The sequence below is a fragment of the Enterococcus saccharolyticus subsp. saccharolyticus genome (assembly GCF_029023825.1).
Classification (GTDB): domain Bacteria; phylum Bacillota; class Bacilli; order Lactobacillales; family Enterococcaceae; genus Enterococcus_F; species Enterococcus_F saccharolyticus.
Genome location: NZ_CP118957.1, coordinates 1,793,586 through 1,908,928 on the forward strand (window position 1 = coordinate 1,793,586; position 115,343 = coordinate 1,908,928).

Below are 115,343 nucleotides of genomic sequence, written 5' to 3' on the forward strand. Positions count from 1 at the left end.
CCGCATCTTGATTTTTACGCTCTTTTAATACAGGAAATTTAGCAAAAACTTGTTCATAATCTGCTTTTACATTGCTGTCTTTACGTAAAAATGCACCCATTTCTAAATTTTCTTGAACAGTTAATCCAGGAAAAACATGACGTCCTTCTGGCACTTGTGATAGACCAGAAGCAACGATTTTTTGTGGTGCTGCTTTTTCAATCGCTTGTCCTTCAAATACAATCGAACCTTCAGAAGGACGAATCAATCCAGAAATCGTACGCAAAATGGTGGTTTTACCGGCTCCATTTGCACCAATTAATGAAACAATTTCACCTTGATTTACTTGGAAGGAAACATTATGAACCGCTTGGATCATACCATAACGGACAGATAAATTATCAACCTTTAACATTATATTTCCCCTCCTAAATACGCCTCAATTACCCGAGGGTTATTCTTAATTTCATCTGGATTTCCTTCAGCGATGATTTGACCATATTCTAACACATAAATGCGTTCGCAAACATCCATAACTAAATTCATATCGTGCTCAATTAAGACAATTGTTAAACCGAAGTCTTTTTGAATTTGACGAATCAACGCGGTTAATTCTGCTGTTTCTTGTGGATTCATCCCTGCTGCAGGCTCATCTAAAAACAAAATTTTTGGTTCGGTTGCCAAAGCACGGACAATCTCTAAGCGACGTTGTTGACCATAAGGCAAGTTTCTAGCTAACGTATTTTCTTTCTCTTCTAAATCAAAAATACTTAACAGTTCACGGACTTTGTTACGCATCATTTCTTCGGTTTGATAGAATTTTGGCAAACGCAAAATTGTGCTAAAAAAGCCCTCTTTATTTTTGGAATTCATTGCAATCAATACATTATCCATAACTGTCAAATCTTTAAATAAACGGATGTTTTGGAACGTACGAGAAAGGCCTAAATCTGCAATTTTATATGGTTTAACACCATTCAAACGCTCTTCTTTTCCACCAATATTGAATAATACGTCCCCACTGCTTGGTTCATAAACACCTGTTAATAGGTTGAATAATGTCGTTTTTCCAGCACCATTTGGTCCAATCAAACCGACTAGTTCATTGTCTTCCAACGTGATGTTGACATGCGATACTGCAGCCAGACCACCAAAATTTTTAGTTAATTGATTAACGGTTAATAGAGGCATTTGAATCATCCTCCTTTTTAGAAAATTTGTTAAAGATACGTTTCACTGAAAATTCCCAAGTACCTAATAGACCACTTGGTTTGAAAATCATAATCGCAATAATAGCTAGTGCGTAAATAATCATACGTAGATTTCCGAAATCTTGAAGATACATATTCAAGAAACCTAAAACAACCGCCGCAACTACAGCTCCTGTTGTACTACCAATACCACCAAATACCACGATAATTAATACATCAATTGATTTCATAAATCCATAATCTTGTGGGAAAACAGATTGTTGGTAACTTGCAAATAATGAACCCGCTACACTTGCTAAGACAGCTCCCATTACAAAGGCGATTACTTTATATTTCGTAGTATTTACGCCCATTGATTCTGCAGCAATTTCATCTTCACGAACAGATAAAGTTGCACGACCAGGGCCACTGTGAATAAAGTTTGAAACGATTAAAATAGACAATACCATCATCACAAAAATAACTTGCCAATTACTAAACTGAGGTAAGCCAAAAATCCCTGCTGGACCATTAGTAATATCACTCAGATTAATTATTAAAATACGAATAATCTCAGAAATCCCTAAGGTCGCAATTGCTAAATAGTCACCTTTTAAACGTAACGTTGGCATCCCTACTGCTAAAGCGATAATACCAGCTAAAAACATTCCTAAAATGATCCCTGTCGCAAAGCCACCAAATGTCGGGTTATCACGTGTCATAATTGCCGTTGCATAGGCACCAATTGCCATAAAACCGGCATGTCCTAGTGAAAACTGACCAGAAAAACCAATAATTAAGTTCAAACTTACTGCTAAGATAATATTAATACCAATATTGGCAATAATCGCATCGGTAAATAGATTGATTACACCACCATTATATAAAGCAAATAAACCAAAATAGATGACAGCAGCAATCGCTAACCATGTCAGATTATATTTTAAATTCTTTTTCATTGCTGACACCTACACTTTCTCTTTAATATTTTTGCCAAGAATTCCAGCAGGACGAATCAATAGGATAATAATCAACACTGCATACACTAAGGCATCTTTGTAGTCAGAAAAACCAAGTGCTGTTGACATTGTTTCGATTAAACCAATCGCAAAACCACCAAGTGCTGCGCCAGGAATAATACCAATACCGCCCAATACTGCCGCAACGAAAGATTTCAAGCCGGGAGCGACACCCATCATCGGATCAATTGAATTGTAATACAAACCAATTAACATCCCACCAGCCGCTGCTAATGCAGAACCTAAAGCAAAAGTAAATGAAATCGTACGGTTCACGTTAATTCCCATTAATTGTGCTGCATCTGTATCAACACTTACTGCACGCATCGCTTTTCCCATCCGTGTTTTTTGAACAATTAATTGTAAAATAATCATTAATGAGACAGAAATGCCTAAAATCAATAATTGAATATTACTTACTGACACGAAGCCAATTGAAAACGTTTGGCGAGCAATTGCTTGTGGGAATGGGCGTGTATCTGGTGAAAAGAAATAGATCATTACGTTTTGTAACAAATAAGATACCCCAATCGCCGTAATTAATGCTGCGATACGTGTCGATTTTCTTAAAGGTCGATACGCTAAAAATTCTACAGCAACGCCTAATAATGCGCTAGCTGCCATTGAAATAAGCATAGCAACGAAAAAGCCCCAAGCATTTGGTAAAATTCCCCAAGTATTAAATGAATTAATCAAAAAATAACCGATGAAACTCCCAATCATATAAATTTCGCCGTGAGCAAAGTTAATAAGTTTAATAATACCATATACCATTGTGTAACCTAGTGCCATCAAGGCATAGATGCTACCTAGGAATAGGCCGTTGATTAATTGCTGGATCATTACTTCCATCTTTATCACATCCAAATAGTTTTTAATACATTTATTTTTTGTTCGCTGTAGCAAAAAATAAAAGCTGTGACAAAACCGATTGTTTGATTTTGTCCCAGCTCTTATTTGTTCAATTCATCCAATTATGGATTTACTGTGTCAGCTGAACTTTCTTTACCATCTGTAAAACCGATAACAACAGCTGATTTTTCTGGGTTATGGTTTGCATCCATTGTAATATTACCTGTTACACCAACAAAGTCTTTCAATTCAGCAAGACCTTTTGTGATTGCTGCTGAATCAGCCGCATCTTGTGATTCAATCGCTGCTTTCACCATGAACATTGCATCGTAAGCTAATGCATTGAAAGTAGATGGCTCTTTACCATATTTTTCTTTGAACGCATCGATAAATGGTTGTACAGAATCATTGGCTGGAGCTAATGCAGAGAAGTGACCTGTATAGAAGACATTCGATACATTTTCAGCACCGGCAAGTTGAATCATTTTTTCATCACCGAAACCATCTGCACCTAAAATCGGTTGTTCAATACCCATTTCACGAGCTTGTTTAATGATTAAACCAGCTTCTTCATAGTAACCTGGTAAGTATAATACATCAAAGTCAGCATTTTTAATTTTTGTTAACTGAGCTTGGAAATCTTTGTCATTTTTTGTAAAGTTTTCTCTTAAAACGATTTCGCCATCATAAGCACTTTCAAAGGCTTTTGTTAAACCAATCGCATAATCACTTGAATTATCGCCAAAAATAACGGCTTTTTTCGCAGATAATGTTTCATCCGCATAGTTTGCTAAGATAACTCCTTGGAAACTATCTTGGAAACAAGAACGGAAAACATATTCTTGAACTTTATCTCCACTAACAGTAATTGCATCATCTGTACCAGAAGGTGTAATCATTGGTACTTGTGCTTTTGTTACGTTAGGAATCGCTGCTTTACTTGCTCCAGTTGTTGCTGGGCCAATAATTGCAACCACACCATCATTTGTTGCTAAGTTTGCTGCAGCTGTAGCCGCTTCATTACTATCAGATTTATTATCTTTTACTACTAATTCTACATCTTTACCTAAGATACCACCTTCAGCGTTGATTTTTTCAACAGCTAATTCGACACCTTCTTTTTCTTGTGTACCATATCCGGCAACTGGTCCTGACAATTCAAGGTTTAAACCAATCTTAATTGTGTCACCCTCTTGTGTGTTTCCGCCAGAAGCCCCGCCATTTGAACTACCGCCACCACTTGGGCCAGCGCTACAAGCACCTAGTAGAAACAAACTAGCAAATAAAAATGCAAATTTCTTTTTCATACTGAATTCCTCCCTCTTTTACTCCCCTGAGTATGAAATTAATATACAGAATTTTTCAGTAATTGTCAATGAATTTTCAGAATATTTTATACATTTTGACAAAGTACCAATAAAACGATAATATCGCGCTTCAATAATCTTTTCCCACACGCTTTTATTTAAGAAAAACACCAAATTTTCATAAAAAAAATGAAAAAGATCCCCGAGATTGTGAATCTTTTTCATTTCTTATTTTCTTTTTTGTACGTATAATTCGGACGAATCTCATCCACTGTATTTCTCTTTAAAGTAAATTTTCTTGGAACATAATCAATACCACCTTTGACAAAAGGATGGCAACGCAAAATACGTGAGATTCCCATTAATGTCCCCTTCATTGCACCATGTACTTGAATAGCATCAATCGTATAACTCGAACAAGTTGGATAGTACCGACAACTTGGTGGAAATAACGGTGAGATAAATCGTTGGTACCCTCGCACAAAATAAATTAAAATCTTTTGCATAACTTTCCCTCTTTCATTCAAAGTATAGCTTCTTTTAACTAAAATAAAAAGAGAAAAACAGCTGTTGACCTGCTTTTCTCTTCATACTTTAAATATTGAAAAAATCTAGAATATGTTGCCACAGTTCACGATTGAAAACAAGGAAAGGAGAACCGTCTCCAATGCCACCATAACCAATCATTAAACCAATGAAAAACAACAAAATTGCGCCAAACACAATCGATAGAATTTTAATTAGGGTTTTTAGAATGTCTTCACTTATTTCCATTCTGCCATCCTCCTTATGGTTGTGTAACAACCGCTTCTTCTACAGTTTCTTCAGAACTTACTCGTTCTACATTTGCGCCTAATTTTTGTAATTTTTCGTGGAATTTATAGTAGCCACGATCTAAGTATTTTAAATTACGGACACGTGTACGTCCAGTTGCTTTCAATCCAGCTAAAATCAACGCTGCTGCTGCACGTAAATCTGTGGCATAGACAAGTGCACCTTGTAATTGATGGCCACCTTCGATAATAGCAACATTTCCATCAATTTTAACATGAGCATTCATACGAATCATTTCATCTAAATGTTGGAAGCGATTCTCAAAAACTGTTTCCGTTACAACGCTTGTTCCATTAGCAACTACTTGAATTGCTGTCATTTGTGCTTGCATATCTGTTGGGAAACCAGGGTGAGGCATTGTTTTAACGTCAGTCGCTTTTAAGTCTTTTGGACCAATAATACGTACACCGTTTTCTTCCTCAATCACTTTAGCACCCATTTCCACTAATTTAGATAATAATGGACGATTATGTTCAGAAATAGCATCTTGAATTAACACATTTCCTTCTGTCATTGCAGCTGCAACCATAAAGGTACCTGCTTCAATACGGTCTTGAACAATAGCGTGTTCCACTGCATGAAGATGATCCACACCTTCAATACGCATTGTTTCAGTACCTGCACCATGAATCTTCGCACCCATTTTATTTAAAATGTTTGCAAGATCCACGATTTCAGGTTCTCTCGCTACGTTATCGATGGTTGTTGTTCCTTTTGCTTTAACAGCTGCCATCATGATGTTTTGTGTTGCACCCACACTTGGGAAATCTAAATAAATATTATTTCCAATTAATTCATCAGCGATTGCTTCAATATAGCCATCTCTTTGAATAATTTTAGCCCCTAATGCTTGGAAACCTTTTAGATGTAAATCAATTGGACGTTTGCCAATCGCACATCCACCAGGCATGGCAACTTTCGCGTGACCGTTACGTGCCAATAAAGGCCCCATCACAACGATTGATGCACGCATTTTGCTAACATATTCATACGGTGCTTCAATTTCTAATTGACGTGATGCATCAATTGTTACTTCATTTTTATCTGTGTCAAAATCAATATCTACATTTAAGTGGTGAATCACTTTGTTCATCGTAAATACATCAGAAAGAATTGGGACATTACTTAATGTTGTTGTACCCTCTTCCGCTAATAAACTGGCAGCTAAAATTGGTAAAACCGCATTTTTAGCTCCTTCAATTTTTACAGTTCCTTTTAACTGATTACCACCTTGAACGATAATCTCTTCCATCTTGTTCCCTCCAAATAGAACGCTATGTGACATTTCAATCAAAATCTTTTTTATTATAGCATATTCATCTTATTTTAAATAGCACGCAGTCTTGTTAAAAACCTACTAAAAATAAATTCTTGCATAAAATGATAATTTCGAGAAAAAAATTACTGGCAGTAAAACCTATAGCCACTGAAATTAATACAAGAATTAAGCGAATTTGCGTTGTATGAAGGGCTTTGAAAAACGTTTCGATTCTAAGAGAACCTAACGCCCAAAAAGTTAAATAGATAAATGCTAAATGGCTAACAATTCGAATCATTGCATCAATACCATATACTTGCATATGACAACTCCTTCTTTACGAAAATTCAACATCTAGATAATACCACAAATCAAGAAAATAAAAAAATATTGTCCCCGTAAAAAAGATTTTAAAACGTTTTTTCAAAAACTTTTTAATGTTTTTTTCATAATGTTTTTTCTCTCTAAAGCCTATTCCAACAACAATATATCCTGTCTAGTGGACATGCCTTTCACACTTGTTATATAAAAAGAAGAACCTTCTCATAAAGAGAAAGTTCTTACGTTTTATAGATGATTTGATACATTAATCCGATTCAATGCACGATGTAACGCAACCGTCGCACGACTCAATTCATCAACATTATCGTGTGCTTTTGCTTCTGCAATCATGCGTTCCGCACGTTCTTTTGCTCGTTGGGCACGAGCAATATCAATTTCACGTTCACGTTCGGCACTATCCGCAATGATGGTTACAACATTATCACGGACTTCCATAATTCCACCATTTACGGCAATCCAATCGACATGTGTCTCTGAATCAATTCGATTCACACGTACCTCATCAATAATCAAGGGCGCAATAATCGGCGCATGATGAGGTAAAATCCCCATTTCACCATCTACTGTCTTTACTACAACGATTTTCGCATGATGATCATACACCACGCCACTAGGTGTCACAATATTGACCGTTAAATGTTGATCCATAAGGCACCTCTTTCTAGTATCCTAAGTTTTGCGCTTTTTCAATTACTTCTTCGATACGTCCGACACTACGGAAAGCTTCTTCCGGAAGTTCATCGTATTTCCCATCAAGAATCTCTCTAAATCCTTTGATAGTTTCTTTTACAGGTACATATGATCCTGGTTGACCAGTGAATTGTTCCGCTACGTGGAAGTTTTGTGATAAGAAGAATTGGATACGACGAGCGCGTGATACCAATACTTTCTCTTCATCCGATAGTTCATCCATCCCTAAGATAGCGATAATATCTTGTAACTCACGGTAACGTTGTAAAGTACGTTGAACTTCACTAGCAATTTGATAATGTTCTTCGCCAACAATTTCTGGTGCCAAAGCACTAGAAGAAGAAGCTAATGGATCAACCGCAGGATAAATCCCTTGTTCTGTTAATTTACGCTCCAAGTTCGTTGTTGCATCTAAATGGGCAAAGGCTGTTGCTGGTGCCGGATCCGTATAGTCATCGGCTGGTACATAAATTGCTTGAATTGATGTAATTGAGCCTTTTTTCGTTGACGTAATACGTTCTTGTAATTGTCCCATTTCTGTTGCTAATGTCGGTTGATACCCTACCGCTGAAGGCATACGTCCTAATAAAGCTGAAACTTCTGAACCAGCTTGAGTAAAACGGAAAATGTTATCAATAAATAGTAATACATCTTGTCCTTCAACATCACGGAAGTATTCTGCAATGGTTAAACCAGTTAAAGCAACTCGCATACGTGCACCTGGTGGTTCGTTCATTTGTCCAAAAACCATCGCTGTTTTCTCAATAACGCCCGACTCTTTCATTTCATAATAAAGGTCATTTCCTTCACGAGTACGCTCACCAACACCCGCAAATACTGAAATACCACCATGTTCTTGCGCAATATTGTTAATCAATTCTTGAATTAATACCGTTTTACCTACACCGGCACCACCGAATAAACCAACTTTCCCACCTTTTAAGTAAGGCGCTAATAAATCGATTACTTTAATCCCTGTTTCAAGAATCTCCGTACTTGTACTTAATTCATCAAAATCAGGTGCCTTTTTATGAATACCATCTCGTGCTACTTCTTCTGGGAATGGACCATCTAAGTCGATAGTCTCCCCTAAAACGTTAAATACACGTCCTAATGTCTCTTTCCCAACAGGAACAGAAATTGATGCTCCTGTATCGATGACTTCCATCCCACGTTGCAAACCGTCTGTTGACGACATAGCAATCGTACGTACGACACCATCACCAAGTTCTAAAGCTGTTTCAAGTACCACTTTTGTTTTTTCATCATTCTTTTTATAGACCACCAACGCATTGTTGATGTCTGGTAAGGATTGGTCCAAAGAAAATTCCACGTCAACTACGGGACCGATGACTTGAACAATCTTGCCTGAACTCATTTGTTTTCCTCCATTCATTCACGAAATTATTCGAGAGCAGCTGCTCCACCCACAATTTCAGTAATCTCTTGGGTAATTGCCCCTTGACGTGCACGATTATAAGAAATCGTTAAATCATCAATAATATTTCCTGCATTGTCTGTTGCTGTTTTCATTGCTGTCATACCAGCCGCATGTTCAGCAGTTTTTGCATCAACAATGGCACCATAAATCAAACTTTCTGCGTATTGTGGAAGTAATTGATTTAAAATTGCTTCTTTAGAAGGCTCAAAAATGTACTCTTGTTCATACGTAATCGCTTCGTCGGGATCAATTGTTGTAATAGGCAACATTTTTTCCATACGAAATTGACTAGTTAATGAATTGACATGATGGTTATAACAAACATATAGTTCATCAAACACTTCATTTTGGTACATTGAAACCGTCATATTTACAATTTTTCTTACTTCTTCAAAACTTGGTTGATCTGATAAATTACGTAATTCATAAGCAAGAGGAATATCGCGTGCTTTAAAAAACGCTGCACCTGTCGCTCCAATTGAAATCATTACGTATTCATCAGAAGATTTATGGTCTTTTTTTAACATTGTCATCATTTGTTTCAAAATAGAACTATTATATCCACCCACTAATCCACCATCTGAAGTAATAACAATGTAGCCTGTTTTTTTAACTGGTCGACTCACTAACATACTATTAAAGTCTAGTTCTTGTTTCTTTTCTGATTTTTCCATCTCAATTAACTGACTTTTCGTAATATGCGTTACTAATTCACGCACTTTTTTGGCATAAATTTGAAACTGATTGGAGTGCGCTTCTGATTTGGTCAGTTTCGAAGCTGATACCATTTGCATCGCTCTGGTGATTTGACTGGTCTTCTTTGTGGAAGTAATCCGTTGTTTTATTTCATTTAGAGAAGCACCCATTATTCTTCACCTCTTTTACGCTTGCTCCATCGTCGCTAAATGTTCTTTAATAAACTCTTTGTTTTGACTGCTTTTGCCTGCCATAAATAACTCTTGGAATTCTTTAATTGCTTGATTTAAATCAGCTTCTGCTGGTAAATCATGTGTTGTACGAATTGTTTCAAATAAATTTGCATGGTTGGCTTCTAAGTAATCAAACAATTCTGCTTCAAAGTCCAAAATGCTATTTACAGGAACACTATCAATGAATCCACGTGTTAATGCATACAAAATAACTACTTGTTTCTCCACAGGAAGTGGTGAATGAGATTTTTGTTTTAAGATTTCAACTGTACGGCGACCACGATTTAATTTGGCTTGTGTCGCTGCATCTAAGTCTGAACCAAATTGGGTGAAGGCTTCTAATTCACGATAACTCGCTAAGTCTAAGCGCAATGTACCAGCAACTTTTTTCATTGCTTTAATTTGCGCTGAACCACCTACACGTGATACAGATAATCCGGCTGCGACAGCTGGACGAACACCTGAATAGAACAAATCACTTTCTAAGAAAATTTGTCCATCCGTAATAGAAATTACGTTTGTTGGAATATAGGCAGAAATATCTCCTGCTTGTGTTTCAACAAATGGTAACGCAGTCATTGAACCGCCACCTAATTCGTCACTTAATTTTGCTGCACGTTCTAATAAACGAGAATGCAAGTAGAAGACATCCCCTGGATATGCTTCACGACCTGGAGGACGACGTAATAGTAAGGAAAGTTCACGGTAAGCAACGGCTTGTTTTGATAAATCATCAAAAACGATTAGCACGTGTTTCCCGTTGTACATAAATTCTTCTCCAATCGCTGTTCCAGCATAAGGAGCAATATATAACAATGGTGCAGGTTGAGAAGCACCTGCAGAGACAACGATGGTATAATCCATCGCACCGTATCTACGCAGTGTTTCTACTTGCGTACGAACGGTAGAATCTTTTTGTCCAATTGCGACATAAATACAAATCATATCTTGACCTTTTTGGTTGATAATTGTATCAATCGCAATAGATGTTTTCCCAGTTTTTCTATCACCAATAACTAACTCACGTTGTCCACGACCGATTGGAACTAATGCATCAATCGCTTTTAAACCTGTTTGCATTGGTTCAGAAACGGATTTACGATCCATAACACCTGGTGCTTCAGCTTCTACAGGGCGGAATGTATCTGTTTTAATTGGACCATAGCCATCGATTGGTTGTCCCAATGGATTCACTACGCGACCGATTAAAGAATCTCCTACAGGAACTTCCATAATACGTCCTGTTCGTTTTACTGTATCTCCTTCGCGAATGGTTTCAAAATCTCCTAAAATAATGATCCCTACATCATTAGACTCTAAATTTTGTGCCATACCGAAAGCACCATTTGAAAATTCAAGCAACTCGCCGCTCATCGCATTTTCTAGTCCATGCGCACGGGCGATACCATCACCAATGTAAGTAACCGTTCCTACTTCTTCGACGGAAATCTTACTTTGATAATTTTTTATCTGATCTTTAATCAAAGCACTGATTTCTTCTGCTTTAATGGCCATTCGATTCACCTCTTACTGTTTGTATTATTTGCGCAATTCTTTTCGCAAATATTCTAAACGGCTTCTAATACTCCCATCAATGACATGGTGATTCGCTTCAACGATTACACCGCCAAGTATATTGGGGTCAACTTTTTCCGTTAACTCTGCTTTTTGGTAACCTAATTGGTTTGCTACTTTTTGAGTTAGTTTCGCTTTTTGTTCTTTGGTCAGTGGAACCGCAGTCGTCACACTTCCTAAAACAAGGTTGTTCCGATCATTGAATCGTCTCTCGTATTCATCGATAATTAATAGTATGTCGTACATACGATTATATTGATAGATAACTTCTAAAGCATTGCGAACGATTCCATCGAACCCTTTCACAAGATTGTCCATTACGTTACGTTTCTCGTTTAGATCCAATCGAACATCACTTAATAAGTCTCCCAATTGTGGGATGTCTTCAAATATTTGTCGTACTTTCAATAACTCATTGTATACGTCTTCGGCTTGTTGAGATTCGACCGCCAATTCAAATAACGCTTTGCCGTAACGTTTAGCAACGGTGATTTTATCTAGCTTCATCGGTTGTTCCTAATCCATCAATACATTGATCAATCAATGCTTTATGAGATTCAAGAGATAGTTCTTGATTTAAGATTTTCTCGGCAATTTGAAGAGAAATACCGGCAATTTCATCTTTTACAGATGATAACGCAGCTTGACGTTCGTTTGCGATGTCATTATGCGCTTTGTCTCTCATTTGAGTGACTTCTACTTCGGCATCTTTCAAAATTGTTTGGCGGCTTGATTCCCCACTATCTCGTGCATTTTTAATAATCTCGGCAGCTTCTGTTTGCGAATTCGCCAACTGCATTTGGCGTTCTTTTTCCAATTTTGCTGCTTCAATGCGAGATTTTTCTGCTGAATCTAAATCATTCGCAATCTTATCTTCCCGTTTTTTCATGATTGCTGCGATGGAGTCCCATGCAAAAATCTTCAAAAGCACAAGCAAGAGAACAAATGAGCCTGTAACAACAACAAAATTACTGATCATTGTATTATGCACTTCTGCCGATGACAGAACCAAGTGATTTAGCATATACTGTAACTCCTTTACTTGAAATTTTGTTTCTTGTAAATACACTTCATGTGTCACAAAAAAAGCAGAAGATTTATAACTTCTGCTTTAATTGGTGTCTTATAAAACAAGAAGTAAAGCAATAACAATACCCAAGATTGGCACAGCTTCGATAAACGCCATACCTAAAATCATTGTTGAACGTAATTCTTTTGCCATTTCTGGTTGACGAGCCATTGATTCCAATGCTTGTTTAACAACTTGTGAGTTACCATAAGCTGCTCCTAGAGCTGATCCGATAATTGCCATTCCTGCTGCGATAAATTCCATAATATTTCTTCCTCCTAAAATATAAACAATCTATTAGTGTTCCATTTCTATTTTGTGACTTAAAAATACCATTGTTAATGTAACAAAAACATATGCTTGAATCCCTCCAATGAATAAGGAGAATCCAATCCAAGTCATTTCTAATGGGATAGCTAGTGGTAACGCGATCCAACCCAGATTATTTACCATAGAAACAATCAAACTTAAAAGAACTTCACCTGCAAAAATATTTCCGTACAAACGTAATCCTAAACTAATTACATTAGTGAATTCTTCTAACAATTTAATTGGCAAAATGATACTCACGGGCGTTAAAAAGGAATTTTTAATATACCCTTTTAATCCTAGCTTTTTGACTCCTAAGAAGTTAGTTAATACGATAACCATAAAAGCCAAACTTAACGTCACGATTGGATCAGCTGTGGGGCTTTTCCATAAGCTGACTTCATGGTTGGTCACAATTTTAGTAACTAGACCAATTTCATTAGCAATCAAAATAAAGAAAAACAAGGTAAAGGCCAAAAAATGATAGTTGTTAACTTCGTTTTTAGATAATTGATCAGAAGCAATTCCTCTCACAAAGTCAATGACGTATTCAATAAAATTTTGTTTTCCTTTTGGCTTCATCTGTAAATTGCGAGTACAAACAAAGACAATCGAAAATACGATGATGCACGTAAGTAGTGTCATCAAAATAACTGTCCCATCAAACCATACCGGCCCTATCTGAAACAGTAGTGAACGTTCTTCCAATATTCTCACCTCTCTTCCTATAGTCTTCTACGCTATGACATAAACGCTTGTGCATTTTTGTTCATAGTTTACTTAACAATCGGTATCATACCACCGTAGAAGAAAAATTTCAAAGCATTTTCAGCAAAAACTAGACAAAATGCCTTATTTGAAAAACGAATAGAAAATCCACGTTGTTATAAATTTAGTAATGATATACCAACTCATGTTCAAAACCCTTTAACGCTTTCACTTTCGTTTGAGTAAATAGTATCATATTTCTTGTTCAATAGAAATCAAATTTCTAATAAAATGACAAGAAATGTTAGAAGTTTTTAATTACACGTTGCAATTGTCGTTCTTGATCTTTTCGTTTTAAAGTTTCACGTTTATCATAATCTTTTTTCCCTTTAGCTAAGCCAATTAAAACCTTTGCATAACCATCTTTAATGTACACTTTCAAAGGTACGATGGTCATGCCTGTGTTTTTTGTTTCGCCCATTAATTTTGCGATTTGCTTTTTATGCAATAACAATTTGCGTGTACGCAACGGATCATGGTTGAAAATATTTCCTTGCTCATAAGGGCTAATATGCACGTTATAAAGAAAGGCTTCTCCATTGCGAATTCGCACAAATCCATCCTTTAGATTGATACGACTATTACGAATAGATTTGATTTCTGTTCCTTGTAAGACAAGACCCGCTTCAATCGTATCGACAATGGTATAATCATGTCTGGCTTTTTTATTTTGTGCAATCAGTTTTCCTTCACCTTTTGGCATCGTTTTCCCTCCATTTACCTACTTTTGAGTAATTTATTTGCCTTTCTTTTTAGTCACACCTTTATAAAAAGGCGCTTTTTTCCCCTTTTTAGGCTTTCCTTTTGGTCCTTTCCCTTGCTTTTGCTTGGGTTTACGTTCTTTTGGCTTATTTACAGTTTCTTCTTTTGGTTTACGGCGACGTTGGTGACGATTTTGCTCTCGTTGCAAGCTTTCCGTTTCTTCGGCTGCTACTAATTCAAAATCGATTTCTCTGGTTTCAGGATCAGCCTTCACAACCCGAATGCGGACTTTTTGACCAATCTTAAATGTCATACCTGTACGTTCACCTACTAAAGCTAAGTGTGATTCTAAATAATGGAAATAGTCTTGTTTCAACTCATTAATGTGAATGAGCCCTTCAATTGTATTGGGCAACTCAACAAAAATGCCAAATTTCACAACAGAACTAATAATTCCTTCAAATTCTTCATCAATGTGATCTGCCATAAATTCAGCTTTCTTCAACGCATCGACTTCACGTTCGGCATCGACTGCACGACGTTCCATTTGTGAACTATGAACAGCAATATCTGGCAGTTTCTCAGCCCAAATTGCTTGAGTTTCTTCTGAAATATCTTGGGCATAGGAACGAATTAAACGATGCACAATCAAGTCAGGATAACGACGAATAGGCGACGTAAAATGTGTGTAATCTTCAGCTGCTAATCCGTAATGTCCATAGTTATTTTCAGAGTATTTGGCTTGTTGCATACTTCTTAGCAACATCGTATTGATGACCATTGCTTCTGGACGTTCTGCCGTATCCTCAACGATTTGTTGTAAATCTTTTGGTGTAATCGATCCTTTGGTTTGTTTCACGATAATTCCTAATGCAGAAGCAAAATCAAAAAATCGACGAAGCTTCTCTTCTTTCGGATCTTCATGAATACGATAAATAAATGGTAATTTGCGGTCATTGAAATGTCGGGCAATCGTTTCGTTCGCTGCTAACATGAAGGATTCAATCAAACGCTCCCCAATGCCTCGGCTCCGTAAAATAATATCTAATGGATGACCTTCGCCATCAACTAACACTTTTGCTTCATTGTCTTCAAACGATACTGCACCACGACGCGTACGCATTGCTTCTAAAATATGGTGTAAGTCGCCCATCTCTTGAAACATCGGTACTAGTTCTTGATAACGTGCCATTACTTGCGCATCTTGTTCTTCTAAAATTTGATTTACCGCAGTATATGTCATGCGTTCCGTTGTTTGGATGATACTTTGGAAAATTTCGTGTGAGACCACCTGTCCTTGTTGGTCAATTTCCATTTCACAACTCATTGCTAAGCGAGGAACTTTTGGATTTAATGAGCAAATACCATTAGATAAACGTTGTGGTAACATTGGAATCACGCGGTCCGTTAAATACACACTCGTCCCACGTTCAAAGGCTTCTTTATCTAATTGACTATCTTCTGTCACATAATACGAAACATCTGCAATATGCACGCCTAAAAAATAATTGCCATTAGCTAATTTACGCACAGTTACGGCATCATCTAAGTCTTTGGCATCTTCACCATCAATCGTGACAATCATTTGGTCACGTAAATCACGGCGTTCTGGAAAGGCAGTCGGATCAATAGTATCTGGCACAGCATCGGCTTCTGCCAATACTTCATCTGGAAATTTTGTCGGAATGCCATTTGCAATCACGATAGATAAAATATCCATTCCTGGATCATTTTTATGACCGACCACTTGTTTCACCATGCCTTCTAAACTTGTGGCATAGCCTTTTTCAGGATAATGGGTAATTTCAACCACCACAATACTGCCATCAACCGGACGTACTCCTTCTGCTGCGACATAAACTTTTAATTCTTCTAATTTTTTATCTTTGGGTTTTACCACACCGTATAAATCCGTTTCAGCAACTTCTTCATCTGGAAAAGCTGTAAACTCTCCTACGATTTGATGGGCTTGACGTTGGCGAACTTCGACAACTTTACCTTCTGCACCACGTTCACTAAACGGATCTGCTGGTTTAACAATATCAATCGCGACCACATCGCCATCCATCGCATAACCAGTTGCTTCTTTCGGGATAAAAATATCATCTTCTTCTGGGTCAATCGTCACAAAGCCAAACCCTCGGCTATTTGCACGAAAAGTTCCTTCTATCACGATTTGTTGTTGGGGAAGCTTAATCTTCCCTTTTTTATTGAAAACAATTCGTTTTTCTCTCTCCATCATCGCAATCGTTTGTACTAATGCTTTAAAATCTTCACTTTTTTGTAATCCAAGATTTTCAGCAAGTTCTTCCATTGAAAAACTCTGTTTACGACTTTGTTCCATAAAGAGCAAAACTTTTGTTTTTATGGTTTCTTTCATCTATTTATTCCTCATTCCAAGACAAGCTTTCAATAAAAGCTAATACGTCTTTTTCAAATTCTTTTCTTTCTTTATCAACAGTGACGACATGTCCACTTTCAGGGTACCATTGCAATGTCACTTTCGTATGGGGTAATCCTTTTGCTGTTTCAAACACAGTCAACGGATCAATCATTCTGTCTTTTCCTGCCTGCGCCAAAAAGACTGGTTTTTGAATCTTCGTTAGCTGTTGGCTGACAGTTTGTGCAAATGCTTCAATCGCTGTTAACTGTTTCTGTGCATCACGAGCAATTTCAGATAACATCGCTTGTTGTTCTGCTTTGGTGAAGTCAGAATAACTCAAGACTTTTTCTGCATAAAGAACAAAATTCTCTGGCACATGATTTTCTGCTTTAAAAATAGGCGAACAAAAAACACCGCCACCTACAATCGCTTCATCAGCCAAAGTCAACGACCCCATCGCCATAATCCCACCCATTGACAAACCTAATACAGCAATTTCTTGATAGCCTTTCTCTTTTAAAAACTGAATGGCCGCTTGGGTATTTTCAAACCATGTGGTAACTTCCTCTGCTAAAATATCTTTGGGATTCAATGTACCGTGACCAGCAAACATAGGTGAGTACACAGTATAATTCGCATTTTCTAAATATCTACAAAGCATGCGTACATCATTTGGACTGCCTGAATAGGCATGTAGTAACAACACCGCTCTTTTTCCATGCTCTGCAAATAGTTCTTTTGGTAAACTCATTTTCACTTCACAACACCTCTCTGACTCTCATTTTACCATATTAAAAGTAAAAAAAAGAGTTTGAGAAATTATCCGTCCCAAACTCTTTTTTGCTTATCTTGTCGAAGATAGTAAAACTAATACAAATAATAGTATCATCCAAACAGCACCTAAAATTGCTGTTGCTCGTTGCATCACGGCTTCAAAACCGCGTGCTTTTTGTTTACCAAAAAGTTGATCCGCGCCACCAGTAAATGCACTTGCCGCACTATTTTGTTTGCTCGGCTGCATCATGATTGCAATAATTAAAATGAATGAAAGTACAATGACTACTCCTAAAATAAAATTATACACTCTAGGAACCTCCTACCCTGTTTATCGTCTCATATACTGTATCACAAATTTTGTCAATTGACTAGTGGAAGTGGCTTTTACCCCCTTGCTTCTTTCAATGCTCGCATGAGAAACATGGTTGCTGGTTGATTCATAAACAAATGATCGCCTTCGTAAAAAGTATAGCTTTGCTGTATTGTTAAATTTTTTGCAAGAATTTGTTTTAGCTGTTCTTGTTCAAATCCATTATGCACTCGTTCGTGATACACCAACGGATTTTTATCAAAGTCCACAATAATTAATTGCCCATATTCAGCTAACATATCTGCTAAACAGGCTAAAATTTCTTCTGTTTGTGGGACATGCAAGAGTACCAACGAAACTAAGATAGTATCAACTTTAAAGCTTGGTCGTTGTTGTAAGAAATCAGCATTCCACACTGTGGCGTTGGGCAACTGTTGTTGGGTTACTTTTTATTGTGTCACTTTTACCATTTCAGTCGATACATCCACCAACAGCAGTTCCTTGACTTGATGAGCTAACGGCAAACTGATTAACCCTGTCCCACAACCAAAATCAAGCACTCGTTTATCTGATTGGTCGCCCCACTCTTTCTCAATTGCTTGGCGAATCACGTTTGCTAAGGCTTGCTGTTTGGGTGAATCGTATTTGTTTGCTATTTGATCAAAAACATTTTGTGTCATCTTTTTCATCCTTTTTATGATTTACTTGTTTATCAGGTGTATAATACACTCTAAAACGAGGTATCCTTATGTTAACATTGACAGCAATGACAACGGAAGTATTTCAGCATTATTTAAAAAATGCCATCACAGATTATGCATCTGACAAAGTTAAAAATGGGACATGGTCTAAAAACAACGCTCATGAACTAGCCGTTCAATCGTACAATCACTTCTTACCTAACGGAATCGATACACCTAATCATTACTTGTATTCCATTTATTTAAAAGAAACGTTGATTGGCCATACCTGGATTTTCTTTGATTCAACAGAAAAAATGATTTTTATCTATGATATTCATATTTTTGAAAAGTATCAAAATCAAGGATATGGTACATTAGTGATGACCATGCTTGAAGAACAGGCACAACAATTAGGGGCCAAAAAACTTTCTTTACATGTCTTTGGCTATAATCAACGTGCGCTACATGTGTATCAAAAAGTTGGTTATCATAGTACTGATTACAACTTATCAAAAGAACTCTAGACCAACAAAACAGTGAGACTATTGGCAGCCTCACCGTTTCTTTCTTGGTTACAATGCAACTATAATTGAGTAACTGTAAAAGATTTATTTATCTCAAATATTTTTGGTTTTTCTAAATTTGTTAAAACATCTTTTAATTTTATGGAGAAAATTTCTTGTGTTTCATACGGACTAAAAAAATATTCTAAATCAGTTAAACTAAAAGCAACTCGATATTGTGTATATTCTGGCTCATGCGTTTCTTCCAACATGACACCTTTCGGAATAGTAAAATTGTTTAAAAGATGAAAAATAGCATTTAAAGTTTCCTTTCTCGTTGCACCTTTTTCTATAAATTCTTTGAGATAGACCGCTCGAACAAACCGTTCAGGTGATGATAGCCCTCCTGGTAGAGCTGCTGTACCTGAACCGAGTCCATTAAGTTTTACTTGATAACCTAGAAAATTCCTTGACGGATAGTTCGTAGGTGTTAACGACAAATAATTGCTCAAATTTTTTAAATGCCATTCGAGTTCGGGACTGTTTGTCATGACACCTAAAGGATTGTCTTTCACTTCAATCAAACCTCTATTGGTTTCTATCACGACGCATGCGCCCGTTCTATCAGTTACAATGTAATGCAAAGGAACAACTGTAGATAATAACGAAATTTCTGCATGAATGAGATGAATTTGTTCAATTTTAGTTTTCAACTCATCGACACTAGCAACATTACCTAATATCCATAAAATAAATTCGTGTGGTGCCAAATTAATTTTGTCTTTCTCAAGTGCTTCACTATATTTTGCTTCATTCGAAAAATACAATTCCGCTATCGATAAACCGCTTTCATTCATGCCATCAACTAAGATACATTCTTCTGTACATCTGCCAGTACCGATTATCCCAAAACGAGTGCTTTCACTAACGCCTAATTGCGTTTGCCATGTATATCCTTTAGGAATCACAATGGGAACACCATTTAGTTGAAATGCAAAATCCATTGTTCGAGCTAAAAAATTCTCTTGGTTTTCTGCCTGCAACGTAAAACTGGTACACATCTCTATCACCTCTCAACTCATTTTACCATAATTTGCTTAAACGAATATATAAACAAAAAGGGGCTGTGACATAAGTCCCTAACAAAAAAGTGCATGAAATGACGAAAAACTGTTCATTTCATGCGCTTTTTTAGTTAAAATAAAAGAAGCACAGATTGCACCCTGTGCTTCAAACATTTAATCCTGAAAGGACTAAAAATATGCATACCTATTATAACATGGATCAACTCACTTTGGACTTATCAACTTCATTTTCTCCCAAAGAAAATCATGTCGCTGTTTTCATCAACGAATTAGTTGAATCTCTTCAAATCAATGAGCCGTATATTTTTGGACGCCCTAGAGAATATGACCTAGGTGCGATGATGAAGCTGGTTCTGTTTGCCTATACGAGAGAAACCTTCACCAGTCGCAAGATTGAGCGCTTGGCTGAAGAAAATTTATATGCCCGTTGGTTGACCCAAGAACGTGTCCCTTCTTATCGAACGATTGCCCGTTTCTGCGTGTCCAATGATGTGCAGGAACTGACGAATAAAGGATTAACACATCTGACCGAGTATCTTCGCGCGCGCAATCTGATTGATGATGCGTTGTTTATCGATGGCACGAAAATTCTAGCCGATGCCAATAAATATAGCTTTGTCTGGAAGAAAAACACGATCCGTTTTGATCAGATGAATCGTGAAAAACTCCTTTTATTGATGACGGAATTAAAAGAAGCGTATGCAGTAAAAGAGATTCCCGAAGGGACTTCCCTTACACTAGACATGGTAGATGAGCTGTTGACACGAATGGAACTGAGATTGGAAGAAATTGAAAAAGAAGTCCAGTCAACGAAACGAATTTCACCTAATCCTGCAAAAAAACAGCGCAGAACGCTAAAAAGTCAAGTACGCAAATTAACTGTAAAACGAGAGAAGCTGATTGAACACCAAGATCAGTTTTCTATTTATGGTGCCAGAAATAGTTACTCAAAGACCGATCATGACGCTACTTTCATGCGCGTGAAAGAAGATCATATGATGAATGGTCAATTAAAGCCAGCCTACAATTTACAAATCGCTACTTGTAATCAATTTGTTTTAGGATATGATGTTTTTCAAAACCCAACTGACACTAGAACCTTACAACCATTACTTGAAAAAATGAATGTGACTAACCAATCACATCGATATATTGTCGCAGACGCAGGGTATGGCTCTGAAAGTAATTATCGATATCTAGAAGATGAACTCCCTCAACATACCGCGCTTATTCCCTACGGGACTTTTTTAAAAGAGAAAAGTAAAAAGTGGAAAACCGATGAGCAAAAAATAATGAACTGGACTTACAGTGAACAGGAAGATTACTATATCGATCCTAAAGGTGTGCGATTTAATTTTCATGTCTATCGCAAAAGAACCGATAAAGATGGATTTATTCGAGATTTTAAAGAATATCAAGCAGAAAAAATCGATCTAAATCAAGAAGTGATTCCCGCAGCTTTAACACCGAAGGGGTATATTAGAAAAATTACTGTAAACCCTGCTTGGGAATATCATAAAGCCAAACAAAATGAGCTTCTTTCTACCCCTGAAACCGGAAAGGTTTATAGTCGCAGGAAGATCGATGTAGAAACAGTCTTCGGATTTATGAAGGCTTGTTTAGGCTTCACTCGATTCACAGTTCGAGGGTTAGATAATGTAAGAAAGCAATCAGGGTTATTGATTACGGCAATCAATATGATGAAACTGGCAAAAATAAGTAATTAAACCAACCAATTATACTAAAAAAACAAAATGCACGCGAAAATAAAAATATTTTCGCGTGCATTTTGTTTTTATCGAGGACGTAACTAACTAACTTATGTCACAGCCCCTTTTGTTCTATTGACTTGAAAAATTATTTATTTTTTAAGTTGTAGAAAGCTTGTAGTCCTTTGTATTGAGCTACGTCACCTAATTGGTCTTCGATACGTAATAATTGGTTGTATTTCGCAATACGGTCAGTACGTGATAGAGAACCAGTTTTGATTTGGCCAGCATTAGTTGCAACAGCGATATCAGCGATTGTTGAATCTTCTGTTTCACCAGAACGGTGAGATACAACTGCAGTGTAACCAGCTTCTTTAGCCATTTCGATAGCTTCAAAAGTTTCAGTTAAAGTACCAATTTGGTTAACTTTGATTAGGATTGAGTTACCAATACCTTGAGCGATACCTTTAGCTAAGATTTCAGTGTTTGTTACGAATAAATCGTCACCAACTAATTGAACTTTATCGCCTAAGCGTTCAGTTAATAGTTTCCATCCATCCCAGTCATTTTCATCCATACCGTCTTCGATAGTGATGATTGGGTATTTGTTAACTAATTCTTCTAGGTAGTCTACTTGTTCAGCAGCAGTACGTTTCGCTCCGCCTTCACCTTCGAATTTAGCATAGTTGTATACGCCATCTTCGTAGAATTCAGAAGATGCACAGTCAAAACCTAAGAATACATCTTTACCTGGTTCTAAACCAGCAGCTTTAATTGCTTCTAAGATTGTTTCAACACCGTCTTCAGTGCCTTCAAATTTAGGAGCAAAACCACCTTCGTCACCTACAGCTGTTTCTAGGCCACGAGAATGTAAGATTTTAGCTAATGCGTGGAATACTTCTGCACCCCAACGTAAAGCTTCTTTGAATGTTGGTGCACCAACTGGTAAGATCATGAACTCTTGGAATGCAATCGGAGCATCTGAGTGAGATCCACCATTGATGATGTTCATCATTGGAGTTGGTAAAACTTTTGTGTTAAATCCGCCTAAGTAGTGGTATAAAGGCACTTCTAGGTAGTCAGCAGCAGCGCGAGCTACAGCAATAGAAACACCCAGAATAGCGTTCGCACCTAATTTACCTTTGTTAGGAGTTCCATCTAATTCGATCATAGCTTTATCGATAGCCATTTGATCGCGAACATCGTAACCGATGATTGCTTCAGCAATAACGTTATTTACGTTATCCACAGCTTTAGATACCCCTTTACCTAAATAACGGTCTTTGTCGCCATCACGTAATTCAACCGCTTCGTGTTCACCAGTTGAAGCTCCTGAAGGAACCATACCGCGTCCAAACGCACCTGATTCAGTATAAACTTCTACTTCGATTGTTGGGTTACCACGTGAGTCTAAGACTTCGCGAGCGTAAACATCAGTAATAATTGACATGTTTTGTCTCTCCTTTGAGTTTGTTTTATCGTAAGGGAACTCCCTTGTGATACTTCTATTTTAATGAATTTTGGTTAATACTGCAAATAAAATTCGAAATAAAAATGAATTATTTCACAGCATCTAATAAAGCTAAGAATGAATCAGTTTGTAAGCTTGCGCCACCTACTAAAGCACCATCAACGTTTTCTTTTGCCATGTATTCAGCGATGTTTTCTGGTTTAACAGAACCACCATATTGAATACGAACTTTTGCAGCTACTTCGCCACCATAAAGTTTTTCAACTGTTTGACGTACAACGCCACAAATATCATCTGCGATTGTTGCATCAGCAGATTTACCAGTACCGATTGCCCAGATTGGTTCATAAGCAATAACTAAGTTGCTTACTTGTTCATCTGTTAAATCAGCTAAACCAGCAGTGATTTGTCCTTCGATCCATTCAGCAGTTTTTTCTGCTTCATATGTTTCTAAAGATTCACCACAACATAAAATTGGTGTCATACCATTTGCAAAAATAGCTTTTGCTTTTTTGTTGATTTCTTCGTCTGTTTCATGGAAGTATTCGCGGCGTTCTGAGTGACCAATGATAACATAGTCTACACCTAAATCTGCTAATGCAGCTGGTGAAGTTTCACCTGTGAATGCTCCTGAATTTTCCCAGTAACAGTTTTGCGCAGCGATTTTTAAATCAGTTCCTTTAGCAGCATCTACTAATGTTTCTAAAAATAGTGCTGGAGAACCAATCACTGAATCTACTTTGTCGTTGCCAGGGATATTGTTTTTTACAGCTTCTGCAAAAGCTTTTGCTTCTGACGCTGTTAAGTTCATTTTCCAGTTACCTGCGATAATCGGTTTACGCATTTATATGACACTCCTTTTTCAATTGGTTCATTCGTAGAAATGGCTATCCCTACGAATGAAAAGATTGATTATTTATCGTTGATTGCTGCCAAGCCAGGTAATTCTTTACCTTCTAATAATTCTAAGCTTGCGCCACCACCAGTAGAGATATGAGTAAATTTATCTGCAAAGCCTAATTGTTCAGCTGCTGCTGCAGAATCTCCTCCACCGATAATTGTTGTAGCATCTTCTAGGTTCGCAATTGCTTCACAAACACCAATTGTTCCTTTAGCAAAATTAGACATTTCAAACACACCCATAGGACCGTTCCAAACAACTGTTTTTGCATCTTTTAAGATATCGCTAAATAATTCAACTGATTTAGGACCAATATCTAAGCCCATTTGATCTTCTGGTACTGCACCTTCATGAATTTCAGTAGGTACATCGTTAGAAAATTCAGCAGCAGTTACTGAATCAACTGGTAATACTAATTTATCGCCAGCTTTTTCAATTAATTCTTTTGCTAAATCAACTTTATCTGCTTCAACTAATGATTTACCGATTTCAATTCCTTTAGCGCGATAGAATGTATACGTCATTCCACCACCGATAAGAATTTTATCTGCTTTAGGAATTAAGTTTTCGATAACACCAATTTTATCTGAAACTTTTGCGCCACCTAAAATTGCCACCATTGGGCGTTTAGGTTCTTCAACTGCTTCACCGATAAATTTGATTTCTTTTTCCATTAAGAATCCAGCTACTGTTGGAATTCCTGTTGAAGCGATTCCTACGTTAGAAGCATGTGCACGGTGAGCTGTACCAAACGCATCGTTTACAAATACGTCACCTAATGATGCCCAGTATTTACCTAATTCAGAATCATTTTTGCTTTCTTTTTTACCATCTACATCTTCAAAACGTGTGTTTTCAAAGACAACTACGCCACCGTCTTCTAAGTTGTTGATTGCAGCTTCCAATGCTTCACCACGAGTTTCAGGAACGAATGTTACTTCTTTGCCAAGTAATTCGCCTAAACGATCTGCAACAGGTGCTAAAGATTTACCAGCTTTATCTTCTTCTGTTTTTACACGTCCTAAGTGAGAAAATAGAATTGCTTTTCCACCTTGGTCTAATACATAGTTGATTGTTGGTAAAGCTGCTTTGATACGTGTATCATCAGTAATTACGCCATCTTTCAATGGAACGTTGAAGTCAACACGGACAAGAACTTTTTTACCTTTTAAATCAATATCTTGTACAGTCTTTTTAGCCATGAAATTGCCTCCTAATATGGGTCTTTCTCTTTAAAAAAAGCGGAGAAGCGCGTCGCTTCCCCGCTTTGATACTGCAAATTTAGATAGTTGGACTATCTTATAAATTAGCGAAGTATTCTAAAGTACGTACTAATTGTGCAGTGTATGACATTTCATTGTCATACCATGAAACAGTTTTAACTAATTGTTTGTCGCCAACTGTCATTACACGAGTTTGAGTAGCATCAAATAATGATCCGTAAGTAATACCCACGATATCAGAAGATACGATTTCGTCTTCAGTGTAACCATAAGATTCGTTAGCTGCTTTAGCCATTACTGCATTTACTTCATCAGCAGTTACTTGTTTGTCAAGAACTGTTACTAATTCAGTTAATGAACCAGTTGGAACTGGAACACGTTGTGCAGAACCGTCTAATTTACCGTTTAATTCTGGAATTACTAAGCCGATAGCTTTAGCAGCGCCAGTTGAGTTAGGAACGATGTTCGCAGCTGCAGCACGTGCACGACGGAAATCGCCTTTAGGATGTGGAGCATCCAATGTATTTTGGTCACCAGTGTAACCGTGGATAGTTGTCATTAAGCCTTCAACAACACCAAAGTTGTCGTGTAAAGCTTTAGCCATTGGAGCTAGGCAGTTAGTAGTACATGAAGCACCAGAAATAACTGTTTCTTCTCCAGTTAGAGTTTCATGGTTTGTGTTGTAAACGATTGTTGGTACATCGTCTCCACCAGGAGCTGAGATAACAACACGTTTAGCGCCAGCAGCCAAGTGTTTTTCAGCAGCAGTTTTTGATGTAAAGAAACCAGTACATTCTAGAACGATATCTACGCCTAGATCGCCCCATGGTAATTCTTCAGGGTTGCGGTTAGCTAAAACTTTCACTTCTTTACCGTTAACATCAAAAGAACCTTCGTGAACTTCAACAGTACCGTTGAAACGTCCTTGAGTTGTATCATATTTTAACAAGTGTGCTAACATTTTAGCATCTGTTAAGTCGTTGATTGCAACCACTTCGATTCCTTCTACATCTTGGATACGACGGAAAGCTAAGCGTCCGATACGTCCAAATCCATTAATACCTACTTTAACTGTCATTTAAGATTTCCTCCTTATGAAAATCATAAAAAAATTTTATTTTAAAGGGTCGCCCCTCTTAAAATCTCATTTGCGGCAGCTTCATCTGTGATGAGCCACGTTTGTTTTGGTGCATTTTTCATATAAGCGCGTATAGCTTTTGCTTTACTTCTCCCACCGGCAATGGCGAATACGTAAGGGATATTCTGTATGTCTTTTAATTGTAAACCTATTCGAGGGATTTTGTAAACGACTTGCCCTTCTTCATCAAAAAAGTATCCGAAAGATTCAGCAACCGCATTTTTGCGTTTCAGCATAAAAATCTCTTCTTCCGTCATTTTTCGTCGAGCAGCCATGTGCAAAGCTTTTCCGATACTGTGAATCACACAGTTCGCTTCGCTTATTAAATTTAGAACTTCTAAGATAGAAGGTTCTTGCATCAGTGAATTATATGTCGCAATACTTAATTGTTCCGGCACATATAATGCGCGATACTTACCATTGGTTTGGATTGCCATTTCTGCACTAACAGAATTTGCTTGTACACTAACTGCTTCTCCAATGCCTCCTCTTGCGGGTACGAATAAATTTTCTCGTTGCTCTGTTTCTAAACTAGAAAGTTCACTGGCAACTTGCGCCATCGTGGTACCACCCATCACAGCAATGATGTTTTTCCCATTTGGCAGATTATCGTCCAACGCTTCATAAAGAAGGTGACCAAATTCGCTAATTACTTTTATTTGTTGATCGCTATCGCCACCTGTAATCAAACAACGTGCAATCCCAAAATAACTCGCTAATCGCTTTTCAATCTGGTGCATTTCAAATAATTGGTCCATCATACTTCCTAATTGATTATAAATATCTTCGCCTTTTGGTGTTAACATCATGCCGCTTTTTGAAGATTCAATCAATTTCAGACGTTTCAGTACATCCGTTTCTGTTCGCAACACGCGTTCTGTTAAATCTAAACTTTCAGCCAACGTCCGTCGACCGATGGGTTGCATCCAGTAAACATTTTGCAAAATTCGGTATCTTTCTTGAAGAACCGTCAAAATATCTGGAGCAATAGCTTCAATCAATTTTATTTCATCAAGCATATGCAACCTCCGTTGGACATCTTTCGTCCTAGATAGACTTAATATGACCCATGTGTTGTAAAAAAAAGCGAATTTACTTTTTCAGTACCAATTCCTTACACAAATAATTCTAGCATGTTCTTTTTTATTTATCAACTAATACCCGAAGAAAAAAATAAAAATTCCCGAATTTTCTTTAATTTATCACAAAAAAGGAGGATTTCACAGAAAACTCATGAAACCCTTCCCAATCCTTATGCCTCATCGTATCTTTTACGTTTAGCAGAAGATGGAATTTTTAATAAATCGCGGTATTTTGCGACCGTTCTTCGTGAAATATCAATGCCTTCTTCGTTCAATAGATCGACTAATTTTTGATCAGAAAGTGGCTTGGCTTTGTTCTCAGCATCCACTAATGCTTGTAAACGATGTTTGACATCATTGGTCGAGCGTTCCCCATCATCAGAAGCTAATTTTTGGCTGAAGAAATGTTTTAATTCAAATACACCGAAGTCTGTTTCTAAATATTTGCCATTCACTGCGCGACTAACGGTGGATTCATGGATGGCTAATTCTTCTGAAATATCTTTTAAAATTAATGGTTTTATCGGATGTTCTTTATTTAAAAAGAATTCTTGTTGTCTTTCAACAATTGCTTTCCCCACATTAAAAATGGTATCGCCACGTTGTTCAACTGTTTTTTTCAACCATTCAAAATCTTGCTGCTTGTCTTTCAGATATTTCAAAACATCAGGATCTCCACTTTGTTTCATTTGTTCAAAATAATTTTGCTGAAATTTAATTTCGGGCATCCCGCTGCGGTTAGAAAAAACTGTCACTTGTTGTTCTTCAACTTTAACGGTTAAATCAGGAATGATATACAACCCTTCTGTTGAACCAAAAATTGCACCTGGTGCTGGCGTTAACGTCTGAATGTAATCAAACACTTTTTGAACGTCAGCCAATGAAATCAACAATTTTTTAGCAATGCTGTCCCATTTACGCTCGACTAATTCAATAAAATATTCTTCCAATAATAGATATGCAATTTCTGGTGCATAGTTATCACGCTCTGTTTGTAACATTAAACATTCTTGAAGATTGCGCGCTCCTACTCCTGCTGGTTCTAATTGTTGAATAAGCGTTAACGCATCTAGTAGTTGAATGGGTGTCCCACCTGTTTTCGCCACTGCTTCATCTAACGAAATTGTGAGATAACCATTCAAATCAATGTACTCAACTAAATAAAGAACAAGTGTCCGTAAATATGTATCACGATAATTTAAATGAATTTGATCAATCAAATGTTCAAATAAAGAGATGGTTGTATCGGGAATTTGATTCAAACGATTCATTTCAGTGCCGGTGGATGTACGCGGTTTGGAATAATTCGATGTATAATTCGGTTGTGTGACATCTAATAGTGGGTTTTCTAATGCTTGATTGTCAATAAAGTTAGATAATTCTTCTGTTGAAAATTGTAAAACTTGAATCGATTGCTGCAATTTCTGCGTCATCGCTAGTTTTTGGGTTTGTTTTTGTTGTTGTGAAAACTGTTGCTCGAATTTCATTTTGAATTTCCCCTTGTTTTTTTTCTTAAAGTTCGCTAAACTATGTAAAGTGTTCAGCACCTTTAGTGTAGTGGATATCACGCAAGATTCCGGTTCTTGAGACAGGGGTTCGATTCCCTTAAGGTGCGTTTTGTAACTGATTACAGTATACTTGAAAGCCTAATAAAACGCAAAAACAGACCTAAGAAAACAGCTCAGCAAGTGCCGAGCTGTTTTCTTTTTCTTATAAAATATGTTATACTGTAGAAACGCGAAAGATATTTTTATGCAACACTTTAATTTGTTTTTAAGAAATTTATTCAAACTGGCGTAACTACAGAGTTACAAGGATGTATTAGAGGTTAGGGAATACATCGTTTAAATGAGAAATAGTTAATTTTTAGTAATAGTTATCAACTTTAGAATAAACATATTGATTCGTCAGATAGCCTTCTCTTTAATTAGAGAGGGCTATTGTTCATTTCCCTCATCATACACAATTCTTAAAGAGAATAACAGCAACAACCTCAAGACAAAAAAATCCAAAAAGCTTTTAATAAGCTCTTTGGATTTTCTTACGATTATAATTCTTCGTCTTCTTCATCAAATTCATCGTCGTCATCATCGTCAATGATTGTTAAGTCTTCTTCAATACTTCCAGGAAGTTCTTCTTCATCATCGTCATTTGTTGCGCCGATTTCTTGTAAATCAGAGTTGTATGCTGCGATTTCTTCATCTTCATCGTCATCATCAAATAAATCATCATCATCGTCTTCATCAGTTAGATCTGTATCTTCTGGATCATCATCGTTGTAGTCAATTGCATCTTCATCATCACTAATGAAGGCATTTACTTTCTTACGTTTACGACGGCGTGGTGCATCTTCGTCGTCTTCGTCAATTCCATGGTTTACTTCTTCGTCAATCGAATCAATGGCATACCATGAACGTAAGCCCCAACGATTATCACCTAAAGAAATGAAACTACCATCAATGTTTAAGTCTGTATAAAACTGCGCCAATGAATCACGAATATCACTATCAGATTTTCCTAAATACGTTTGAATCTCATTTACTAAATCTGAAAAATCCATTACATCGCCTTTTTGAGATAAAATTGCACCGGCAACTTCAATCATGGACAATTCGTTTCTATTTACACCTTCAAATACATTAATTTCCAATCGGGACACGTCCTTTCACAGTCTACGTCTAATCATACAAAAATGTTTGCAAAAAAGCAATTTATTCTGATAAAAAACATCAAAAATCAAGCAGTAAATTCTAATGAGAGTTTATACTCACCGATTTTATCGCCCGCTGTAAATAAATCGTAATCCACAGACACTTTTCCAGAAGTCGGTTGGTCTTTTAAACTAAAATGAAGATTACTGGTGTATGTACTGAAAAACATCACGCCATATGGAGTTTGATAACTCGTATCTGCTTTTTCGCGATAAACAAATTTTAAACGCAGACGCATTTCACCTGAACGAATTAATTGAATCGTTCCATCTGGTGAAATTTTCATTGTTACAGGAATTTCTGACTGGTCATCTTGGACTTCTTTATAACGAATATAAAGAGTATCTCCCATCTTAACCACTTGTCCTTGTAAATCGAATAAAAATTCTTGGAATTCATTGTTTTGAGTCACTTCTGTTTTCAAACGTATGGCAACAGGTACGCCTTTTGTTAAATCCACGTTCTTCCCTCCTCTACTATTCTTTTATATTGTTCACATTTTCAGCTTATTTGTCAATAAAACAAACTGTTGGAATGTTTTTCACGTGTTTTCAAAATATTTTCGTATATAATGAAAGAAAACAATTAATTAAAGAAGGAAACTTATCATGAAGCAATTATTTGACCAAGCAATATTTACGGAAAACAATGCCTACTTGCCTTTTGCCTTAACAGATGTCTTTACAGAACATGCCAGCGTAACTTCTCAAGAAATGATTCATTTTTGGCAATGCGACCAGACATTTATTTTAGGGATGAAAGATACTCGGGTCACACATTTGCAACGAGGGCTTACACAAGTACTGCAACACAACTACCAACCAGTCGTTAGAAACTCTGGTGGATTAGGTGTCATTGCTGATAAAGGAGTCTTAAATGTCTCATTGATTTTCCCACGTGAGGAAACAACGACCACAGATAGCGCCTATGAACAAATGATGGCTGTCACACAACAAGCATTTCCTGAATTAACGATTGATGCCTACGAAATTGTTGATTCTTATTGTCCAGGAACCTTTGATTTAAGTGTCAATGGCAAAAAAATTGCAGGTATTGCGCAACGTCGAGTGAAAAACGGAGTGGCAGTCATGATGTATTTAAGTGTCAATGGCAACCAACACCAACGTGGCGAAGTCGTGCGCCATTTTTACCAACAAAGTTTGGAAGAAAAATTTGGGACAGATGGCTATCCGGCAGTAGATCCTGCTTGTATGACTACCATTGAAAATGTATTGGGTCAACCAATGTCCATCCAACAAACAAAAGAGCGTTTCATTCAAACCTTAGGGATTCAACCAACAGCAACTGATCCATTACAATGGGTCAAAGAAGCACTGCATACCGAATTACTACAAAAAAAATTAACAAGTATGCAGCAACGTAATTTACAAATAAAGGAGTTAAGTGATGGCTATTCCGTATAAATTTCGAAAACTACCAATCGAAAAAGTATTTCGTGACCCTGTTCACCAATATGTACATGTCCAACATCAAGTAATTTGGGATTTAATCAATGCCAAAGAATTTCAACGTTTACGACGAATCAAACAGCTAGGTACCGCTTCTTTTACCTTCCATGGTGCCGAACATAGCCGTTTTTCTCATTCATTAGGCGTTTATGAAATTACACGTCGAATCTGCGATGTCTTTAAACGCAACTACTCGACAGAAAAAATCGCTGATGGTTGGGATGACTCTGAACGTTTAATTGCGTTATGCGCAGCTTTATTACACGATGTCGGTCATGGGCCGTATTCTCATACATTTGAACATATTTTTCATACTGACCACGAAGCGATTACAGTGGCGATTATCACCTCGCCTGATACAGAAATTTACCAAATTTTAAACCGTGTGGAAGAAGGATTTCCAGAAAAAGTAGCAAGTGTTATTATGAAGACTTATCCTAATCCACAAGTCGTACAAATGATTTCAAGTCAAATCGATGCGGACCGTATGGATTACTTGTTGCGTGATGCCTACTTTACCGGCACCGAATATGGCACTTTTGACTTAACTCGTATCTTGCGAGTGATTCGTCCCTATCAAGGCGGAATTGCTTTTGCGATGAATGGCATGCACGCTGTGGAAGATTATATCGTGAGTCGTTATCAAATGTATGTCCAAATCTATTTTCACCCCACTTCACGTGGCATGGAAGTCGTGCTAGAGCACCTCTTACATCGTGCACATGTCTTATATAAAAAAGACAGTCGCTTTTTTGAAAAGACGTCACAGCTACTACTGCCATTTTTAGAAGAAGATTTTTCTTTAGAAGATTATTTGCGTTTGGATGATGGGGTGTTAAATACGTATTTCAATCATTGGTTAGATAGTACTGATCCTATTTTAAATGACTTAGCGGCACGCTTTTTAAATCGTAAACCTTTAAAATCTTGCCGTTTCCAACCAGATACGCAAATGGCTTTGATTGATACAATGAAAGCCATTGTCTCGGAAGTTGGTTTTAACGCAAAATATTATACAGGAATTAATTCCAATTTCGATTTACCGTATGATTTCTACCGTCCAAAACGTGACAAACATCGCACACAAATTGAGTTACAACAAAAAGATGGCACATTGATGGAATTGTCCAAAGTTAGCCCATTAGTTAAAGCTTTAGCTGGACAAGAACAAGGTGACCACCGTTTTTATTTTCCTAAAGAAATGGTTGACCAATCGTCACAAGACAACTATGATTTATTTGGAGAGTCATATCAGCAATTTGCCAATCATATTCACAATGGCGAATTAGTTGAATAACAAGGAGGAAAACATGTCTATCAAATTAATTGCTATCGACATTGATGGCACACTGTTAAACAGTCAACATCAGTTAACACACGAAGTCCGTACTGCATTGAAACAAGCCGAAGCACAAGGTGTGAAAATTGTCTTGTGTACAGGGCGTCCATTAACAGGCGTCGAATCTTTATTAGAAGAATTAGATTTATTTAGTGGAGATGATTACGTGATTACGTATAATGGTTCACTCGTGCAAAGTACACATGACAAAGAAATCGTGTCAAAATTTGGATTAAGTCACGATGATTATTTAGAAATTGAATTATTAGCGCGTAAATTAGGAGTTCATTTACACACAGAAACAGAAGATACCATGTATACATCGAACCGTGACATTAGCCCTTACACTGTGCACGAAGCATTTTTAGTAAATATGCCTTTGAAATACCGCACACCAGAAGAAATGACAGAAGACTTATCTATTATCAAAATGATGATGATTGATGAACCAGCTTTCTTAGATGAGATTATTCCTCTTATTCCTGAAAGCTTTATGGAAAAATACACTGTCGTGAAAAGTGCGCCTTTCTTCTTAGAAATTTTAAATAAAGAAGTCCACAAAGGGGCTGCATTAGAACGTTTAGCCGCACATTTAGGATTAGACCGTTCTGAAGTAATGGCACTAGGCGATAACGAAAATGATGTCACAATGATTGAATACGCTGGTTTAGGCGTAGCTATGGCCAATGCAACTGACAATGTAAAAAAAGTGGCAGATGTTTTAACAACATCTAACGACGAACATGGCGTAGCAGAAGCCATCAACAACTATGTTTTAAATGCGTAACTAAAAGAAACACAAAAATAGCCGAACGATGTAACACGAGAGGCGCTAATTCACTAGAATTAGCGCCAAGGCTCCACTGAATTGTAGGAGCACACTCAATCGTTCGGCTATTTTTTATGAAAAAGTCGGATAGCATGGCCGCTTTCTTATTGTTCTTTTAACCATTCTTGAACTGCCCAACGATGACTGCCACGTTTTAACAATAACATCGCATCCGCTGGCGTAACCCAAGCTAGTTCATTTGTTGTTTCGGTTGGTTCAGCCACTTTTTCCCACGCATCAACAACATAAAAATACCCGGGATGCTCATAATATGTGTCTCGATGACTTGAATAAAAATATTCCAACGCTTCGCCTAGATAATTCCCCACTTTTACCTCAAACCCAACTTCTTCTAACATTTCCCGATTAATGGCTTGTAAGTGGTTTTCTCCTTGTTCAATTTCTCCACCGGGTAAAAAATATGCCCCATTTGGTGCTTGTACAATAATAATTTCTTGTTTGTTTTCTCGATGAATCACAACATACGCACCAAAACGTGGTTTATAAACCTTATCAACTTCTTTTTTTCCAAAAATCGGTTTTTCCATAGTATCCTCCTTACAAAACTGTTTTCTTTTGATTGTAACGGATAGTCGTTCAACAGACAAGTTTCAATAGTAGATAAAATTTGAATGAAATTTGGGCAGTTTTCTTATCAAGAAAAATCGGATATGTTATAATAAACGTATTGAAATAAGAAAGGATGTTGACATTTATGAAAATGGCACACACTTGTGTACGTGTAAAAGATTTAGACGCATCGTTAGACTTCTACACAAAAGCATTTGGTTTTGAAGAAAGTCGCCGTCGCGATTTCCCAGATGCAAAATTCACATTAGTTTATTTAACCTTACCCGGAGATGATTACGAATTAGAATTGACTTATAATTACGATCATCCAGGTTATGATTTAGGCGATGGTTACGGCCATATCGCGATTTCATCAGACGATGTTGAAGGGTTACATGCCAAACATCAAGAAGCTGGCTTCAACGTAACTGATTTAAAAGGTTTACCAGGTGTTCCTCCTTCTTATTACTTCATCATCGACCCAGATGGATACAAAATCGAAGTTATCCGCGAACGCTAATTCGCAACAACTCCTTCTACTTAAGTAGAAGGAGTTATTTTTATCAAGGAGGTTTTTCAGTTGAAACCAATTATTGGTATTGCAGGAAACGAACGCACAATGACCATGGGTGAGACGTTTTGGCTCTCTTATACCTCGCGTAATTTTGTAGAAGGTATTCAAGCTGCAGACGGCTTGCCACTGGTCTTACCCATAGGACAACCCGAAGACGCAAAAACATATATTCAACGAATTGATAAGTTACTCTTAGGAGGTGGCCACGATGTCAATCCTAAATTATACGGCCAAGAACCTCATCCTTACTTAGAAGAAATCAACGAAAAACGAGATGCATTTGAACTAAGATTAATTGATGAAGCAATCAAGCAAGGTAAACCGATTTTCGGTATTTGTCGTGGTATGCAATTAGTAAATGTTGCGTTTGGTGGTACCTTGCATCAAGATATTTCTTTATTTGGTCCGACCAAAATTAAACATGTCCAAGAATCAGAGATGAACAAACGGACACATCCTGTTCAAATCAAAGCCGCTAGTCGTTTAGCAACTTTTTTACCAGAAGCCTATTCGGTTAATTCTTACCATCATCAAACCATAAAAGACGTAGCACCAAACTTTACCGCCACTGCCCACGCACCGGATGGCATTATTGAAGCAATCGAAGCCAATGACTTACCTATTATGGCCATTCAATGGCATCCAGAATTAACACGTAGCACCTTTGACACCGAGCAACAGTTATTCACTTATTTTGTCCAAAAATTATAAAAACCTATCTGAATGATAAAACGCAGTGCTGTTCATCCAGACACATACGTGACCATTCAGATAGTTTTTTTTATTGATAAATGACGACAAAATCCTCAAACAAAAGCTCGCTATCATCAGAGAATGTGGTACTTAAATGTTTGCTACGCTCGGTAAAAAATGCACGATGACTTTTTTGCCAAGATGCCAGTGTATCGTCTTCTCCCTCACGCTGACAAATGTCTTCTGTCATTTCATGAAATTTCATGCGCTGAACATCGGTCGTTTCAATGATACATGCGGGATTGCCTTGATAATCTGTCACAATCGACACATCGCCTACTTGAGGGATGACCTCATATTCATCTACCAAAGAAGCCGTTGCTGTTTTCTTTCCTGCTAATACAAGCGCTAGTAACTGATTAGCTGCTTGTTCACTACTATCAAAATAAAAAACTTCAAAACACGCCGTTTCCTGACTTCGATTCGTTCTTTCTAAAAATTCTGCCCAATATTTTTTTACCTGCGCATCTATGACTTAATCCCTCTTTTCTAAATAGTTCACCAAATCGCCACTATGCTCAATTGCTGACCCATTTTCTCTTGCGTCTTCCACCATAGTAATGCCCATAAATTCTTTATTTTCTGTATCAAAGTACAATAAGAAGCTATTTTCAATTCCGGTGGTATCTTGTTTTTCTTTAATTTCGGCTGTTCCTGTTTTAGCGGATAAAACAAAATCAGGCGTATAAAATTGATGCACATAGCCATCTTCATCAGATACACTGTGAACCAAATCAGTTAGAATGGTTGTTGCTGCCTTTTTTGAAATCACTTGCTCTTTGACTTCTGTTTTTTGATAGTTCATTAAACGCGGATAGGTCAGTTGACCGTCATTCATGAAGACACTATACATGGTTGCTTGTTGAATAGGAGAAATTAACAATTCCCCTTGTCCATAGCCTGTATCAGCTAATAAAATATCCGTCGCAAATGATTTTTCATTGGAAATCGAAGCGGGTTCCATATAAAATGGCAAGTCTAATTCTTCGTCAAAAATAAATTTAGATAATCCTTCTCTAAATTTGTCTTCGCCTAAAGCTAATGTTTTTTGCGCAAAATAAATGTTATCGGAATAAACGAGTGCTTTTTCTAAGTTAATCGGTGATGCTTCTTTCACTCGTGTGACTTCATACGAACCCCAACTTTGCTCTTTTTGCCATTTCAAACCAGAAATTGCTCGTTCTTCTTCAGGCGTAATCACGCCATCATCCAAACCGATTGCGCCAGTAATTACTTTAAAAGTTGAACCGGGAGCATAGCGATTGGTGAAACGCGTCATAAAGGGTAACTTTTTATCATTGGCATACGCATCGTATTCTTTTTGAGTCATACCTAACATCATTTTATTCGGATCATAAGCGGGTGAACTGACTGTTGCGAGTAAATCGCCTGTTTGTGGTTGCATAACGACAGTCGACTCCGGTGCGTTCTTTAGATTTTCAAAAGCTGTTTCTTGGGTTTGTGCATCAATTGTTAATTTTAAAGGTTCAGCATTTTTGCGTTCTTTTTCTAATAACACCTTTTTAACCGTGCCATCCTCTGATACTACTTCAATGACACCGCCGGATTCTCCACGTAATTGCTTATCAAAGACTGCCTCTAATCCTGATTTGCCGACCAAATCATTCTCATTTAAAGAAGCATCTTTTTCGATATCTTCTTGCGTGACCTGACTAACATAACCAATTAAATGCGCTGCAGCTTCTTTTAAGGGATAATAACGTTTCTTCACGTGACCAATCACCGCACCGGTTGGTAATTCTTTTAAAGGATTACTTTCTTCTTCTCCATACAATGTTTTCACTGGTACAAAAACTTCGCCTTGAGCCCATTCTGGTGCTAATGCGTCGTTCAATTGGTCGACAGAAACTGCAAATGCTTCACTAATTGCTTTCAAATGCTGTTCTTTTGCTGTTCCTTCACCTAATTTACTAGGATTTAAGCCTAGTTGTTGGTAGTCACGATTGGTAGCTAATTTTTCACCGTTACGGTCAATAATTTCACCACGTTCAGCAGTATCTTCTTGAATATTAATTTTATCTTTGCCTGTCATATCTGGGAAAATGAGATTAGGTGCCCAATCAATCACCGGTTGGTCATCGACAAACGCGACTGTCGTTTGATAAGCAACATCTTCTAATTCTCCTAAAAATGTATCAAATGACACATGATACGATAACAAGTACTCGTCTTGTTTTTTTCAACTTTTACGTCTGAAACTTTTGCATTTTCAGTATGTAAGGAAGAAAAAATAAGTTGGTATTTATTGATGACTTCTTCTTTCGTATAACCACTGCTTTTGATGGATGTTGGACTTAAAGAATCAACCAATTTGTCATACGAGCCTTTTTCTAAGGCTTGTACGTAGGTATCTGCCACTTTTTTTACTTCACGTTCTTTGGCTCCTTGCAAAAACCAATACGTCCCGCCGCCAATAGCGCCTACTGCCAAGACTACACTAGCGATGAGTATGCCTTTTCTTGCTGACATTTCTTTCCCCCACTTTCTTTTCCATTAATTATGTCATACCAAAAATTGAAAAACAAAAAGCTTAAGAAAACTTGGAAAGGAAAAGAACCCAGAAAAATTCTGAGTTCTCCAACTGCTCTAATTAGTTTTCGTCAAAGAAATCAACAATTAATTGATAAACGACAGGACTTTCTACTTCATTTAACACTTCATGTTTCATCTGTGGTAAATCAATCACATCAATCTGGTGGTAGCCAATCCGACGCAATGTATTTTCAGTATCTAATAACCCTTGATTACCTCCAGTAATGTCATGATCTTCGGCACCAGTAATACTTAAAATAGGTAGTTCTGGATGACGGCAAGCAAAATTAGCGACATTTTTTAGTTCACGATTGGTTTGCCAAATTGTCGCAACACCACGATTATCATAACCAGGAATCATCCACGGATCATTCATCGCCTCTTCTAAATGCTCCTCGCTATTGGTTAACCACGTTTTATCTTTTGAATCAAAATCTGACAGTTTTTTCAAAATCCAAGAGAAACCATGTTCACCGGCGACTTTGTTCGCAATTTCGGCAATCAAACACCCCATCTTCGCATTTTTTTCGTATTGAACCGTTCCCGTCAATAATAATTTATCAATTTCCGCATCGTGTTTTTGCAAATAAACACGCGCTAACATCGAACCAAAAGAATGCCCATAGAGATAGACAGGTTTATGAGCAAAACGTTGTTTCACAAATTGGGTGATTTCAGCTTGATCTTCCACCATTCGTGTCATACCCGGCATATGGCCCAACACAAATTGTTCATTCACTGATTGGCCATGCCCACGGTTGTCACTAATCACAACGGCATAGCCATTTTCTGCTAAATGATTGGCAAAATGCAAATAACGTTTGCGATGTTCTAAAATCCCATGCACGATTTGTACAACTGCTTTAATAGGACGATACGTTGGTCGAACAATGCTTAAGGCTAACGGTAGTCCATCCGAAGCGATTAAGAAAACATCCTCAGTCGTCGTTTTAAGTAATCCTGCGTCATCAAAGGCAAGCTCTTCTTCAATCGTAATCGTTTCTGGTCGGTTGCGGAATAACGCATAAAAACCAATTCCCGCACCAATTAAGCTACCGTAAAGTAATGCTTTTTTCACAATCCATTCCTCCTAGTGTTATCATTAGCCTTATTGTACCGAAAAAAAGAAATTTAGACGAACAAAAAAACAGACTGGTTACCCAATCTGTTTAAAAATTTAATTTTGACTCTTCATCAAACGGAACGATTGTTTCAAAGTGGCAAAAATACCATTGTCATTGTAAACCAACACATTGGATTTATACATTTTCGCACAACCGACTGTTAAGGCAATTGTAGTTACCAATAAAATAGCTACCGAGATTAACGCACCACCAACCCCAACTGTTTCATTGGCTAGGCGAATCGGCATAATGTATGACGATAGGAACGGGATATATGAGGTAATACGAATGACGATATTGTTCGGGTCCATCGCCCCTAGCATAATCCCTAACATATAACCACCTAACGATAAATACGTTACTGGTAAAATAACTTTTGATGTATCTTCCGCTTTGTTAACCAACGATCCACATAAAGCAGCTAAGACCGCATAAATAAAAATACCTAATAAAACGAAAATCAACGTAAAGACTAAGAAGTTTCCTAAAATCGCTTGTAACGAAATATTTGCCAAGAATGATTGGACGACTTCCATCTCTTTCACCCAATTATAACTAATCGCAAAAGCAATCGCATATACAACCATTTGTGTTAAAGCGACTAATAAAATCCCAAATAATTTGCCATAAAAATGCGTTTGCGCGCGCGTACTCGACAAGATGACTTCCATGATACGCGTCCCTTTTTCAGAAGCAATTTCTTGAGCAATAATCCCTGCATACGTCATAATGAACACGAATAATAAAATGGTGCCACCGAAACTAATGATGTATTGAACGACACTATTATCTTCACCAATCACCATATTCCCATTATCATCAAAATTCACTTTTTGTTTTGTAAATTCGGCCGGTTGACTCAAACTAACCACTTGTTCAGGTGTTAAACCTAATTTTTCTGCACGTGATGACCCTTGAATACTGGATAAAATTTGTTGCAGTGTTAATTCCGTTGCTTGGCCTAAACTTGATTCACTAAACAGTTCACCTTTCACTGTCTCTTCGGTAACCTGTAGTACTAAAAATGCATCAATTTTTTCTTCTCTCATTTGTTTCTCTGCTGCTTCTTTTGAATCTAAGACAACAAATTGATAGTCTTCATTTTCAGCTTGCGCTACTAATTCAGCAAATCCTGCCTGCTCAGAAATCAGTCCAATTTTATCGACATGACTGGCACGACTAGCAAAGTGTCCCCCTGCATAGGCGAGGCCACCAATAATAAATGGAACGAGTAACATAATAAAAAACGACACCGACTTCACATTTTTCTTATAAACATCGCTTGCGATTACCCAAAATTTATCCATTGATGTCACCTGCTTTCAATTTAAAGATTTCTTCTAACGTTGGTGGTTGCTGATTAAACATTGGAATATATCCATCGGCAGTGGCTAAAGTAAAAAGTTCCTTGCCAACTTCTGGGTCGGTTAAGGTAATTTCTAATGAGCGGTCTTCTCGTGTGTTGACGGATTGAACACCCACTAATTTTTCAATCGTTGCTTTTTCCAAACCAGACTCTAAAAAGACTTTTGTTCGACCAAATGACTCACGAATTTCATGCACCTTTCCATTTAAAACCATGGAACCGTTACGTAACATAATCAAGTGGTCACAAATTTTTTCAACGTTATCCATATTATGACTTGAAAAAATGACACAAGAACCTTTTGATTTTAGCTCTATGATTCCGTCTTTTAAAAGCTCAGCATTCACTGGATCAAGGCCACTAAATGGCTCATCTAAAATGACTAGTTTTGGTTCGTGAATTAACGTAGAAATCAATTGTACTTTTTGTTGATTCCCTTTAGACAATGATTTAATTTTATCTGTCTTTTTTCCTTTCACTTGAAACTTGTCCATCCACTCGTCAATTTTCGGTTCAATTTCTTTTTTCGTTTTCCCACGAAGCTTTGCAAAATAAATTAATTGATCTTGAATCGATACTTTAGGATACAAGCCGCGTTCTTCTGGTAAATATCCGATGACATTATAATCTTTAGCGCTTAATGGTTTACCATTCCATAAAACTTCTCCACGATCTGCTTTTAAAAAATCTAAAATCAAACGAAACGTCGTCGTTTTCCCCGCACCATTTTGCCCAATCAATCCCATGATTTCGCCATCTTGAATGTGAAATGACAAATCATCCACTGCCGTGTAGTCGCCAAATTTTTTGACTAAATGTTTTGCTTCTAACATAGTAACTCCTCCTTTAATTCGTTTAGAAAAAATACTCAAAAGTAAAACCAATCATCCCGCCTATAATGGCACCAAACATCAAATTAAACAATGTATCTAACCAAAATCGTTGCTTTTTCGCAAAAGCTTCAGGATTATTAAAAAACTCTGAACGATCTTTATAACGCCTACGTATCAAATACCCACTAATAAAATAAATAAGTGGATATAAAAGCAATCCAATGCCTCCACCTGTAAAGAAGCCAGAAAAAAAAGTCATTTCAATTACATGATACACCAATAAAAGACTCATTATTATAAGGATTAATAAACCAAACGCACTTATTTTAAATGAATTTTTCATTAACCATTTTTGTTCTATTTCTAGTCGCTCTGCATAAGATACTTTGTCAGAAAAAATAGTTGGCGTGTCTGGGTCAGCCATAAAATAGAAGTATCGTTTTTGGTAATTGCTCACATATGTCCAACCACTCGCTTCATACATCTCTAAGTACTCATCAATTTCTGCTTGTGATTGGTTGCCTGTATAAAAATCAACTGCAAATTGTTTTTCTTGGGCAGGTGCTTTTTTAAAAACTAAAAAACCTAATTGATTCATTTTAACAAACTGCCAACCTTTGCGGGCTTGTTGGGCTAGTCGCATCATTTCTTTTTCTGCGTAAAAACTCACACCCAAGCTATATAAATACTTTTGTTTCATCTTTGAACACCCTCCAACACTAATCAAATTGTTCCAACATCTTAGCACCCGCTTGATAAAAAATCTTCCGTCGTTGAACTTCTTGTTTTAACACATCAATTCCTTTGGGTGTGATGTGATAAATCTTTTTGCGATCAGAGCTTTCTTCTAAACGAATCCACTCACTTTTGACTAATTTTTTTAAAATAGTATACATACTCGCTGGCCCAACTTCCACTTTGCCTTCAGTTAAAACAGTTATTTCTTTCATAATCGCATAACCATGTTGCGGTTTTAATAAAGCTAATAAAATTAAATAGGTGGAATCTGTTAATGTTTCATCCATCGTAATCACCTCACCTATATCATCATCCGATATATCACTTACCGATATATTATCAAGTGATATATTTTTTGTCAAATAAAAAAAGAATCCCATTGATCGTAATCAATAGGATTCTTTCTTATAACTCAACAATTTGTCCAATTTTTCTTTCCGTTGCCGTATCTAAAACTTGTTTGGTTACAGCTAAGTCTTGCAATGCAATTCCTGTCGAATCGAAAACGGTAATTTCCTCTGCTGTTTGACGACCAGTAACTTGGCCTAATAACACATGTCCAATTTCAGTCAGTTGTGCGGGTTGTACTTTTCCAGTTTGAACAGGAATTTCTAATTCCCCCACAGTCATCGATTGATACAAAGCTCGTTAAATTATAGTCCACTTCTGTTTCATAAATATTTAACCAGCGTTCGACGCCAAATGGTTTAATATACATCTTTTATTACTTCCAATCTTTAATTAATGTAACACTTTACTTAAGAAATCAATGGTTCTAGGGTGCGTTGGTTGGTCAAAAATTTGCTCCGGTGTTCCTTCTTCAATAATTTTTCCACCATCCATAAATAACACACGGTCACCCACTTCTTTGGCAAAGCCCATTTCATGTGTAACGATAACCATCGTCATACCCGCTTGGGCTAAATCTTTCATTACGTTTAATACTTCACCAACCATCTCTGGATCTAGTGCCGAAGTCGGTTCATCAAATAGCATGACATCTGGGTCCATCGCAAGTGCCCGAGCAATCGCAATCCGTTGTTTTTGTCCGCCAGATAGTGAATTAGGGTAGGCGTCCGCTTTCTCTGCTAAACCAACTTGATTTAATAGACGCATGCCATTTTCTTTGGCTTGATCTGATGTTCGTAAACCGACTTTCACAGGTGCCAAACAAATGTTTTCCATCACTGTTTTATGCGGGAATAAATTAAAGGATTGGAATACCATCCCTAATTTTTCACGAATTTTAAAAATATCAATTTTAGGATCGGTTAAATCTTGATTTTCAAAAATAATTGACCCTTTTGTCGGCACTTCTAATAGATTTAAACAACGTAAAAAGGTACTTTTCCCTGAACCTGAAGGACCAATCACCACGACAACTTCACCTTGTTGAATCGTGGTATCAATGCCGTTTAATACTTGGTTATCACCAAATGCTTTATGCAAATCGATGACTTTAATTAATTCTGTCATTTCTCTCATCTCCTATTCTAAATTTTTAGCAATGACACAAACAAATGCTACACCAATCGTTGTCAATGCTCCTCTTAAAAACAATGGTCCATAGATTTGTAAGGTACTACGAGAATCGATATCGCCCACTTTGGCTTCTTCAATATTTTTTTCTAGAAGCTCTTCAATCAAACCTTCTTTTTGCATCTCGGCAATAATCTGATTGACTTCTGTAATCAACGCTTGACTTTCTTTTGGAAAAGCAATTGATTGGGCTGTTTTTTCTTCTGGAACTTCAATTTCAATATCTGCAATAACTACATTCGGATAAATATCCAAGTAGTTTCTTGCTGCCAAGTAACCGACAACACCGGCATCGACTGTTCTGCATTGATTTCGGCAATCACTTCAGGTAACTTTCCTAAAGAAACGGGATGCGCATGCCCAATATAATCATGCAAAATAGTTTCTTGCGTGGACCCTTTTTGAGCCGCAACTTCTTTACCAGTTAAGGACTCTAGAGACGTAAATTGTTCTTCTTTGTCTTTGGTTGTCAAAATAACAAACGGTAGATTATGGTAACTGTCTGAAAAACTAATCACTTCTTTTCGTTCTGGCGTTGGATTAAATCCAGCTAATGCCATATCAAACTCGCCTGCTTGTACACTTGGAACTAAACCATCAAATTTCATATTGGTGATTTCTAACACAACACCTAGTTCTTCGGCAATTTTTTAGCGATATCAATATCAAACCCAATAATTTCTTCTTTCCCATTGTTCATACGAATGTATTCTTTGGGTGGATTATCTGCCGATGTTCCAACGATTAATGTGCCTCTATCTAAAACTTTCTGTAATGAATCATCGGTTTGTGCAGACACCGGCATACTCCAAAACATAGGTAGAAAAACCACTAACATACCTATTAAACCAATCACCTTTTTTTCCATAGGTAAACCTCCTAATTAATGAATATTTTTATAAATATTCATTTGTCTTCCTCGTATTATAGTTCATTTTTATGAAAAAATTCAAGGTAATGTTTCAATTTTCTGAATTTTCACCATAAAAAAGCTAGCTTCTTCGGCTAGCTTTCCTTCTGATGCAATTCATGGTACACATTTTCAGCAACTTTCTGTGGTAATCCGTGCGCACGTAATTCTTCGACACTGGCTTCTTGAATTTTTTTCAACGACTTAAATTCTTTGAGTAACATTTTTTTTCGTTTTGGTCCTAGTCCCTCAATGCCATCTAGACGAGAAGAAAAACTATTTTTACTACGTAATTGTCGATGAAACGTAATAGCAAATCGATGTACTTCATCTTGTATGCGCTGCAGTAAAAAGAACTCTGCTGAATTTCGTTCTAAAGGAACAACAGCTAAATCAGAACCAAACAACATTTCACTGGTTTTATGTTTGTCGTTTTTAGCTAATCCAGCGATTGGAATATCTAAGCCTAGTTGATTTTCCAAAACATCTTTAGCAACATCGACCTGTCCTTTACCACCATCGATAATAATTAAATCAGGAAACGGCAAATTTTCTTTTAACACCCGTGCATATCTACGGTAAACCACTTCTCGCATCGATGCATAATCATCAGGCCCTTTGACAGTTTTTATTTTGTATTTCCGGTATTCATTTTTCGCTGGTTTTCCATCAATAAAAACCACCATAGCTGAAACAGGATCCGTTCCCATAATATTTGAATTATCAAAAGCCTCAATACGTGTCGGTGTAGGAATTCCCATCGCATTGCCTAGTTTTTCTACAGCACCGATTGTGCGTTCTTGTTTGCGTTGAATCAAATCAAATTTTTCAGATAAGGCGACACGCGCATTTTTACTGGCAAGTTCTACTAGCTTTTTCTTTTCGCCACGCTTCGGCTGTAAAATCTTTGTTTCCAGTAATGCTTGCACACTTTCTTGATCGATATCATCTGGAATCAATACTTCTTTTGGAATAATATGCTCATTTTCCTGATAAAATTGCCCAATGTACGTTAAAAAATCTTCCGTTGCTTCATTATAAAAAGGAAAAATAGACACATCGCGCTCAATTAATTTTCCTTGTCGTACAAAAAATACTTGAACACACATCCAACCTTTATCAACAGAATAACCGAAGACATCACGATCCATCAAATCGGTTTGGGTCATTTTTTGACGCGTCATCACCGTTTCAATGGCACGAATTTGATCACGGTATTCTGCTGCTTTCTCAAATTCCATATTCATCGCTGCGTCATTCATTTTCGCTTCTAAACCAGCTTGAATATCACTATGCCCCCCACTTAAAAATTGCTTAATTTCTTTGACCATTTCCGTATAAGTATCTTTGGAAATATCAAATACACACGGCGCTAAACATTGCCCCATATGGTAATACAAACAAACTTCTTTAGGTAACACTTTACATTTACGTAAAGGAAATAAACGATCAAGTAATTTTTTCGTCTCATTGGCAGCACGAACATCTGGATAAGGGCCAAAATAAAGTGCTTTATCTTTTAAGACTTTGCGAGTAATTAATAGTCGTGGATATTCTTCATTCGTGATTTTGATAAAAGGATAGGTTTTATCATCTTTTAGCATGATATTGTATTTCGGATCATTTTTTTTAATCAAATTAATCTCTAATAACAGCGCTTCAATATTTGATTCTGTCACAATATATTCGAAATCTTCAATCTCACTGACTAAACGTTCTGTCTTAGTATCATGACTGCCAGTAAAATAAGAACGGACACGATTCTTTAAGATTTTGGCTTTTCCTACATAAATAATCGTGCCATTTTTATCTTTCATCAGATAACAACCCGGTTGGTCTGGCAATAAAGCTAATTTATTTCTAATTTGTTCATTCATGCAAACGACATCCTCCGTTCTTTCTATTTCATTATAGCATATCAGAACATTCGTTCGTAGTGTTTTAGTTTTATGTAACGTTGCATTTTCGTGATGAAAAACAAATGTGAGAACTATTCTCGCTCTCCTTCCAGTCGACAAATCATAGTGATTCCTTTGGGGGAACTACTCTCGCTTGGCTCGACTAGTACTGTTCATCAACTATTCTCGCTCTCCTTCTAGTCGGCGAATCATAGTGATTCCTTTGGGGGAACTACTCTCGCTTGGCTCGACTAGTACTGTTCATCAACTATTCTCGCTCTCCTTCCAGTCGGCGAATCATAGTGATTCACAGTAAAAAACCTGAGATGTGGATGACATCTCAGGTTCTATTCTTACATGTGTGGCGCAATCATTGCTTCGATTTGTTCTTTTGTTTGGACACCGATTGCTTTATCAACCACTTGGCCATCTTTTTTCAAGATTAAAGTTGGGATGCTCATTACACCAAATGATGCTGGTGTTTCTGGGTTTTCATCAACGTCCATTTTAACGATTTTGAATTCTTCTTCATCGTAGTTTTCAGCTAATTGATCTAAAATAGGTGCTTGCATACGGCAAGGTCCACACCAAGTTGCCCAAAAATCGATTAATACTAACCCTTTATCTGTTTCTTCAGCGAATGTTGCATCTGTAATATTTTTTGCCATTTTTGTAACCTCCAATATTCAATATCAAAAGTATAGCATCTTCATTTACACTTGAAAACTATCTTGCTTACTCTTGATAAGTTATTTAAATTTTACGATAGTTGCCCCATTACCACCTTGATTGGCTGGTGCAAATTCGTAACTTTTTACACTACGATGATTTTTTAGATAATCAATAATACCTTGACGTAACGCGCCTGTTCCTTTACCGTGAACAATCGTTACTTGCGGATAGCCGGCTAGGATAGCTGCGTCTAAATATTGATCCACTTCGTTTAACGCTTCTTCGTAACGTTTCCCGCGTAAATCCAATTGATTAGAAACGTGTGAACTATCTGCTGAGCGAACCGTATTGACAATTCGTTGCACAGGTTCTTTCACTGGCGCAACCGATTGAATATCTTCTTCATCCACTTTCATCTTCAAGATGCCTAATTGTACTTCCCATTGACCGTTTGAGGTTTGTTTAATCAATTCCCCACGTTGTCCGTAAGAAGTAACCAAAACTTCATCTCCAGCTTTTAATTTCTTCGCTTGTTTGGCTTTTTTCAGCACTTTATTTTTCTGCAAATGATTTTCTTCTTGATGTAAATCAGATAGACGTGTTTTCGCATCAATTAATTCATGCTCTTTCACACGACCTTGTCCACCAGTCAACTGCATTTTCCGAATATCGGCAATAACTTTATCCGATTCTTCTTTCGCCTCTTCCACAATTTGATTGGCTTTTTGACGGGCTTTAGCTAATTCTTTTTCACGTTCTTCAAAGAAATAACTATACGCATCTTGCAATTCTTTATGCACACGTTGTGCTTCATTGACGTATTGACGAACTTCTAAATATTCTGTTTCTGCCATTTTACGACGATTTTCTAAATCGGCAATCATGTCGTTCAAGTCTTGGCTTTCACCATCCATAATTTGTTTCGCCGCATCAATTACATGACTAGACAAGCCCAAACGTTTCGAAATTTCAAACGCATTACTACGTCCTGGAACCCCAATTAATAAACGATACGTTGGACTTAACGTGTCTACGTCAAATTCCATCGACGCATTAACTGTTTTAGGACGATTGTAACCGTAGACTTTTAACTCTGGATAATGGGTAGTTGCCATTACATAAGCTGATTTTGCACCGATTTCATCTAAAATCGCAATCGCTAAAGCAGCACCTTCTTGAGGATCGGTTCCAGCACCTAACTCATCAAACAATACCAAACTTTCACTATCTACTTTATCTAAAATAGCGACAATGTTAGTCATATGTGAAGAGAAGGTAGATAAGCTTTGCTCAATGGATTGTTCGTCCCCAATATCCGCAAAAATTTCTTTAAAAATCCCCATTTGACTTTCTTCATCAACTGGAATTGGTAATCCAGATTGCCCCATTAGTTGTAATAAACCTAATGTTTTTAAGGTGATTGTTTTCCCACCAGTATTTGGCCCTGTAATAACAACTGCTTGATAGTCTTCTCCAATTAAAATATCATTGGCTACCACTTTTTCTTGGTTGATTAGTGGATGACGTGCTTGTTTAAAGATAACGTGATTTTCAGCGCTAATCGCTGGGACAATTGCTTTTAGTTCTTTGGCAAAGCGTGCTTTCCCATTCATAAAGTCAAACTTGCCAATCACATACGCATTGTGAAGAATATCTTTGCGATAAGGCACTAATTCAGCTGATAATTCAGATAAAATTCGCGAAATCTCATTACGTTCAGCAATTTGATGTTGACGTAAACGATTGTTTAACTCGACAATTTGACGTGGTTCAATAAACAATGTTTGCCCAGAAGAACTTTGGTCGTGTACCACACCACCAAAAATACCACGATACTCTTGTTTTACCGGAATAACATAACGTTCATTCCGCATCGTCACAATCGCATCACTTAAATAGCGGGCATTGTTCCCACGTACAATATTATCTAACGTCTCACGAATCGTTTGCTCACTTCGACGAATATTTCCACGAATCGTTCGTAATTCCGGTGACGCATCATCTGTGACACGTCCATCTTCATCAATCGCTTCTTTTAAGCGACGACTTAATTCAGGCAATGTCGTTAACTGTTCTTCCCAGTCATAAAGACGTTGAAACTCTATTTCACTATCATGTAAATCGTCTAAAAAACGTTTCACTTCATTTGTCGTTGATAAAACCCGTGAAACTTGAGCTAACTCAACACCGTTTAAGTCCGCACCAATTTCAATTCGTTTCATATGCGGACGAATATTCTCGATTTTGGGAACAGGAATTCCGCCACGCAAACGTTGGATTTTCATCCCATCTGCGGTTTCTTCTAACCAAGCAGTAATCACTTGCGGGTCTGTAACAGGTAACAAGTCACGCAATTCTTCCTGTCCTTGTGCAGTTACTAAATATTGGGCAATTTGCTGCTTCACTTGGTTAAATTCAAGTGTTTCTAAAATTCGTTTATTCATTTGTTTCACCTACATTTCTTGGTTCATTTCGTTGCCAATAAAAGAGAGCAGGGGTGCTTCACAACACAGCTGCTCTACTTTTTTTAGCGAATAATATCTGTGATCCATAATTGATGGAAGTGTTTTGATAAAAACAGTGATTTCTCAACAATCAAACTCATTGAACCACTTTTTTCAAATAACTGTTGAATGGCATCAAGTGGAATAGTTGTTAATAGGAACAAAATTAAGAAAATGAACGTATAAACAATCATCACATTCAACACTCCTGCCACTACCCAATCATATTCAAACAGACTGTTTCTAAAACGTAAATCTCTTAAAAGTACACCGATTAGTTTCGTAATTAACCAACCAATCACCATTACTGTGATAAAGGCCACGCCTGCATAGTATGCTTGATCTAAATCAAACGACAGTTCTTGGCTATAGAAAGCCATTTTAGTATTGGGTGACACCGATAAATACGGTACATATAATTCTAGCTTCTCACCTAATGATTGATAAAGCTGTTTGGCTACCAAATAAGAAATGATAAAACCGCCAAAATAAACTACCTGTAACGTGGTTCTTCTTCTCGCTCCTTCATAAAAAGCGAAGAGTAGAATTAAAAAGAGTAAAAATCCAATCATTCAAGTATCCTTTCTGCTACCCTTGTGAGGCCTTTTGTTGTATCGTTCGTTTGCGCTCTTCATTCAAAATTTGCTGTGCTTCCACATGATTTCGAATTTTTTTATCTGCACGCCCTGTCCGTTCAAGCACTTCTTTTGCTTCAACTTCAATTGCTTCAATTCGTTGAATACGATTTTCCAATTCAACAACTTTCATTGCTTTTTGTTGGAGCTCGTCATTCTTCTTTTTTAACAAAAGTAGTTGTTCTTGTTTTTTCAATTGATCAGAAATCGCATTGACCGCCAACAATATTGCTGCTTGCTCTGTATCCATATGCGGTGAAATAGCTTTGATTTCATTCAGCTGAGCATTGACAAGTTTTGTGACTCGATCCATATGCTGCGTGCTTTCTGGACCAATGATTGTGTAGCTTTGATTATCGATAATAGCTTTGTAACGTTTCTTTTGCGTCGCCACATGTTTCAGCTCCCTCATTCTTGCAAGTCTTTTCTATTATAGCACTTAATGCTATTTTTTTCTTCACACACTCCTTACAATTATAAAAGAAACAAGAATTTTTTTCCATGTTCAAAATAAATTTTTTGTATGTTAAAATCAAAAAACAGGAAGGAATGAGTCCATGAGCACAAGTGTCATCAAATTATCCAAAAATGAACTACAAAAAGTGGTTGATTATTACCAACCCCATGCGTTAAATAAACAAGTCCCTTACACACACCTTGTTGCCAAAAAAGGTGGAACAACGATTACCGTCTATTCTTCTGGGAAAGTCATGTTTCAAGGAAATCAAGCTGAAGCCGAAGCCAATCGCTGGCAAAGTACCACCACTCCTGCATCGAGTAGCGGTACTTTGCCAAAAGATTTTGCCCAAAAAAGCATTATCGGTAGCGATGAAGTAGGCAATGGCAGCTATTTTGGTCCGTTAATTGTTTGTGCTGTTTATGCCGAAACAGCCATTTTGCCCACCTTAAAAAATTTAGGGGTCAAAGATTCAAAAATGTTAACTGACCCACAAATCCGTCAATTAGCACCTAAAATTAAAGAGATTGTTCCTTTTCAATTATTGACCGTTACTCCTGAAAAATACAATCAAATCCAACCACAATACAATGCGGTACGTATGAAAGTCGCTTTACATAACCAAGCGATTCAATTATTGTTACAAAAAATTGCCCCTACACAACCAGAAGGCATTTTAATTGATCAATTTACCAGTGAAAAAAACTATCGAAACTATTTACGTATGGAAAAAAATCAAGTCACTGAAAAGTTATTTTTCATTACAAAAGGAGAACAATACCATTTAGCCGTAGCAGCAGCTTCTATTTTATGTCGCGCACACTTTCTAGAAGAATTAGAACGCGCGTCACAAGAAGTTGGTTACACCCTTCCTTCAGGTGCGGGTAATAAATCTGACCAAGTAGCAGCTAAGCTTTTAAAAGAAGGTGGTCTTGACTTATTAGCTAAATATGCAAAATTACATTTTGCTAATACAGAAAAAGCACAAAAAATTGCAGAAAAAACACTGTAATATAAATCAAAACAAAAATAGCCAAATGCTCCCATTCGGCTATTTTGCTATGAGGAGCTGTAATCACAGTTCCTTTTTATTATTTTGCTTGTAAGTCTTCGATTGAATCAATGTCGACATAACTTGGAACAACAAAACCATTTTGCGCGCCGACTAAGTTTGCTCCTAAATCATCAAAATCCTCACGATATTTTTCATAAAATGATTGATGGGTTAATGGTAACCAAGGCGCAACACTAAAGTCTGCTTGTCCTGAAGCAACTGCTTGGAACATAATCGCAGGCTCTACGTCAGTCATTTTCACCTTATATCCTTGTCCTTCTAAGACTTGTTTAATCAATTCAGAAGAAGCACGCTCTGTATCCCAAGGTGTTGAAACTAATTCCAGTGTCTCACCGTCTGACTTTTTCGTCCCTTGTGTCCATTCAGAAACCTTATCTGAATTTGCTGTCATCCATTCTTCCACGACTTCTGGAAACGGTCGATCGACACCATTATTCACAACTTCTTGCATATCATCTAATGTCCAATTAAAATTATCAATAATTTTATAAGCTTCTGGATGCTCTTCTTTCAACCCTTTACGAGCAATCGTCCGAATTTCTTCCTCTCCACCCATTGTGCCTTTGGGATCTTCTAACATTTTTAAATCATACTCTTCAAAAATCCAATGTGGTGTCCAACCAGTAATAATGATGGGTTCTTCTTTACGAATGGCTTGTTGTAAAGAAGCTAACATGCCTGCAGTGGAACTTTCTTGTAACGTCCAACCTTGTAGATTTTCATAAGCATCCATCGTACTGTGGGCAGCTTCGGTCACTCCAGCTCCCGGTTCCACTCCTGTAATCGTATAATCGACAAATTCCGCCACATTTTCTTTATCCTCTGTTTGTTCTGAACCACAACCTGCTAATAATAATGCTCCTGCTAAAACCAACATACTTCCTACTTTAAATTTCATCAACTTGTAACAATCCTTTCTTTTATAAATAAAAAGCTTGTAGGAAAACGTAACGTCATCTTACAAGCTTTTTAATTGTCTATTTCTTCCAGCTATTTACGATATCTTCATGGGCATTCATCCAGTCTCTTGCTGCTTGTACTGGTTCAGTACCATTTTCGATTTCTAGCATCATGCCTTCAATGTCTTCTAATTCCCAAGAGAAATTATCTAAAACATTGTAAACTTCTGGCATGTCATCTTTTAGTCCATGACGTACCATAGTATGAATACTTTCTTCGCCACCCATGGTACCTTTTGGATCTTCTAGATATTTCAAGTCATAACGAGAGAACATCCAGTGTGGTGACCAACCAGTAATGACGATTTCTTGTTCATTCTTAATCGCATTTGCTAATTCTGTCGTCATCGCGCCACCAGAAGATGTCATTAGATTCCAATCAGATAAGTTTGGATATTCTTCAACTGTTTTTTCAGCAGCAGAAACAACACCAGCACCAGGTTCAATCCCAACGATCGTTTTGTTGGCTTGATCTGATAAATCTTCAATAGAATCAACATCCATATATGAAGGAACGACAATTCCTAATTGAGCGCCGCCTTCTAAGTTTGGTCCCAAGTTTTCAACTTGATCTTTAAATTTTTCATATTGTGTCCCATGTGTTCCAGGTAGCCAAGCAGCAACCATTCCGTCGGCTTCGCCATTGGCAACAGCTTCCCACATAATCGCATTGTCTAATGGTGTCATTTTAACTTCATAACCCATATCTTTTAATACTTCTGAAACAACTGTTGTGGAAGCAACTTCAGTATCCCATTCCACATATGCTAAGTTGACTGTTTCTTTTTTATCACCCATCACTGAGCTAATCACAGTTCCACCGACTAAAACGGCAATTGCTGCAAGAATTAATCCAGTGATTAATTTCTTTTGTTTAGCTGTTTTTGGTGCTTTGGCACTTTTTGGACGATTCATATTTTGTGTAAAACGGTCCATAATAATCGCTAAGACAACCAATGCCAAACCATTAACAAACCCGCTACCCACTTGTGAACGTTGTACTGCAGATAAGACACCTTGACCTAAACCAGGTGCACCAATCATTGAGGCAATAACAACCATAGATAGAGCTAACATGATTGTTTGGTTAATACCGGCAAAAATGGTACTTTTCGCTAAAGGTAACTCTAATTTAAATAGTTTTTGTTTTCCTGTTCCCCCAAAAGAATCCGATGCTTCAACTAATTCAGTTGGCACTTGGCGAATCCCTAAGTTCGTCATACGAACAGTTGGTGGTAAAGCGAAGATAACAGAGGCAAATACCCCTGGTACCATCCCAATTCCAAAGAAAGCAACCGCTGGAATTAAGTAAACGAAACCAGGCATTGTTTGCATAAAGTCAAGAACTGGTGTGATGATACTTTGCGCTTTTTCACTTTTTGCCATTAAAATTCCCAATGGAACCCCAATGATAATAGAGACTAAACTCGAGATAATCACCAATGTGACAGTATTCATTAACGCTGTCCACAAACCTTGGTTATAGATAAATAATAAACCAATAAAGGTAAATGCAGTTAAGCCCCATTTTTTCCCTGAGATAAAATAGGCTCCTGCAGTGACGATTAATAGCATCAGTAATGGTGGAACGAGTAATAATCCATTCGTCATGCCTTCCATTACGGCTTGTCCAATTGTTTGTAAAACTGAGAATAATCCTGAGAATGTGTTTGTTACCCAATCAGTTGCATTGGTTACCCATTCAGATACAGGAATCGGTTGTTGTAAAAAATTAAGCATTCGTAGTTACTCCTTCATGTGTTGTTTCATCTTTTGATTCATTGTCAGTTAATGCGCCAATGACAGTTCCTCGAATCACAACGCCCATCAAACGATCATTATCATCAACGACCGCTAATGGTGTTGGTGAATCATAAATTAAGTTAAAGATATCTGATACCAAGGTATCCTTGTGTACTTTTTGAACATTTTTATCAATGACTTCTTTTAATGGTAGTTCTTGCTTGCGCGCTTCACGTGCTGATTCAGCAGTTAGGCTTCCTTTTAATTGGCGTTTACGGTCAACAGCCAATAACATACTAACCTCTTCTTTACGCATACGTTGCAATGCGACATTTGGTCCATCAATTTCAATGTTGGTTGTTAAGGCTGGTACCATGATATTTTCTGCAGTTAATACTTTAGAGCGATCCACATCCTCAACGAATTCACGAACAAAATCGTTAGCTGGATTGGTTAAAATTTCTTCTCCCGTACCAATTTGCATAATTTGACCATCTTTCATCAACGCAATTCGGTCACCGATACGTAGTGCTTCATTTAAGTCATGTGTAATAAAGATAATTGTTTTTTGTACTTTTTCTTGTAGTTCTAACAATTCATCTTGCATTTCACGACGAATCAATGGGTCAAGTGCTGAGAACGCCTCATCCATTAATAAAATTTCTGGATCATTTGCCAATGCACGTGCTAAACCGACACGTTGTTGCATCCCACCAGACAATTGGTTTGGGTATTGATCTTTAAATGATAATAAACCTGAATTATCTAATGCTTGTTCCGCACGTTGACGACGTTCTTCTTTTGGTACGCCACGAACTTCTAACCCATATTCGGTATTTTCCAAAATTGTACGCTGTGGAAACAGCCCAAAATTTTGGAAAACCATATTGATTTTATGACGACGTACTTCACGTAATTGCTCTTTTGTCATTTTTGAAACATCTTCTCCATCAATGTAGATGTTTCCTGAAGAAGGTTCAATTAAACGATTCAATAGACGGATTAATGTAGATTTCCCACTACCAGATAATCCCATGATAACGAAAATTTCTCCTTCGTTCACTTCAAAGCTTGCATCATAAACCCCGACTGTTGCGCCAGTTTTTTCGACGATTTCATTTTTAGTTTTATTTTCTTTCACCATAGCTAATGCTTGTTGGCTCTTTTTACCAAAGACTTTTGTTAGATGTTCAACACGAACTTTACTCAAACAAAAACACTCCTTTACAATTATTTCATGATTTTTTTCTGAAAACCTCACCTAAGTGACCATACTATCGTAACACCGTATGGTCACTTTGTCAAAAAAAAAACACACAACTCTTTTTCGAATTGTGTGTTTTCGTTATTCATTTGGGTAAAAAAAGTTCTCCATTCGTTGGAAACTTAACTCGCTGCCAACAAAGTAAACAATATTGCCAATACTTAATTTAGCATACGGTCCGGGGGATAATAACAATTCGGTCTCTGTTTGAATCGCTACGACCGTTGCCCCAGTCACTTGCCAAATATTTAGTTCCACAATGCTTTTTTCTAAATGCAATGCTTTTTCTGTTATTTTTAATTCATAGGGAATGAAGGGCGAAATATCATGTACTTGTTTCGTTTGATTGACTAACGCTTCTAATAACTCAGAAAAGTTGGCTAGTTCTTGTCGTTGTCTATCAATACCATCTGCAATTTCTTGTTGAATTTCTTTTACCGATTGTACATTACGATATTTCTCAACAAATTTTTGGGCATTTTCTTTTGACGACACATACGCACCACTACCATGTCGAACTTCCATAATTTCTAAATCTACCAAAACATTAATTGCTTTACGTGCAGTTTCGGGCGAAACATTAAAATTACTAGCTAATGTAGAACGAGCATGAATCTTCTCTCCTACCTTGTAGCGACCTTCCACCACGCGTTCAGCAATTTCAACGGCAATTTGTTGGTAGCGTGGAAGTGACACTCGTTTTTTAGGTTTCATACTTTTTTCCATTTTTCTACCTTCTTGTCCTCATATTTTAACTGCATAGTATCACATCTGCAATTCTGAAAACAAGTTTCCGTTAAAAAAATCCCTTCAAGCGTCCTTGTAAGCGCGTGTCTAATGAAGCAAACGCCTCTTCAAAACGTCTGCCTGCATGAAACTGCTGAGCACCAAGGATTAATTGCTCGCTTGTTGCTTCGATCTTATGTTCACCAAATAAACTTTGAATATAGGCTGTTAAAATTTCTGGTTGTGTTTGTGTCTCGGGACTTTTTAGTAACAGCGCTAACGTTTGAAAGAAAATATCAGGTAGTGCCGTCATTTTCTGTGCAAAAACTTGTTCATACGCCTCTTTTTCTAAGCGAATCGCCCGCAATAAGCCATTACGAATTACTCGTGGAACTCCTAAGAAAAAGGATTGTTCAAAGCCGTATTTTACATATTCACGCACAATCACTTGAACAATTTCTTCGGTCAACATCTGTGTCCGTTCATTAAATTGTTGCAGTAATAAAAAAGCATAGTCTTTGTTTTCTCGAGGTAGTTGCTGCAATTCATCAAGTAATACGTGAAAATAATCCCGTGGAATTTTTGTTCGCACAGATGTTTTAGGTAATAACCACCGACTTTTTTTGGTTAAAAAACATTTATCAAGATAGATAGACGTTGTTGCTAGGTCTTCTAAAAAATCACGATAAAAACTTTCAAATAATTCCTTTTGCACCAAAAATTGAGCAGCATCACCTTTAGCTTGTTGATTCACACGTCGAATCTCGGTTTCCAACGCTTCATAATCTGCAATATAGATGGGCATTTGAACTTCTCGAAATTCTACAATGCGTTTTGGTAATTTTTGGTTTAGTTGAATCGGTTTAGCAAGTTGATTATTACGAAAGACTGCGTAACAATATCTGCGCCAAACTTGTTCTGGAAATTTTACCTGATTCTTTTTTAACCATAACAATTCGTCCATCGCAATATCAATCTCGTTCACGCCTTTTTGAATTTCACGAGCTACTTCAATTGGAATATTCAAATGATCCGCAAAATGATTAATACCTAATGCGATTGTTTCCTGTTTTTTTGTGGATTGTAAAAGAAATTGAAATTTCAAAGGTCGCCCACATTTACAAGTTAATTTTGTACCATCAGGCAAGGGCTCTGGATAAAAGGGGTTGATTTTTAATTCCGAAAAACGCCATTGTGTCGTTTTCATGTAACTATTTTTTAAAAATAGCGAACGAATACGGTATTTGCGATGCTGTTCCAACAATACTTTTTGTTCTTCAGTTAATGTTTGTAGTAATTCCTCTCGTTCTTTCATGGTAAATGTTTTGGCAACTCGGACAGGGTAAAAGTGATTGCCTAGAAATTCGGGATACCAATCTGCAAAAAAATCTAAATAATCATTCATAATCGTTTTTCCTTTCCGATTCATACAAATTGACAAAGCACTTTCTATTATACTGCTTTTGTGATAAAACTAGTTAGGAAAGGAGTCACTCATGAAAAAAATTGCAATTATCGGCGGTGGAATCATTGGATTAACACTTGCCAATTACTTAGATTCAACAAAATTTGAGATTACTTTATTTGATGAAGGCATCGGCCAAGCAACCGGTGCAAGTGCGGGCATCATTTCTCCTTGGTTATCCAAACGCCGAAATAAAAAATGGTACCAATTAGCGAAAGATGGGGCTGCTTTTTTTCCTAAATTGATTCAAGATTTAAAACTAGATGAAACCATTTATTCCGCTTGTGGTACGCTATTATTACGCGAGCAAACAGGACTGCTTTCATTGGCAGAACTAGCCGAAACAAGAAAAAAAGAAGCACCTGAAATCGGAGACATTCAATTATTATCCGCTGAACAAACACAAGTATACTTACCTTTATTAAAACCAGCACCTGCTTTATATGTTTCAGGTGGTGGACGTTTGGATGGTCGCGCCTATCTGGCACATGCCACCAAACAAGCAGAAGCGCATGGTGTGACAATCATCCGTGAAAAAGCAATTATTCAATCAGGTGACACTCACTGGCAAGTTCAAAGTGCCACACAACACCTTGAGGCTGATTTAATTGCCGTTACTGCGGGACCATTTGTGAAGCCCTTGTTAGAAAAGCTTGCCTATCAAGTTGATATTCGCCCGCAAAAAGGGCAACTCCTGGCTTTCGATACACCCTTTAAAGAAAGCCATCATTGGCCAGTTGCTATGTTAGATGGAGAAGCTGATTTAATTCCTTTTATGAATGGGAAAATTTTATTAGGAGCAACACATGAAAATGACGGTGGTTGGGATTTAACTCCAACCAAAGAAGCTTTCACTCAGCTTGTTTCAGGAACACACCATTTTCTAGAAAATCCTGAATTATTTTCCAAGCAAACACCAAATTATTTTGTCGGTACTCGTGCCTACACTTCCGATTTCGCTCCCTTTTTTGGTCCATTGGAAGAAACATTGGTTGTTGCAAGTGGCTTAGGTTCTTCTGGTTTAACAACAGGTCCCTACATTGGGTATTTACTTGCGAATTATTTTAATGAAACGACTTGGCAAACGGAACACTATCAAAAACCCATCGATACCTACATCAAAAAAACATGCTGAAAATGACTCAGCATGTTTTTTCTTCTGCTCCAATAAAGGTAAAATTGTGATTGACAGTTGCTTCTATCTTAGGATGTGTCCGTAAATATTCACTAATTAATTCCGTCATATCAATTTGAATTTCACGAACAATTTTTTCTGATCCAAACATTGTATAATTGCCACCACCAACGGCACGGTATTGATTGGTCACTACTTCTAGTTCATCGGTTGCACTAATCGGCTGACCATGATAAGTCAGTGTAGTAATCCGTTGTCCAACCGGTTGATTCAAGTCAATCACGTAATCAATCCCTTCATACATATCGTAATTATAGTATTGTGGTTTCGGTGAAATGTATTTAGGATTAAACATAATCTGTCCTTTTTTCAGAATAAAATGATCGGCACTTTGTTCTAGCGCGGCTTTTAGTTCGGCGCCAGTTAAACGTAGCACCGCTAGCGTATTCGGATAGACGTAATTTGTAATAATATCTCGCATCGTGATCGTTTCATTAAATCCACATCCATCATTATTAAACAAGGCGGTTCCAGAAATATCGACACCACTGGCAGCCATTTGTACTTTATTGATAAATTCAATATATGGATGTTCGACAATTCTAGCTTGGTTCGCATCATCAATACGCATATTCCCAGCAACATGCCCCATAGGTTGATCTAACCATGCTTCCACTTCTTCATTTAATGCCGCCAATTCATCAGCAATCCTCGCATCCACTTTTTCATTGGCTGTCGCATGAATTTGCGCACAACTCGTCCTAACCTTTTTGTTGTCATGTAATTCTAAAGTAATTTCACCAACAAATGCGCCTTGATATCCTGGTTGAATCACAGGAATATCCTTCACTTTAGTAGCAATTTTTCGGTGTTGATGTCCCGTAACGAGTGCATCAATTCCAGGGACTTTATGTAATAAATCATAACCTTCATTTTCACCAGTTAATTGTTCCGTTGGTTCACCTGTTTTGAGGTCCTTTTCAAAGCCTCCATGATACGAAACAATGACGATATCGGCTGCTTCTCGCAGTTTAGGCACATATTTTTTCGCGGTATCAACAGCACTAACGAAAGTAAGTTTTTCAATAATTGTTGGTTGTTCCCAATGCGGAATATATTGTGTCACTAACCCTAAAATAGCAACTTTCAGATTTTCTTTTTCCAACAAAACATACGGCTGTCCAAATGCAGGCTCGCCCTCTTCGTTTAGAATATTTGCCGCTAAAACAGGATGATGATAACTAGCAATGACTTCTTCTAAATAATCAATACCATAATTAAATTCATGATTTCCTAACACACTCACATCATAGCTTAATTGATTAATGATTTTCGTGATTGCTTGAGCACCATGTTGTGGCTGTTTGCGCACATAATAACTTAAAGGTGAACCTTGGATAAAATCACCATTCTCAATTAAAACAACTGGTCCACAAGCTTTTTGGCGCAATTCATTTAATTTTGTAGCGACTTTGGCTGTGCCAAATGGCAAGTCTAAACCTCGTGCAGTGTAATTAGTTGGCATTAGATAGCCATGCATGTCACTTGTTGCTAAAATTGTTAATTTCATGTCTGTTCCCCTTTAATCATCTTCTTCCTCATAGTAAATCAAAAAAGATGGGATAGCAATTTAGACCCTTGCTTATATGAATGTTTTCTCATCAATGTTTGTGTTTTACTAAACAGAATATTCTCTACAGAGACAAAAATAGCCAAATGCTATAGAGGCTCCTACATTTGTGCCTCTCATTTATAACATTCGACTATTTTCATTCATTTTTTTATTTCTCTAGCATTTCTTCCAGAATAATTTTATTATCCGCAACAATTTCCCCATTTTCCATGGTTAACATGCGCTGACAGGTCATCTTCAAAAACTCTTTATCGTGCGTAATCACCAGAATCAATACGTCTGCTTGGCGCAACCGCTGAATTAACCGACTGACTTCTCTCATCCGCTCTAAATCCAATCCACTTGTTGGTTCATCAAAAACGAGAATTTTTTTGCCAGAAAGCATCGCAGCCGCTAATGCAACTCGTTGTTTCTCACCGCCGGATAAAGTTTGCGGATGACGATGCAGTAACGAATCTAAAGATAACCACGATACCACATCATCATACGCCGTTAAATCAGGAGCTTTCGCTGTGATTTCTTTCTCAACTGTTTCAAAAAACAGCTGTAAGTTCACATCTTGCATGACAATATAACTTTCTTTAAGCAAACGACGCATCGAAATTTTCTGTCCACGATAACTAATTTTCCCTTGCTTAGGTTTTAATAATCCTGTCAGTAGCTGTGAAAGAGTTGATTTTCCTGAACCATTTTTGCCAACCAATCCAATAACTTCATTTCCAGCCAATTCCAAAGCTGGAATCAATAGACCTTTGGCTTGTTTAGGATAACGATACGTGAGATTTTCAACACGAAGCAATGGCGGTTCCAGCGAATGATAGGTTGTTGTTTGAAGCGCTACTGGTTGCAAACTTCGTAAACCTAATTGGGCAATTTCAGAATCTTTTTTCGCTAAGAGCTCTGCTTTTGTCCAATGAATTCCTGCTGGCAAAAATAAAAAGTGATCCGCACTCTCCATTAAATAAGACAAACGATGTTCCGCAATGATAATGGTAAATCCTTCATTCTTTAACCAAGCTAAATACTGACGTAGTTTTTCAATCGTTGCCTCATCTAAGTTACTGGAAGGTTCATCTAGTAAAAATAGTTTTGGCGCTAACGTACAGGCAGAACCAAAAGCGACTAGTTGTTTTTCGCCACCAGAAAGTTGAAACATACTTTTTTCTAAAAAACGAGTTAGATTAAATTCATTCGCCACCGATTGGACACGTTTTACCATTTCTTCTTGGGCTACCCCAGCATTCTCCATTGGAAAAGCTAATTCTGAATACACATCTTGCGTAAAAAATTGTGTTTTAGGATTTTGAAAAACCATGCCAATGTTTTCTACATAATCCGAAAATTCACGTTTTTCTAAAGGCTGTTCAAAAACGTTACCGATACCTTGCATCTTCGCTTCATATAATTCAGGAATTAATCCACTAAATACGTTGATTAACGAAGATTTCCCACTACCACTTTTTCCGCAAAGAACGAGCATTTCGCCAGCATTTACTTTTAAATGAAGCTGACTTAAAATTGCTTGCTCATGATATTCCAAGGAAAAATCCGTTAATTCAATGATGGCCATAACAATCTTCCTCCTATACATAGAACAAGTATGCCCATTAAGACATAATCTTGCCATTGAAAACGCAACGGATAAATACTCGTATGTTTTTTCGAATTTCCTAACCCACGAACCATCGCCGTTGCCGATAAATCAATGGCAGTATTATCTGCTGACATTAAAATGGGAATAATAATATATTCCATCGTTGTCAGTGGATGCAAAAGCATGTCCCAATAACTCATTGCAATCCCACGAAAACGCAACGCTTTGCGAATATTTTTAAAATCTTGTAATAATGTAGGAAAAAAGCGAAACAACACTGTTAATGGGACAATCAATGAAAATGGCACCCGCAATTTTTGTAATGCAGCAATCCATTCACTAATTTTTGTCCCACTCATCGCAAAACTTGCTGACATGACTGTCGGCAACAACCGACGACTACCAATCAAAACAAACGATAATAAACCAAAAATCACATGGTCACCTTGTGGATACGTCCAATAATCTAAACCCGCTAGTAACCAAAAGACGGAATAATACCCGATCCCCTTTTTCCATTCTCCAATCAATAAAAACAAAACGAACAAAACCGTCATAAATAAACACTCATAAAAAAATGACAGAGGTACCATCAAGCTAAAGCTAGCAAATAAAATGACACAAAGTTTTGTTCGTGGGTCGAATCTTAGTCCCTTTTTCATCGCTTACCTCTTTGTTTGGAAATGTTTTGCTAATAATCGACGACCGATATAAATACCTGCAATCGAACAAACAATAACAGAAATCACACATACAATAAAACCAACTGTTGTAATTGGTGTGAAAACATAGTTAATATACTCCGCATCTTTTCCACGACGAATTAGTGAATCCACATACGCATTTTTCATAAACCACATTGGCAATAATGGGCCAGTTAACCCAAAACTAAAAATAGTGTAGCTGACTAATGTACGTAGTTTTTCATTGGCTTGCCAACGGTATTGAATAAAATCAGCCAAAATAGCACATACAAAACTAGGAATAAATGACAGCGCAAAATGCCCTGTGATTAAAAAGAGTAAGCCAAATACACCACCCATTACCGAGATTCCACCAAATCGTGGCACTTTTTGTAAAAGCAACAAATAAATAATTCCCGAAAAAAGTGCTGAAGCAGCTGGTAACAATAAGGAATCAAAAACTGGTACGGCTAATTTTAAAACAACCATCACAATTGCCACAACAAAAAAATAGATGGCTGTATAAACCCCTGTAAAAATAAGTTCTTGCATCTTTAATTTCTTCATAGAAAGCTCCTCTATCTCATATTTTTAAATAACTTCCACGATTGAAAATTATATCACATTTTAGAACAGCACTTCTACTTACTGCTTGTGAAAATGAAAAAGTGAGTTACTTTCGACTAAAAAGCAACTCACTTCATCTTAATATTCTTATCGGAACACACTATTTAACAGTAACTTGCCCATCCAAAACAATCATTTTAATCTCATTATTCATTTCATACATACGATTAGACAATGCATAGTCACCAAAATAAATTACCACAATTTCGTTTTCTTTCACAATTTTCCAATCAAAAATGCCCGATTTAGTTAAATTTATTTCTGACTGAGGATTTCTACGAGGAATATCTTCTAAATACGTATTGTAATATTGCATACGCTCATTTCCAAAATCAAGTAAAATAATATTCTCTTTACTAAATTCTAAAGCAACTTTTGTATCAGATGTTACTTGAACAGTTCCTTCAAGTAATTGAGCTGTGCCATCCAGTATCAATTCTTTATTCTTCGTGTAATTTCCTGTTGGAACCTGCTGCTTATCTAATTGTTCATAGGCAGTTTTTGGTATCTGAGGAATAAGTTTATCCCCTTCGCTCTTTAATTGGTGAACCGCTAAATTTCCTGCCCAATTATAGTTGGATAGATCATCGTGATTTTCTTTAGTTGGAATCCAACCAACTTGATACAAATTCTCACCATCTGTCTCCAAACGTCCAGCATAAAAACCAGCTCCGTCTACATGGTCAGTCGTAGACTTTCTAAATGGTCCATCCACTCTATCCGCAACCCGATAATGCACAACACGCTTGTCCCATTGATCAGAAAAAGCAAGATACCATTTTTCATTAAAGTAAACGAGTGACGGACATTCTAAATTGGAATCGTTCCCAAGATCGTTATTAAAAAAAGAACCTGTATTCTTCCATGTTCTTAAATCATTAGATGTATATTTTGCAATAATTCCTTGTCCGTCTTGACGAGTCGTAATCAACATCCAGTATTCTTGACTTTCTTGTTCATAAAATACATAAGGATCACGAAAATCGTTTTTTTCGTACATATCATCTGCTTGAAAAGTATCTTCTGGTATTTTCTGCCAATTTTTACCATCTTTACTAGATGCGTGCATAATCACTTCTTTAGGTGTTCTTTCTCCATTATGTCCAGTATAAAACGCATGATATATACCTGTCTCATCCTGAATAATTGAACCTGTACCTAATGCTCGTTCTGCACTATCTTCTTCATTTACGTACGGTATTACTTCGCCTACATTTTTATAATGATAAAAATCATTTGTCGTCATTAAACTAAATGGATGAAAACCAATTTGGCCATCTCGTAAATCTTCCAAATAATACATCATAAACTCTTCACCATTAAAATACGGCATCGGATCACCTACAAAACTATCTTCCGATTTCGGATACAATGCATTTACTTCTGTCTCCACTGACTGACATCCTTCTAATAAAAACACTATTAGAAAAAACATAATCATTTTGCCTGTTTTAACCATGGGTTTCATCCTTTCGAAAAAACATCTGAAATCCAATGATTTCAGATGTTTTCTTTTGTAGTCCAACCTTTTCCAAAATACACTGGTAAAACTGTTCGGTTTTCCACTTGTTTCCCTTGAATAACATCTAACAATAAAGATACTGCTTTTTCTGCCATTTGTTGGGTAGGTTGAGCAATTGTCGATACTAAGTAAGGTTCTCCTTCACGGTAACGTTGACCGTCAAAACCTATTACTTGGACTTCATCTGGAATATTTTTACCTAATTTATCCAAAGCTTTACATACTTCTGTAGCCATCGAATCATTAATTGTAAAGATGCCATCAATTTGTGGGTTTTGTTTTAAAAAACTTTCTAATCGTGCCGATAAGTCAACTAAAGGTTCTAGCATATCTAAAACAGTATACTCAATTCCTTTTTGATTACATTCAATTTCAAAATATTTTCGTCTATTTTTTGTTTCATTCGGAATTTCTTGGTATCCTCCAATATAAGCCAAATGTTTTGCTCCACGTTTGACTAGCTCATTAACAGCCATTCGACCGCCAGATGCATTATCCGCCGTCACGTAAATCACATCTTCTGTAAAATAGCGATCAATACTAACAAAAGGCAAATCACTTGAGATATATTCATCAATGTCTGAATACGTAATACCAATAATACCATCCACTTTATTTTGAGTAACTAACTGAATGTATTCTCTTTCCTTAGTAATATCATCTTTTGAATTACATAGATACATTTTATAATCATTTTCTTCTAAATAATTTTCTACATGAAAAGCAAATTCAGAAAAAAATGGATGCCAAATACTCGGTAAAATTAATGCGACAGTATACGTTCTATTTGTTTTTAATCCTCGAGCATAGAAGTTTGGTTGATAGTTTAATTCTTTAATCGCTGCTTCTACTTTTTTCCGTGTACTCACTTTTACAGAACCATTATTTAACACGCGAGAAACCGTTCCAACACCTACACCTGCTAACTTTGCGACTTCTTTCATCGTTGCGTTCATAGCAATCCTCCATTTTTCTAATTAAAGTTAGTATAATGGAGTTAATTAGAAATTACTAGTTCCCTTCAAACAAACCTTAGTAATTAACAGTTTCTCTTACTTGACCAATTTCAATAGAAGAAATTGTTGCGTTACCTTCACTTGAAAACACGATATCGTTGCCTGCTTCAATCTCATAAAAAGTCATCGTCATTGTTTCTAAAGCATTAATAAACAATTCAATTGAACTGGTGTCTCTAAAAATTTCCAAAACTAACTGTTGATTAACTAAAGGTACATGAACTTGACGTTGAACCAAAACATCCTTCTCAGTTCCGGTAATTGAATACCCTACATCCTCACGACTTAGCGTAAAAATTTCTGTCGCTACATCATAGTGAAGTTGTAAAGATTCGTGAATATTTTTAGCAAATTGAATATCCAATGATGTTGCTTGGCTTAAGTCAGCTACTAAATGCACATAAGTATTATCATGTACCACTTGACGGAGATAAACTGGCGTTTGACCAACAGTAACATTTTCAAATCCGTATTGATATTCTAAATTCGTATACACCATAGAAATAGGTTTTTGTACTAAACGATTCTCTTTGACACGTAATTCTCGTGGTAATGACATTGCTCCTGCCCACTTATGATCTAAATCATGGGTTGGTAATGTTCGATGCCACATTTGCATCCAAGCAATCATAATTCTACGATGCTGATCATCTTCTAATGTTTGAGGCGCGTAAAAATCTAAACCAAAATCAATTTCATGATAATTTTCTACCTGAAACTTACCAGTTTCCCAATCAACTTCACCAATAAAAGCAACAGTTGAGCTTACATTATGATAAGATAAACCTTTTTTGGGTATTTGAATAGGAGACATAATTAACACATCTTTGCCATCCAAATAAAACAAATCTGGGCACTCCCACATAATTCCTTGTGTTTCATCACCTTCTAATAGGATAGATGTAAATGACCAACTAATTAAATCATTTGATTCAAACAAAAGAATCTGTCCATGATTTAACTCATTTTTTGAAGCAACAACACTATAATACTTATTTTCCCGTTGAAAAACTTTTGGATCACGAAAATCATGAATATTTCCATGACCTTTTAATAATTTAGCATCTATTACAGGATTTTGTGCTACTTTATCAAAATGAATACCATCTTCAGATATAGCAATGCATTGGGTTTGATAAGTCTTATTCTCTTTTTCAACATGTCCTGTATACATAAGGTATAACTTACCATCTTTTTCAATAGCACTCCCAGAAAAGCAACCATCTTTGTCATAAGGTTGATCGGGAACTAGAGCAATCGGTAATTCTTCCCAATGAATCAAGTCTTTGGATTTTACATGTCCCCAATGCATAGGTCCCCATTGACTATCGTAAGGATAATACTGAAAGAACAAATGGTATTCGTCTTGAAAATATACAAAACCATTTGGATCATTAATCCAACCAATAGGTGCCATCACATGATAGTGATGGCGATATTTCCTATTGACTTTATGTTTATTTGTTTCGACAAAGCGATTCGCTTCATCTAATGTGAATTTGCTTTTCTTCAATTTTATTCAGTCCCTTTAGTAAAACGATCATAACCGTCTTGTTTAATTTGTAACCACTCGTCTATACCCACACGTTTTAATTCTGCTAAATATTCATCCCACTCTTCATCTACTTTTCCATTTGTAATCCATTCTGCACGTTTTCTATAAATATAATCCCACATATCAGTTTCAATTCGAGCGAGACGATCAGTTTCTTCTTTTTCAAAGAATACTCTAGGGAAATTATTTTCATTTGAAACATATGGTAAGTAATGTTCGTGCATTAAATCTAAACGCCATTTAGCATCATCTGGCATTGTAGTAACTGTTCCATAATAACTATCTAAAATAGCTAATGGACCAGCAGCTTCTGTTTTTTGACGTAGTTCTCCAGGTGCTTCTCCATTTAATGGCAGATGTTTTAGCATATCGCCATCCAATTCAAAAATATTCGGACTTTTGTCATCGCCATAAGTTCCCCAGTTATTTTGTACAGATTGTAGTGGTTCATACATTTTATCAATCCATTTAGCAGTCAACTCTAGATTCTTATTGGCACTTGTAATAACGAAACGATCTCTAGAGAACCCCATTCCATTGGTGCGTGTTACATGTTTTTTGCCATCTGGACCTTCCAAAACAGGCAGCACATCATAGCTGTCATTCATACCAGAAACATTTGCTTTATCCCAACTAAAGTATACGCCATAACGATGATCTTTCCCTTTAGCAACAAACGTATTCCAATCTTGTTCAAAAGCCTCTTGGTCAATTAAACCTTTTTCCCACATTTCATTGAAATATTTCACCGCATTTTTATAACCATCTTTATCTGCTGTAAAGACAACATTTCCATCATTATCTACAACAGTATGGTCATCATTATCCCCTTCACCAAACGGTGCAAATAAGAATTTTAAATCTTCGTTTCCACCATTATTAATAAATGTAAATGGAATTTCATCCGCTTCACCATTTCCATTAGGATCTTGCGTTTTAAATGCTTCTAAAACTTTTATCAAATCATCGGTTGTCTTGGGCATTTCTAAATCTAACTTATCTAACCATTCTACGTTAATCCATGCCATATCATTTACTGTATGAATCGATTCTTTTCCAGCTCCTAACTCTTCAATCCAAGGTAATGAATAGATATGTCCATCTGGTGCCGTTGAAAGTTGACGATATTCAGGATATTCATCAAAGATTTTTTTCAAATTTGGCATATAATCATCAATTAAATCTTCTAATGGAATAATCACTCCACTTTCTGCCCAACTTAAAAGATCATAATCACCAGCTCCTGCATTAAAGATTGCATCCGGTAGCTCGCCACTAGCAATATCTAAATTACGGCGCTCTACAAAATCAGAATTATAGTTTGTCCAATCAATATGAACATTCGTGCCATCTTCTAAACGCTGAAAAATCAATTTGTCATTAGGATCATTCGGTGCTAACGGGGCACTTTGAGATAACATTTTTAAAGTTACTTTCTCTTCCAATGGAAATTGAACATCTTTTAACTCATAATCAGGACTAGAAGCTTTCGATGACCCTTCTTTTCCTCCACTACATGCACCCAACATTAATGTACTAACTAAAGCAAATCCTAAAAACCATTTCTTTGTTCTCATTTTTTTCTCTCCTTCTCTAACCTTTAATTGATCCTACAAGTACCCCTTTATCAAAATACTTTTGGAAAAATGGATACATAACGATTAATGGTAAACTCGAAATAACAATTGTTGAATATTTTATTAATTCTGCTAATTGTTTCATTTCTGCCATTGCAGTGTTTGCACCAACCATATCTTGTGAAGGTTGATTTTGGATTAAAATATTTCGTAAAACTAATTGTAATGGTTGTAAATCTGGGGATTTCAAATAAATCATTGCATCAAAATAAGCATTCCATTGGCCAACAAAAGCATACAAGAATAAAACAAACATGATGGGTTTAGCTAATGGCAGCATCACTTTAAACAAAATTTGAATTTCATTTGCCCCATCAATGGTTGCAGCTTCTGACAATTCTCGAGGCAAAGCACTGAAATAAGTTCGTGCAATAATAATGTTCCAAACATTTAACGCGCCTGGCAAAATGATTGCCCAAATTGTATCTAGCATTCCCAAATCACGAATTAATAAGTATGTTGGAATTAATCCTCCACCTACAAACATCGTAATAACAAAAAATGTCATGATTGCCCCACGACCGTAGAGATCTGATCGAGATAATGGGTAAGCTGTAATCATCGTGACAAAAACTGTTAATAAACTAAAACTAAAAGAATATAATAACGAATTGATAAACCCACGAATAATTGCTCCGTCAGCAAATACTCGCTTATAACCTTGAACCGTCCAATCTGCGGGATTTAAGCTAATTCCTTTGTTAATTAAAGTTGTTGGATCCATAAAAGAAGCGATGACCACATAAAGCAACGGAACAATGGTAATTAGGACTAAAAATAAAACAATTATTCGATTAACCCATAACATTCTTTTATCAAATTTTGAGTACATCTCCATATTCATTGTTTTTCCTCCTATAATCCTTGCCCATCATTTAATTTTTTCGTAATTGAATTAACAAATAGTAATAACACTACATTAATTACCATATTGAACAAACCAACTGCCGCAGAATACGCATAATTTCCTGATTGTAAACCAATCTTATAAACATACGTAGAAATAATTTCTGATGTCGGTATATTCATAGAGGTTTGCATCAAGAATGCTTTTTCGTGCCCAACATTCATGATATTTCCAGCTGCTAGAATAAAATTAATAACCATTACAGGTTTTAATGCTGGCAAATCAATATGAATAATTTTTTGAAGAATATTTGCGCCATCAATATTAGCAGCTTCATATAAGTCAGTACTGACACCTGCTAAAGTTGCTGTGTATAAAATAGATGCCCAACCCATTCCCTGCCAAATACCAGATAAAATATAAATAGTTCTAAAATATGTTGGATTAGACATAAACATAATGGACTCTCCAGTGAGTTTTTCAACCAGTCCATTGATAGGTCCATTTGCTGATAAAAATAAGAAAAGCATCCCGACAATAACAACAACTGAAATAAAGTTAGGCGCATATAAAATCAACTGAATCTTTTGTTTAATTTTCTTATTTAAAATTTGATTTAAAGATAAAGCTAGTAATATAGGGGGAAGAAAACCTAATATTAAACCATAAATACTAATTTTTAATGTATTTTCTAAAAGTACAGAAAAATTAGGTGAAAAAATAAATTCTTTAAAATGTTCGAATCCTACCCATGGACTTTTTAGTATTCCTAACATTGGATTGTAATTTTTAAATGCGATAATAGCACCATACATTGGAAAATACTTAAAAACTAGTGTCATCAAGATGCCAGGTATCATCAACACATATAACCATTTGTCTCGCTTAATTCTTCGAATGATACTACGACGCTTTTGCTCTTTTAATACTTTTTTATCTAGTATCATTTCTCCCTCCGTTCCAATCCCCTTTGACATTTTAATTCCTCTCTTCCTTTTTAGAAACGTTTCCATTTTTGTATAGAAGCGACATCTCACAAAATAGATTATCTTTTTTTGGAAACGTTTCTATTTTACTTATGGCAAAATAATAACACGATTTTGTAAGGGGTGTCAATAACATTTATCAATAAAATAAAAAATAATTTAATAACTTTTTTAAGACAAAAAAGCTTGCGAATTATCGCAAGCTTTTACCTATTTTTGATAGACCCACTGTCCATCCATCATTGTAGCTAAAATTTCAGTTGTTAGTAGTTCTTCTTCGGAACACGTCAATAAATTTTGCGACAGAATACAAATATCGGCGCGTTGACCAACTTGTAATGAACCAATATCTGTCCGACTCAATGCTTTCGCTGCGCCTTGAGTATGAGCGTAAAGAGCTTCAGCAATTGAGATGACTTCTGTTGGCATCAGTCGTTCCACTGGTATCCCTGATTTTTCGCGACGTGCTACAGCATAATAAATGGATTCCAAAGGGGTAACATCTACTACCACTGGTGTATCTGTCCCAAAGGCCAATGTTGCCCCATGTGCTAAGAAAGAATGAAACGGAAACATCTCACTTGCACGTTGCTCTCCCACTTCTTCTTCTAACGTTTCATATCCCACGAGTAAATGACTAGGTTGCACAGAAATGACTAACTGTTCTTGATTCACTAAAGGTAAATCACAAGGATCCATCACTTCTAAATGCTCTAGTGTATTGTATTTTCCCTTGGCTAATGGAAATTTTGCTAAGCTTTCTTGATAATATGTCAATGCTTGATGAATCGCTTCATCGCCAATCGTGTGAATTCGCATAGGCCATCCTTGTTGATTGGCTAATAAAATTAATTGGCGCATGCGCTCAGTATCAATCAGAGGACTACCTACATCACCTTGAAAATAAGGCGTTTCGTATTCTTCTTTTAAAAATGCAGTATGTGTACTGGTTACGCCATCAAAAAATTGTTTGACACCACCCATTTGAACTTTTGGCGAATGATAGGTTGTCGCAATTTCGGTTAGTTTTGTTATTTCTGGACGCATTGCCGGATAAAAAACGGCTCGCACAGTTGCTTCTTCTTCAATTTGTTGGAACAATGATGGATATACCAAATCATCCCAACTCTCACCAGTCAATGCCACATCGCCAATGGTCGTCACACCCATTTGATTCAAATGGGTCATATACGTTAAATAAGCTTCGGTCGTTTTTTCTTTAAAGATTTCCAATACTTCTGCAAGATAATTAATCGCCACTGCTTCCAGAAAACATCCTGTTAGCTCGTCGTTTTCAAAAATAGCTTCACCACTAATCCCTTGAGGAATATCTTCTTTGGTAATCTGCAAAACTTCCAAGCCTTTAGTGTTTAACCAAATACTATGCGCATCACCTGAGATAAGCATGACGGGAACCTCTGCACACACAACATCAATCGACGCTTTTGTTGGATAAACATTTTGTCCAAAATCACTACTAAACCAACCAATTCCTAATTTCCAGCCATTGGTCGTTGGTAAGGATGAGACTTGTTCAGCGAACGCTTGCTCAGTTGCTCCAGTTAATTGGATTAAATGCCCTGCATGAATCAATGCCGATAAATAAAAATGCACATGACAATCAATAAAACTAGGAATAATCATTTGGTCGGAATAATCGATGACTGCTCCTTCAGGAATATCTGACAATGGTCCCACTTGTTGAATCAACCCATTTTCAATTTGAATAAAACCTGCAAAAGTCGTCTTTGTTGTTGTATCAAAAATATAATTCGAACGTAAAACTGTCATCTTATAACCCCAACTTCCATTCTAAGAAAAGATCATTGTAAATTTCAACAGCATCTCTTCCCAAATATTCATAGTGTTCCATTTGTTCCATCGCTTCAGGTTGCGGATAAAATGCCTCGTTTTCCGTTAACTCTTTTGGTAACAAGGCTTTAGCTTTTTCATTGGGTGTCGCATAACCAACATACTCAGCATTTTGTTTGGCATTTTCTGGACGCAACATAAAGTTAATAAACGCATATGCCCCTTCTAAATTACTAGCCGTTTTAGGAATCGCAAAATTATCTGTCCAAATCGCGCCACCATCTTCTGGAACGACGTACTGCACAGCAGGATTTTCTGACATGACAAAAGCAGCGTCACCAGAATAACCAATGCCAATCGGTGCATCATTGTTAATCATTAAGGTTTTAATCTCATCTGTTAACACAGCTTTCACGTTGGATCGTAAGGTTTCTAATTTCTTAACCCCTCTTTCGACTTGGTCCTTGTCTACTTCATTCAATGATAATCCTTGGGCTTGCAAAGCAATACCAATCGATTCTCGCGCACCATCAATCATTAAAATATCATTTTGATACTGTTTGTCCCACAAGTCAGTCCATTTATGGATTGTTCCGTCCGTGATTTCATCTGTATTAACCATGATACCAACTGTTCCCCAAAAATAAGGAATCGAATAGTGATTTTTTTTATCAAAGTTTTGATTCATCAAAAAGCTGGAAATATTTTCTAAACCAGTAATTTTACTGTGGTCAATCGGTAGCAACAAATCGCCTTCAATCATTTTAGGAATAATCGATTCACTAGGAAAGACAATATCATAATGTGTTCCACCTTGTTTGATTTTCGTTTCCATCGCTTCATTGGAATCAAACGTATTGTAAATCACATGATACCCCGTTTCTTTTTCAAAGGTTTTTAATAATTCAGGATCAATATATTCTCCCCAGTTAAAAATAATCACTGTATTTTTACCCGCAGCACTAACTGTTTCTGTCTTCTTTGCTAACCAGGTTTTACTTATAAATAAGACACTCAATACAAGGAGAATTCCACCAAAAAATACCAACAATCGTTTCAATTCGCTAATTCCTTCTTTCTATCAAAAATAGTTTTTCTTGAGTAGAATAGCTGATTTTACCTCAAAATACAATCCAAAAAAATCAAAACCTTTAACAGCCAAAACTGTCAAAGGTTTTGATTAATTAATTCGGCGTTTTCTCGATTGAATCCCTGCAAAGTACAATAAAACGGAAAGTGCAAATAAAAAGAGCATGGACTGAATCATTGGCATCAAATTATAAGTGGTTTTCTCCCATAATTTCGGCATATCTTGGATCATATGTGTCGTAGGCAATAACTTCGCAATACTTTGAATGGATTTAGGTAATTGATTGGTTTGAATCCCCATCATTCCTGACAAAATCATGATTAAAAAATAGGTCGACATGACCAGCCCAAAAGTCGTACTGAATTTTTTCATCAATAAGCAAATACCGTACGCTGCGAGAAACAAACTAAAACTCAACAAACAAATACCGATAACGAAGACAATCAAACCAAAAGCTGTCGGGACAGGTAATTCCAAAAAAGGAATGACTGCAACAATATAAATAAAAATAGAGACACTAGACATAATGGCTTGCGCTAAAAATTTTGCTTGCATTTGTTTTTTCTCTGAATAACCAAATAAAGCCATTCGTACGGTAACCTCTTTTTCGATTTCTTGCGAAAATAATGCAGCAAATCCAATGTAAATCACGGCTAGTGGAGAAATAAGTAGATTTGTCACAAATAATTGGGTACTAAACTGTGCTAAGTGATTCGCAGGAATTTGTTGATTAAAAATCGAATAAAATAATAATGTCATGACAATCGGAAAAATAATCCCAAATAAAATCGAGAAAAAATTCCCCAAAGAATTTAACAATTCGTACTTCACATATCTTTTCATTGGATTTGTCCTCCAATCGCATTTATGGTTAATAACTCAATGTCTTGGTTGCTACGCTTAAAATTGATACCCTGTTGAATTAAATACTGTGCTAAGTGCCATTCTTCTTCTTTGTTTTTACAAGCAATCGCCACCGTATTTTCTGGTGCTAGTAATTGGCGATAGGTCGTCAAATCAATCGTCTCATTTTTATCAAAAGTAATCACAGAATGCCCACAATATTTTTTGAACAATGCACGATGGGAATCATACGCCACCACTTTTCCTTCATGTAAAATAATCAATTTATTGGTTAATTGTTCCAACTCTTGATAATAATGTGTGACAAACAAAATGGCTGCTTCTTTTTGCTCATACCATTGCAAGATTTTTTGAATCAAAGCCCGCCGTGTTTCAAAATCAAGTCCCGTAGTCACTTCATCAAAAAAAGTAATTGGTGCATCTTGCATAAGCACTAAAATCAAGGTAAATCGTTGCTTTTGTCCACCAGACAAATCTTTGAATTTCTTTTTCAAGTGTTCTTCAAAAGCGAAAAAAGTGACTAATTCTTGTAATTTGAGATTGTTCTTATAACTCGTATTTAAAATTGCCTCTAAAATAACGCGACAACTAACGGTATCTACATAATGATTAAATTGCATATGCACCGCCATTGCTTCAGGTTTTATCTCTGATAGGATGGTGCCTTCGTATTTAATTAATCCCAAACACGCTTTAATCAAGGTTGTTTTCCCTGCGCCGTTGGAACCGATAATGCCTACACGATCTGTCGCTTGAATGTCAATCGTTTCACGAATATCTAACGCCACATTTTTTCCATAATTCACTTTTAACCGTTCAATTGTTAACATGTTCATCCCTCCAATTTACAGTGACTTCTACACCTGCGCTAGTATTCTTGATTGCCCACGTCATCTGCAATAAATCAACCAAGTTATCAACTAAATATAAACCCAATCCTGTGCCTGCTTCTTCTTCGGTTGTATCACGAATAAATGGTTCGTGAATATGATCAATCAGTTGTTCAGAGATTTTTGCGTTTTCACTGATGACAGTCACTGCTTGATTGGTCAACCGCACGAATACTCGATGATTTTGTGGTGTGTACTTCACGGCATTTTGTAGAATATTTTCGAGTATCGCTACAAATAATGCTTCTTCTGTTTCAATAGTAACCGGTGTTGTCTGCCATTCGATAGTCACTGCTCGTTCATCGGCTTTCGCTTGATAATTTTGCCAAATAACCGGTAAAAGTTGCTCGACAGCCACACGCGCTTGCGCTTCTCGCGGTTGTTCTTCAAATAAGTACATTAATTGCTGAACAATTTGTTGCATTTTTTGAATCTCTTTTTTTACTTCAGGGAGATATGTTGGTGTATCTTGGTATTTACCGACGCGATGCATCATGCTTTCAACTAAAAGTAAGGCAGAAGCAATCGGCGTTTTTAATTGATGAGAAGCATTGGTTAATAAAAGTTGTTGCTTTTGATTCATCGCTGCTAATACATTGTTCTGACAGTGGACAGCTTGCAATTGTTGGTGTAATTCTGTGTGCATCTGATTTAAGGCATTTTCTAACACTTCTAATTCATCCCCTTTATTGGGTTGATGAAAGACCAGTTCTTTTTCACGGTCACGTGTTCGTGCTTGCTGGGCAAGTAATTCGATTGGATAGGCTAACTTTCGACTAAACCAATGTGCAATGAGCAATGACATCACCAATAACACGACAAGAATCATCGGTGTGCTTTGCAAAACAATCGGAAATAATTCATTTAATTTAGGAGTCATTGCCGAAGCAACCGTCACATAGATTTCTTGGTCCACTTCTTTAAAAGCAACATAACTAGCGTAACTATTGGTATTTTGCTCAACCGTGCCAGCAAAAATCCAGATATCATCTGTAGTAGTATAGATTTCTTGATTGTCTGAGCCTTCAATCATTTCAAATGGATACGTTTGGACATTTTGGATTTCCACGAACGTTTGCTGAATCGGCGTATACATTTCTTTGACTAATGCTATCACTGGTGCAAAATCTTTTTCATCCCAAGACACATCCAATTCTTTTTCTGAATTAGTGAATTGAAAGGACGTGCGTAATTGATGATATAGCGCTCGCAATTCAGGCGCCTTTAATACTACATCCATTGAAGCATTCGCCGTAGATACTTGAATCGTATTTCCTGTATGCGGTAATTTTATACTCATCAATAAAAAATTATCGGACAATTGATAGTCGTCAGCAAACGTTTTCCCTTGAATAAATCGACGTTGGACTTCTTCGATAGTTTGCAAATAGCGATCTGTTTTATAACGAGCATATAATCCCGGTAGCATCCATAGAAAATAGCCAATAATCAAACTTCCTAATAACAATGTCATCAATACAGTATAAATCATGGTTTTTTGGGTAATCGTACGATTAATTTTCTTCATAGCAATACCCCATTCCAATAACCGTCTTAATGACTTCCACAGGTAACTTTTTCCGCAAATTTTTAATGTGTGCATCAATCACACGATCACTAACCATAAAATCATCCGGTGCAATAATCGTTAATAAATGATTTCTTGTGTAGACTCTTTTAGGATGTTGGTGCATTGCCTCAAAAATTAAAAATTCAGTAACTGTTAATTGCAAAGATTGCTGATTATAGTACACTTGAAAATTCTCTTGACGTACGTCTAAACCCGTTGACAAATTCGTTTCAACTTGTGTTCTTCGTAAAACCGCTTCAATTCTTTTCAATAACAAAATTGGTGAAAATGGTTTGATAATATAATCATCTGCCAAGCGATTGAACGCTTCAATTTGACTACACTCATCGCCTAATGCCGTTAGCATAATCGTTGCACACTGCGGCTGCTTTTTAGTCAATTGTTCTAATACTTCTAAACCAGATATAAACGGAACCATAATATCTAAAATAGCCACATCATACCGTTGCTTTTGAATTGCATGGAGTGCTTTTTGTCCATCTACGGCTAGGTCAACTTCATACTTTTGTAACAATAAATACTCACAAACAACTTCGCGAATGACACGTTCATCTTCTAAATATAAAATCCGAGTCATCTCTTGCCCTCCTCTATCTTTAGTAAACACGTTACATATGAATTTCAGATGAATTCGTGGTGAATCTAAAAAAAAACATGTCCCAAATTGGTCCATGATCATTATTTTCTCAAACGCATTGCTTGAATATGTTTTAAGTCACTGTTTTCGCGAAATTGTTGATATTTTGGCGATTCAATTGGATAAATGGCCATTTTGCCGTCTTGATTAAAATGCACACCCCATCCATATTGTTTGACTAATGGTGAAGCACGAAAACAAGGTTTTCCTTTTGCAAAAAAAGCTTCTTCCGTGATTCCTTTATGTTTGGCAGTGGTTGTATATAATATTTCATCTGAGGTAAATTGATAGGGATGGTGAAACAACAACTCATATTGTTTTCTAGCAATCGTCTTTTGTTTTCTTTCGGGAGGGATACCGGCTGCTGTGTGTGGAAAATTTTCAGGAGCTTCAATAAAAGTATTCACGTAATTGGTAGTATGAATAGTCATCAGAAACATCCTTTCCTTTTTCTTCTACTATAACAAAATTTACCACAAACAAAAAGAGTTGAAGAAATTCTTCAACTCTTATCTATTTGATTAAAAGACCGGTACCACTGCACCTTGGTACGTTTCATTAATGTAATCTTTTACTTTATCTGATTGTAACGCAGCAAGTAATGCTTTAATTGTTTCACTGTTTTCATCGCCAGCTTTTACTGCAATAATATTTGCATACGTTTGAGCTGCCTCAGAATCTTTGTCTTCTTTTTGTAATGCGTCATTTTCCACGTTGAAACCAGCTTCCAATGCATAGTTGGCATTGATAACCGCCACATCTACATCTTGAACAGAGCGTGCAATTTGTGATGCATCTAATTCAACGATTTCTAAATTCTTTGGATTTTCAACAATATCTTTTGATGTTGTCGTGATGTCTGCGCCGTCTTTTAATTTAATTAAACCAGCCGCTTCAAGTAATAATAACGCACGTGCACCATTTGTGGCATCGTTTGGAATTGATACTTTTCCACCTTCTGAAATCTCATCTAATGATTTTGCTTTCCCTGGATAAATACCAAGTGGTTCAAAATGAATACTTCCTGCGGATACTAAATCCGTACCATGTTCTTTATTGAAGTTTTCTAAATATGGTGTATGTTGGAAGAAGTTTGCGTCCAAATCACCATCATTTAATGCTGTATTTGGTAAAACATAATCATCAAAAACGGTAATCGTTAAGTCAATGCCTTCTGCCGCTAAATCATCTTTCACTTGTTCTAAAATTTCAGCATGCGGTGTTGAACTTGCGCCTACAGTTAATACTGTTTTTTCTGCTGTACTTGATGAAGAAGCTGATTCTTCTGTTTGATTGCCACTGCCATTTGAACAAGCGGCTAACCCTAAAAATGTTGCACCTAAAATCCCTAATCCGACTACTTTTTTCAAACTTTTCATCTCTTGTCTCTCCTTTGTTTTCCTTATTATATTAAACCGTTAAACGGCGTGTTCCCTTTTTTAGACAACAAAAAAGTCCTTTTATCAGTAAACTGACAAAAGGACGAATAATCGCGGTACCACCTTTTTTCGGAAGTCTTAACTTCCCTCAATCCATCTCTTTTTGTATCAAAGAAATGGTGTTCAAGATAACGATTGAACCTTCCGAAATCACCTACATATCGATGATTTATCCTCAGAGACCATCTTCATTTCCTACCTCTTAGTTCTTTTCACCAACCAGAACCTCTCTAAAAAGCCTTCGAAAATTACTCTTCTCTTCAATGGATGTATATGTTATTGATTCATAATTTACATGAGAATCCGCGCTTTGTCAATCATAAAATAACTTTTAAGCTATTTCATCCACTATCACCACTTTGTTCCGTTCTTTTTTAGCATGGTACAGTGCATTATCCGCTTGTAAAAATAATTCCGCAGTTCCTCTCTCATTGGAATATTCGGCTAATCCAAAACTAGCGGTAATTCGCAATTCTTCATGTCCTGGTATAATAATAGTTTGCATGTCTTTTTGCAAATTAAGACAGATTTCATAAACTTCGGTTAACGTAACGTCTTGAAACAATAAACAAAACTCGTCACCACCAAATCGATAGGCGATCTGATTGGTCGTAAATTGGTTAAGAATAGTTGCAAAAGCCGTCAAACATTGGTCGCCAATGTAATGACCATAATCGTCATTAATTTTTTTAAAACGATCAATATCGGTCATCACTAAAACATAACGTGTCGACGATGTTTGTTCACTTATTTGGCTTAATGCCGTATTGAATGCCAAACGATTCGCAATACCTGTTAATTCATCAATGTGAAGTTTTTGTTCTAATTCTTCTCGTTCAAGTTCTAAATTAATACTCGCAATATTTTTCTTTTGGAGATAATACATTCCAGTAGTACATATGAGTGTAAACATCACTAATAAAGCAAAAATCAAAACAATGCCTAATAAGCGTAAAGGCGATTCGAATACAGTATTTTGATAGGGATTCCACGCGATTAGAAATTCCGCACACAAAAACAAACTGATACTCAATATACCTGTTTGCATCGTTAAATGAGGCACTGCATAAATTCCAGTAATCACAATCGGCAAGATATATAAGGCGTAAACAGGAGAAGAAATATTATGAATTGTCGTGATGACAAAACAAATCAAAACAAACATCATGGAGACGCTGTACAACCGTTGCATATGTGAAAGTTGTTGGTTTTTCATTAGGATATATCCTGTAATTAGCAATGCTATATTGCTAATGGTAGGGATGAATAAATATTTCAAAAAATAAATAGGCACTGAGGTGGTTAGTAATTGTTGCTGTAAAACAATCACACTTACTGCAATTTCAATAAAACAAGCTGCTAAAGAAAAATAGAATGCTATTTGATAATGAAATCCTAACCACTCCGCATTAATTCGTTCATATTCTTTTTTTAGTTCAATTATTCGGGTTGTCGCAAATTGGTCTTGACTTTCTTCGCGTGTCCTCATAAGCGATTCATCCTTTCTATCTGGGTGAAGCATCTTCTTATTAGCTTAAATATCTTTAAATTATAACATAGTGGATTTTGAATATTTATAATTAATTTAGACGACAGTAGATATATAACAAAAAAGACACTAGAATACTACATCCTAGTGTCTTATTTTACTAAAATATCTACAAGTTTAGGAAACAACCATTGTCGCTTGTAACGGTTGTATAAACTAAACGTGGGCTGGTCAGGATTGTCGCCTCCTGGATCCCACCAAATATAAGGAATAGTTAACGCCCGACTCTTATCAACAATGTATTTCGTCCAAGCCATACGAGCGTCTAAATTATTTTTGTCACTTGCTGCAAATTCAGTTAATACGACTGGAATCCCTTTCTGAATGAATAAACGATCAACATCTGAGAAGAAAGTTTCCAAGGCACTCATATCTTCAGAATTCTCTGGATTAAACGTCGTTCCTTCTTGGTCATCTTGTGTAAAATAGGCGGGCGCATAAGGATGAATAGAGACCATGAGATGCTTTCCTTGAGGCAATTCAAAAGCCTCAAGCGCAGCTGTTTCAAAACGGGCGGCATAAGTTGGTAATAACAAATAGCGCTCGGCATTGTTGCCTTCCAATTGACGAATCGTCTCTACAAACACCGCATTTAATTGATTGACAATTTGTTGTGATTCATAAGGACCCGTTGCCCATTCATCACCTGTTCCAATTAAACGTGGTTCATTCATGCTTTCAAATAATAAATGTTCATCGTATTTGGCAAAATGGGTGCCAATTTGAGTCCATAACGTTTTCATCTTCTCAATTGCTAATGGAAGATGCGCTTCATCTGGCGTATACCAGTCATCATGATGTGCATTTAAAATCACATAAAAACCAGCATCTAAACTCATATCAACAACTTCCGTTACACGATTTAACCATTTTTGATCAATCACAAAATTGTCATCCACATGATCTTGCCAAGTGACAGGAATACGAATCGTTTGAAATCCCGCTTGACGAATATCTTGTATCATTTCAGGTGTGGTCACTGGATTTTTCCAATAAGTCTCATAATCAGTCGGATTATCGGTCGGTGTCACCACACTATGCGCATCAAAACTATTTCCTAAATTCCAACCAGCTTTCAATTGCTCTGCAAAACGTATTTCCTCACTTTTTTGATGCACATTGCACCCTCCTAGGAATAGAGTGATACCTAATAATACAAAGAACAAAGAAATTTTTTTATTTGGTATGATTTTCGTCATCTACACCACCTAATATATCATTAACTAACAAATTAGTATCATCAGTTTGTGGTTCAACTTCTACTTGTTTGGTTTTGCGTGCCTGTTGAGCCCATTGTGTAACCAATAGCATTTGTTGTGAATTTTTTGCAATTTCATCAATATTTACAATCTGATAAAGTTTATTGTCGTTAATTAAGTTTTTAACATATTTACATTTAAAATGCACATCATTTGGTAACACACATTCAAATTCTTTCTCTATATCATGGGAATTTGTTACAAAATATTCAAAATTAAAGTTCACAATTGTAACAAATCCACCTGTCACTAAAGGGATTTTTTCATCCATATCAATCCGAGCTGATTTTCGATTGAAGTAAATTGTCGGTTGCATACGGCGAACAATATTCAAACGTAAGTCATCAAATGTACTATGAGATGACTGCAAACTCTTAGGTAGTGTATGCACTCGGTCATAGAGCATTTGCATATAATCTGCTTTACTCTCTTGATACTCTTCCACTTGAAAAGCATATTTCCACCCATCTTTAAATTCATCCACATGAACTAATTTACCTGTTACTTCCGCATGATAATGATCTGTCGTAATGGCAAGCGTAATCTCATTTTTCTCGTCAATAAATATGGGATTTTCCATCCATATAGAGATTCCACCTTCAGAAATATCTAATGTTTCACAGATTATCTCTTCATACTCAGTTTTTAAAACAACAGGTTCAGAAATAGCCACACGTTCACTTTTACGATGAAATTTTCGACCTAATACAAAAAAAGTTGCCATCACTAAATTAAACAAATTAACTAACAACCAGAATAAAACAACAATAGGGCCAATCGAACCATTTCTTAAAATCATATAAATAATGTTTACAATACCAATAATAGACAAAATAATAAATAATAAAAATGGTAAAGCATACAATAAATTATTTGATTGCTCTGTGTTCACACCATCTTTTCTTGTTACTTTAAATTTTTTCAAAGAAATTCCAAAAAATTCTTCAATTACCGGGAATAATAAAAAAGGAAACATAGCTGTCTCATAAATATTCGTCCATTTTGTTGTTCGAATTTCTCGACTCATCATGCGTAACGTAATCGTGCTAGATAAATACATAGGTAACCAAAATATTAGAATACTCAATAAATCTGTTTTAATAACCATATAACCAAATGTTGCGAACATAATTGGTGACATAATATAGATTAATCGCTTGATTGGCGCATACCAATACCAAATAGACGCCCAATAATTAGCTTTTTGAGAAAATGAAAACCCCTTTGATAAAAAGATATGCATTTTTCTTCCAGTCTGAATACATCCTCTCGCCCAACGAATTCGTTGTTGAATTAAGCTTGGAAAGTCGGTTGGCGATAAACCACTCGCTAATTCTTCATTCATTGCATAGCAACGATAATTTTTCTTTTGTAATAACATCCCTGTTGCAAAATCTTCTGTAATTGCTTCTTCATAAAAGCCACCCACATCATTTAAAGCATCACGACTAATCAATGTATTTGAACCGCCGTATATCACACTGTTAGAACGATTTCTCGACACTTGTACATCTTTATAAAAATAATCTTGTTCATTTGGAATACGATTTTCTGAAAACAGAAAATATTGAAATAAATCTGGATTATAAAACGTTTGAGGGGATTGTACAAACCCCATTTTAATTTGATTTTTCTCATCTTTACCTTCATTTTTTAACCATGCATCGACAAAATATGGCACTAATCGCATTAATAGAATGCGACGTGGAATCATATCTGCATCCATAGTCAAAATTAAAGGAGAAGTACTTTTACTCATGGCATGATTCAAATTTCCTGCTTTGGCACCTTTGTTATCAGGTCGATCCAAATAATGAATGCCCATTGATTCTGCCAATTCTCTCGCTTCTGGTCGATGACCATCATCGCATAAATAAATATGAACTTTTGATTTATCTGGATATTCCAAATGTTTACAACCATTGATTGTTTTATAAAGTAAATCCATTGGTTCTGTATAAGTCGCAATAAAGATATCCACATCTGGAAATAGTTCTAATGGAACATCTGGAACAGGTGGGTTTTCGATTTTATGCATGTTATAGTAATGAACAATTGACTCTAATGCACCTAATACTTCAACAATAATCAATGACACACCAATAATGATCGAAACAATCCCAAATTCTAATGGCAATGTATAGCGAATCCGCCAATACAAATAAATAATATTTAAAATGACTGTCAACAGTACCCACAACTGATTCCGATAAACTTTAATTTTTGATTCTTTTTGATAAATTGGTGGATTTACATCGACAATTTCTTTTTCTCCCAAGTTCATAATGGTTTATCTCCTTTTAATCTCTTTTCCATCACTTTCAAAATGCAAGGTCTGTTTATTTGTAAAATAACTAATCGAAGACACATTTTCTAATGCTTCTTGGACTTCTGAATCATTTTTTTTCGCTGTTGTAATTGTTATGTGTGGTTTAATCTGTTCAATAAAACTCTTTGAGGATAAGTTGGCGCGCCCATGATGTGCGACCAAATATAGATCAATCGTAGGCCAATTTACTTGCATTAATTCTTGTAAGCGTTTGGATTCACTATCACCCACAAATAACATATTTATTTGCTGATGTGTAATCAAGGTAGCCAGTGAATAATTATTATCTTTCTTGTAGTGTCTTTCTAAAGGTGGATAAATCGTTAATTTTAATGCACCTAAGCTAAAATTACGTGGTCTTGAAGGATACGTAATCGAACTATCTGTAGCAATTAATTCTTGTGTTATTTTTGCTAATTTAGCATGATCTTTACCATAATAAGGCATAATCACGTGAGATACTTCAAAATTGTCTACAATAGTCGAAACACCGCCAATATGATCTTTGTCTGGATGAGTCAAAATCAAATAATCAATCTTTGTTACACCATTTTCTTGTAATAGATTCAGTAATGCTTTGTGATCTTCCTCTTCCCCTGTATCGATTAATACCGTGTTCCCTCCTTGTTTGATTAACGTAGCGTTAGCATCATTGGCTGTCGAAAGGAAAAACACATCGACCGATTTGGTATTATCTTTTTCTGTATTGTGATAACGAATAAGAAAAAAAGCACCTGTTAATACACCGATAAAGAGAATAAAGCGAAAAATGAACCAACTTTGTTTTAAAACTTTTATTCTAATCTTTCTCACCTCTATCTACTTATAAAAATTAAAAAAGGAATCTTGAATAGAGACACTTTGTGATGCTACTAGCACAACATCAAAATTCCCATCTTCTACTAATTTTTCAATTTTTGATTCAGAAGCACTTTCTGTTACAACTACTTCAATTTCTTGATTCATTAACGCTAAATATGGTGAAATATTTAAAAAATATGAATCAGTTAATAATAAAATCTTTCCGCCATTTCCTATTTGATTATTAACAATTTTGAAATGTTTAGGGTCTGTGCCAAAATAAATTTTTGAAGCATTAAAATATGACGTGTCTTTTCTAGCATATTCAACTGGATTAATTACACTTTGATAATATTCTCCTCGACGCGTCTGATTTGTAGATAAGTCGGTATACGTTAAATCAACTGGAAGCTTAGGAGTTAGTAAGATTAAATCATCACTATCGGTAAAATATTTCCCTGTAGAATGAAGTTGATCTCCCAACATTTTTTGCGGATAAACTTCTTTTTGATAGTTTTTTTCTAAAGCATACGGTTTAGCATAATCGACAATTATTTTTTTCGTCTGTAGTTCATTCATAATCTGAATAGTTGCATGAAATGCAGCAACATCAGTCCAAATACTATGTGTGCGGTAGTAATTTTGTTGATACTTGTTGCGCTCTTCTGGAACTGAACGACGTAAATCTAGTGTATTGATTTGTCGATAAGATAACTCTAAAAATAATTCATCTAAATTACGTAATACCATATCATTGGTAGGATAGCCTGATCTAATCTGGCTAACACCACGAATATACTTTCCTGATGTACCAACATAAAGTAGCGATGTCTGTTCTTTTAAAGCTTGATTCATCTTTGCTAATCGTTTTGCATACGTCGCAATATTGGGGTTAATTTCCGCAAAGTAGTTCGCTTGTTGAAGATAGCCATCTTCTGTTTTAGTAATATAAAAATCACGAGCTTCTGCTTTGTCTTGTGCACGTAACCCTAAAGAATACAAATTCCGCAATTGCCTCTTATATGGTATTTCATCGACTAAAATTTTTTCTAATTCTTTTTGTGATATTGAAAACAACTCTTGTTGATTTTCTCTTAATTTATTCAAGGATGATTGTACGGATAGAATTCCTACAATCACAGTTATTAATGAGAAGATAATAATTCGCAAAACAATAAAGATGCTTTCTTTTTTCATAGCTAATCATTTCCTCTCTTTCTAAACAAATAATTGATCTAATTGAAATCCTAATAACATAAATAATAGACACAATACATAAAGGAAAATAATGCCAATTATATTCCCTACCCTCACCATATTATTGGTAGCAATTCTATCCTTGATAATTGGATGCACAAACATAATATAGCTTGCTGCAAGGAACGGTAACCATAATTCTTTTAAAAATGCAAAAACTCGTGCATCGTAAAACCCATTATTATTCAATCCCAATAAATCACCAAAAAATTGGCCTACGTGATAAAGTGATTCTGTTCTCAAAAAAATAAACCCCAAAAAGACAAGTAGAATTGTGTAAAACCTACGCAAAATGATATGCGATTTAATTTCATTAAAATAAAAGAAATGTTCGACTATCAAAACAACAAAATTAAATGCTCCCCATAACACAAATTGCCAACCCAATCCTTGCCATAGTCCAATTAGTAACCATACAATCAATAAATTCACGATAATTTGGTCACGATTTTTATTTAGATTTACAAGATTAGAAAAATATTTTCTAAACCAACGAATGACAGTCATATTCCACCGCTTCCAAAACTCTGTTAAAGAGGTAGCGACAAAAGGACTAGAAAAATTTTCTGGTAAAATAAAACCAAACATTTTAGCTAACCCAATAGCCATATCTGCATATCCAGATAACGTGAAATAATAAAACATTCCATTCACCAATAACGCAAACCACATGAGCAATACAGATGGTTGTGTCACGGCATTATCTAGTGAAGATTGGACAAAAGCGTAATTCAAAAAATAAGAAAACTGATCCGCAATTAAAACTTTTTTAGCTAAACCAATAATAAATCGTTGGCTACCTTCTTCAAATATTTTTAATTGGAATATACGTTTATTTATTTGCTGTTTCATCATTGAAAAATCAATTAATGGGCCGTAAGCAATTTTTGGGAAAAACAGCAAATAAAAAGCAATAGTAAAAATGTTTTTTTCAGCAGAAACTTCTTTAAGAAATACTTCTATACAATACCCAATACCTTGCAAAATAAACCATGAAATACCTAGAGGCAATAGCCAATTGTTAAATAATTGATTTGTAATAGACGGAAATAAGTCAAGCAAGCGACAAACAAAAAGCAATAATACATTGCCACTTATACTAATAATAAGAGCTAATTTAGCATTTTTGCCTTTGTTAGACTCATATTCGATATAAATTCCAGCTAACCAATTCCAAACGATACAGCTTAATAAAATGATGAAAGAAAAACGATGCATTGTGCCAATATAATAAAACAACATACTCCCTAAAAGTAAAATCACATTTTGAATACGCAAAAAACGACTGGCACTATAATACAAAATTAACATTATTGGCAAAAAAATTGTAACAAACGAAATTGTTTCAAATCGCATTTTTTCAGTCCTCCTATTTTCTTGACGCTTTAAATGCTGGTAAAGCAAATCCAAGGACAGCAACTAATAATATCAACGGCATATAATAACTTACCCCTGTATCTATTTTCGTGTCTTTTTCTAATATGTTTAAATATGGTCCGATAGCGGTTCCATGTTTTAAAATAGCCGTTTGGAGACGGTACATTTCCACACGATATTCCACTGCATTTCGCACAAGTTCATCATTTTTACCAAAATTTTCTAAACTTAATCTATTTTTGGTTGTATAAATATGTCCCCAGCGTGACCATTCTCTATCAATGGCACTTCCTAAATGTGCTTGAATCATATCAATTGTATTTAAAAAATTTTCATCAGAAAATACATTTCGTCGTAATTCTGCATAACGTTTTTTCAAAAGCTCAACAAAATGCTGATCTTTAATTAAACAATTAAACCAAGGTTTTACTTGAAAAGCCGTTACTTTGTATTCTAAGGGTTCATAAAAATAATTATCCATTGTACCATCGAAATCCCATACAGGGCCCATTTTTAATTTCTGTCCCTTATCTTTATACATATATGTCGAGTTTATTCCAGCATCATAACTTCCAAAAAATTCATTAACCAAAAAATAATCAACAAATGATGAAACATCAATATAACGAGAATAGGTGGCAAAAACATCTGGATCATCTGAATAAAGAATTTTCTCAATTTGGCTGATATCTTCTGTCACGTAATCAATTTCTTTTTGTGTCGCATTTTTTTTACTTGGATAAATTAAGCCTAAGTAATTTTCACTGAGTTTTTCTCTAGTTGCCCAAGTATCTAAAATATTTTCCTCCTCAGCTGTTCGATCTCGTCGTACAATATAAGAAGGAAATGAATCAGAATTTTTAGTAGGTTCAATCGCTACTCTATCCTCACCTTGGCGAATATTTTCCATAAGCAAATGAACACCTTCATAATAATAACGACCATTTTCATGATAAATGACTTCTGTATAAATGGATTCTGGTGTATATGGCATTATTTTGTCTGTTAATCGTAAAGCTAAATAATTTCGCATCATACTTTTGTCCATCAGAGAACCGTTTAATATCCATTCATGATCTGCTCCCATATTAAAAAAATCTATATAACGATCTTGTCCCGATTCAGAAACTAACTTTACCAAATATTGTGCTTTTTCATAAAGCATCGAACTATTCCCTCGTCGTTTTATTTGAATCAAGCTTTCTACTTCAGGATTATCAGTAATATGATTTTCTTTGCCAGTATTAATAAGTTTTAAAGAACCCGCTCGATAAGGTTCTACACCTGGAATAGGGACAAAAATCCCCTCAGTTCCTTCTTTCTTCATACTAATCGGTGGTCTTTCATTTCCTGTATCAATGATAACAATTGGCAGTTCTGTTGAAAAATTTTTGTCCACTTCCCATTGATTATTTATCCCTTTTAAAGGATTCGCTTGAACACCAGTTTCTGTTAGGGGCTGTTCATAAATACTAATTTTTTTATGGTATTGAGGGATAGTTGTAAATAATGCAATAGAAATAACTAATAAAAGCAATATCAGAATAGCTCCAATTGTGTTTTTACGATTATATTTCATTCCTTCACGACCTATCGACTCATTTCATCATTTTGACTAACAATGTTTACTGTTTTTATTCCCGAGATAGTACTTAAATGTGTTGCCACTGAAGTTACTTTTTTATCAGCTGCTTGTAATTGTTTTTCGGAGATTTCATAAATATATTCAAGCGAACCATTACTAATATTTTTGACACGATAACGTACTTTTCCTAAAAACAACTGTTCAATTTCTTGTTCAATATTATTTTCAGAGACACTCTCACCGCGAATAATCAACAAATAACGTTCATTACTCTTCACTGCTCCAAATAAAATTAAAAACAGAAAAATTACACCTGAACCAATCGACACAATGATATATTCTTGTACGCCACAGCAGATTCCTGTAGCAATGGCCCAAAAAATATACGCAGTATCCCGTGAATCTTTAATTGCTGTTCGAAAACGAACAATAGATAAGGCACCTACCATCCCTAAAGATAGCGCAATATTATTTCCAATAACATTCATAACCAAAGTAGTAATCAAGGTTAGCATCACTAACGATACATTAAATTTTGTACTATACATTCCTCCAGCGTGCGAAATGCGATAGGATAAATAAATAACTAGCCCTAAAATTCCTGCAATAACAAAGTTTAAAATGATATCTTGAATAGTTAAAGCGCCTTGATTGGATTGTAATAATTCTAATAAAACATCTCTCATAATTTTTCTCCCTTATTCCATTTATTCAGTTGCATGACTAATAAAACGCGACATGACATATTTGCTATAAGACAACGATGATTTATCAATAGTATCTAACAATTCGCGCACATGTGATAATAAAAAATGATTGTATTTTATTTCCAACGTAACATCATCTGGAAAACCTACTGGATAAAAACTATCAATTTCACCAAACAAATCAAAATTACTCTCACTAGCAACGAGTTTTTGATCAAATGTCACGCGGGTATCATTGACAGCTAACATAAATGCATACCGATTGTATTGTACCGTCACTTGTGGCCGATAAAGCTCCGTCGTCATTTTATAATACAATTGTTGTGCTAATGGATGATTCATTTTTTGTAAAACAGAATACTCACCCTCAATCAGTTTTTGTGCGTCTTCTTTGCTAACTATTAGAGAGCGCTTTTGTTGCCAATCGCCATTTTTTTCTTTTAATTCAAGTTTTGCTGTTTGATCTTGTGGAGAATAAATACGCAAACGTATTTTTTGACGTTCTTCAATTCCTTCCAATTTTTCTTCTAAATCATCATGATATAAACTATCAAAATAAAGAGAACGTACAAGGTAACCATCTGTCCCATTATAATCATCTTGTGGCAATACTTTCGATAAAAATTGTTGTGCATGTAAAGCAGTCATTACTGATACGCGATACTTTATTTCTCGTCTTGTAACATCCAACATCTGAGCCATTTAATTCCTCCTTTACTCCAAAATCTTAATAATTATACCCGTTTTATTTTTTTTAAACTAGCTATTAAACTCAATTAATTTAACATCTCAGCGACAGTGTTCTTTTTGCAACTAAGTATTATAAACAAATAAAACATTATCACTAATTCTTTGATTATTTTTCTAAAACCATCTGTATTTCAGCGCGAATCTCTCCCACTCTCGTTTGATAAAATTCAGGATGATTTTTAAACCACTTGATATTTAATGGTGATGGATGCGGTAATACGAGTGCTTTTTTCCCATTAATTTCTTGGTCACGAAAAACCAAGTCAGCAAAATCTTGCCCTTTGAAGAAATGATTTGCCGCTTTAGCACCAATGAGTATATATAATTCGTTATCGACCCATGATAACGTACGATGCAACCAAGTCTTTGCGCAAATAGCTGGCGGTTGCTTATCGCCACCATTTTTAGTTTTGCCAGGGTAACACAAACCAATTGAGGTAAAACAAAAATTATCGGGATTATAAAACAGCTCATCTGAAATCTGATACCATGTTTCCCGCAATTTTTTTCCTGATGCGTCATTAAATGGTTTTTGTGTGATAGCAACATTATGAGACGGTGCTTGACTGATATGAACAATTTTTGACTGTTGATTCCCTAAAAATATGGGTGCTGGCGTTAGTCGGTCTTTACAAAGTGTGCAGTTTCTTAGTTCTTGAATATATTCTTCAAATGTTTGTTCCATTGTAATCATCTCCTTTGAACACCTTTTCGTTTCATCATACGAAAAAAACAAAATCCTTGAAAGAATTTCGTTCACTGTTTGTTTAAAATAAGAACAGCTACACTAATGAATAGCACCCCCATCAGTGCAGGCATACTATGGTCAATCATCGCGTATAATTGTCCGCCTAACACTGGTCCTAACACATTGAATACTTTGTGCACCGCCTTGGATTCGACCTTGTTCACTGTCTGTTACTGATTTAGAAAGCAAGCCATTAAATGCCGGTCCAAAGATGGCATCGCCAATGCCAAATAAAATCATCCCTATAATAAAAAACAAAGATACGTGAACCATAGCCGAAATGACAAGCAAACTATAACCAACAATTTCACTCATCATACCAAGCATCGCAATTTTTTTATCGGTTAATACTTGTAATAACCTTGGCATGATCACTGCTTGTGAGAAAATATCCAGTATCCCCGTCAATAATAATCTTTCAAAAAAATATCACTCACGCGTGATATTTTTTAAATGGTGTCGATAACGTCCAATAAAACGAAACACAGTATCAAACTCGTCATCTGTCATATTCTCAAAAACGATTTGATCTCTTTCAAGAAATGTGTGATGCAGTTCTTGATGAATTTGATTTACTTGTTGTCCTTTGTTGGTCAAACGGAAATAAATTTCTTTTTTATTGTCGGTTTGCTGATAGCTTTCGATCAAGCCTTTATTCATTAATTTTTTGGTTAGTTTGCTAATAGCACCACGTGTCATATAACTAGCCGCTGCTAATTTCGTGACATTCGCATAAGGAATTAGCGCAATATGTTCAATCAATTCAATTTCACTTAATGTATAGTCACTCAGTGCTTTTTCCAATATCGGTTTATTTAACCATGTAATTTCATGGCATAAATCCATTAACTCACTGACTAATTGTTGTCGTCGATCCATGCTATCCCTTCTTTCCAGACAAGCATAGCAAGCAAGATTTTCAAACGATTGCAAACAGTCACTTATTTATGGGCGACTACACGTAAACGACGATAGTCTGCAATCCAAGCATTGCCTTGCCATAATTTGTCACGTGCTGCTTCCACAAATGCAGTCATTAGTTGTTCTTGTTCCTCTAGTGAAAATTTGGCTAATTCTGTTTCAAAAAATTGTTGTCCCCAAATAGCTAATCCTTGCTCACCATCTGTTAACACGGTAGGACGATCATAGTCAAAAATAGCATCAATGATAAAACCTTGTGTTTCTAACAACTGCGCAAATTCTGCCGTTTTAGGAAATGTAAACTTTGATTGATACGTATAACCAAATTTTTTTAACGCCATTTGAAAACTTTCTTCAATGATTTGAATATTTCCGTATGCGCCAAATTCACAAATAAGTTGTCCACCTTCGACTAATGAACGATGAATCACTACTATTAACTGGCGCTGATTATGAATCCAATGAAAAACAGCATTGGAAAAAACTAGATCCCATTCATTTTCAAAGGACAATTGTAAGGCGTCCATCACTTGAAAATTCACTTCTGGATAATGCGCCTTGGCTTGTGCAATCATCTCCTTTGAGCCATCAATACCTAGCACTTCGCCATATTCAGCTAATTGTTGGGTTAATGTTCCTGTGCCACAACCTATATCAAGGATTCGTTGCACCTTTTTCTGGGGAATAAGTTCCAAAAGCCCTTTCCCATATTCTGCCACAAAGTCATGATGGTTATCATAAGTTGTCGCATTCCACTTCATCTCATCCCCTCCTACTAAAAAATTAGACTAACTATACCACAAATCGCTCTGAATAATAAGAATATTCTGAACAAATCATCAAAAAAACTATCCTTCGTCTCAAAGGATAGTTTCACCAGCTATTAATCCCAAGAAGGAATAACCGCACCACGATATTTTTCTAGAATAAATTCTTTCACTTCTTCTGTTTGATAATAGTTTAAAAATTCTTGGAAAATTTCTTCATCAGCATCTTCTTTGCGTGTCACCAAATAATTGGCTTGTTTCAAGTCTTCTGAATCTTCGACAAAAAGTGCTGAATCATCAGGGAAATATCCCGCATCAATGGCATAGTTTGAATTCACTACCGCAAAATCTAAATCTTTTAATCGTAATAAAAGTTGTGCCGCATCCACCAAGATAAATTCTAAGTCATAAGGATTTTCTTGTACATCGTTGACCGTTACCTCTTGCCCTACGCCTTCTGGTAATGTAATCAAATCAGCATCTTGCAAGACAAGTAACGCACGACCTTCTTGCGTTGCAGAATTTGGTAGCCCCACTTTCGCTCCTTTTTTGATGTCATCTAATGATTTTAGTGAATCTGAATAGATAGCCATTGGCAAAGTAATAGTTGGTGATAATGGTTCTAACTCAAAGCCTTCTGTTTGAACAATTTCGGTTAAGTATGGTTTTGTTTGAAATAAATTAGCATCTAAATCGCCATCTGCCAATGCACGATTGGGTGCCACAAAGTCATCAAATACTTTTACTTCAATATCGAAGCCATCTTTACTCGCCGCTTCTTTCACATGTTCAATAATTTCCTCATGCGGACCACTTGTTACACCAATCGTCAATGGTTGTTCAATGCTACCTGTTTCTTTTTTGCCACACGCTCCTAATAAAAAGAATGCGCTCAATCCTAATCCTAAAAGTACCTTTTTCTTCATGTTATTTCCCCCTTATAGTGTTTCATGCAATAAAAAAAGCCCTCGCTTAAACAACTTGTTTAAGCAAGGACGTATACCATACGTGTTACCACCTAGATTTAGAAAAATGTCGCCATTTTCCCCTTATACAGTACAGGAATTTTTCCGATACTGTCGCATCTTTAACGGGTGCATCCGTCACGACTTAATGTTCCCACTCGGTCGCGCCACCTAGAATCATTTCTGAATAAAGACCATTTTCCATTGTTCACACATTACTCGCTTTCAGCATTTACGAGCTCTCTTTAAATGGTTCCGAATGTACTTATCTTCATGAGTGTTTAATGAGATTTGATTAGAATAATCAAATCTTACCAAAGCACTTCTTCGCTGTCAATGTTTTAGAAATATTTTCTGGTAGCATATGAAAATTTTTCAAAAAAATTAGCATTTGTTTAAGTCAGTACGATAACATACAAAAAATAGTTATTTAAAAACAAAAAAAGTCTAAACCTTGATAAACCAAGGTTTAGACTATTCGTTAAAACTATTCTTCTTCTTCAGCCATGAAATTAAGTTCTATAACATTGGTTGAGGATAGTTGATATTTCAATATTTTTTGAATAGATTCTATCAATTTATTGATAATAGTTTTTATTGATTCCATTTCTAGTCGGATTCAAAAACGTATTCAAGTTGCGTGGCGTGTTTTTGGTAAGAAATCATAAGAACTGGTTAAACAAACTTTTGTTTTATAATGTTTTACAGAGAAAGAAATCGTGTAAAATCAGCATTTAATGATTCATATAATTCCACTGAGTTAGATAAAATTATATTCTGTCATTACCTCAAATCATTACCACAACATGGCAAGTTGGCTGATTGAAGAATAGCTCTCCATCTACTATTTATGCCATATTTTTAATTTTCTATCGTCCGGTAAATAAATCGTTGATGTAAAGAGAATAAAGATATACCTTCTGGTAGTACTAAATTTCTTAACGTTCAGGACAAGATATTCAACGTTTGGGCTATTTTTGGTTTTAACGAGAAAAAAAGGAATATACTCTGATTATAAAATTGAAAGGAGTTTTTATTAATGAAAAAAATCATCATTGGATTCATGTCGCTTATTTTACCATTGTCTGTTGTTATGCATTCAGGGGCTAGCATGGTTTACGCTGATAACATTGTAAATTCTGAAAATACTGTGGAGGAATTATTTTCAGAGGAAGATGATACTGACCAGTTGCCTGAGGTTCTAGATGAAGATTTGAATGAGGAGTCTTTAACTGATTTTATTGTTGAGTATTTGAATAATGAAAATAATCCTGACGTTGAATTCACAGATACTGGTGTTTACATTGATGGTATTTATTATACTCCAGAGGAATTTGAAGAGCTATTAGATGGAATGGTGGAGCCAACTGAGTTAGAAGTGAAACTTACTGATGATCAGCCAAGTGTAGGTACTTTTAGTGTCGGGACGGCATTCTTTATCCCAGCTATAGGACAAGCAACGGTTTGGTTATATCCCGTACCGGGAGTTGGTCAAGTTGCAGTCGTTGCAGTTGCATCAGTAGGAGCAGTTTATGGTACCTATATTCTCTCAAAAAATATTGTAAAAGCGGGGCACTGGGCATATACTTCAATTAGAAACTACGTAAACTCAAAACCTCGACCAAAAACTAAGTCTACTACTTCATATAATTATCAAAAATCTGTCCCTTATGTTGATTATATAGTCTATAAATATGGTATTCCTAAACGTTTACTAGATGCAAACGGAAATGTAAGAGTAAGAGATTTTAATCAAAAAGTAACTGGACGTAATAGACCTACATGGAAAGAGCCTAAGACTGGTTGGATAAAGGAAAAGGATGATACTAATCACGCGGGAAAGAAGTGGAAAATAAAAGATAAACAAGGCAATCGAAAGGCTTCTGTTGATGGAAACGGAAAAATAATTTCAAAATAAAATATAAAATGAAGTGAGGAACTATATGTCAAATGAAGAGTTATATCGAGAATCTTATACCCATGGAAAACAAATTTTTGAAGAGAAGAATCTTTGTGAGCCGGGGTTTATGTCAGAACATTTTTTGTATTTAACGCCTAAGAAAAAGTATCTGTATAAATGCATTGATCATCTTCCAAAGAGAATGGATAGCAAGCTTTATTTATACGAATTTGACTTTAATCGATATTCTACTGATGAAAAACAACGAAATAATTATTTTGACTATTTAAAAAGATTTAGACGTTCATTGATGACTATCTTGGGTTATGGAGATACTATTTTCTTAGAACGTACACAATTTGAAGAGAAAGATTTTACTTTACTTAAATTAGCCGCTACTACGACAGACTATAAAACGCTTGACGAAGCGATTATTTATTCGTTAAATGACCATGACGCAACAATAATTTCAGTTCCTAGTTTATCTCTGTTACTTTTTGTTGGGGAAATGTGTATTATTTACATCACAGCTGATGAAACAACGGAAAAATTAATTCATGAGGTGTCATTAGCAAATGGTTTGTATACTCATGAATATCATATGATGGATTGAAACATTGCAAGATATAAGTGATTTGGTAGCAAAAATCCTATTTAAACTACTTTTTAAATTTAAAATGTTGATAAAGCCTTTTTAAGATGTGCAAAATGGGGGTATAAGATAAACTGTGTAAGTTGCTAATTCTAGATGAAGCAGCTGCACAGTTTTTCTTTTTAATTTCATCCAAAATTAAACGAGGAGTGATTAGAAAAAAACGAGACAAAAAAGCTGTAGAGTTAACCCAGTCCATTGTTGATACTTACCAGCCTGAAAGCGTAGAAGGCATGCAAAATGCTTTAACGGGATCAACTAGAAAGTCTCTTCCAATACTTGGAATCAAAAAGAAGTACCTATAGAGCAGATTGCGATAAAACTTTACTGCGAAGTAAGCTCAGAATCGCCTTAGACATTCATCACTTAAATTAACAATGGATACTTACGCTCACTTAACTAAAGAAACCAAAGAAAAAACCGTAGAAAAGCTTGCAGAGCACCTAAATTTCTAGCAGAACGTATTCAAACAAAAATACAAAAAAGCTGAACCCTTATCCATCAAGGGTTCAGCCATCATTTAAAGCTTATTCTTCTTCAGCCATGAAAGTGTTAAACACTTCTTCGATCATGTCCCACTCTTTGTCTGTTTTGATTTCTTCTAAATCGCCTTCTGTACCGTCTGCATTTTCAACGTAAGCATATGCTTGTAATTCTACCTCTTCGTCTTCTGGTACACCAGCTGGGTATAATAATACATAATTGCGACCGAATTCTTCTTCACCATCGATAGTTAATAAGATTTCGTAAAGTGTTTCATTTCCTTGGTCATCTACCAAAGTAATGTGTTCATGTCCTTCGTGGTTATGATCATGTGTATGTTCTGTCATGTTCTTTTTTCCTCTTTCCTTGCGTTAAATTTAAAACAGCTTTTTTCCTGGGCCATCTAAATAATTTTGTAAAATCATTACTGCTGCTACTTTATCAATGACTTTTTTACGTTTTGCACGCGAAGTATTAGCTTGTTCCACCAACATACGCTCTGCTTGAACAGTTGTCAAACGTTCATCTTGATAAGCAACAGGAAGCTGATAAAGTTCTTCAATTTTTTTGCCGTAAGCCATCGAAGCTTCGGCTCTTGGACCGATCGTATTATTCATATTTTTAGGAAGACCTACAACAAATTGACTCACTTCATATTGGTCAACCAGTTCTTTGAGACGGTCAAAACCAAACTCACCTTCGTCTTCATTGATACGAATAATTTCTACTCCTTGAGCAGTCCATCCCATCGGATCACTCACAGCAATACCTACTGTCCGTGAACCAACGTCTAGTCCCATTACTCTCATTACAGGTCGACCCCATGATTTTCTAAATAGAAACGGATTAACACTTCTAAAATTTCATCACGTTCATGGCGACGAATCAAGTTACGAGCCTCGCGATAACGAGGAATATAAGCCGGGTCTCCAGAAAGTAAGTAACCCACGATTTGGTTGATTGGATTGTATCCTTTTTCCTCTAGTGCACTATACACAATCGCTAATGTTTCACTTACTTCTTTTTTACGACTATCATCAAAATCAAAACGTACTGTTTCATCTGTAAAACCCATTAATATGACACCTCTTTCTCCGAATAAGTTTGCGACTTCTCCTTGTCTATTGTACTAAACATCATCAGAAACTACAAACAAATACTTTGCTTTTCTCTTACTATACTTTATTTTTGTGATAAATTTATGAATTTACTACTAGTTTTTTGTTTTCTATTACTTTGCTAAAAAAGAACATTAAATTGTTATCTAACCTCTCTTTCTTTCTGTTAAAACAATTGACGTAACGACTGGTTTTAACCTAAAGTACATACAAGGAGGAATCAACATGAAGAACATCACATTTACACAAACACAAGAAAAAATTGCAACTGGACAACTCATGTTACTGTATTTATCCATGCCTCATTGTAATGTTTGTCACGCAGTCAAACCACAAGTGGAAAAACTATTTGCAGGCACTTCTTTACAAATGTTCCATCTTGATGCGCATGATTATCCCGAAGTTGCAAGTACTTTTCAGGTATTGACTGCCCCCGTTATTTTAGTCTTTTTTGAAGGAAAAGAAGTTCATCGCCAAGCACGTTTTATTGATTTCCAAAAACTAGAACAACTTGTAAAAAACTATCAGTCTATGAATCTATCGGTTAGTTATGACGAACTGTTTAACTAAAAAACGCCCAATCATTCAAAAAATGAATGAACGGGCGTTTTTCTTATTCAGCGACAGTTTCTTCTTCTGAACCAGAATGTAAGAAATAAATCAATGTTTGTAACTCATTTGTTAAATCAACGTTTTGAATCAAGACGTCACTGGGCGCTGTGATACGTGCTGGTGTAAAGTTTAAGATCCCTTTAATGCCAGCAGCAACTAATTCGTTCACAACATCTTGTGAACGTTGTGCAGGAACAGTCAAAATCGCAATATCAATTTGTTGAATCGCAATTTGTTCTTTCATGTCAGTCATTGGATACACAGGAATCCCGTCTACAATGCGGCCAACAATGTCAGGATTCACGTCAAAAGCAGCACTTACGCGAATGCTATTACTTTGATGGAATTTGTATTTTAACAACGCACTCCCTAGATTCCCTACACCAATTAATGCTACATTTGTCATTTGGTCATCATTTAATGTTTTGGCAAAAAATTGCATTAAATCTTGCACGTCATATCCATATCCACGTTTTCCTAATTCGCCAAAATAAGAGAAATCACGACGAATTGTTGCGCTATCAACTTGAACCGCTTCGCTCAATTCAGTTGAAGAGACTTTTTTCTTTCCAGCGTTATTTAAAATTCGCAAATAGCGATAATATAGAGGCAATCGTTTCGCTGTTGCCTTTGGTATTTGATTTTCTTTCACTTTCATAGACCTCCGTTTGTGAAATCTTCACTAGTACAGAGAGTATCATATCAAAAAGACCTAAAAAAAAGCAATTTGATTGCTCACAAATAGGCGATTTTCACAACTTTTCTTACAAATCGATTTTGAGCTGTCTCGCTAAGTCTTAGAAAATGTGATAGACTAACACTGATTCGACCATTAAATGAAAAGAATTTAGAAGTGAGGATACTATGATTTTATTACAAGCCAACCAAATCGCCCGTCTCTTCGGTGCTGAGGTTCTTTTTGAAAATCTTCAATTAGAAATTAGTAGCCGTGCTCGTATTGGGCTTGTGGGAAGAAACGGTGCTGGTAAATCAACTTTTTTAAAAATTATTGCTGGTATCGAAGCACCTGATGCCGGAACAATAGCTAAAAATAAAACCGCAACGATGGGCTATCTAGCCCAAGATACCGGACTAATCTCCAATGCGACTGTCTGGGAGGAAATGCTAGATGCTTTTGCGGCTGTCCGTATTATCGAAAAACGCATGCGTGAACTAGAAATCGCCATTAGTGAATCTAATCCAAATACGGCGAACTATCAAACGATTCTTAAAGAATACGATCGTTTACAACATGATTTTTCAGAAAAAAATGGCTATGGCTACGAAAACGAAATTCGTTCAGTTTTACATGGCTTTCAATTTGATGCGTCTTTTTATGACCAAAAAATTGCGACACTTTCTGGTGGGCAAAAAACCCGTTTAGCACTAGCGAAAATGCTGTTGCAGAGTCCGGATATTTTAATCTTGGATGAACCAACCAACCATTTAGATATTGAAACACTTGCTTGGTTAGAAGGTTATTTACAAAATTATTCTGGTGCCCTCTTAATCGTTTCGCATGACCGTTATTTCTTAGATAAAGTCGTCACTGAAATTTATGAAATCAGCCGTCGTAAAATGCGTCACTATAAAGGAAACTATAGTCGTTATTTAGATTTAAAAGCAGAACAATTAGCAAGTGATTGGAAAGCGTATGAAAAACAACAAACGGAAATTAATAAACTAGAAGATTTTGTCGCTCGTAATTTAGTACGTGCCTCTACAACCAAACGTGCACAAAGCCGTCGCAAACAATTAGAAAAAATGGATCGTTTAGATCGTCCACAAGGCGATGAAAAATCTGCGCATTTTCTATTCGATATTGAAAAACCTTCTGGCAATATTGTCTTACAAGTAGAAGATGCTGCTATTGGTTATTCAATAGAAGAAATTTTATCGGAACCAATTAATTTAGACATTCGACGCAAAGACGCGATTGCCCTTGTTGGACCAAATGGTATTGGCAAATCTACCTTATTAAAATCACTTATTGGGGAACTCCCTTTTATCCGAGGTGAAGTCACATTTGGCGCCAATGTAGCAACTGGTTATTACGACCAAGGACAAACAAATTTGCATCATAACAAAACTATTTTACAAGAATTATGGGATGAACATCCAACGACACCTGAAGTCGAAATCCGCACAGCTTTAGGAGGATTCCTCTTCTCTGGTGAAGATGTCGATAAACCAATTGCCTTATTAAGTGGTGGCGAAAAAGCGCGGGTTGCTTTAGCGAAATTAGCGATGAATAAAGAAAATTTCCTAATTCTCGATGAGCCAACAAACCATTTGGACATTGACAATAAAGAAGTGCTCGAAAATGCGTTAATTGATTATGAAGGAACGTTATTTTTCGTTTCACATGACCGTTACTTTATCAATCGTATCGCTACCAAGGTCATCGAACTTTCTGAAAATGGTAGTAAATTGTATTTAGGTGATTATGATTATTATTTAGAGAAAAAACAAGAAGAAGCTGAGATTGCGGCACTATTAGAAGAAAAAACAGTGATTGCAACTGTTTCAACAGGAAAACAAAATTTCCAACAAAGCAAAGAACAGCAAAAAGCATTACGCAATTTGCAACGTAAAATCGAAAAAATTGAAGAAGAATTAGCCACACTGGACGAAGAAATTACGGCTGCCGAAACGAAAATGACAGAACCTCTCGTCTTAAACGACCATGTACAATTAAACGAGCTGAATCAGTTCATTGAAACTGCGCAACAACGTCAAGAACATTTAATGGAAGAATGGGAAACATTAAGTCTTGAATTAGAAGAATTAACTTAATATCTCTCGGACTTAAGGATTTTATAGTGGGTTTCATCCTTAAGTCCGATGTTTTTTTTACTCAGTTTGGTTTAATACTAATAAAAGCAATAAAGGAGGATCAATCGTGAAAAAGAAACGAAATTGGGGACTAATTGCTTTAGGTGGTCTGATGATTGGTAGCGGTTTATTGGGTTTTGGTGTGCGTAACGCGATTCATAGTTATGATACTTATTCCTATTCCGAACCTACACTTCCAGTAGAAGATTATTATTACGAAGATGGACCAACTACCGAATTTGCTTACCGCGCCACGCAACAACTAAAAGCGGATGGTATTAACGTTCCTTTATACTTACAAACGGATGAACGTTGGAAAGATGAACTGATTGATTATACGTATTCATTAACGATGGAAACAAATGGCAGTGCGTTTGCCTCAATGATGATGGTTCTTTCTTATTGGCAAGGAATCGATTACGATTATGACGTGATTTATGACTTGGCTTTTGAAGACTATTTTAGTTCTGATGGCACAATTAAATGGAAATTCTTTGAACAAGCGGGTGAAAATTTTGGTGCTTCAATCAGCAATTTAGGTTATAAATATGAAGCAGCTGAAAAATATTTAAAAAATGGTGCACCGGTTATTGTTGCCTTCAAAGCTAATGAAGCTGATACAAATGAACATTTTGCTGTGCTTGCTCGTACCAAAGATGGCAATTTACGTGTCTTAGATCCATTAGATAATCCAGACATTGAACGTTATAAAAAAGTCTATACTCCTGCTGAACTAACCGATACCATTCAAAACTACTGGGCAATCAACTAAGTGAATGCCTTTTCTATTGTGAATTTGTAATCAATGTCATTTTCCACTATACTAGAGAGAGAAAATAAATGGAGGGATTTTTATGAGAATTGGCATACCTAAAGAAATCAAGAACAACGAAAATCGTGTCGCATTACCGCCTGCTGGTGTTTGCGAGCTAATCCAAGCTGGACATCAAGTTGTGGTTGAAACAAATGCTGGCACGGGTTCTGCGATTTCTGACGAAGAATACCAACACGTTGGTGCAACAATTGGCACACAATCAGATGCTTGGGCAGCAGATATGGTCTTGAAAGTCAAAGAACCGTTACCAGAAGAATATCCTTTTTTTCGTGAAAATTTAATCTTGTTTACTTATTTACATTTAGCAGCCAATAAACCCGTAACCGAAGCATTGTTAAAAGCCAAAGTGAACACGGTCGCTTATGAAAGCGTTCAACTAGATGATCGTTCGCTTCCTTTATTAGCACCGATGAGTGAAATTGCTGGTCGAATGGCTGCACAAATTGGCGCAGAATTTTTAGAGAGCCCTCAAGGTGGCAAAGGCATTTTACTTGCCGGTGTACCTGGCGTGCGTAAAGGAAATGTAGTGGTCATTGGTGGTGGAGTTGCTGGAACAAATGCCGCGCGCATCGCCCATGGACTTGGTGCAAATGTCACCATTCTCGATGTGAATGTCAACCGTTTGAAAGAGTTGGATGCCCAATTTAATGGACAAATTCAAACACTTCTTTCAAATACGTTCAATATCCATCAACAATTACGTACCGCCGATTTAGTCGTTGGTGCGGTCTTACTTCCTGGTCACAAAGCACCTACCTTAGTCACTCGTGAGATGGTTCGTGATATGCCCGATCGTTCGGTGATTGTTGATATTGCGATCGATCAAGGCGGTATATTTGAAACAGGTACGAAAACAACCACGCATGATGCACCCACTTATATTGAAGAAAATGTGATTCATTATGCTGTAGCAAATATGCCTGGTGCAGTTGCACAAACCGCAACGCATGCACTAAGTAATGCAACTTTGCCATTTGCAAAAAAACTAGCGAGCACCTCATTTGAACAAGCAATAAAATCAGATATTGCTCTTTTCCGTGGCGTAAACACCTATCAAGGACGCTTAGTTCACGAAGCCGTTGCCAATGATTTAGACTTACCGTATACTTCTTTAAATTCATTCATTTAATAAAAAAACCAGGAAAGACCTCGTCTCTCCTGGTTTTTTTATGCGTAATATTTGATGGCATCGTTTAACGCTTGCGCAGCACCGGCATGTTTTTCATCATAATAAGCCATGAAACGTTCATCGGCGATATACATCATCCCTAAACCTTTGTGCGCTTCAGCTGAATACGTTGGCCAAGTATAGCTTAACCATTTTTTGTGCAAACGAAAAATCTCTTTCGCTACATCACTTTCAATTTCGGGTTGTTCTAAATAGACACCAATTGTTTCAAATAACTGGACTTCGGTTTCTGCCATTTCTTGCATTTGTTCTTCCGTTAAGTTCAAATATTTTTTATTTGAGCGTTCAACCGTTTCTTCCCCATATTTCTCACGAATTTCTTTTCCATATTTTGCTTCATTTTCTGCTACTTTTTGTTCTTTAAATGCTGTAAATTTTTCTTGATCTGACATTTCAATCTCTCCTTTGTAATATTTCATTGTTTGTTGAACAGAGGCTAGCAAACGGTCAATTTCTTGACGTTTTGCCACTAATTTTTCTTGATGTTCCATCAATGCTTGTTCGACATCAAAGTCAGGGTTATCGAGAATTTCTTTAATTTCTTCTAGTTTCAAGTCCATTTCTCGATAAAATAAAATTTGTTGCAATCGATTGACTTCATTTTGACCGTAGATACGATAGCCCGAAGAATTGACTCTTGCTGGTTTCAGCAAATCAATTTCATCATAAAATCGTAAAGTCCGTGCACTGACTCCGGATAAATTGGCTATTTTTTTAATCGTATATTCCATGTCTTATCCCTCCTGACAAACTTATCATAAACCTTTCCGTTACGAGAAGGTCAAGCGAAAAAAATAATTTTTTTTACTTGTACCTTTTTTTATTTCATGTAAAATACAAGAGATGGTCTTTAATAGAGGAAGTGAATAGGAGAAATGATGAAAAAATTTATTGGGGATAAAGCTTTTTATCGCACGGTATTAACGATTGCAATTCCTGTTATGATCCAAAATGGCGTCACAAATTTAGTCAATTTTTTGGATAATATTATGGTTGGACAAATTGGAACAGAGCAAATGTCGGGAGTCGCAATTGTTAATCAACTGATTTTCGTTTTTAATTTATGTATTTTTGGGATTGTTTCAGGTGCCAGTATTTTTGGCACACAATATTATGGTAAACGTGACTTTGTGGGGATGAGAAATGCGTTTCGCTTTAAAATTATTGCAGGGATTATTGCTGCTTTAATCGGCTCGCTCCTTCTTTTCACGATGCAAGTACCGTTAATTTCGTTATTTTTGCACAGTGATGGAACGGATAGTAATTTAACACTTGCTTTGCAATCCGGGCAAGCATTCTTAGTGATTATGTTAATAGGACTGGTTCCTTTTTCTATCTCGCAAGCTTATGCTAGTACGCTACGAGAAATGGGCAGAACAATTATTCCCATGTTTGCAAGTAGTGTCGCCGTTGTGACTAATACTATCTTAAATTATATCTTGATTTTCGGAAACTTTGGCGCACCACAGTTAGGCGTACAAGGAGCGGCAATTTCAACAGTGGTTGCTCGTATCATTGAATGTGCGATTACTGTCATTTGGGTACATCGCCACAATATGGATAATCCTTTTATCGTGGGTGCCTACAAGCAATTCCACATTCCGAAACAACTGGTTCAACAAATTATTAAAAAAGGGTCACCGTTAATGTTAAACGAAGTGCTTTGGGCATGCGGTATCACCATCGTGTTGCAAGCTTATTCTGTTCGCGGATTAAGTGTTGTTGCAGGGATGAATATTGCGTCAACTGTCTCAAATATTTTTAACATTATTTTCTTGGCTTTAGGTAGTGCCGCTGCAGTAATTGTCGGACAATTGTTAGGTGCCAATAAAATGGTTGAAGCCAAAGACAGTGCACGTAAGTTGATTTTCTTTTCGGTTGTGAGTTGTACAATTATGGGAATTATTATGATGATCATCGCACCACATTTCCCAGAAATTTATAACACCAGTCTTGAAGTCAAAGATTTAGCTAGTCATTTTATTATTATCGGGGCATTATGTATGCCATTTATTGCCTTTAATCATGTGAGTTACTTTGTGCTACGTTCAGGTGGTAAAACGATTATTACGTTCTTATTTGATAGTGTCTTTATTTGGGTCATTGTCTTACCACTTGCTTATTTATTAAGTACGCATACAAACTTACCAATCGTTTGGGTATATTTCATTTGCCAAATGACCGAAGCATTTAAATGTATCATTGGTTATTTCTTAGTAAAATCAGATGCTTGGTTAGAAAATATTGTTGTTGAAGCCTAAAAAATTATGGTTCTGACAACCCCGTCTTTGCAATAAACAATCCGAACGATAGAGAGACTGCACCTGTGATCTTCTTCTATCGTTCGGATTTTTCGTTTACTTATTCACCTAATGCTAAGTCAACTGCTTGTTGCGCATGAATTTCGGTCGTATCGAAAACTGGCATAGACACATCGGCTTGCTGAATCAACAACCCAATTTCTGTGCAGCCTAAAATAACTCCTTCTGCTCCTGCTTTTGCAGCTTTTTCAATGATTGTACAAAATACTTCTTTTGAGTGGGGCAAAATTTTCCCATGACATAGTTCATCAAAAATAATTTGATTGATTTGTTCAATATCATCGGTAGGAATCCACACATCAATTCCCTTATCGATAATTCTTTGTTTGTAAAAATCTTGCTCCATAGTATATTTCGTTCCTAATAACGCTACTTTTTTAATCTCTTGTGCGTTAAGTGCGGCAATGGTCGCATCAGCAATGTGTAAAATTGGAATGGTCACCGTCTTTTCAAGCTGTGGTACCACTTTGTGCATCGTATTCGTACAAATGACTAGAAAATCTGCGCCCGCTTGCGCCAATTTCAACGCTTCTTTTTCTAAAATCTCGCCACTTTTTTCCCATTCGTTTGCTAATTGACACTTTTCAATTTCATCAAAATCAACACTAGCCAACAAAATCTTGGCAGAATGTAACCCGCCTAACTGTACATTAATCAACTGATTGATACGCGTATAATATGTCACGGTACTTTCCCAACTCATGCCACCAATTAAACCAATTGTCTTCATTTGCCTACCTCCATTAATTTCTGCTAGTGCACCATATTTACTAGCAACTGCAAAAAAAGAGTTTAGCAATCGATGCGCAAACTCTTTTTGCTATTATGAAAATCTTGGTGCTGCCACTTCTTTGGCTTGAATTTTCGTCTGCCATGAACTGGCTGTTTCAGCTAAAACGGTATTTAGTTCTTCAATGTTTTTACGTCCTTGCGTTTGTAACCATTGACGTGCCGCTACTTCTCCTTCTGTCACAAAAGGCTCTACACCATTTGCCCAAGTTGCACGTCCACACAACACGCCATTAAATGTTGAACCGGCTTCTTTCGCAAAGCGCAATGTCTCTTGAAATAACTCCGCACTAACTCCAGCACTTAGGAAAATAAATGGTAACTCTGTCGCTTCGCTTTGCTCTTTGAAATAGTTTAATGCTTCTGCACGAGAATAAACCACTTCTTCGCCATATCCTTCTACATAATTCATATTCACGGGAACTTCCATTTTTAAGACATCCACATTGTAACAGCGTATCTTTGGAAATACATTACAAAAAATATTCATGACATACCTAATCTCTCAATAATCAAATTAAGCGAGCTTGCAAATGTATCCACTTCCACTATTGTTCGTACAATGAAGAAAAAAGGCTATGAAGGATTTACAGCATTTAAGCATCATTTAAAAGATGAACAGCAGACAACAATTAATTTTGCTAATGTAGAAAAAATTGATGGTGAGATCAAACGCTCGATTTTGAAGAATGAACAAGAAATGATTCGGACGTTAAATATGATTCATACGGGTGTCATTGAAGATGCCATTCAAAAAATCAAAAGTTCTGAGCGAATTCTGATTTTTGCTAGAGGATTTTCGGAATTGATTGCTGAAGAAATGAAAATAAAGTTCCAGTTGACGGATAAATACTGTGAATTACATACCGATCCCAATATTATTAAAACAATGAGCAAGCATTTAAAGAAAACCGATAGTGTCATTTTTGTCTCATTGAATGGTGAAACAGAGGAGTTAGTTGATGCTGCCAAAAATTGCTACCAAAAAGAAATCGGGACAATCGCTATTACGACCAATAAAGACAGTCCACTATCTCATTTGTGTGAGTTGGTGTTAGTTGGTTTTAAGTCGGAAATTTCCTTTTTTCCCGATTATGAAGTACGTTCTCGGTTACCACTTTCCGTTATCGCTAGAATTTTACTCGATTCATATGTTATTCGTATGAAACAAGGAGAAAATAGATAAAAAGAGCTTAGGAAAGTCATTTTCCTAAGCTCTTTATTTTTATTCTTTACTTATATTCAGGAAGATAATCGCCATGTGCGTCAATTAACTCATCCACTAAATTCTTAATTTCTGCTAAGGACAATTCTGAAGATAGATGTGGATCAAGGTACGCTGCTTGGTAGATTTTTGATTTATCCAATGTCAACGCCGCTTCCACTGTTAATTCTTGGACATTGATATTTGTCCGATTCAATGCAGCTAATTGTGTGGGTAAATCGCCGACATACGTGGGTTGTACCCCGTTTTTATCCACCAAACAAGGAACCTCGACACACGCGTCAGTTGGTAAATTCGTAATGAGTCCTTTGTTCAACACGTTGCCAGCAATCACAGTCGGTGCATCTGCCGCAATGGCAAACGGTGGGGTTGCTGCATTCGTTAAATCTGCAGCGATTGATTTAACCAACGGCAAACGCATCAATTGCGTCAGTCCTACAATCGTTCAAGAGTCCCTTGATGTCTATGGCGACTCATTTAAAGGATTCAATGCCGTTCCCGTAGCGATTGTCGCAAACGCTTATGTAAAAAGTGTTGAAGGTAAACAAACTGGTCAAGAATATCAAGTTTATTAAAAAAAAGCCTTATCTTACTTCATCACAGTAAGATAAGGCTTTTTCACTCTTATTTTAAAAAATTATGCTGTTAATTTATTGAAAAAGACTACATAAGCATCGACAATTGTTTGGAAGAATTCAACTGTTGGTTCAACAAACTTTCCATCTTCGCCTACTAGATTTTGGAACGTACCGATATAGGCTTCTGGTTGTTGCAATACCGGAACATCTAAAAATACTAATGATTGTCGTAAGTGATGATTTGCTCCAAAACCTGCAATGGGTCCCATTGAACCACTTACCACTAAACCAGGTTTCTGTGTCCAAATACTTGCACCATAAGGGCGAGAACCCACATCTAACGCATTTTTGATAGATGCTGGAATTGAACGATTATATTCTGGAGTGAAGAAAAATACACCATCAATTGTTTTTGCAGCTTCACGAAAAGTAGTCCATTCTTCGGGCACTTTTCCTTCGACATCTAAATCTTCATTATATAACGGTAGATTCCCAATTTCTAAAAATTCCGCCTCAAAACCATCGGGTAATAATGTTTCAAATGTTTCTGCAATTTTTTTGTTGTAAGAGTCTTTTCTTAGACTCCCAACGATAAAGCCAATTTTCTTTGTCATCTTCTATTCCTCCTTACTAAATGGTGTTGCATATACGACACCTATCGTATATACTCATTGTACTTCAAATAACCAAATACGCAACAAACAAAACAATCGGATTGTTGGAAATCCAACAAATATCCATTATTGTCGCCAAGGAGTGAATATTATGCCTCATCAAGATGAGATTGATATCCGAACAAAACGAACAAGAAAATTAATTATTACTGCCTTCATGGAATTACTTCATGAAAAAACATTTGACTCCATTCGAATTGCTGATATTACCAATAAAGCAACGATCAATCGTGCGACCTTTTATAACTACTTTACGGATAAATACCAACTACTAGACACCATCACCGAAGAAACCTTGTTGTCGCATTTCCATAAAAATTTAACAGACGATGACGTTTTTTCACCTGATTTTGTCAAAAAAATTTATTTAACCTTAACCGATTTCCATATGAATATGTCTTACATTTGTCATAAAAATCATTTCGATGAATTATCATTATACACAAGCCCCATTTTACGAACGGAGATTACTAATACTTTATTAAAAGCCATTCAATTAAAATATCCTCAGGAAGACTCTGCCCGTTTATCATCGCTTGCTGCTATTATCAGTTGGTATATTATTGGCCTATCTTACGAATGGAAACATTCGAAACAACCTTCTGCAGAAGAATTTTTCAACCAATTTCGTGAAGATTACGAGAGATTGATTCTTAATTTTGGTTGATAAAAAAGAAAGTAATTTCAATTAAGAAAAAAGTTACCTTTAACATTTGTATTACAATCCCATAGAATTTCAATTTAAGGAAGCACCAATCATACTGTTTGGATAGGTGCTTCTTTTTATTATTCGCTAGACTCAAGCTCTGAATTATCTACACAGTTTATTTCTGCTATAAAATGTTGAACTACTAATTTATTTTTTCGAATTTACTCCCTTCGATCAGTTGAATCTCTATCGAAATTCTGTATGGTATAATTAATTAAGATGAAATATTCTTGCTGAAAATCTTTCAAACCTTATAATTTAAAAATATACAACTATTTCGATAGCGTAAAATATTTTGTGTAAATAGAAATTTTAGGTAGATAAAAAGAAAGTCCATTCTGTAAAATTAAAGTTACCACAACCGAAATTTTATAGAGGACTTTCTCATGACTAATTTTACTACAGAAATTATGGAAACACTAATCAATAAAGGTGATTTGGATGACTTATTCCGTATCCAATTATTTCAAAAAGGAATCACTATGTCTGAAATCTCTGAGTTGATTGAAAAAATGTATGGTCATTACTATACGCCACAAACCATTTCCAATATCACTCAAATAGTATCTGAAGATGTTGTTGCTTTTAAAGAAAGATCCTTAGAATCCCAATACTCAATCATTTTTATGGATGCTACTCACATTCCTTTAAAAAGACAAACTGTCTCAAAAGAAGCTGTATATATTGTCATAGGTATCCGACTAGATGGGACCAAAGAGGTTCTTGGGTTTAGTATTGCTCCAACTGAGTCTTCGTATGTTTGGAAAGAAATACTTCAAGACCTAAAAGACCGTGGTTTAGATGAGGTTTTATTAGTCGTAACTGATGGTTTAAGCGGCATTAACGATAGTATCCATAGTATTTATCCAAATGCTCAATTTCAACAATGTTGTGTCCATATCTCTAGAAATATTGCTCATAAGGTTCGTGTTAGTGACCGACAAGAAGTCTGTAATGATTTTAAATTGGTTTATCAAGCAGCTTCAAAAGAAGAAGCTATGAATCAAATCTCGTCAACGTCACATAAAATCCCTTCTCCTATTTCAATGATGGTTATGATTTCCAATAACAATACTAGTTTCTTTTTTATTCTTCGATTGATTTGTTGATTTTTTTTCTTCAACATAGGCAGTCTTATCATTAGTAACTTTGTCTAATTCTAAATCTAGAAATGAGTTTTCCTGTAATTTCTTAATATCAACGCCTTCTTCAATAATTCCTAAATCTTTCAGATCTTCTCCCACCTGAACAAAAGCTGCCTTTGCACCTTCAACTGACGGTATAAAGTTGTACGATTCTAATGACCGTAAATTCGTTACTTTGTCGCCATCAATATATTTCTGATCCAATTGAATTTGGACAGTTTCATCCTTATTATCATCAATCCAAGCAGATGCTTTTTGAATAGCCTGCGTGAATTTTTTTGCTACTTCGGGATGCTTGTTTGCTACTTCATTACTTACATACGCTACACAGCAGTACTCTTCATCATATGGAACTGTAGTGGCATTACTAGCTAAAGTCTCAAATCCATATTCATCTTTAATAATTTCTGTTGAAGGATCTCCTAATGCAATGGCATCAACCGTTCCATTCTCTAAAACTAAAGCTAAATCAGAAGAATTATATGCTACAAATTCTACTTCGGATTTTTCAGTACTGACATTAATGCCATTATCGCCTAAATAACGTTTCGCAAATGTTGCCGGGCTTCCTGCCACGCTTGATACACCGATTTTCTTTCCTTTTAAATCTTCTGCATTTTTAATATTACTATCTGATTTTACAAGAACTTGCAAGCAACCTGTATGTAGCCCTGTAGTTACTTTAATCTCCGCACCATTTGCCAATGGTTGAATAATACTGCCAATCAAACTATTACTGGCATCGATTTGTCCAGTACTGATAGCTGTAAAGTTATTGGTGTCTTCCCCTACTTTTACCAGTTCATATTTCAAACCTTCTTCATCAAAAAATCCTTGTTCGATTGCAATTTGTTGTGGTGCACTGCATAGATCCGAACTTTCAGCTATTTTTAATACATAATCATCTTCTTTCGCCTTATCCTGAGATACTGTATCTGCGCCACAAGCTGCTAAGTAAGTCGTTAATCCAATTAATCCAATATAAGAAAATATTTTTCTATAATTATTTTTTTTCATTAAAATCCCTGCTTTCTTGTTATTATTCGTGTACAAAATTTAAAATCTGCAATACTTGTTTTTTAACTTCCAAAAATTCTTCACTATTGCGATCTCGTTTTTCTCCTAAAAGTAAATCGACATCTATAATCTCTTTTAATTGAGCTGGCCTTGGTGTCATTGCAAAAATTCGACTGCTTAAATACACTGCTTCATCAACATCATGCGTCACCATGATTGTTGTCGTTTTACGATTCTTCCAAATATTCAATAACTCATCTTGCATGTTCACACGTGTAAAAGCATCCAAAGCGCCGAATGGTTCATCCAGTAATAACACTTTCGGATGATTCACTAATGCACGAGCTAAAGCTGCTCTTTGAGCCATCCCACCTGATAAATGATGCGGATAGGCTGTTTCAAAACCGTTTAAACCAACTAACTCAATAAATTGAGTAATATTTTCTTTATATCGTTTTTGTTTTCCACTGATTTTCAAACCAAAACCAACATTCTCTTCAATCGTCAACCAAGGAAAGAGTGTTGGATCTTGAAAAACTAAACCACGATCACTTCCAGGACCTTCAATTATGCGCTTGTCTAAAAAAATCTCTCCTTCATCTGGTTCTGTTAAACCAGCAACCAATCTTAAAAAAGTCGATTTTCCGCATCCCGAAGGACCAATCAACGTGATGAACTCACCTGGTTCGATTTCAGCGTTGATTTTTTCCAAAGCAATCACTGTTGGCTCGCCAGGATGGGTAGGTGGAAAGGTTTTACGAACATCTTCTAACTTAATATTTCCTGTATTGATTTTTTCTACCATCTGATGAATCCTTTCTGCCATTTCAAGAAATGGTCGCGTATTTTAAATAGAATTGTAATGATTAAAGAAAACCATATAGCAATTGTGATTAACCCAGCATAAACATTGGCATAACCCATAATTTCACGTTGCCAATTTATATACCAGCCAATTCCGTATTTTACGCCTAACATTTCCGCAGTCATCAATGTTAGAAACGAAGAAACTGTTCCGTTGAATAGACCCACAAAAATATTAGGCAATGCACCTGGAATAGCCACTTTAATTACTTTTTGAAATTCCGTTGCGCCTAATGTACTAGCTACTTCAAAGAAAGAATTTTTGACATTCGAAATTCCTGAATTTGTCAAAACTGTAACTGGAAACCAAACGGATAATGCAATTAAGAAAACACTTGCCTGATAACTAGTCGCAAAAGCCGATAATGCAACAGGTACAAAAGCAGTTGATGGAATAGGACCTAATACTTTTACAATTGGATCTAACCAATAATTCCAATTTTTATTCCAACCAATCAATATTCCTGTCAATAAACCTGTTGTAATCCCAAATAATAATCCCAAGCCTAACAATGCTGAAGAATGAGCCACGCACTCTAATATAAATTGAAAGTCTTTCACAAATACATTTAAAATTCGTTCTGGACTAGGAAAGAACAATACTTTCAGTATTGAAAATTTAAGTGTAACCAAATTATAACTAGCCAATACTAAGAAAGATACACCAGTGAAATATGCTTTGTATAAATAGCGTTGATTTCGTTTGGTAACAAGATAGTACACACTAGCAATAGCTGTAATAACTAAGCAAATAATTGTAAAATACGTATAATAAGGTAATTCTTCTTGCGTATATTCCGAACTAGTTGGCACTATGATTTGTAATAAAAAGGCAATAATTGCACTAAAAAACGGGAAAAATAATCGAATATAGTGTTTTTGTTGGATCGAATTTATTAATTTTTTACCCTTTGTTCTTCCCTCTTTCTTCTTTAACAGAAAAGAAAATGATGTCGTTTTATAAATTTTTTTCATAAGCTCCCTCTTTTCTCCTAATATAGTAAATAGTAAAAGTTAAATTATTCCCTCAATTTGGTTTCCTCCTAACTAGTTTCCACAAATAAAAATCCTCCCCAAAATAATACTTTTGGGAAGGACGATTTACCGTGTTACCACCTTCATTTTAGTTTGGCTCACACCAAAAAACTCCGTCAGTACTATCTAGAGATTATACTGTGTTGCGATAACGGGCACCTCCGTCGATTGCTTGTAAAAACTTACAATCAATTGCTCCAAGACCATCTTCTATCAATTCCTTGATATCCTTTCTCATCAACCGGATTCTCTGTAATCAATTCATTTGATTTACTCATCTCTTCTACGCATTTTGTTATTTACATCACTATATAATCGTAAAAAATAGAAGTCAATTCACTACGTAATCAATGTTTTCCATACAAAACACTATTTAAACAGTATATTCACCGAAAAACAGTAGGATTTAAGCTTTATAGATGATTTAATAAAACTATCACATAACTTCTTCATCTAACGTAAAAAAACATTATTTTTACTATATTTACAGATAACAACTTAAAATTTGAGCTATTTTTTTAATGTAGCTCAAGAATATTTAAAATTTTTTCTAT

At 36.1% G+C, this 115,343-nt stretch carries 113 protein-coding genes, 1 tRNA gene, 6 pseudogenes and 2 other annotated features (1 of these 122 only partly in view); of the genes and pseudogenes, 21 read left to right on the forward strand and 99 right to left on the reverse strand.

Translation table 11 applies throughout. From position 1 onward, the window contains the following. The 23 genes from PYW32_RS09205 to PYW32_RS09315 form a co-directional block, all read right to left on the reverse strand. Window positions 1-394: the 5' portion of an ABC transporter ATP-binding protein gene (locus PYW32_RS09205; RefSeq protein ID WP_016174592.1), read on the reverse strand. 308 nt of this gene lie to the left of the window's left edge; 394 of the gene's 702 nt are visible here — the first part of the coding sequence; the start codon lies at window positions 392-394; its stop codon lies beyond the left edge, outside the window. Further along, the gene (locus tag PYW32_RS09210; RefSeq protein ID WP_016174591.1) at window positions 394-1,170 is read right to left on the reverse strand and encodes an ABC transporter ATP-binding protein; all 777 of its coding nucleotides are present in this window, start codon (window positions 1,168-1,170) and stop codon (window positions 394-396) included. The genes PYW32_RS09205 and PYW32_RS09210 overlap by 1 nt, the downstream gene beginning before the upstream one ends. Continuing rightward, window positions 1,151-2,128, reverse strand: a complete 978-nt coding sequence (locus PYW32_RS09215; protein WP_016174590.1) for a branched-chain amino acid ABC transporter permease — start codon at window positions 2,126-2,128, stop codon at window positions 1,151-1,153. Before PYW32_RS09215 ends, PYW32_RS09210 begins: the two co-directional genes overlap by 20 nt. A gap of 9 nt (window positions 2,129-2,137) precedes the next feature. Then, window positions 2,138-3,040: a branched-chain amino acid ABC transporter permease gene (locus tag PYW32_RS09220; protein WP_016174589.1), complete on the reverse strand. Its 903-nt coding sequence runs from the start codon at window positions 3,038-3,040 to the stop codon at window positions 2,138-2,140. 122 nt (window positions 3,041-3,162) lie between these two features. Further along, window positions 3,163-4,347: an ABC transporter substrate-binding protein gene (locus tag PYW32_RS09225; RefSeq protein WP_016174588.1), complete on the reverse strand. Its 1,185-nt coding sequence runs from the start codon at window positions 4,345-4,347 to the stop codon at window positions 3,163-3,165. Window positions 4,348-4,568: 221 nt separating this feature from the next. After that, window positions 4,569-4,853 (reverse strand): membrane protein insertion efficiency factor YidD, encoded by a 285-nt coding sequence (gene yidD / locus PYW32_RS09230; RefSeq protein WP_016174586.1) that lies wholly within the window; start codon window positions 4,851-4,853, stop codon window positions 4,569-4,571. A gap of 88 nt (window positions 4,854-4,941) precedes the next feature. After that, window positions 4,942-5,121: a DNA-directed RNA polymerase subunit beta gene (locus PYW32_RS09235; RefSeq protein ID WP_016174585.1), complete on the reverse strand. Its 180-nt coding sequence runs from the start codon at window positions 5,119-5,121 to the stop codon at window positions 4,942-4,944. Between the two features lie 13 nt (window positions 5,122-5,134). Then, window positions 5,135-6,433, reverse strand: coding sequence for a UDP-N-acetylglucosamine 1-carboxyvinyltransferase (murA, locus tag PYW32_RS09240; protein ID WP_016174584.1), 1,299 nt, complete (start codon window positions 6,431-6,433; stop codon window positions 5,135-5,137). Between the two features lie 94 nt (window positions 6,434-6,527). Continuing rightward, window positions 6,528-6,761, reverse strand: coding sequence for a DUF1146 family protein (locus tag PYW32_RS09245; protein WP_016174583.1), 234 nt, complete (start codon window positions 6,759-6,761; stop codon window positions 6,528-6,530). Between the two features lie 245 nt (window positions 6,762-7,006). Next, the gene (locus PYW32_RS09250; RefSeq protein ID WP_016174582.1) at window positions 7,007-7,429 is read right to left on the reverse strand and encodes a F0F1 ATP synthase subunit epsilon; all 423 of its coding nucleotides are present in this window, start codon (window positions 7,427-7,429) and stop codon (window positions 7,007-7,009) included. A gap of 13 nt (window positions 7,430-7,442) precedes the next feature. Then, entirely contained in the window at window positions 7,443-8,849 is a 1,407-nt protein-coding gene (gene atpD, locus PYW32_RS09255; RefSeq protein ID WP_016174581.1) for a F0F1 ATP synthase subunit beta, read from the reverse strand. A gap of 26 nt (window positions 8,850-8,875) precedes the next feature. Further along, a complete protein-coding gene (locus PYW32_RS09260) occupies window positions 8,876-9,778 on the reverse strand; it encodes a F0F1 ATP synthase subunit gamma (RefSeq protein ID WP_016174580.1) in 903 nt (300 codons plus the stop codon). 15 nt (window positions 9,779-9,793) lie between these two features. Further along, on the reverse strand, window positions 9,794-11,356 hold the full coding sequence (gene atpA, locus PYW32_RS09265) for a F0F1 ATP synthase subunit alpha (protein ID WP_016174579.1): 1,563 nt from the start codon (window positions 11,354-11,356) through the stop codon (window positions 9,794-9,796). 24 nt (window positions 11,357-11,380) lie between these two features. After that, entirely contained in the window at window positions 11,381-11,923 is a 543-nt protein-coding gene (locus tag PYW32_RS09270; RefSeq protein ID WP_016174578.1) for a F0F1 ATP synthase subunit delta, read from the reverse strand. Continuing rightward, window positions 11,910-12,440 carry a F0F1 ATP synthase subunit B gene (atpF, locus tag PYW32_RS09275; protein WP_016174577.1) on the reverse strand — a complete coding sequence of 177 codons (531 nt, stop codon included), beginning with the start codon at window positions 12,438-12,440 and terminating at the stop codon, window positions 11,910-11,912. Before atpF ends, PYW32_RS09270 begins: the two co-directional genes overlap by 14 nt. Before the next feature lie 99 nt (window positions 12,441-12,539). After that, a complete protein-coding gene (atpE, locus tag PYW32_RS09280; RefSeq protein WP_016174576.1) occupies window positions 12,540-12,749 on the reverse strand; it encodes an ATP synthase F0 subunit C in 210 nt (69 codons plus the stop codon). A 33-nt stretch (window positions 12,750-12,782) separates the two neighbouring features. Further along, window positions 12,783-13,502, reverse strand: coding sequence for a F0F1 ATP synthase subunit A (gene atpB / locus PYW32_RS09285; RefSeq protein WP_016174575.1), 720 nt, complete (start codon window positions 13,500-13,502; stop codon window positions 12,783-12,785). Between the two features lie 304 nt (window positions 13,503-13,806). Beyond that, window positions 13,807-14,265 carry an SsrA-binding protein SmpB gene (smpB, locus tag PYW32_RS09290; protein WP_016174574.1) on the reverse strand — a complete coding sequence of 153 codons (459 nt, stop codon included), beginning with the start codon at window positions 14,263-14,265 and terminating at the stop codon, window positions 13,807-13,809. Window positions 14,266-14,298: 33 nt separating this feature from the next. Beyond that, window positions 14,299-16,644, reverse strand: coding sequence for a ribonuclease R (gene rnr, locus PYW32_RS09295; protein ID WP_016174573.1), 2,346 nt, complete (start codon window positions 16,642-16,644; stop codon window positions 14,299-14,301). Window positions 16,645-16,648: 4 nt separating this feature from the next. Continuing rightward, entirely contained in the window at window positions 16,649-17,398 is a 750-nt protein-coding gene (locus PYW32_RS09300; RefSeq protein ID WP_211210773.1) for an alpha/beta hydrolase, read from the reverse strand. A gap of 93 nt (window positions 17,399-17,491) precedes the next feature. After that, the gene (gene secG / locus PYW32_RS09305) at window positions 17,492-17,731 is read right to left on the reverse strand and encodes a preprotein translocase subunit SecG (protein WP_016174571.1); all 240 of its coding nucleotides are present in this window, start codon (window positions 17,729-17,731) and stop codon (window positions 17,492-17,494) included. Window positions 17,732-17,808: 77 nt separating this feature from the next. Next, window positions 17,809-18,165, reverse strand: a complete 357-nt coding sequence (locus PYW32_RS09310; protein WP_245558522.1) for a class I SAM-dependent methyltransferase — start codon at window positions 18,163-18,165, stop codon at window positions 17,809-17,811. Window positions 18,166-18,183: 18 nt separating this feature from the next. Further along, window positions 18,184-18,414, reverse strand: coding sequence for a methyltransferase domain-containing protein (locus tag PYW32_RS09315; protein ID WP_016174569.1), 231 nt, complete (start codon window positions 18,412-18,414; stop codon window positions 18,184-18,186). A gap of 68 nt (window positions 18,415-18,482) precedes the next feature. Between PYW32_RS09315 and PYW32_RS09320 the strand changes: the two genes are divergently transcribed. Further along, complete coding sequence (locus PYW32_RS09320; RefSeq protein WP_016174568.1) at window positions 18,483-18,941, forward strand: GNAT family N-acetyltransferase; 459 nt, start codon at window positions 18,483-18,485, stop codon at window positions 18,939-18,941. Window positions 18,942-19,000: 59 nt separating this feature from the next. Here PYW32_RS09320 and PYW32_RS09325 read toward each other — a convergent pair whose 3' ends face one another. Further along, window positions 19,001-19,981 (reverse strand): choloylglycine hydrolase family protein, encoded by a 981-nt coding sequence (locus PYW32_RS09325; RefSeq protein ID WP_016174567.1) that lies wholly within the window; start codon window positions 19,979-19,981, stop codon window positions 19,001-19,003. Window positions 19,982-20,181: 200 nt separating this feature from the next. On the opposite strand from PYW32_RS09325, the pseudogene PYW32_RS09330 reads away from it, so the two are divergent. Continuing rightward, window positions 20,182-21,723: pseudogene (locus PYW32_RS09330) on the forward strand (IS1182 family transposase); the annotation flags it as partial. Window positions 21,724-21,862: 139 nt separating this feature from the next. On the opposite strand, the gene eno reads toward PYW32_RS09330, so the two are convergent. The 6 genes from eno to rpoN form a co-directional block, all read right to left on the reverse strand. After that, window positions 21,863-23,164 carry a surface-displayed alpha-enolase gene (gene eno / locus PYW32_RS09335; RefSeq protein ID WP_016174565.1) on the reverse strand — a complete coding sequence of 434 codons (1,302 nt, stop codon included), beginning with the start codon at window positions 23,162-23,164 and terminating at the stop codon, window positions 21,863-21,865. Between the two features lie 109 nt (window positions 23,165-23,273). Then, on the reverse strand, window positions 23,274-24,029 hold the full coding sequence (tpiA, locus tag PYW32_RS09340) for a triose-phosphate isomerase (protein ID WP_016174564.1): 756 nt from the start codon (window positions 24,027-24,029) through the stop codon (window positions 23,274-23,276). A 68-nt stretch (window positions 24,030-24,097) separates the two neighbouring features. After that, on the reverse strand, window positions 24,098-25,288 hold the full coding sequence (locus PYW32_RS09345; protein ID WP_016174563.1) for a phosphoglycerate kinase: 1,191 nt from the start codon (window positions 25,286-25,288) through the stop codon (window positions 24,098-24,100). 97 nt (window positions 25,289-25,385) lie between these two features. Further along, a complete protein-coding gene (gene gap, locus PYW32_RS09350) occupies window positions 25,386-26,387 on the reverse strand; it encodes a type I glyceraldehyde-3-phosphate dehydrogenase (protein ID WP_016174562.1) in 1,002 nt (333 codons plus the stop codon). Between the two features lie 41 nt (window positions 26,388-26,428). Then, a complete protein-coding gene (locus PYW32_RS09355; RefSeq protein ID WP_016174561.1) occupies window positions 26,429-27,466 on the reverse strand; it encodes a sugar-binding transcriptional regulator in 1,038 nt (345 codons plus the stop codon). Between the two features lie 233 nt (window positions 27,467-27,699). Further along, window positions 27,700-29,016: an RNA polymerase factor sigma-54 gene (gene rpoN, locus PYW32_RS09360; RefSeq protein ID WP_016174560.1), complete on the reverse strand. Its 1,317-nt coding sequence runs from the start codon at window positions 29,014-29,016 to the stop codon at window positions 27,700-27,702. A 56-nt stretch (window positions 29,017-29,072) separates the two neighbouring features. On the opposite strand from rpoN, the gene PYW32_RS09365 reads away from it, so the two are divergent. Beyond that, window positions 29,073-29,144, forward strand: a tRNA-Arg gene (locus tag PYW32_RS09365). Window positions 29,145-29,576: 432 nt separating this feature from the next. On the opposite strand, the gene rpoE is transcribed toward PYW32_RS09365, so the two are convergent. Further along, on the reverse strand, window positions 29,577-30,179 hold the full coding sequence (rpoE, locus tag PYW32_RS09370) for a DNA-directed RNA polymerase subunit delta (RefSeq protein ID WP_016174559.1): 603 nt from the start codon (window positions 30,177-30,179) through the stop codon (window positions 29,577-29,579). Window positions 30,180-30,265: 86 nt separating this feature from the next. Next, a complete protein-coding gene (locus PYW32_RS09375) occupies window positions 30,266-30,700 on the reverse strand; it encodes a YwiB family protein (protein WP_016174558.1) in 435 nt (144 codons plus the stop codon). A 148-nt stretch (window positions 30,701-30,848) separates the two neighbouring features. On the opposite strand from PYW32_RS09375, the gene PYW32_RS09380 reads away from it, so the two are divergent. Genes PYW32_RS09380 through yidA form a run of 3 tightly spaced genes read left to right on the forward strand, consistent with a single transcriptional unit; the run spans window position 30,849 to window position 33,835 of the window. After that, window positions 30,849-31,664: a lipoate--protein ligase family protein gene (locus PYW32_RS09380; RefSeq protein WP_016174557.1), complete on the forward strand. Its 816-nt coding sequence runs from the start codon at window positions 30,849-30,851 to the stop codon at window positions 31,662-31,664. Next, the gene (locus tag PYW32_RS09385; RefSeq protein WP_016174556.1) at window positions 31,648-33,006 is read left to right on the forward strand and encodes an HD domain-containing protein; all 1,359 of its coding nucleotides are present in this window, start codon (window positions 31,648-31,650) and stop codon (window positions 33,004-33,006) included. Before PYW32_RS09380 ends, PYW32_RS09385 begins: the two co-directional genes overlap by 17 nt. A 13-nt stretch (window positions 33,007-33,019) precedes the next feature. After that, window positions 33,020-33,835 carry a sugar-phosphatase gene (yidA, locus tag PYW32_RS09390; RefSeq protein WP_016174555.1) on the forward strand — a complete coding sequence of 272 codons (816 nt, stop codon included), beginning with the start codon at window positions 33,020-33,022 and terminating at the stop codon, window positions 33,833-33,835. A gap of 146 nt (window positions 33,836-33,981) precedes the next feature. On the opposite strand, the gene PYW32_RS09395 is transcribed toward yidA, so the two are convergent. Beyond that, window positions 33,982-34,425 (reverse strand): NUDIX hydrolase, encoded by a 444-nt coding sequence (locus PYW32_RS09395; RefSeq protein ID WP_016174554.1) that lies wholly within the window; start codon window positions 34,423-34,425, stop codon window positions 33,982-33,984. A gap of 167 nt (window positions 34,426-34,592) precedes the next feature. Between PYW32_RS09395 and gloA the strand changes: the two genes are divergently transcribed. Then, a complete protein-coding gene (gene gloA / locus PYW32_RS09400) occupies window positions 34,593-34,967 on the forward strand; it encodes a lactoylglutathione lyase (RefSeq protein WP_016174553.1) in 375 nt (124 codons plus the stop codon). 60 nt (window positions 34,968-35,027) lie between these two features. Continuing rightward, the gene (locus PYW32_RS09405) at window positions 35,028-35,732 is read left to right on the forward strand and encodes a gamma-glutamyl-gamma-aminobutyrate hydrolase family protein (protein WP_016174552.1); all 705 of its coding nucleotides are present in this window, start codon (window positions 35,028-35,030) and stop codon (window positions 35,730-35,732) included. Window positions 35,733-35,802: 70 nt separating this feature from the next. Here the strand turns inward: PYW32_RS09405 and PYW32_RS09410 are convergent, their stop codons facing one another. The 17 genes and pseudogenes from PYW32_RS09410 to zapA form a co-directional block, all read right to left on the reverse strand. Then, window positions 35,803-36,246 carry an ASCH domain-containing protein gene (locus tag PYW32_RS09410; RefSeq protein WP_071859181.1) on the reverse strand — a complete coding sequence of 148 codons (444 nt, stop codon included), beginning with the start codon at window positions 36,244-36,246 and terminating at the stop codon, window positions 35,803-35,805. A 3-nt stretch (window positions 36,247-36,249) separates the two neighbouring features. Then, a pseudogene (gene pbp4 / locus PYW32_RS09415) lies at window positions 36,250-38,264 on the reverse strand (penicillin-binding protein PBP4(5)). Window positions 38,265-38,385: 121 nt separating this feature from the next. Beyond that, window positions 38,386-39,405 carry an alpha/beta fold hydrolase gene (locus PYW32_RS09425; protein ID WP_016174548.1) on the reverse strand — a complete coding sequence of 340 codons (1,020 nt, stop codon included), beginning with the start codon at window positions 39,403-39,405 and terminating at the stop codon, window positions 38,386-38,388. Window positions 39,406-39,504: 99 nt separating this feature from the next. After that, entirely contained in the window at window positions 39,505-40,758 is a 1,254-nt protein-coding gene (locus tag PYW32_RS09430; protein WP_016174547.1) for an ABC transporter permease, read from the reverse strand. Further along, the gene (locus PYW32_RS09435) at window positions 40,751-41,650 is read right to left on the reverse strand and encodes an ABC transporter ATP-binding protein (RefSeq protein ID WP_016174546.1); all 900 of its coding nucleotides are present in this window, start codon (window positions 41,648-41,650) and stop codon (window positions 40,751-40,753) included. The genes PYW32_RS09430 and PYW32_RS09435 overlap by 8 nt, the downstream gene beginning before the upstream one ends. Before the next feature lie 22 nt (window positions 41,651-41,672). After that, window positions 41,673-42,350 carry a DUF2812 domain-containing protein gene (locus PYW32_RS09440; protein ID WP_016174545.1) on the reverse strand — a complete coding sequence of 226 codons (678 nt, stop codon included), beginning with the start codon at window positions 42,348-42,350 and terminating at the stop codon, window positions 41,673-41,675. Window positions 42,351-42,369: 19 nt separating this feature from the next. Further along, a complete protein-coding gene (locus PYW32_RS09445) occupies window positions 42,370-42,675 on the reverse strand; it encodes a PadR family transcriptional regulator (protein ID WP_016174544.1) in 306 nt (101 codons plus the stop codon). Between the two features lie 118 nt (window positions 42,676-42,793). Then, window positions 42,794-43,018, reverse strand: coding sequence for a hypothetical protein (locus tag PYW32_RS09450; protein ID WP_016174543.1), 225 nt, complete (start codon window positions 43,016-43,018; stop codon window positions 42,794-42,796). A gap of 111 nt (window positions 43,019-43,129) precedes the next feature. Then, on the reverse strand, window positions 43,130-43,864 hold the full coding sequence (locus tag PYW32_RS09455) for an amino acid ABC transporter ATP-binding protein (protein ID WP_016174542.1): 735 nt from the start codon (window positions 43,862-43,864) through the stop codon (window positions 43,130-43,132). Window positions 43,865-43,876: 12 nt separating this feature from the next. Beyond that, window positions 43,877-44,182 carry a hypothetical protein gene (locus tag PYW32_RS13390; protein WP_275066189.1) on the reverse strand — a complete coding sequence of 102 codons (306 nt, stop codon included), beginning with the start codon at window positions 44,180-44,182 and terminating at the stop codon, window positions 43,877-43,879. Then, window positions 44,161-44,553, reverse strand: coding sequence for a transporter substrate-binding domain-containing protein (locus PYW32_RS13395; RefSeq protein ID WP_016174540.1), 393 nt, complete (start codon window positions 44,551-44,553; stop codon window positions 44,161-44,163). The genes PYW32_RS13390 and PYW32_RS13395 overlap by 22 nt, the downstream gene beginning before the upstream one ends. 5 nt (window positions 44,554-44,558) lie before the next feature. Beyond that, window positions 44,559-44,795, reverse strand: coding sequence for a hypothetical protein (locus PYW32_RS09470; protein ID WP_016174539.1), 237 nt, complete (start codon window positions 44,793-44,795; stop codon window positions 44,559-44,561). Between the two features lie 137 nt (window positions 44,796-44,932). Next, entirely contained in the window at window positions 44,933-46,714 is a 1,782-nt protein-coding gene (gene uvrC / locus PYW32_RS09475) for an excinuclease ABC subunit UvrC (protein WP_016174538.1), read from the reverse strand. Window positions 46,715-47,088: 374 nt separating this feature from the next. Next, complete coding sequence (trxA, locus tag PYW32_RS09480; RefSeq protein WP_016174537.1) at window positions 47,089-47,403, reverse strand: thioredoxin; 315 nt, start codon at window positions 47,401-47,403, stop codon at window positions 47,089-47,091. Window positions 47,404-47,484: 81 nt separating this feature from the next. Next, the gene (locus PYW32_RS09485; RefSeq protein ID WP_016174536.1) at window positions 47,485-49,851 is read right to left on the reverse strand and encodes an endonuclease MutS2; all 2,367 of its coding nucleotides are present in this window, start codon (window positions 49,849-49,851) and stop codon (window positions 47,485-47,487) included. 83 nt (window positions 49,852-49,934) lie between these two features. Continuing rightward, window positions 49,935-50,483: a CvpA family protein gene (locus PYW32_RS09490; RefSeq protein WP_016174535.1), complete on the reverse strand. Its 549-nt coding sequence runs from the start codon at window positions 50,481-50,483 to the stop codon at window positions 49,935-49,937. Window positions 50,484-50,499: 16 nt separating this feature from the next. Further along, window positions 50,500-50,940, reverse strand: a complete 441-nt coding sequence (zapA, locus tag PYW32_RS09495) for a cell division protein ZapA (RefSeq protein WP_016174534.1) — start codon at window positions 50,938-50,940, stop codon at window positions 50,500-50,502. 163 nt (window positions 50,941-51,103) lie between these two features. Here zapA and rnhC point away from each other — a divergent pair, with 163 nt between their 5' ends. Next, on the forward strand, window positions 51,104-52,015 hold the full coding sequence (rnhC, locus tag PYW32_RS09500) for a ribonuclease HIII (protein ID WP_016174533.1): 912 nt from the start codon (window positions 51,104-51,106) through the stop codon (window positions 52,013-52,015). Window positions 52,016-52,094: 79 nt separating this feature from the next. On the opposite strand, the gene PYW32_RS09505 is transcribed toward rnhC, so the two are convergent. The 5 genes from PYW32_RS09505 to PYW32_RS09525 form a co-directional block, all read right to left on the reverse strand. Next, window positions 52,095-52,976 carry a glycine betaine ABC transporter substrate-binding protein gene (locus PYW32_RS09505; protein WP_016174532.1) on the reverse strand — a complete coding sequence of 294 codons (882 nt, stop codon included), beginning with the start codon at window positions 52,974-52,976 and terminating at the stop codon, window positions 52,095-52,097. 79 nt (window positions 52,977-53,055) lie between these two features. Beyond that, a complete protein-coding gene (locus tag PYW32_RS09510) occupies window positions 53,056-54,777 on the reverse strand; it encodes an ABC transporter permease/substrate binding protein (protein WP_016174531.1) in 1,722 nt (573 codons plus the stop codon). After that, window positions 54,770-55,990, reverse strand: a complete 1,221-nt coding sequence (locus PYW32_RS09515; RefSeq protein WP_016174530.1) for a quaternary amine ABC transporter ATP-binding protein — start codon at window positions 55,988-55,990, stop codon at window positions 54,770-54,772. Before PYW32_RS09515 ends, PYW32_RS09510 begins: the two co-directional genes overlap by 8 nt. 135 nt (window positions 55,991-56,125) lie before the next feature. Continuing rightward, window positions 56,126-56,770 carry a GntR family transcriptional regulator gene (locus PYW32_RS09520; RefSeq protein WP_016174529.1) on the reverse strand — a complete coding sequence of 215 codons (645 nt, stop codon included), beginning with the start codon at window positions 56,768-56,770 and terminating at the stop codon, window positions 56,126-56,128. A 70-nt stretch (window positions 56,771-56,840) separates the two neighbouring features. Beyond that, the gene (locus tag PYW32_RS09525) at window positions 56,841-58,175 is read right to left on the reverse strand and encodes a hypothetical protein (RefSeq protein WP_016174528.1); all 1,335 of its coding nucleotides are present in this window, start codon (window positions 58,173-58,175) and stop codon (window positions 56,841-56,843) included. Window positions 58,176-58,266: 91 nt separating this feature from the next. Here PYW32_RS09525 and PYW32_RS09530 point away from each other — a divergent pair, with 91 nt between their 5' ends. Continuing rightward, window positions 58,267-59,370: an NAD(P)/FAD-dependent oxidoreductase gene (locus PYW32_RS09530; protein WP_016174527.1), complete on the forward strand. Its 1,104-nt coding sequence runs from the start codon at window positions 58,267-58,269 to the stop codon at window positions 59,368-59,370. 7 nt (window positions 59,371-59,377) lie between these two features. On the opposite strand, the gene PYW32_RS09535 is transcribed toward PYW32_RS09530, so the two are convergent. The 32 genes from PYW32_RS09535 to PYW32_RS09690 all read right to left on the reverse strand — a co-directional run bounded on the left by PYW32_RS09535 (window position 59,378) and on the right by PYW32_RS09690 (window position 94,769). Then, a complete protein-coding gene (locus PYW32_RS09535) occupies window positions 59,378-60,940 on the reverse strand; it encodes a bifunctional metallophosphatase/5'-nucleotidase (RefSeq protein WP_016174526.1) in 1,563 nt (520 codons plus the stop codon). A 211-nt stretch (window positions 60,941-61,151) separates the two neighbouring features. Next, a complete protein-coding gene (locus tag PYW32_RS09540) occupies window positions 61,152-62,573 on the reverse strand; it encodes an ABC transporter ATP-binding protein (protein WP_016174525.1) in 1,422 nt (473 codons plus the stop codon). Next, window positions 62,555-63,259, reverse strand: a complete 705-nt coding sequence (locus PYW32_RS09545; RefSeq protein ID WP_016174524.1) for an energy-coupling factor transporter transmembrane component T — start codon at window positions 63,257-63,259, stop codon at window positions 62,555-62,557. Before PYW32_RS09545 ends, PYW32_RS09540 begins: the two co-directional genes overlap by 19 nt. Before the next feature lie 3 nt (window positions 63,260-63,262). Then, window positions 63,263-63,847: an MptD family putative ECF transporter S component gene (locus PYW32_RS09550; protein ID WP_016174523.1), complete on the reverse strand. Its 585-nt coding sequence runs from the start codon at window positions 63,845-63,847 to the stop codon at window positions 63,263-63,265. Between the two features lie 160 nt (window positions 63,848-64,007). Further along, entirely contained in the window at window positions 64,008-65,300 is a 1,293-nt protein-coding gene (locus PYW32_RS09555; RefSeq protein ID WP_245558517.1) for a family 43 glycosylhydrolase, read from the reverse strand. Between the two features lie 107 nt (window positions 65,301-65,407). Continuing rightward, on the reverse strand, window positions 65,408-66,385 hold the full coding sequence (locus tag PYW32_RS09560; RefSeq protein WP_016174521.1) for a LacI family DNA-binding transcriptional regulator: 978 nt from the start codon (window positions 66,383-66,385) through the stop codon (window positions 65,408-65,410). A 76-nt stretch (window positions 66,386-66,461) separates the two neighbouring features. Beyond that, window positions 66,462-67,958 carry a glycoside hydrolase family 32 protein gene (locus PYW32_RS09565; RefSeq protein WP_016174520.1) on the reverse strand — a complete coding sequence of 499 codons (1,497 nt, stop codon included), beginning with the start codon at window positions 67,956-67,958 and terminating at the stop codon, window positions 66,462-66,464. 2 nt (window positions 67,959-67,960) lie between these two features. Next, window positions 67,961-69,577: an ABC transporter substrate-binding protein gene (locus PYW32_RS09570; RefSeq protein ID WP_016174519.1), complete on the reverse strand. Its 1,617-nt coding sequence runs from the start codon at window positions 69,575-69,577 to the stop codon at window positions 67,961-67,963. 16 nt (window positions 69,578-69,593) lie between these two features. Further along, the gene (locus PYW32_RS09575; RefSeq protein ID WP_016174518.1) at window positions 69,594-70,481 is read right to left on the reverse strand and encodes a carbohydrate ABC transporter permease; all 888 of its coding nucleotides are present in this window, start codon (window positions 70,479-70,481) and stop codon (window positions 69,594-69,596) included. A gap of 11 nt (window positions 70,482-70,492) precedes the next feature. Then, window positions 70,493-71,431, reverse strand: coding sequence for an ABC transporter permease (locus PYW32_RS09580; RefSeq protein WP_420828463.1), 939 nt, complete (start codon window positions 71,429-71,431; stop codon window positions 70,493-70,495). A gap of 249 nt (window positions 71,432-71,680) precedes the next feature. After that, the gene (locus PYW32_RS09585) at window positions 71,681-73,261 is read right to left on the reverse strand and encodes an amidohydrolase (protein WP_016174516.1); all 1,581 of its coding nucleotides are present in this window, start codon (window positions 73,259-73,261) and stop codon (window positions 71,681-71,683) included. Between the two features lies 1 nt (window position 73,262). Further along, the gene (locus PYW32_RS09590; protein ID WP_016174515.1) at window positions 73,263-74,342 is read right to left on the reverse strand and encodes an ABC transporter substrate-binding protein; all 1,080 of its coding nucleotides are present in this window, start codon (window positions 74,340-74,342) and stop codon (window positions 73,263-73,265) included. A 120-nt stretch (window positions 74,343-74,462) separates the two neighbouring features. Then, window positions 74,463-75,215: an ABC transporter permease gene (locus tag PYW32_RS09595; RefSeq protein ID WP_016174514.1), complete on the reverse strand. Its 753-nt coding sequence runs from the start codon at window positions 75,213-75,215 to the stop codon at window positions 74,463-74,465. Next, entirely contained in the window at window positions 75,212-76,066 is an 855-nt protein-coding gene (locus PYW32_RS09600; RefSeq protein WP_016174513.1) for an ATP-binding cassette domain-containing protein, read from the reverse strand. The genes PYW32_RS09595 and PYW32_RS09600 overlap by 4 nt, the downstream gene beginning before the upstream one ends. Beyond that, window positions 76,053-77,654, reverse strand: a complete 1,602-nt coding sequence (locus PYW32_RS09605; protein WP_016174512.1) for a sensor histidine kinase — start codon at window positions 77,652-77,654, stop codon at window positions 76,053-76,055. The genes PYW32_RS09600 and PYW32_RS09605 overlap by 14 nt, the downstream gene beginning before the upstream one ends. After that, on the reverse strand, window positions 77,641-78,294 hold the full coding sequence (locus PYW32_RS09610; protein WP_016174511.1) for a response regulator transcription factor: 654 nt from the start codon (window positions 78,292-78,294) through the stop codon (window positions 77,641-77,643). The genes PYW32_RS09605 and PYW32_RS09610 overlap by 14 nt, the downstream gene beginning before the upstream one ends. A gap of 101 nt (window positions 78,295-78,395) precedes the next feature. Beyond that, window positions 78,396-78,785, reverse strand: coding sequence for a DUF6157 family protein (locus tag PYW32_RS09615; protein WP_016174510.1), 390 nt, complete (start codon window positions 78,783-78,785; stop codon window positions 78,396-78,398). 90 nt (window positions 78,786-78,875) lie between these two features. Further along, window positions 78,876-79,733: a MetQ/NlpA family ABC transporter substrate-binding protein gene (locus PYW32_RS09620; protein WP_016174509.1), complete on the reverse strand. Its 858-nt coding sequence runs from the start codon at window positions 79,731-79,733 to the stop codon at window positions 78,876-78,878. Between the two features lie 96 nt (window positions 79,734-79,829). Beyond that, window positions 79,830-80,066 (reverse strand) — a binding site (T-box leader). A 58-nt stretch (window positions 80,067-80,124) separates the two neighbouring features. Then, a complete protein-coding gene (locus tag PYW32_RS09625; RefSeq protein WP_016174508.1) occupies window positions 80,125-81,282 on the reverse strand; it encodes a diguanylate cyclase domain-containing protein in 1,158 nt (385 codons plus the stop codon). Between the two features lie 152 nt (window positions 81,283-81,434). Further along, complete coding sequence (locus tag PYW32_RS09630) at window positions 81,435-82,460, reverse strand: glycoside hydrolase family 5 protein (RefSeq protein WP_245558516.1); 1,026 nt, start codon at window positions 82,458-82,460, stop codon at window positions 81,435-81,437. Window positions 82,461-82,518: 58 nt separating this feature from the next. Continuing rightward, a complete protein-coding gene (locus PYW32_RS09635; RefSeq protein WP_016174506.1) occupies window positions 82,519-84,885 on the reverse strand; it encodes a glycosyltransferase family 2 protein in 2,367 nt (788 codons plus the stop codon). Between the two features lie 6 nt (window positions 84,886-84,891). Next, window positions 84,892-85,743, reverse strand: coding sequence for a ComEC/Rec2 family competence protein (locus tag PYW32_RS09640; RefSeq protein ID WP_016174505.1), 852 nt, complete (start codon window positions 85,741-85,743; stop codon window positions 84,892-84,894). Between the two features lie 6 nt (window positions 85,744-85,749). Then, on the reverse strand, window positions 85,750-86,928 hold the full coding sequence (locus tag PYW32_RS09645; RefSeq protein ID WP_016174504.1) for an alginate O-acetyltransferase AlgX-related protein: 1,179 nt from the start codon (window positions 86,926-86,928) through the stop codon (window positions 85,750-85,752). Window positions 86,929-86,949: 21 nt separating this feature from the next. Then, entirely contained in the window at window positions 86,950-88,344 is a 1,395-nt protein-coding gene (locus PYW32_RS09650) for an MBOAT family O-acyltransferase (RefSeq protein WP_016174503.1), read from the reverse strand. 13 nt (window positions 88,345-88,357) lie between these two features. Continuing rightward, the gene (locus PYW32_RS09655; protein ID WP_016174502.1) at window positions 88,358-89,944 is read right to left on the reverse strand and encodes a CotH kinase family protein; all 1,587 of its coding nucleotides are present in this window, start codon (window positions 89,942-89,944) and stop codon (window positions 88,358-88,360) included. An 11-nt stretch (window positions 89,945-89,955) separates the two neighbouring features. Then, on the reverse strand, window positions 89,956-90,636 hold the full coding sequence (locus tag PYW32_RS09660) for a DUF4956 domain-containing protein (protein ID WP_016174501.1): 681 nt from the start codon (window positions 90,634-90,636) through the stop codon (window positions 89,956-89,958). 21 nt (window positions 90,637-90,657) lie between these two features. Continuing rightward, a complete protein-coding gene (locus PYW32_RS09665) occupies window positions 90,658-91,359 on the reverse strand; it encodes a polyphosphate polymerase domain-containing protein (RefSeq protein ID WP_016174500.1) in 702 nt (233 codons plus the stop codon). A gap of 154 nt (window positions 91,360-91,513) precedes the next feature. After that, window positions 91,514-92,092, reverse strand: coding sequence for a uracil-DNA glycosylase family protein (locus tag PYW32_RS09670; RefSeq protein ID WP_016174499.1), 579 nt, complete (start codon window positions 92,090-92,092; stop codon window positions 91,514-91,516). Window positions 92,093-92,233: 141 nt separating this feature from the next. Further along, window positions 92,234-92,524 (reverse strand): MFS transporter, encoded by a 291-nt coding sequence (locus PYW32_RS09675; protein WP_016174498.1) that lies wholly within the window; start codon window positions 92,522-92,524, stop codon window positions 92,234-92,236. Between the two features lie 60 nt (window positions 92,525-92,584). Beyond that, window positions 92,585-93,034 (reverse strand): MarR family winged helix-turn-helix transcriptional regulator, encoded by a 450-nt coding sequence (locus PYW32_RS09680; RefSeq protein WP_016174497.1) that lies wholly within the window; start codon window positions 93,032-93,034, stop codon window positions 92,585-92,587. 62 nt (window positions 93,035-93,096) lie between these two features. Continuing rightward, on the reverse strand, window positions 93,097-93,837 hold the full coding sequence (locus PYW32_RS09685; protein ID WP_016174496.1) for a class I SAM-dependent methyltransferase: 741 nt from the start codon (window positions 93,835-93,837) through the stop codon (window positions 93,097-93,099). Between the two features lie 122 nt (window positions 93,838-93,959). Then, entirely contained in the window at window positions 93,960-94,769 is an 810-nt protein-coding gene (locus tag PYW32_RS09690; RefSeq protein ID WP_016174495.1) for a MetQ/NlpA family ABC transporter substrate-binding protein, read from the reverse strand. 1,078 nt (window positions 94,770-95,847) lie between these two features. On the opposite strand from PYW32_RS09690, the gene PYW32_RS09695 reads away from it, so the two are divergent. Both PYW32_RS09695 and PYW32_RS09700 read left to right on the forward strand, forming a co-directional pair. Further along, window positions 95,848-96,726: a hypothetical protein gene (locus tag PYW32_RS09695; protein WP_016174494.1), complete on the forward strand. Its 879-nt coding sequence runs from the start codon at window positions 95,848-95,850 to the stop codon at window positions 96,724-96,726. Window positions 96,727-96,751: 25 nt separating this feature from the next. Next, window positions 96,752-97,321, forward strand: a complete 570-nt coding sequence (locus PYW32_RS09700) for a hypothetical protein (RefSeq protein ID WP_016174493.1) — start codon at window positions 96,752-96,754, stop codon at window positions 97,319-97,321. Window positions 97,322-97,887: 566 nt separating this feature from the next. On the opposite strand, the gene PYW32_RS09710 is transcribed toward PYW32_RS09700, so the two are convergent. Genes PYW32_RS09710 through PYW32_RS09720 form a run of 3 tightly spaced genes read right to left on the reverse strand, consistent with a single transcriptional unit; the run spans window position 97,888 to window position 98,918 of the window. Further along, the gene (locus PYW32_RS09710) at window positions 97,888-98,190 is read right to left on the reverse strand and encodes a DUF1292 domain-containing protein (RefSeq protein WP_016174492.1); all 303 of its coding nucleotides are present in this window, start codon (window positions 98,188-98,190) and stop codon (window positions 97,888-97,890) included. 30 nt (window positions 98,191-98,220) lie between these two features. After that, the gene (gene ruvX / locus PYW32_RS09715) at window positions 98,221-98,652 is read right to left on the reverse strand and encodes a Holliday junction resolvase RuvX (protein ID WP_016174491.1); all 432 of its coding nucleotides are present in this window, start codon (window positions 98,650-98,652) and stop codon (window positions 98,221-98,223) included. Further along, window positions 98,652-98,918, reverse strand: a complete 267-nt coding sequence (locus PYW32_RS09720) for an IreB family regulatory phosphoprotein (RefSeq protein ID WP_016174490.1) — start codon at window positions 98,916-98,918, stop codon at window positions 98,652-98,654. Before PYW32_RS09720 ends, ruvX begins: the two co-directional genes overlap by 1 nt. A gap of 268 nt (window positions 98,919-99,186) precedes the next feature. Here PYW32_RS09720 and PYW32_RS09725 point away from each other — a divergent pair, with 268 nt between their 5' ends. Then, complete coding sequence (locus PYW32_RS09725) at window positions 99,187-99,531, forward strand: thioredoxin family protein (RefSeq protein WP_016174489.1); 345 nt, start codon at window positions 99,187-99,189, stop codon at window positions 99,529-99,531. 43 nt (window positions 99,532-99,574) lie between these two features. Here the strand turns inward: PYW32_RS09725 and PYW32_RS09730 are convergent, their stop codons facing one another. Next, window positions 99,575-100,225, reverse strand: coding sequence for a redox-sensing transcriptional repressor Rex (locus tag PYW32_RS09730; RefSeq protein ID WP_016174488.1), 651 nt, complete (start codon window positions 100,223-100,225; stop codon window positions 99,575-99,577). A 212-nt stretch (window positions 100,226-100,437) separates the two neighbouring features. Here PYW32_RS09730 and PYW32_RS09735 point away from each other — a divergent pair, with 212 nt between their 5' ends. From PYW32_RS09735 to ald, 3 genes are all read left to right on the forward strand, one after another. Beyond that, window positions 100,438-102,369, forward strand: a complete 1,932-nt coding sequence (locus PYW32_RS09735) for an ABC-F family ATP-binding cassette domain-containing protein (RefSeq protein ID WP_016174487.1) — start codon at window positions 100,438-100,440, stop codon at window positions 102,367-102,369. 106 nt (window positions 102,370-102,475) lie between these two features. After that, the gene (locus PYW32_RS09740; protein WP_016174486.1) at window positions 102,476-103,180 is read left to right on the forward strand and encodes a C39 family peptidase; all 705 of its coding nucleotides are present in this window, start codon (window positions 102,476-102,478) and stop codon (window positions 103,178-103,180) included. Between the two features lie 82 nt (window positions 103,181-103,262). Next, window positions 103,263-104,372, forward strand: a complete 1,110-nt coding sequence (ald, locus tag PYW32_RS09745; protein ID WP_016174485.1) for an alanine dehydrogenase — start codon at window positions 103,263-103,265, stop codon at window positions 104,370-104,372. Window positions 104,373-104,410: 38 nt separating this feature from the next. On the opposite strand, the gene PYW32_RS09750 is transcribed toward ald, so the two are convergent. After that, window positions 104,411-105,163: a MerR family transcriptional regulator gene (locus tag PYW32_RS09750; protein WP_016174484.1), complete on the reverse strand. Its 753-nt coding sequence runs from the start codon at window positions 105,161-105,163 to the stop codon at window positions 104,411-104,413. A gap of 147 nt (window positions 105,164-105,310) precedes the next feature. Here PYW32_RS09750 and PYW32_RS09755 point away from each other — a divergent pair, with 147 nt between their 5' ends. Further along, window positions 105,311-106,693 carry an MATE family efflux transporter gene (locus tag PYW32_RS09755; protein WP_016174483.1) on the forward strand — a complete coding sequence of 461 codons (1,383 nt, stop codon included), beginning with the start codon at window positions 105,311-105,313 and terminating at the stop codon, window positions 106,691-106,693. 100 nt (window positions 106,694-106,793) lie between these two features. Here the strand turns inward: PYW32_RS09755 and PYW32_RS09760 are convergent, their stop codons facing one another. Continuing rightward, window positions 106,794-107,483: an aspartate/glutamate racemase family protein gene (locus PYW32_RS09760; protein WP_016174482.1), complete on the reverse strand. Its 690-nt coding sequence runs from the start codon at window positions 107,481-107,483 to the stop codon at window positions 106,794-106,796. A 93-nt stretch (window positions 107,484-107,576) separates the two neighbouring features. After that, window positions 107,577-107,993 (reverse strand): annotated as a pseudogene (locus PYW32_RS09765) (beta/alpha barrel domain-containing protein); the annotation flags it as partial. Between PYW32_RS09765 and PYW32_RS09770 the strand changes: the two are divergent. Then, window positions 107,982-108,728 carry a MurR/RpiR family transcriptional regulator gene (locus PYW32_RS09770; RefSeq protein WP_035010065.1) on the forward strand — a complete coding sequence of 249 codons (747 nt, stop codon included), beginning with the start codon at window positions 107,982-107,984 and terminating at the stop codon, window positions 108,726-108,728. The pseudogene PYW32_RS09765 and the gene PYW32_RS09770 overlap by 12 nt on opposite strands. Before the next feature lie 46 nt (window positions 108,729-108,774). Here the strand turns inward: PYW32_RS09770 and PYW32_RS09775 are convergent. Continuing rightward, window positions 108,775-109,107: pseudogene (locus PYW32_RS09775) on the reverse strand (family 4 glycosyl hydrolase); the annotation flags it as partial. Between PYW32_RS09775 and PYW32_RS09780 the strand changes: the two are divergent. Continuing rightward, window positions 109,106-109,342, forward strand: a pseudogene (locus PYW32_RS09780) (Rossmann-fold NAD(P)-binding domain-containing protein); the annotation flags it as partial. The pseudogenes PYW32_RS09775 and PYW32_RS09780 overlap by 2 nt on opposite strands. A 62-nt stretch (window positions 109,343-109,404) precedes the next feature. On the opposite strand, the gene PYW32_RS09785 reads toward PYW32_RS09780, so the two are convergent. Continuing rightward, complete coding sequence (locus PYW32_RS09785) at window positions 109,405-109,959, reverse strand: NADPH-dependent FMN reductase (RefSeq protein ID WP_016174478.1); 555 nt, start codon at window positions 109,957-109,959, stop codon at window positions 109,405-109,407. A 151-nt stretch (window positions 109,960-110,110) separates the two neighbouring features. Here PYW32_RS09785 and PYW32_RS09790 point away from each other — a divergent pair, with 151 nt between their 5' ends. Beyond that, complete coding sequence (locus PYW32_RS09790; protein ID WP_016174477.1) at window positions 110,111-110,686, forward strand: TetR/AcrR family transcriptional regulator; 576 nt, start codon at window positions 110,111-110,113, stop codon at window positions 110,684-110,686. Window positions 110,687-111,114: 428 nt separating this feature from the next. Further along, window positions 111,115-111,738 (forward strand): annotated as a pseudogene (locus PYW32_RS09795) (IS256 family transposase); the annotation flags it as partial. Window positions 111,739-111,771: 33 nt separating this feature from the next. Here PYW32_RS09795 and PYW32_RS09800 read toward each other — a convergent pair. From PYW32_RS09800 to PYW32_RS09810, 3 genes are read right to left on the reverse strand one after another with little or no spacing between them, the layout of a single operon-like run. Then, window positions 111,772-112,890, reverse strand: a complete 1,119-nt coding sequence (locus PYW32_RS09800) for an ABC transporter substrate-binding protein (protein ID WP_016174475.1) — start codon at window positions 112,888-112,890, stop codon at window positions 111,772-111,774. Between the two features lie 22 nt (window positions 112,891-112,912). After that, window positions 112,913-113,695: an ABC transporter ATP-binding protein gene (locus tag PYW32_RS09805; protein WP_016174474.1), complete on the reverse strand. Its 783-nt coding sequence runs from the start codon at window positions 113,693-113,695 to the stop codon at window positions 112,913-112,915. Next, entirely contained in the window at window positions 113,689-114,729 is a 1,041-nt protein-coding gene (locus tag PYW32_RS09810) for an ABC transporter permease (RefSeq protein ID WP_016174473.1), read from the reverse strand. Before PYW32_RS09810 ends, PYW32_RS09805 begins: the two co-directional genes overlap by 7 nt. Window positions 114,730-114,843: 114 nt before the next feature. Beyond that, window positions 114,844-115,084 (reverse strand) — a binding site (T-box leader). Between the last annotated feature and the right edge of the window lie 259 nt (window positions 115,085-115,343).

Excerpts from the sequence above, each read along its gene's own strand:
- PYW32_RS09210 (WP_016174591.1), bottom strand. The coding sequence starts at position 1,170 with ATGCCTCTATTAACCGTTAATCAATTAACTAAAAATTTTGGTGGTCTG.
- PYW32_RS09215 (WP_016174590.1), bottom strand. The coding sequence starts at position 2,128 with ATGAAAAAGAATTTAAAATATAATCTGACATGGTTAGCGATTGCTGCT.
- PYW32_RS09220 (WP_016174589.1), bottom strand. The coding sequence starts at position 3,040 with ATGGAAGTAATGATCCAGCAATTAATCAACGGCCTATTCCTAGGTAGC.
- PYW32_RS09225 (WP_016174588.1), bottom strand. The coding sequence starts at position 4,347 with ATGAAAAAGAAATTTGCATTTTTATTTGCTAGTTTGTTTCTACTAGGT.
- yidD (WP_016174586.1), bottom strand. The coding sequence starts at position 4,853 with ATGCAAAAGATTTTAATTTATTTTGTGCGAGGGTACCAACGATTTATC.
- PYW32_RS09235 (WP_016174585.1), bottom strand. The coding sequence starts at position 5,121 with ATGGAAATAAGTGAAGACATTCTAAAAACCCTAATTAAAATTCTATCG.
- murA (WP_016174584.1), bottom strand. The coding sequence starts at position 6,433 with ATGGAAGAGATTATCGTTCAAGGTGGTAATCAGTTAAAAGGAACTGTA.
- PYW32_RS09245 (WP_016174583.1), bottom strand. The coding sequence starts at position 6,761 with ATGCAAGTATATGGTATTGATGCAATGATTCGAATTGTTAGCCATTTA.
- PYW32_RS09250 (WP_016174582.1), bottom strand. The coding sequence starts at position 7,429 with ATGGATCAACATTTAACGGTCAATATTGTGACACCTAGTGGCGTGGTG.
- atpD (WP_016174581.1), bottom strand. The coding sequence starts at position 8,849 with ATGAGTTCAGGCAAGATTGTTCAAGTCATCGGTCCCGTAGTTGACGTG.
- PYW32_RS09260 (WP_016174580.1), bottom strand. The coding sequence starts at position 9,778 with ATGGGTGCTTCTCTAAATGAAATAAAACAACGGATTACTTCCACAAAG.
- atpA (WP_016174579.1), bottom strand. The coding sequence starts at position 11,356 with ATGGCCATTAAAGCAGAAGAAATCAGTGCTTTGATTAAAGATCAGATA.
- PYW32_RS09270 (WP_016174578.1), bottom strand. The coding sequence starts at position 11,923 with ATGAAGCTAGATAAAATCACCGTTGCTAAACGTTACGGCAAAGCGTTA.
- atpF (WP_016174577.1), bottom strand. The coding sequence starts at position 12,440 with ATGCTAAATCACTTGGTTCTGTCATCGGCAGAAGTGCATAATACAATG.
- atpE (WP_016174576.1), bottom strand. The coding sequence starts at position 12,749 with ATGGAATTTATCGCAGCAGGAATGGCAATTATCGGATCAGCTCTAGGA.
- smpB (WP_016174574.1), bottom strand. The coding sequence starts at position 14,265 with ATGCCAAAAGGTGAAGGAAAACTGATTGCACAAAATAAAAAAGCCAGA.
- rnr (WP_016174573.1), bottom strand. The coding sequence starts at position 16,644 with ATGAAAGAAACCATAAAAACAAAAGTTTTGCTCTTTATGGAACAAAGT.
- PYW32_RS09300 (WP_211210773.1), bottom strand. The coding sequence starts at position 17,398 with ATGAGTTTACCAAAAGAACTATTTGCAGAGCATGGAAAAAGAGCGGTG.
- PYW32_RS09315 (WP_016174569.1), bottom strand. The coding sequence starts at position 18,414 with ATGACACAAAATGTTTTTGATCAAATAGCAAACAAATACGATTCACCC.
- PYW32_RS09320 (WP_016174568.1), top strand. The coding sequence starts at position 18,483 with ATGTTAACATTGACAGCAATGACAACGGAAGTATTTCAGCATTATTTA.
- PYW32_RS09325 (WP_016174567.1), bottom strand. The coding sequence starts at position 19,981 with ATGTGTACCAGTTTTACGTTGCAGGCAGAAAACCAAGAGAATTTTTTA.
- eno (WP_016174565.1), bottom strand. The coding sequence starts at position 23,164 with ATGTCAATTATTACTGATGTTTACGCTCGCGAAGTCTTAGACTCACGT.
- tpiA (WP_016174564.1), bottom strand. The coding sequence starts at position 24,029 with ATGCGTAAACCGATTATCGCAGGTAACTGGAAAATGAACTTAACAGCG.
- PYW32_RS09345 (WP_016174563.1), bottom strand. The coding sequence starts at position 25,288 with ATGGCTAAAAAGACTGTACAAGATATTGATTTAAAAGGTAAAAAAGTT.
- gap (WP_016174562.1), bottom strand. The coding sequence starts at position 26,387 with ATGACAGTTAAAGTAGGTATTAATGGATTTGGACGTATCGGACGCTTA.
- PYW32_RS09355 (WP_016174561.1), bottom strand. The coding sequence starts at position 27,466 with ATGCTTGATGAAATAAAATTGATTGAAGCTATTGCTCCAGATATTTTG.
- rpoN (WP_016174560.1), bottom strand. The coding sequence starts at position 29,016 with ATGAAATTCGAGCAACAGTTTTCACAACAACAAAAACAAACCCAAAAA.
- PYW32_RS09380 (WP_016174557.1), top strand. The coding sequence starts at position 30,849 with ATGAAGCAATTATTTGACCAAGCAATATTTACGGAAAACAATGCCTAC.
- PYW32_RS09385 (WP_016174556.1), top strand. The coding sequence starts at position 31,648 with ATGGCTATTCCGTATAAATTTCGAAAACTACCAATCGAAAAAGTATTT.
- yidA (WP_016174555.1), top strand. The coding sequence starts at position 33,020 with ATGTCTATCAAATTAATTGCTATCGACATTGATGGCACACTGTTAAAC.
- PYW32_RS09395 (WP_016174554.1), bottom strand. The coding sequence starts at position 34,425 with ATGGAAAAACCGATTTTTGGAAAAAAAGAAGTTGATAAGGTTTATAAA.
- gloA (WP_016174553.1), top strand. The coding sequence starts at position 34,593 with ATGAAAATGGCACACACTTGTGTACGTGTAAAAGATTTAGACGCATCG.
- PYW32_RS09430 (WP_016174547.1), bottom strand. The coding sequence starts at position 40,758 with ATGGATAAATTTTGGGTAATCGCAAGCGATGTTTATAAGAAAAATGTG.
- PYW32_RS09435 (WP_016174546.1), bottom strand. The coding sequence starts at position 41,650 with ATGTTAGAAGCAAAACATTTAGTCAAAAAATTTGGCGACTACACGGCA.
- PYW32_RS09440 (WP_016174545.1), bottom strand. The coding sequence starts at position 42,350 with ATGAAACAAAAGTATTTATATAGCTTGGGTGTGAGTTTTTACGCAGAA.
- PYW32_RS09445 (WP_016174544.1), bottom strand. The coding sequence starts at position 42,675 with ATGGATGAAACATTAACAGATTCCACCTATTTAATTTTATTAGCTTTA.
- PYW32_RS09450 (WP_016174543.1), bottom strand. The coding sequence starts at position 43,018 with ATGACTGTGGGGGAATTAGAAATTCCTGTTCAAACTGGAAAAGTACAA.
- PYW32_RS09455 (WP_016174542.1), bottom strand. The coding sequence starts at position 43,864 with ATGACAGAATTAATTAAAGTCATCGATTTGCATAAAGCATTTGGTGAT.
- PYW32_RS09470 (WP_016174539.1), bottom strand. The coding sequence starts at position 44,795 with ATGGAAAAAAAGGTGATTGGTTTAATAGGTATGTTAGTGGTTTTTCTA.
- uvrC (WP_016174538.1), bottom strand. The coding sequence starts at position 46,714 with ATGAATGAACAAATTAGAAATAAATTAGCTTTATTGCCAGACCAACCG.
- trxA (WP_016174537.1), bottom strand. The coding sequence starts at position 47,403 with ATGGCAAAAAATATTACAGATGCAACATTCGCTGAAGAAACAGATAAA.
- PYW32_RS09485 (WP_016174536.1), bottom strand. The coding sequence starts at position 49,851 with ATGAATAAACGAATTTTAGAAACACTTGAATTTAACCAAGTGAAGCAG.
- PYW32_RS09490 (WP_016174535.1), bottom strand. The coding sequence starts at position 50,483 with ATGATTGGATTTTTACTCTTTTTAATTCTACTCTTCGCTTTTTATGAA.
- rnhC (WP_016174533.1), top strand. The coding sequence starts at position 51,104 with ATGAGCACAAGTGTCATCAAATTATCCAAAAATGAACTACAAAAAGTG.
- PYW32_RS09505 (WP_016174532.1), bottom strand. The coding sequence starts at position 52,976 with ATGAAATTTAAAGTAGGAAGTATGTTGGTTTTAGCAGGAGCATTATTA.
- PYW32_RS09510 (WP_016174531.1), bottom strand. The coding sequence starts at position 54,777 with ATGCTTAATTTTTTACAACAACCGATTCCTGTATCTGAATGGGTAACC.
- PYW32_RS09520 (WP_016174529.1), bottom strand. The coding sequence starts at position 56,770 with ATGGAAAAAAGTATGAAACCTAAAAAACGAGTGTCACTTCCACGCTAC.
- PYW32_RS09525 (WP_016174528.1), bottom strand. The coding sequence starts at position 58,175 with ATGAATGATTATTTAGATTTTTTTGCAGATTGGTATCCCGAATTTCTA.
- PYW32_RS09530 (WP_016174527.1), top strand. The coding sequence starts at position 58,267 with ATGAAAAAAATTGCAATTATCGGCGGTGGAATCATTGGATTAACACTT.
- PYW32_RS09535 (WP_016174526.1), bottom strand. The coding sequence starts at position 60,940 with ATGAAATTAACAATTTTAGCAACAAGTGACATGCATGGCTATCTAATG.
- PYW32_RS09540 (WP_016174525.1), bottom strand. The coding sequence starts at position 62,573 with ATGGCCATCATTGAATTAACGGATTTTTCCTTGGAATATCATGAGCAA.
- PYW32_RS09545 (WP_016174524.1), bottom strand. The coding sequence starts at position 63,259 with ATGAAAAAGGGACTAAGATTCGACCCACGAACAAAACTTTGTGTCATT.
- PYW32_RS09550 (WP_016174523.1), bottom strand. The coding sequence starts at position 63,847 with ATGAAGAAATTAAAGATGCAAGAACTTATTTTTACAGGGGTTTATACA.
- PYW32_RS09560 (WP_016174521.1), bottom strand. The coding sequence starts at position 66,385 with ATGAACGCAACGATGAAAGAAGTCGCAAAGTTAGCAGGTGTAGGTGTT.
- PYW32_RS09570 (WP_016174519.1), bottom strand. The coding sequence starts at position 69,577 with ATGAGAACAAAGAAATGGTTTTTAGGATTTGCTTTAGTTAGTACATTA.
- PYW32_RS09575 (WP_016174518.1), bottom strand. The coding sequence starts at position 70,481 with ATGAATATGGAGATGTACTCAAAATTTGATAAAAGAATGTTATGGGTT.
- PYW32_RS09580 (WP_420828463.1), bottom strand. The coding sequence starts at position 71,431 with ATGATACTAGATAAAAAAGTATTAAAAGAGCAAAAGCGTCGTAGTATC.
- PYW32_RS09585 (WP_016174516.1), bottom strand. The coding sequence starts at position 73,261 with ATGACAGTTTTACGTTCGAATTATATTTTTGATACAACAACAAAGACG.
- PYW32_RS09595 (WP_016174514.1), bottom strand. The coding sequence starts at position 75,215 with ATGAAAAGATATGTGAAGTACGAATTGTTAAATTCTTTGGGGAATTTT.
- PYW32_RS09600 (WP_016174513.1), bottom strand. The coding sequence starts at position 76,066 with ATGTTAACAATTGAACGGTTAAAAGTGAATTATGGAAAAAATGTGGCG.
- PYW32_RS09605 (WP_016174512.1), bottom strand. The coding sequence starts at position 77,654 with ATGAAGAAAATTAATCGTACGATTACCCAAAAAACCATGATTTATACT.
- PYW32_RS09610 (WP_016174511.1), bottom strand. The coding sequence starts at position 78,294 with ATGACTCGGATTTTATATTTAGAAGATGAACGTGTCATTCGCGAAGTT.
- PYW32_RS09615 (WP_016174510.1), bottom strand. The coding sequence starts at position 78,785 with ATGACTATTCATACTACCAATTACGTGAATACTTTTATTGAAGCTCCT.
- PYW32_RS09620 (WP_016174509.1), bottom strand. The coding sequence starts at position 79,733 with ATGAAAAGTTTGAAAAAAGTAGTCGGATTAGGGATTTTAGGTGCAACA.
- PYW32_RS09625 (WP_016174508.1), bottom strand. The coding sequence starts at position 81,282 with ATGAGGACACGCGAAGAAAGTCAAGACCAATTTGCGACAACCCGAATA.
- PYW32_RS09635 (WP_016174506.1), bottom strand. The coding sequence starts at position 84,885 with ATGAACTTGGGAGAAAAAGAAATTGTCGATGTAAATCCACCAATTTAT.
- PYW32_RS09645 (WP_016174504.1), bottom strand. The coding sequence starts at position 86,928 with ATGAAAAAAGAAAGCATCTTTATTGTTTTGCGAATTATTATCTTCTCA.
- PYW32_RS09650 (WP_016174503.1), bottom strand. The coding sequence starts at position 88,344 with ATGCGATTTGAAACAATTTCGTTTGTTACAATTTTTTTGCCAATAATG.
- PYW32_RS09655 (WP_016174502.1), bottom strand. The coding sequence starts at position 89,944 with ATGAAATATAATCGTAAAAACACAATTGGAGCTATTCTGATATTGCTT.
- PYW32_RS09660 (WP_016174501.1), bottom strand. The coding sequence starts at position 90,636 with ATGAGAGATGTTTTATTAGAATTATTACAATCCAATCAAGGCGCTTTA.
- PYW32_RS09665 (WP_016174500.1), bottom strand. The coding sequence starts at position 91,359 with ATGGCTCAGATGTTGGATGTTACAAGACGAGAAATAAAGTATCGCGTA.
- PYW32_RS09670 (WP_016174499.1), bottom strand. The coding sequence starts at position 92,092 with ATGGAACAAACATTTGAAGAATATATTCAAGAACTAAGAAACTGCACA.
- PYW32_RS09675 (WP_016174498.1), bottom strand. The coding sequence starts at position 92,524 with ATGCCAAGGTTATTACAAGTATTAACCGATAAAAAAATTGCGATGCTT.
- PYW32_RS09680 (WP_016174497.1), bottom strand. The coding sequence starts at position 93,034 with ATGGATCGACGACAACAATTAGTCAGTGAGTTAATGGATTTATGCCAT.
- PYW32_RS09685 (WP_016174496.1), bottom strand. The coding sequence starts at position 93,837 with ATGAAGTGGAATGCGACAACTTATGATAACCATCATGACTTTGTGGCA.
- PYW32_RS09690 (WP_016174495.1), bottom strand. The coding sequence starts at position 94,769 with ATGAAGAAAAAGGTACTTTTAGGATTAGGATTGAGCGCATTCTTTTTA.
- PYW32_RS09695 (WP_016174494.1), top strand. The coding sequence starts at position 95,848 with ATGAAAAAAATCATCATTGGATTCATGTCGCTTATTTTACCATTGTCT.
- PYW32_RS09700 (WP_016174493.1), top strand. The coding sequence starts at position 96,752 with ATGTCAAATGAAGAGTTATATCGAGAATCTTATACCCATGGAAAACAA.
- PYW32_RS09710 (WP_016174492.1), bottom strand. The coding sequence starts at position 98,190 with ATGACAGAACATACACATGATCATAACCACGAAGGACATGAACACATT.
- ruvX (WP_016174491.1), bottom strand. The coding sequence starts at position 98,652 with ATGAGAGTAATGGGACTAGACGTTGGTTCACGGACAGTAGGTATTGCT.
- PYW32_RS09720 (WP_016174490.1), bottom strand. The coding sequence starts at position 98,918 with ATGGGTTTTACAGATGAAACAGTACGTTTTGATTTTGATGATAGTCGT.
- PYW32_RS09725 (WP_016174489.1), top strand. The coding sequence starts at position 99,187 with ATGAAGAACATCACATTTACACAAACACAAGAAAAAATTGCAACTGGA.
- PYW32_RS09735 (WP_016174487.1), top strand. The coding sequence starts at position 100,438 with ATGATTTTATTACAAGCCAACCAAATCGCCCGTCTCTTCGGTGCTGAG.
- ald (WP_016174485.1), top strand. The coding sequence starts at position 103,263 with ATGAGAATTGGCATACCTAAAGAAATCAAGAACAACGAAAATCGTGTC.
- PYW32_RS09750 (WP_016174484.1), bottom strand. The coding sequence starts at position 105,163 with ATGGAATATACGATTAAAAAAATAGCCAATTTATCCGGAGTCAGTGCA.
- PYW32_RS09755 (WP_016174483.1), top strand. The coding sequence starts at position 105,311 with ATGAAAAAATTTATTGGGGATAAAGCTTTTTATCGCACGGTATTAACG.
- PYW32_RS09760 (WP_016174482.1), bottom strand. The coding sequence starts at position 107,483 with ATGAAGACAATTGGTTTAATTGGTGGCATGAGTTGGGAAAGTACCGTG.
- PYW32_RS09785 (WP_016174478.1), bottom strand. The coding sequence starts at position 109,959 with ATGACAAAGAAAATTGGCTTTATCGTTGGGAGTCTAAGAAAAGACTCT.
- PYW32_RS09790 (WP_016174477.1), top strand. The coding sequence starts at position 110,111 with ATGCCTCATCAAGATGAGATTGATATCCGAACAAAACGAACAAGAAAA.
- PYW32_RS09800 (WP_016174475.1), bottom strand. The coding sequence starts at position 112,890 with ATGAAAAAAAATAATTATAGAAAAATATTTTCTTATATTGGATTAATT.
- PYW32_RS09805 (WP_016174474.1), bottom strand. The coding sequence starts at position 113,695 with ATGGTAGAAAAAATCAATACAGGAAATATTAAGTTAGAAGATGTTCGT.
- PYW32_RS09810 (WP_016174473.1), bottom strand. The coding sequence starts at position 114,729 with ATGAAAAAAATTTATAAAACGACATCATTTTCTTTTCTGTTAAAGAAG.